Below are 115,343 nucleotides of genomic sequence, written 5' to 3'. Positions count from 1 at the left end.
CCTTTACGACGTTTTTTCTTGAAAACGATAACTTTATCGCCTTTTAAATGAGACAAAATTTTAGCCGAAACTTTTGCACCAGCAACGCTAGGTGTACCAATGGTAAATTTACCACCGTCTTCTGCTAACAATACATTGTCAAATTCAATACTAGCGCCTTCATCTCCTTGTAAACGGTGTACAAAAAGGAACTGGTCTTTTGCAACCTTAAATTGCTGTCCTGCTATATTTACTATTGCGTACATTGTTAATTAATTAAATGTGTTATTAAATGAAGGGCAAAAGTAATCAGTTTTTATCATAATTCAAAGACAAATTTACTTTTTCGTTTCCATTTAAACGTTATCAGTTGAACAGCATGACCATAATCCGTATTAGGACAATGCTGTTCACGCCTGTTTCCGCTTACCAAACCAAAATTCTTTTCTCCGGTGCCACATACATTTTTGCTGTAGGCTGTACATTAAATGCTTTATAGAAAGCCTCCATATTGTATACGGGACCATTTACCCGAAATTGTTCGGGGCTATGTGGATCAACTTTTAAACGTAGCCGCATGCGCTCATCGCTGCTCTTTACGCGCCACACTTGCGCAAAACTCAGGAAGAAACGTTGATCTGGAGTAAAGCCATCAATCTTGTCCTGCCCCTGCCCTTGTTTGGTTAATTTAAAGGCATCATAGGCAATATTTAAACCGCCGATATCCGCCAGGTTTTCACCTAAAGTAAGCTCACCGTTTACATGTTGATTGTCCAACAGCGTAAAACCACCATATAACTTCGCTACCTGATTAGCGCGTTCCGTAAACTGTTTCGCATCCACTGCAGTCCACCAGTCATTCAAGTTGCCGTCTTTATCATATTGGCGCCCCTGATCATCAAAACCATGAGTCATCTCGTGTCCGATAACGGCACCGATAGCGCCATAATTGATTGCATCGTCCGCGTTGGCATCAAAGAAGGGGAACTGCAAGATGCCGGCCGGAAATACAATCTCATTATACGGTGGATTGTAATAGGCATTCACCGTAGGTGTTGTCATCAGCCATTCTGCCTTGTCAACCGGTTTACCAATTTTACCCACCATTTCTTTATAAGCATGCTTTGCAGCAGACTGCAAGTTGGCATAGTAGGTATCTTTGGCTACCTCCACGTCACTATAATCTTTCCACTTCTCGGGATAGCCGATTTTTTTGGTGAAGGCTTCCAATTTTTCAATCGCTTTCTTTTTGGTTTCAGGCGTCATCCAGTCCAATTTCTCAATGCGGTTCTTGTAGACTTTCTGCAAATTGTCGACCAATTCGAGCATTCGTTTTTTTGCTTCGGGCTTGAAGTATTCATCCACATACAACTTACCCACAATCTCGCCAAGATTCTCGTCCGCCGAACTCACCATCAGCTTCCAACGCTCTTTCTCCTGCTTCTGACCATTTAGGGTTTTCCCGAATAATTCAAACTTGGCCTCCCGGAAACCTTTGCTCAGTGCCGTCGCAGAAGCATTCGCTAAATCTGCTTTTAGTTTTGTCTTCCAGCTATCTAAGGACTGCGACTTCAACAAATTATTTAAAGCAAGGTAAAATTTGGGCTGCTGTACCAAAATCGTGTCGGTCTTCACATCCAAGCGTTGCAGAATATCTTTCCAGTTGAGGTTTGGCGTTTGCTTCTGAAATTCCTGTACCGCAAATTTGTGGTAGTTTTTAATGGGATCCCGCAATTCTACAGGTGTGGCATGCGATTTGGCAATTTCTGTTTCCAGGCGTAGCACTTCCTCAGCCGACTTTTGGGCATTTGCCCCTTCACCGATCAGTCCGAATAACTTGACCAGATACGCGACATAGACCTCCCGGATCTTCTTCGCTTTCTCATCCTGATCTAAATAATAACTTGCTTCAGGCAGGTTGAGTCCCCCCTGAAAAAATTGCAATGCATTCTTAGTGCTGATCCGGTCATCCGCGGCGACATAAAAGGTAAAAAGATCACCATCGCCCTCCTTAAATCCATCTGCAGCATACGCAATCAATTCATCAATACTTTTCAATCCATTGATTTTTTGAATGGCCCCTTCGATCGGTTTCGCACCCAATTTATCGATCGTCACCGTATCCATACCACTCGCATAGAAATCGCCAGCCTTTTGCTGATCTGAACCTTTTTTGTTGTCGGACTTTGCGGCCCCTTCCAAAATAGATTTCAGGTTTGCCAGATTTTCGTCGGCGAGCACATAAAAGGAGCCCCATCCTGTTTCCGATGCCGGGATCTGCGTATTTTTCATCCAGCTTCCATTCGCATATTGGAAGAAATTATCTCCTGGATTCACCGTCGTATCCATACCTGAGACATCAAAAAAATTTGTGCGGACCTCCTGAGCAGTATCGCTTTTCTTATTTGACTGACATGACATCATCATTAAGACCATGGATAGCGTCCCCCATTTGACTTTTTGTATCATATTTTAAGAGATTAAAAGCGTATTTAAATTTTACTTCAAAAGTTTCACTTCATACAGATCCTTCCGCCTATCCTTCTTCACTTTGACAGTACCATACTCATGTAGGTCGCGCAGCGCATACAGGTCAACGTCGGCAATAAGCACCATTTCAGCATTCGGTGTCGCCTCGGCTTTGATGGCATTATTGGGAAAAGCAAAGTCTGAAGGAGTAAAAACGGCGGACTGCGAATATTGTATATCCATATTATTCACACGCGGCAAATTACCCACAGAGCCAGCAATAGCCACATAACATTCATTTTCTATCGCCCTGGCCTGCGCGCAGGTACGCACCCGGATGTACCCGTTTTGGGTATCCGTCATAAAGGGCACAAATAGAATCTGCATGCCCTGATCGGCCAAAATACGGCTCAGTTCAGGAAACTCGACATCGTAACAGATCAACAGCCCTACTTTACCACAATCGGTGTCAAATACTTTCACTTCACTACCACCCACCATACCATAGTATTTAAATTCGTTTGGCGTGATATGAATTTTTTTAAACTCATCCAGCTTACCGTTGCGATGACAGAGGTAGGAAACATTGTAGAGTTTTTTGTTTTCCATCAATGGCATGGAACCCGCAATGATATTAACGTTGTAGGATACAGCAAACTGTTGAATGCGATCGATAATCTCTGAGGTATGCTGCGCAAGCCTTTCCATCGCCAGGCGCTCGGGAAGATCGTTATAAGGGCTCATGAGCGGCGTATTGAAAAATTCCGGAAACATGATAAAATCTGTTCCATAATCACTCACGGTATCCACAAAAAACTCGATCTGATCATAAAATGCCTCCAGATTATCAAACAAACGCATCTGCCATTGCACCAGCCCCAAACGGATCGTCTGCTTGGTGGTCGAAATGGACCGTGTCTCTGACTCATAATAAATATTATTCCATTCCAACAGGGTAGCAAACTCCATCGATTCAGCATCTTCAGGCAGATAATGCTTGAGTATTTTTTTGACATGAAAATCATTTGAAAGCTGAAAGGTCAGCGTCGGATCATAGATCTCCTTGCGTTTGACTTTCTCGATGTAAACCCGCGGACTCATTTTATCCGCATAGTTATGGTAATTGGGAATACGGCCCCCGGCAACAATACATTTGAGGTTCATCTGTTCACACAGCTCCTTACGCGCATCATAGAGACGCCGGCCGAGACGTAACGCCCGATGTGCCGGATGAACAAACACTTCTATCCCGTAAAGGGTGTCTCCATCATCACTATGCTTGGTAAACTTACCGTCATCGATAATCTCATAATAGCTATCGTAAATATTATTCTTTTTTGAATTCAGGATAATGGACAAGGCACAGGCAACGACATGTCCATCAATCTCCACACATAATTGCCCTTCGGGAAATATATCAATCAAATCCTGAATATTTTCCTTTGACCAGGTCTCACCTGCACCATCATAAGCCTGTTCCATCGATCGTTTCAAATCAACATAATCCTTCTTTGTCAAGTTTCGCACTTGAATATCCATATAAATCTCCTTTTTGAATTAGTTATCTAAATTTAGTAAAAGTAAATGCCAAGTCCAAAACTAGCAATACCCCACAGGCGAATATCAGATGGCAGCCAACTTCATATTTTAGACAGTGCTTACTCAGTGATTGTTCAGTGCTCGTTCAGTGCTCGCTCAGTGTAGACTGAATATGCACTGACTTATTACTGTCTAAACATTGATTAAGAAATATTAATAGGCACTACCTGATATGCAGATGTTTCAATTTTAATTAGATCTTGATGATCTTATCCCTTAACAGGTAGTTAGGGCAATCGTCTTTTTCATACATGAACCCAATTGGAGCATCGGAAAGACTTTGCTGAAATCAAGGACATAAAAAAAGCGCCAATGTTCAATTGGCGCTTTTGATATCTCAATGATAGCTGCAATCAACTATGCTTGACCTTGTGGCGTTCCAAAAGGGAATGCAACTGTAGGATCACCACCTTGTTGAGGTTGTTCAGCAACACCTAAGTCCATTTTAATTGGACCATTTAATGCTTCGAAACGGTTCACGTTATCAACCAATGCACCTAACAAGCGTTTTGCATGCTCTGGAGTCAAAACGATTCTTGATTTCACTTTTGCTTTTGGCACTCCTGGCATCACACGGATAAAGTCAACCACAAATTCAGTATTAGAGTGAGTGATAATCGCAAGATTTGAGTAGGTTCCTTCTGCTACTTCTTCTGTCAACTCGATGCTCAATTCGTTTTGATTTTGGTTATTTTCCATAATAATTCTAATGATAAGTTAATATATTCTTAAATTCTACTTTGTAAATGTTCTAAAATCTTGTCCGTTCTCAATATTCAATAATGTTTCGTAGATCAACCGGATCACGTTATCCACATCTTCCTTGTGCACCATCTCCACTGTTGTGTGCATATAACGGAGTGGTAAAGAAATCAATGCAGACGGTACACCACCATTGCTATAGGCAAATGCGTCCGTATCAGTTCCTGTAAAACGAGAAGAAGCCTGACGCTGGAAAGGAATATTATTCTTCTCAGCAACTTTAACCAACAGTTTATTCAGATTAATCTGAACCGCTGGAGCGTAGGACAATACCGGACCTTTACCTGAAAATAGATCGCCCTGTGTGATCTTATTGATCATCGGAGTTTGCGTATCATGTGTCACATCAGTTACGATGGCGACATTCGGTTTGATACGATCTGCAATCATTTCGGCACCGCGTAAACCAATCTCTTCTTGCACCGAATTTACGATATATAATCCAAATGGCAATTTCTTTTTATTCTCTTTTAGCAAACGAGCAACCTCAGCGATCATAAAACCACCGGCACGATTGTCCATAGCCCGCCCAACATAATAACGGTCGTTAAGGATAGAGAATGTATCTTCGTATGTAATGACACAACCGACATGTATTCCCAAGGCTTCAACCTCTTCTTTGGTACTACAGCCACAGTCCAAAAAGATATTTTTCAGCGAAGGATTTTCTTCTTTCTCTCCCGAACGCGTATGAATTGCCGGCCAGCCGAATACCGCTTTGACAATGCCTTTTTCCGTATGAATATTCACGCGCTTAGACGGCGCAATCTGGTGATCTGAACCACCGTTACGTATTACATAGATCAGTCCGTCTTTGGTAATGTAATTGACAAACCAAGAAATCTCATCCGCATGAGCCTCTATAACGACCTTATACTCCGCTTTTGGATTGATTACCCCTACAGCTGTACCGTAGTTGTCAACGAATGTATCATCAACATAAGGCTTCAAATAATCCAACCACAGGCGCTGTCCTTCCCACTCAAATCCTGTAGGAGAAGCGTTATTGATATATTTCTCAAAAAATGAAAGCGAATCTTTCGTCACAACCGCGTCGTGCTTCGGCTCTTTTTTCTTGTTTTTTTCTGCCATCTTTTCCTTTTCTATTTACTTTCGTCAAAATATGAAAATTTCAATGAAATGCAAAAGTAAAAATGTTTTTTGAAATATTGTTTGCGCAATTTATTTTAGGTTATACGCTCCTCTTTAAGTAAAAAGGATCCGCAAAAGACAATATTTTGTTCACGATGAATGAATTAGATCCGCAGCCCAATGATATTCTGCTTAAAAACAAATTGTAGGAATAAAAAAATGAGATTAAAGCTTATCTTTACTTCAAAGTAATTTAAAAAGCTATAAAATTTATGAATTCAATATTAAGTGCAATACATTGGAATATTGACCCCGAAATGTTCAACTTTGGCGCTTTTGCCCTTCGCTATTATGCCTTATGCTGGTTGTTAGCATTTTTTGTTTCATACGTGATCATGTTGCGTATATTCAAAAAGGAAGGCCGCACACAGGAACAGTTGGATCAGCTTTCAATTTATATTTTTCTGGGCACTTTGATCGGAGCACGATTAGGACACTGCCTATTTTACGATTTTGACTATTACAAAGATCATATACTTGAAATCTTCCTGCCATTCAAATGGGATAAAACAGGATTTCATATTACCGGCTTCGCAGGATTGGCTTCCCATGGCGGCGCCATCGGAATTATCCTCGCACTCTATTTATTCTGCAGAAAAACAAAAACCGACTTCTTGTGGTTAGCGGACCGATTGGTCGTTGTAGTCCCTATTGCCGGTGCACTTATCCGTATCGGAAATTTCTTCAATTCCGAAATTATTGGCACACCTACAGATCTACCCTGGGCTATCGTGTTCGAACGTGTAGACAATGTACCACGCCACCCTGGGCAGCTTTATGAAGCAATCGCCTATATTTTGATCTTTATTATCATTGGTTCCCTATTCAAATCAAATCCCAATCGCCAAAAAGGTCAATTATTTGGTATATTCATGGTCCTATTATTTGGTGCACGCATGGTCTTGGAACATTTTAAAATTGACCAGGAAGCTTTCGAGCAAAGTATGGCTTTAAACATGGGCCAATTACTGAGTATACCTTTTATTCTGGTGGGCTTCTACTTTATCTTCCGGAAAACCAAAGCTTAAAACAGGCCGCAATATATCCTTGTTTGCAAATACAAGATTTTACAGGCATCTTTTCTAGAAAAGATGCCTTGTTTTTTTTCTATACCTGCAAAGATTACTATATTAGGCTTCAATAAATAATATATCTTTTTACAACAAGAAACTTAAGCCTAAAATGAGTCTAACACAAGCTGCATCTGTCGAAGCAAATGAGAAGATGCTACAATACAATGGTCAATATGGAGAATTTGGCGGATCTTACATCCCACCGGTATTGGAAGAGCAATTGAATAAACTGGCTGCTTTTTTCGATAGTCATGTCCAAAAAGAAGAATTCCAGAAAGAGTTTATTGCGATCTTAAAACACTATGTCGGTCGCCCCTCACCTTTATATTACGCGAAGAATTTAAGCGAACACGTAGGTTCCAAAATCTATTTGAAGCGGGAAGATTTAAACCATACAGGTTCCCACAAGATAAACAACTGTATCGGTCAAATTCTTTTGGCTAAACAAATGGGAGCTACAGAGATCATTGCCGAAACTGGCGCCGGTCAACATGGCGTTGCAACAGCAACAGCAGCAGCATTGTTAAACATCCCCTGCAAAGTATTTATGGGCGAAATCGATGCTGCGCGGCAGGCCCTGAACGTCAAACGCATGGAATTGTTGGGCGCCGAAGTTGTAACGACCAACTTGGGTAGCCGTACGTTAAAGGATGCAGTAGACGCGGCCTTGATGTATTACGTCGAAAATCCCACATCCTATTATCTATTGGGATCACATGTTGGCCCACATCCCTATCCAAAAATGGTCGGCTATTTTCAAAGCGTTATCGGTAAAGAAGCACGCCAGCAGATTCTTGATCAGGAAGGGCGCCTTCCCGACAGCATCTTTGCCTGTGTAGGTGGCGGGTCAAATGCGATTGGCTTATTTTCGGGTTTTCTCGATGATCATGCCGTCGAAATTCATGGTGGTGAAGGTGGTGGCACCGGGACTTATCCAAAAACAGCAGCGACACTTTCTTTTGGTAAACCAACTGTATTCCAGGGGACATTTTCATACTGTCTGGTCGATGATGAAGGTAATCCGATCCCCTCAACCTCGGTATCTGCAGGCCTTGATTACCCAGGGATATCGCCGCAACATGCCCAGCTAAAAGATAGCAATCGTGCAAACTATCATCCCGTGACTGACACCGAGGCGATTGATGCCTACAAGTTGCTTTCCCGACTGGAAGGTATTATTCCGGCCATTGAATCGTCTCATGCTGTTGCCCTTGCGGTGAAATTGCTCAAAGACAAAAACCAAGTCGCTATTGTGAACCTTTCGGGACGTGGCGACAAGGATGTTGACCGCGAATTCTAGACGGTAACATCAAAATACATGAGTAGACCGAGTGCCGAGCCCTAGGTTATGCACTCGGTCTAAACATTTTATCCATTAGCTAACGATCGCCAAGATGAAACGACCTAGAAAACGTCGAATAGTTTTAAAAACAGTCATCAGCCTCCTCGTCTTACTTTGCCTGGGCCTGATAGGTTATAATCTTTATCCCGAACCAACGTTGGATCGGCATGCGAAAGTGGACAAACTGATTGTCTATAAATCTAAAAGGACACTATTGGCCTATAGCAAGGGAAAGCTCCTAAAATCATATCGTATTTCACTAGGCGGTCAACCTGTGGGCGACAAAGAATTTGAAGGTGATTTAAAAACACCCGAGGGTCTTTATACGATCAACGATAAAAATCCATATAGCGACTATCACAAAAACCTAGGTGTCTCCTACCCGAATGAACAAGATATCGCCCATGCCAAAAGTTTAGGAAAAGATGCCGGTGGCGACATCAAGATCCACGGACTCCGAAACGGACTAGGCTTTATCGGTAAACTGCAACGCCACATGGACTGGACTTTCGGTTGTATGGCACTTACAAACTCGGAGATTGACGAGCTTTTTGACGCTGTTCCAATAGGCACAACTATTGAAATAAAGCCCTAGCGGAAATAAAGCCTTGACTGAGATAAACGCTTAGCATCCGTCCCTTTACACTCATCTGTAGGCGATCTAACCCTTCCGTCCTATTTTTCCCCACAGCCTATTTTCAAAATACTACAAGATAAACCCTAAATATTACAACCCCATGTCTAATAAATTAGCGATTTTTGAGTTTACATGAGTAACTTGTATTTAAAATAATTCTTATGAAACTTGCAATAAAGAATATGGTATGCAATAGATGCATAATGGTTGTTGAAAATGAACTGGCGAAGCTCAATCTCCATGTTAAGCATATTTCTTTGGGCCAGGTGGAAATTGAAGAAGAACTAACCAAAGCGGAGAGCAAGCAACTTGCTGAAAATTTTTCGGAACTTGGGTTTGAACTTATTGACGATAAAAGAACCGTCATCATCGAACAGGTAAAACATGTGGTGTTGGATCTCATCCGTAATCAACATAACGACACCAGCCTTAATCTTTCCGAAATCATCAGCAAGAAAGTGCACCATGATTACAACTACATCTCCAATCTATTTTCGGATGTTGAAGGGATCACCATCGAAAAATACTTCATCGGCCAAAAAATTGAATATGTCAAAGAGCTATTGGTTTACGATGAACTGACATTAAGTGAGATTGCCTATAAACTCAATTACTCCAGTGTTGCCTATTTAAGTAATCAATTCAAAAAAGTAACCGGATTGACGCCAAGCCACTTTAAACAGATCAAAGACAATAAACGTAAGCCGCTCGATAAAATCAACGAGTAAAGGCGTGGAACGACAAAAGCAAGCTTCATAGCAGCCTCGGCCGCCAGGATTAGAAAACAGACAAAAAACAGAAGCAACTGGTCAAAGAAAAGAAGCAGCTGCCCAAAGAAGAGCAGGTCAAAAAAGCAACTGGTCAACAAAAAGAACAGCAGGTCAAAAAAGAAAAGGCTTCCGAGCGGAAGCCTTTCTTTTAAAATTGCCCTTTCAAATTAGCAACCCTTATCTTGAATATCTCTAATTCTTTTTGTTGTTGATTGATAAAAGAATTGTCCTCCAGTTTTCCGACCACAATATCACGTTCTTCATCATTGGCATAGACCATGTTTTTGAACTGATTTTTGTAGTCTTTGGCCCGGGATTTATAAATCTGTTCACCAATCCAGATCCGGTGCCCAAGCGCCTGATCCAACAAAGATACAATTTTATCTGTTGATAAAACCATACCTTCCAAATTTAAGACTTCGATTAAAGACAAGAGTGCATGTTCACGTTTATCTAGGGGGTAATCTTTACTTTTATCATGATAGAATTCATGAATATCATCCCACGAATCTATCTTTTTTGATTTGATATCATCTAAGAAAGTGTGCAGGGCGTTGCTTTCGATCAGCTGTCCACCGATATTCTCCCAGTTCGTACGCGATCGACCCGTTAAGGAGGCCATAATATCCTGCAGTGACATACCTTCCTCGAGGGCATCCATCAGGTGCAGTACACCATAATACTTAATAAACGAACGATATAAGTGATAAGCCTCGCCAACCTTCTGAATAACAGTCGGTCTGCGTGAATTTTCGGCCCCTTGCAACACGATGGTCTGATCTTTTAGGTCCATGTTGTTGGCAAGCAGTGCCCGACCGGCAACAATACGTTCACGCTCATCCTTCCCTGCTGCAGTGTGAAGGCTGTCTGCAACGGCCAAGGCCAGCATATCCATCCCTTCAAACATTTCATTCACCGTATCCGGTGCCAACATATCGTATTCAAAATATTGATTTTTGAAATGTCGATTGTCCCGCGCCGCATACTTATTGGCATTCCGTACCAATGCGTACATATTGTACATAAACCAATACCCCGGATTCAGGACCAGTTGATCATGTTGTACGTCATTGCTTACTAAGGTGAAAGGTAGCTTAATATCCAGTTCATGCAGAAAATCCCCTTTTACAATCAGGCAATACGATGCAAATCTGGAGTTGTGTTTTAGACTGACACAGAGTCCGGGCCAAAAACCACGTCCCGCGATAATTTCACCATCCGCAGCTCTGGAGTTGTGATTCGATCCTACAGTTGCTCCAGCAGCCATATTACTTTGGCCCATCACCAATGCCGCACATAAAAACGAGTTGTTATGGTGCTGTTCATGGGCTGGAAAAATCAGGGAATTTAATACTTCACAACAGGAAATTGTCGAGTTGTCACCCAAATAAGAGTTGATCAAGCGCGCACCATATTTCAATTGCGAATAGGAAGCCAAGATAAAACGTACGGCTTTAACGCCATAAAATATACGACAGCCATAGCCAATAATTCCATTAACAAGCTCACAGCCTTCACCGATCTGCGTATACGATTCCTGCGAGGAATTGACGGTTACATTTTTCAGCTTGCTGACCCCTTTGATATAAACATCAGTCCCGATCTTGACATTCTTGATCGTTAACGTATTTTTGATGACACAACGGTCGCCAATTTGGCTGTAATAGCCGCGTTGACTTCCAAATTTTTGATCCGTAAGTTCTCCAAATCGCTGCTGTAAAGCATGATCATGCCGATTGCGGGTCCAAAGGTATACATCTGCAGCCTGCATGCCATCAAAAGGGTAAACCGAGCGGGCACCATTTTCGTTGCAGAGCTCCAGCTCGATCCGTTTCTCCGACTCTTCACCGTCACGGAGGATGCCATTACCAAACTTGGCTGTACTACCGGTCTCCATTTCCTTGATCTGGCTCAACAGCACTTCATTGCCAACAATAAAGTAGGACAAGTAGCCCACATAATGAACAGCAACATCGTCACCAAAGTCCGAGCTGATGATCGTCGAATGGTACAGGCCAATGGGCAGCTGCAAATTGCGGTAATCCAGGTAACTCGGACTCAAATTGCCGATACGGACCAGACCGTAGAACTTACAGTGCTGCACCTGATTCGGATCGAAGACTGCCGATACTTTGACCTTGGTCCAGTCGCTTGACCAGTTACCGTTATGAATCAACTGTTGAATCTCCGTTTCCGTCAGATCGCGGTAGTCATTACGCGGGTTTTGCTGAAAGCGCAGGGTATATTCATCTTGTCCTGCTGGAATAAATTCATCTGGGATAAATCCATAGCCCAGCTGTTCCAAAGGTTTCTTCTTCAATACACTCATAGGCCTCCTTACTCTACAGTTACCGACTTCGCCAGGTTACGTGGTTTGTCCACATCCAATCCGAGTTCTACACCAATATAATACGATAGCAGTTGCAATGGTACAACCGAAATCAATGGCGCAATAATCTCATCGGCCTCCGGAATTTCCATAAAATCATCCGATAGATTTTCAGAAACGGTATCGCCTTTGGTAACCACCGATATGATCTTTCCCTTACGTGCTTTGATCTCCTGAATATTTGAAACAATCTTCTCGTGATAAGCATCTTTTGTAGCGATAAAAACAACAGGCAAGTTCTCATCAACCAATGCGATCGGTCCATGTTTCATCTCTGCTGCAGGGTAACCTTCGGCATGGATATAGGAAATTTCCTTGAGTTTAAGCGCACCTTCCAGGGCAACCGGGAAATTATATCCCCTACCCAAGAAAAGAAAGTCGCGGGCATCTTTGTACTTTTTGGCAATGGTTTTAATTTTATCAACCTGCGTATCCAAAATCCACTCCACCTTTTCAGGCACTTCATTTAATTCCTTTGCGAGTTTTTGATAACGCTCTTCACTGATGGAGCCTCTTGAAGAAGCAATCTTTAAGGCAATCAGGTTCAATACAGTCAACTGTGCTGTAAATGCTTTTGTACTTGCTACGCCGATTTCTGGTCCAGCATGGGTATAGGCACCTGCATCCGAAAGTCGGGCGATAGAAGATCCAACAACATTGACCACACCCAATATAATAGCACCCTGTTTTTTTGCATTTTCCAACGCAACCAATGTATCAGCCGTTTCACCACTTTGGGAAATCGCCAAAATAACATCTCCCGGATGAATAACCGGATTACGGTAGCGGAATTCCGACGCATATTCAACTTCTACATTTATGCGGCACAATTCCTCAATAACATATTCTGCAATAAGCCCGGCATGCCAGCTGGTACCGCAGGCAACAATTACAATGCGATTGGTGTTGCTGATCTCATTGGCAAATTTTTCAATGCCGCTGAGTGTAATCTGATGTGATTGCAGATCAAGACGTCCACGCATGGAGTCAAAGATTGTTTGCGGTTGCTCAAAGATCTCTTTCAACATAAAGTGATCAAAGCCTCCTTTTTCAATAGCTGACAGTTCCAGATCCAATTTTTGGACATAAGGTGTGATGCGCTCATTACCCAGATTTTTAAGGATCAGCTCCTCCGGTGTGATAATGGCCAGTTCATAGTCATTGATGTAAACAACTTCTTTGGTATACGCTAACATCGGGGAAGCATCTGAACCCAAAAAATGCTCATTTTTACCGATACCAATTACCAAAGGACTTCCCTTACGTGCTGCAATAATACGATCCGGATGACCAGCTTCCAATACGAGGATCACATAGGCCCCGACGACCCGTTTTAAAGCAATACGGATCGCTTCTTCTAACGAGCATTCATTCTGCAATTGGATTTCTTCGATAAAGTTGACCAGAACCTCTGTATCGGTATCACTTTTAAACGTATAACCTTTATTAATTAATTCTGATTTTAAGGAAGCATAGTTTTCAATGATGCCATTATGAATCATCGCGATGCGTCCGCTATTGGAATAATGCGGATGTGCATTCCGATCAGAAGGTTCACCATGGGTAGCCCAACGGGTGTGGCCTATCCCTGTTGTCGACTGTAGATCTTTTCCGTACACAAACTCTTCCAAGTTTGCGACTTTACCTGTTTTTTTGTAAACATCGATCTGCTCACCTTTATGCAATGCCACTCCAGCACTGTCATAACCACGGTATTCTAACTTTTGTAATCCGTCAATGACGATACCATACGCCTGACGATAACCTGTGTATCCTACAATTCCACACATGTATGTCTCAATTTTAAGTGTATATTTTGTTAATGCGCCGCAATGTAATAAAAAATATTTACGCAATCGATTGATTAACCTAAAATTAACACAAAAAAGGCGGCTAATGTTTTATTAGCCGCCTTTTTCTATTGTAAAATGTATTATTTTTTAATGTTCTGCCACGTCGACATGGTCATAATCTTCCTTCATCAAGGCTTCATAATTTGTCTTTTCTTTCTTTCCAAAACGACGTTGAAGACTGTCAAATATGGAGTACACCACCGGTACAACAACCAAGGTTAAAAATAAAGAAGATAACAAACCACCAATGATAACGATCGCCAGACCTCTATTCATATCGGCACCGTCTCCAGTAGCGATTGCGATAGGAATCATACCAAATACCATTGCAATTGTCGTCATCAAAATCGGACGAAGACGCGCGTGATTGGCTGCCACCAACGCATCGTGTGTATTATCGCCAGCTTCCTTACGATGGTTGGCAAAGTCAACCAGCATGATCGCATTTTTGGCCACCAGACCAATCAACATGATGATACCCAAAATCGTAAAGATATTCAAGGTCTGATTTCCCAGCGCCAAGAACAATAGGGCTCCGATAAACGACAATGGAATCGAGAACAAGACCACAAATGGTGTGATAAAACTATCGTATAAAGCAACCATTACCAAGTATACTAGGATAATAGATGCCAATAAGGCAATACCCAAAGTACCAAAACCTTCGGTTTGGTTTTCCATATTACCACCCCAGATAAAGACGATACCCGGTTTACGCGGCAGTTTTTCAAACTGTGCCTGCCACTCTTGTGCTACGGTACCCATTGGTCTACCGATTGCCTGTCCCTGAATGGATACTGCCGGCGACTTGTCGCGACGTTCCAACAACGTAGGTCCCGAACCAAAAGTTACATTGGCAAATTGATCCAAAGAAATAGAGGCACCCTGATTATTGATAAATTTCAGATCACGTACGTTGTCGATATTGGCACGACCATTTTCCGCATAGCGGATATTGATATCGTACTCGTTATCACCCGCTCTGTATTTGTTATCCGTATTTCCTGAAAATGCCGTCTGCATTGTCATCCCCACAGTAGAGACATTCAGTCCCAAAGAGGTCATTTTATCACGGTCGATCTTCACATTGATCTCAGGGTTACCCGCTTCAGAAGTCAATTTGACACCCGCAGCCCCAGGAATCTTACGTAATTGATCTGCCGCCTTCTCTGCAAATTCCTGTGCATCTTCGACAGAAGCACCGATAATGGTCAGCTTCAATGGTGCCTGCTCCGCTCCCATGATACCCACGTTGACGGTTTTGATTTTTGCACCGATCAGTTTATTTTCCAGTTCACGCTTCAGCGTCGCTGAATACACCTGTGAGTTACCCTCAAAATTTTCCTTGTCGAGGATCACGTGGATCTCCGATTTATAACGCGAACCCGTTGTTGAAGCCATACCGTCCGAAGACTGCCCCACTGTCGTAATAATTTCTTTGACATCAGGTTTCGATTTAATGTAAGCCTCCGCTTTTTGCGTCAACAAGTTGGTCTTCTCCAGGGAAGCATCTTTATCGAGTTCCAACTGGATGAAAAACTCCTTACGGTCGATACTCGGGAAGAAGTCCGAACCAATATACCCCATACCGACCAAAAAAAACGATGCAACAAGTAAACCGATTGCCAAAAACAACGTAGCCAATTTCGTACCGACGTTCTTTAAAGCCCAGGTCAACAATCCCGCAACCCAATGTGTAAAGCTGTTCAAACCGCTTTCAAAACCATGAATAATACGACCAAAGAAAGAAGTTTTGCTCAAGTGCTCCAATTTACCGAAACGCGAGTATAACCAAGGCACTACCGTAAATGACACCAATAAGGATAATAAAGTCGAGATGATTACCGTCACACAGAATTGTGCCAGGATATTGGCCACCAAACCCGTAGACATCGCGATCGGCAGGAACACTACCACGATAACCAAGGTGATCGCCGTTACGGTAAATCCGATTTCCGAAGCACCATCATAGGCCGCACGCACCTTGTTTTTACCCATCTCCATGTGGCGGTGAATATTCTCGATAACAACGATCGCGTCATCCACAAGAATACCTACTACCAGGGATAAACCGAGTAAAGACATCAAGTTTAAGGTATAGCCCATCAAAAGCAAGCCAATAAAGGTAGCAATCAAAGATAAAGGAATCGCCACCATGGTAATCGCCGCATTACGTAAACTTTGTAAGAAGAACAACATGATAAAGCCCACCAATGCAATGGCAATCATTAAGTCATGGATCACGTTATCGGCTGCATTCAAGGTAAATTCTGAAGAGTCATTGGCCACCAGAATTTTAATATTCTGTGCCGCATAATCCTTCTCTACACCAGAAATTACTTTTCCGTCTTTATCGTGTACCGCAATAGTTTTCTTGACCGCTTCGGACACCGCTACCGCATTTGCATCAGACTGTTTAAAGACCTGCAATAAGATTGTATTCTGACGGTCCAGGCGGGCTACTTTTTCAATCTCTTTGATACCATCCCGCACATCGGCGATATCGCGCAGATAAATCTGCACCCCTGCCGGTGTTGTGATCGGGAGGTTACGCAGCTCCTCGATCGAAGTTACTTTACCCGAAAGACGGATGGTTGTCCGGTTATCACGAGTACTGACGTTACCTGTCGGGAAATCGAGATTGGATGATGCTACAATTTGTTGTACCTGCGAAATTGTCAGTCCATAACCTTCAATTTTCTTCGGGTCTACAGAGATCTGGATTTCACGTTCCTCACCTCCGATCAGGTCCACTTTGGCAACACCATTGATCCGCGCAAAGACCGGCTGGATTTTATTGTCCAAAAGATCGTAGAGTTCTTTTTCCGATAAGTTGGACGTGACGGCCAAACTCATGATGGCCACATCATCCAGGGAGAATTTGGAGAGTGAAGGTGTCTTTACATCATCCGGCAGATCGTTGATCACGGCATTGATTTTCCGTTGAGCATCCGTAAGCAGGAAGTTGACATCCGCACCGTTGTTGAGGGTAATCATGACAATCGATACCCCTTCCAGGGAAGTCGACTCCACCTTTTTGATACTTTCCAAGGATGAAATGGCATCCTCTATTTTTTTCGTCACCGAACTCTCCACCTCTGCAGGTGAAGCTCCCGGATAGACCGTCTGTACCGTAATGACGTTAATTTCAAATTTAGGGACCAATTCATAGCCCAATCGCGTATAAGAAAACAACCCGCCTAATGTCAGTATTATAAATAATACGATAATTATACTGGGGCGTTTTATCGATATTTCGGTAATTTTCATTCGAATAATTTATTTTTAATAGCTATGCAACCGAGGTTCCATCTGCTACCGATTACAGTATGCTCTATTTAATAATCTCTACAGGGCTTTGGTCAAATAGATTGATCTGACCCGAAACAATCACCTGATCCCCATTTTGCAAACCACCTAAGATCTCGATGTAATCACCAAAGTTTCTGCCTGATTTGACGTTTGTTTCGATGGCTTTACCGTTTTTCAGCACAAAGATCTTGTTGTCGCTCACACTACCCACAAAGGCATTACGAGGTACGATCAACGTATTGCTGGCAACACCTTCACCGAAGATGGCTGTACCGTACATACCAGCACGCAATTGGTTCGATGCATTATTTACCTCGATTTCCACCGGGAAGTTTAAGCTACCATCCGATTTAGGAGCAATAAAAGTTACTTTACCTGTAAAGCGTTGGTCTGCATATACACTCGCTGTCACATCAACAGATTGACCGATCCTTAAGGTAGCCACATTCTTTTCGTCCACATTGACACGCAATTTCAAGGTGGCAACATTGACAATATCGAAGGCTGCAGCGCCCACATTTAGGTAAGTACCCGGTTCGATTTTACGTGCATTGACGATACCCGAAACCGAAGTTTTGATGGTCACATCGCCAGCATTCAATTTAGACGCTTTTAAGTTATTTTTCGCATTCTCAAATTGCAATTTCACCTGGTCTAACTGTTGTTTGGTTACACCACCTGTAGAGAAGGCACTTTCAAAGCGATGCAGATCGGCCTGCGCATTGGTAAATGCAGCCTGCGCATTCGCTACGTTCACATTCAGTTTATCGCCCTCGATGATCGCCAAAGTCTGCCCGGCGCTCACATGAGAACCTTCATCAACCAATACTTTCACCACTCTACCTGCGGTTTCAGCCGAAACAGTTACTTCCTGTTTCGGAGAAAATGTTCCGTTAGCCGTATAGCGTAAGTCCATGGAAGATACTTTTGCCGTATCGATACGCACTGCAATAGCCACATTTTTCTTTGCTACCTCTGCAGTTTCGGCCTCATTTTTCTTTTTATTTTTATTTAACACAAAAAATATTCCTGCTAGACCAGCAGCAATAATAAGTAAGGTAATAATTCCGCGTTTCATATTGTATTAGTCAATTATTCTTTAATTAGTGATTTAAGATTTCCATTCGCTTTGATCAGCTGCACTTCAGCAATTTTATAATCGAGCAAAGAGGTATTTAAATTATTCTGGGCGTCTGCATAGGCATTTTCCGCATCCAAAAGATCGGTCAATGTTGCCAGACCATTTTTGTAATTGTTGTTAGTATCTTCCAGCACTGATTTTGCCAAATCCACGTTCTTACGGTTTGACTCAATCGTTAACAAAGAATTTTTAATCTGAACCTTGGAGTTTTCTGCTGCCAGATTCAAGGCTAATTTTGTATCCGCGATATCCACCTGCAACTTATCGATATCAATCTGTGCTTGGCGAACTTTAGAGCGTGTGAGGAAACCATTGAAAATTGGAATAGATAGATTTAGACCTACACCATTATAGCTATTCCATTTTACACCTTCATTTTTACTAAAAATAGGAAAAACCGGTCCCATTCCCATATAACCGTAATTTGCCGTAAAAGACAATGTTGGATAATATTTCGACACCTCTGCTTTTTTGTTCAGTTCCAACAATTCGTTCTGTTTACTGAGTACCTGAATTTCGGTTCTATTTGTAATATCAATAGGCTCGTATACAGCATTTAACGCTACAGTTTCGAAAGTTGAGGTCGGCATTGCAATTTGTTCGGACATCTGCATACCAATAACAAATTTAAGCGCATTCTCCTTTAACTCAACAGCATTAATAACCTGTTGACGAGAAGCTTTCAAATTTGTGACCGCTACGTTCGTGCGATCAAGATCAATTTTTTTCGCTAATCCATTTTTAAACAATCCCTCGATCACATCCCTAGTCTTGGTTGTACTTTCCAGGTTATTTTCAATGGTCTTCAATTGTAACTTTGATTGATAAACATCATAATAACTATTGGCCACCTTTTCGATCAATTGCTCGTCGGTCAATGTTTTATTAATTACGTAAAACTCGCGTGTGGTCTTTGCTGCTTTTAGTCCTGTAAATACCGTTTGATTGAACAATTGCTGGGTCAAACTAACCGCATTCGTCGATTGCCATTTTTGACCAAATTCGATAAACATGGTTGTAGATTCGCCCGTTTTTCCATCAATCATTGTAATAGCGTTCTGTTGAATTTTGGGATTCAAATTCAACGAGCTAGTCAAATTTACCTGTGGTAAAGCACTAGATCGGACCTCAGCGATTTTACTCTCCGCATTCGCAACATCGAGACCTGCCTTTTTCGCATCAGCCTTGTTCTGCAAAGCAAATTTAATCGCATCACTTAAGCTCAATTGTTGCTGTGCATGACTCTGGAAAACCATCGTACCTAATAAAAGGCTGGCTAGTATTCTGATTGTTTTCATTCCTAATTTATTTATCCTAATTTTATATCTACTTTTTATTTATACCATTAAAAAAAAGCTTGGTAGCCAGCTTTTGCTTTTGCAGCACTTCATCAAAACGATCCTGATTTGGAATTCCTGAAATGATATCGGAGATATTGCACATCAGGGATAAACTCTTCATCAATTCCACATAGATTTCGGCCGTTTCATAGAGATGCTCCCCTTCGATTTCACCTTTTTCGGCACCGATCTCAAGGATCTCAAACAAGGCTTTCACATCACGGTCGTGTAGGCACTGGAAAAAATCCTGCATGGAAAGTCCCTTGATCCATTCCAGATTTTCATTCATGTGCAACATATAGTATTTCCGGACAAATGCATCGCGCAGTTCCAAAATTTTAATGATCAGCTCGTAGGTGGTGCCCACATGCACAGCCACCATCTTCTCCTCCTCTTCCCTATATTCATCCGTCAAACGCACAATCACATCCCGTATAAGTGCATTCTTTTCCGAATAATAGTAATACAAATTCGCTTTGGTAATTTTTATATCCTCCGCAATTTCATTCATCGTAGTCTTACTAAAACCGTAATGCATAAAGCGTCTTATCGCCGCATGAATGATTTGATCTTTTCTATCTTCCATTCTTCAAAAAACTCCTTTCTACTTTCTGACTTTTATCAAAAATTGTTCAAAAATATAAAAAGTAACATGTTGGACAAAATAAATTTTGAAATTGTAATAATTTTGATATTAACCTGACAACAAAACCTTCATGACTTCGCAGACACCAGCAGCAATGAAAGCAAACTGAAGGTTCTTTCTGGCCAATAAGATCAGACACTTTCAGAAAAAAAAAGGCAAACTCGAAAGTTTGCCTTTTATTATACGAACAGATCTATTAGAATGCGACCGTGTTCTGAAAATGTTTTAAAAACTTTCGTTTATCCAATTTATAGAGCCTTGCTGCACGATAGGCTACTCCAGTCTGCACTTCATCGAGCTCTTTTAGAAAGCCATAATTTTGCATTTTCTTTCTAAAATTGCGTTTATCGAGTGGTTTATTCAAGATTCCCTCATACACCAGCTGTAGCTGGGTAAGTGTAAATTTTTCAGGCAGCAGCTCAAAAGCAATCGGTTTATAGGCGAGGCGACGCTGCAACCGCTCCAGACAGAGGTCCAAAATCTGCTTATGGTCAAAGGCCAGTTCAGGTACATTCCGAACGGGGAACCATTTCGCCTGCTTCATATAGTTTGTAACAGGTTTGGTTTTCAATTTGGTATTATCCAGCTGCACGAGGGCGTAATACGCCACCGTCAGAATACGTCCCTTTGGATGCCTTTTTAATCCGGCAAAGGAATGCAGCTGATCCATAAATACATCTTTCAAACCTGTATTCTCATACAAAATTCGTTTTACGGCATCTTCCATCTCTTCGTCATTATCCACGAAAAAACCTGGCAATGCCCACCAATCCTTAAAAGGATATTCATTTCTTTCGGCCAAAAGAACTTTTAATTCTCCTTCGTGAAAGCCTAATATGACACAGTCAACGGTAAAATTACTATACAAAACTTCTAAATTTATTTATGTGCAATATACTGAGCTAAATTTAGCGGTTACTAATCATCGGGTTATCTGTAACAATTATACGCTTCCTAAACGTGATGCGCAAAAAAATATTGAAAAATTTATTCAAAGTGTAGAATATACACTATAAAAATCTTATATTCGTAAAACCTAAAATATAGCGTGTGATAAAAGAAATTAAAAAAATAGGTGTATTGACGTCAGGAGGTGATGCTCCTGGCATGAATGCCTGTATTCGTGCTGTCGTTCGAACAGCATTACATAAAGGATTGCAAGTAACGGGTATTTATCAAGGATACCAAGGTTTGATCGACGCAAATTTCATCGAAATGGATACGCGTTCGGTCAGCAATATTATACAACGTGGTGGCACAATATTAAAAACGGCACGTTGCATGGAGTTTAAGACACCCGAAGGCCGTCGAAAAGGCTATGACAATCTGATCGCTGCCGGTGTAGATGCCTTGGTGGTCATTGGTGGTGACGGTACCTTTACAGGTGCTAACTTCTTCTCCAAAGAATTTGAAATACCTATTATAGGTATTCCAGGTACGATAGACAACGACCTTTACGGTTCTGATTATACGATTGGCTACGATACAGCCAACAATACTGTCATCGAAGCGATTGATAAAATCAGAGATACTGCGGCGTCACATGAACGTCTTTTCTTTGTTGAAGTGATGGGCCGTGATTCAGGCTGTATCGCCTTAAATGCCGGTATTGCTGGCGGAGCCGAAGCCATTTTACTTCCAGAGAAAGAAACGGCCATTGATGATTTAATTAGTCATTTAGAAGACGGTGCCATTAAGAAGAAATCGTCATCCATTGTTATTGTCGCAGAGGGCGACCAAAATGGTGGTGCTTATTATGTCGCAAAAAAAGTAAAAGAAAAGTTTGATCATTACGACACGAAAGTTAGTATATTAGGGCATTTGCAACGGGGTGGTTCTCCGACGAGTTTCGACCGCGTGCTTGCGAGTAGATTGGGCTTTGCTGCTGTCAATGAATTATTGGCCGGAAACACACGAGTTACTGTTGGGCTCCGTGGTAATGAAATCAAGACAACTCCAATTGAAGAAGCAATCAGCAATAAGGAAATTAAACTTAGCCCTGATTTATTGGAGATGGCTGAGATTTTATAATCATAATTTGAACAGACATGATAGCAGTAGTATATAGTGGGTCGCGATTTTCAGACTGGCGGTTGGCTGATAAAGGTCGGATCACGACAGGGTTCCGCATGAACGGGATCAATCCTTATCTTCAGGATGAGCGCTCCATACTACAGCATTTGCATAAAAACACCAATCTGATCAACAATGCCGAAAAAATCAGAAGGATCTATTTTTTTGGTGCCGGATCATCGTCGAAGGAACGTAAGGATAAAATAAAAAATGTCCTGGAGCGTTTTTTCGTTAATGCACGTGTACGGGTTGATCATGATGTCATTGCTTCGGCTATTTCGACTTTCGGCGACGAAAGAGGAATTATTGGCATCATTGGCAGTGGATCAAATGCAGCTTACTATACAGGGAAAAAAATCATTGACAACAATTATGGTCTAGGTTATATTCTGGCTGATGAGGGGGCAACAAACTGGAATAGCCAGCAGCTGCTCAAGCATTACATGACAGATACCTTACCTATTGATCTGCGGGATAAACTGGAAAGAGAATTTAACATCGACAAGAAAACCATTTTGGAAAAGGTGTATATAGCGCCACAGCCGACAAATTTTCTGAATTCATTTACCGACTTTGTCCTCGAAAATAAGGATCATCTATTCATCAGTCAATTGGTTAAAAATGGGCTCCGTACGTTTATCAAAACCTACATCAAGCCCCTAATGAAAGAATATCCGGATAGTGATGTTAACTTTACGGGTTCAGTAGCGTTTAATTATGAGCACTTACTTCGGGAAGTTGCTACAGAGGAATTTAATATCAGTATTGGTACCGTTGTAAAGGAACCGATACACAATTTAATTAAATATTATATCAATAAAAATTAAGAATATGAAAATTGGAATTAACGGATTTGGCCGTATTGGTCGTTTAGCATTCAGAGCGGCTATCAATCGTCCAGAAATTGAAATTGTTGGTATCAATGACTTAGTTGAACCAGATTATATGGCTTATATGTTGAAATATGATTCAACACATGGCAAATTTGACGGTTCTGTAGAAGTAAAAGACGGTAACTTGGTTGTTAACGGAAAAACTATCCGTGTTACAGCTGAGAAAGATCCGGCAAACTTAAAATGGAATGAAGTAGGTGCTGAAGTAATCATCGAATCTACAGGTTTCTTCTTGACACAAGAGTTGGCTCAAAAACACATCGATGCAGGTGCTAAAAAAGTGGTGATGTCTGCTCCAGCGAAAGACGACACCCCTACTTTCGTCATGGGTGTAAACCACAAAGAATTGAAAGCTGATCAACACATCGTTTCAAACGCTTCATGTACAACAAACTGTTTAGCGCCTATCGCTAAAGTATTAAACGATAAATTTGGTATCGTTGAAGGTTTGATGACAACAGTACACGCGGTTACAGCAACACAAAAAACGGTAGACGGTCCTTCAGTAAAAGACTGGAGAGGTGGTCGTGGTGCATACCAAAACATCATCCCTTCATCTACAGGTGCTGCTAAAGCAGTAGGTTTGGTTCTTCCTGAATTGAAAGGTAAATTGACGGGTATGTCATTGCGCGTTCCTACAGCAGACGTTTCAGTTGTTGACTTAACAGTACGTTTGAACAAAGGTGCTTCATACGAAGAAATCAAAACTGCGATGAAAGAAGCTTCTGAAGGCGAATTGAAAGGTATCTTAGGCTATACAGAAGATGAAGTTGTTTCTTCAGATTTCTTAGGTGATGCACGTACATCAATCTTCGATGCAAAAGCAGGAATTTCATTGAATGATAACTTCGTTAAAGTTGTATCTTGGTATGACAACGAATGGGGATATTCAAACAAAATCGTTGACTTGGTATTAGAAGTTGGTAAATTATCGTAATCAACTCGACCAACATCCAATAAAGGGGCTATTCTACACGAATAGCCCCTTATTTTTTTTCCTTAAAAATCAGCAGGTTGGCGTTTAAACGCAAAAAAAAGCGCTTTTAGCTTTCGTAATTCAAATAATCCGTCTATATTTGCATCATCAATAAGGCAGACAGCTCAATTGAAAAGGTGCCATAGCTCAGTTGGTAGAGCAAAGGACTGAAAATCCTTGTGTCGCTGGTTCGAATCCAGCTGGCACCACCGAAAAGGAAGAACGCAAGGTTCTGACAGATTGAAAGAATAATAATTCCAATGCGAAAATAGCTCAGCTGGTAGAGCACAACCTTGCCAAGGTTGGGGTCGCGAGTTCGAATCTCGTTTTTCGCTCACCTGCCTAGGTGGTGGAACTGGTAGACACGCAGGACTTAAAATCCTGTTCCCGTTAAGGGAGTGCGGGTTCGATTCCCGCCCTAGGTACAAGAAAGCTCATCTAACGATGGGCTTTTCTTGTTTTAGCCCCTTGCCTCCAAAGACTTATCCGAACTTAATGCGTCCGAGAAAATTATTTTTTGTCCGAAAATTGATAAATTAGGTGATATGTTCCATTCAGCTCATTCTCGCCGGCATTGGCCGACACTCCTACTGTCCGTGCTCTTCTCCTTAAAGGGTTTAGACCTCAGCGCGCAATTGTTTCATCAGGACAGCCTGAAATTAATAGCCGGGCAGTTTGCCTTTACCGAGGGACCGGCAGTGGATAAGTCCGGGGACATCTATTTCACCGATCAGCCTAATAACAAAATCTGGAAATATAACACCAAAGGGCAACTTACGCTTTTTAAAGATGCTGCAGGCCGCGCCAATGGCTTGTATTTTAACCATCAGGGTCAGCTCCTCGCCTGTGCCGACGAAAAGAACGAAATCTGGTCAATCAGCAAAGATGGAGAGGTTACCGTGCTGCTCTCAGCAGTTGATGGGAAAAAACTGAATGGTCCAAATGACCTTTGGGCAGACAAGAAAGGCGGCATCTACTTTACAGACCCCTTTTATCTGCGCGATTATTGGACAAGGAAAAAGCCAGAGATCGCTGGGCAGAAAGTCTACTACCTTCCACCAGGAAAAGGAAAAAAACCGATCGTAGTAGCTGAAGATGTAAGCAAACCGAACGGCATTGTAGGATCGGCCGATGGAAGATACCTGTATGTCGCCGATATCGAACGGAATAAAACATACCGGTACAGCATTGAATCTGACGGCAAACTCAGCAGACAGACGGCACTTATTGATCAGGGATCTGACGGGATGACTTTGGATCAGCAAGGAAATATTTACCTCACAGGCAAAGGCGTTTTTATCTATAGTCCTACAGGCCTGCTGATCGGACATATTGAAGTAAATGAACCATGGACGTCCAATGTCTGTTTTGGAGGCAAAGATCGCAGCGACTTATTTATAACCGCCTCAACAGCCATCTATAGGATCCCCATGCGCACCAAAGGCGTAGATTAATAAGTATAAACATCGCGAAACCTTTACATTTCATGATCCACACTTACCTGTGCTTTATAGCGGTCGATCTTTTGGTACACCTTATTAAAAAACATTTTTTTGTCCCGCGTTCCTGCTGTATTTAACAATCTGGAGTTTTTGAGCTGATGCTGATAGAAATGGAAGGCGTGTTGACAGCTGTCTTTATCATTGGTAATAAAATAACCAAGCATTGTATGCGGAACGAATAGTGACCTCCGGTCGTTATTTCCAACAAGGACATTATTGTTTAAAATCAATAACTCATGGTAGTACAGCTGGTAATGGTCGTTGCTTGGTACACAACTTTTCTCCAGTGAAAATAGCAGTTCTTTAAGCTGCTCACAGAGCAGCTTTCCGTTTTCGGCAGTCAGTAAACCGGCCTGCGAAAAATAGATGATCTGCTGCAGGGTACTGTTAATGGTGGTATCGTTCCAGATCTCTTTCACCCGGATGGACGAATAATAATCGTGGAGCTTCTGACCTCTACCATCGATAGGTGTATTCGCCAAAAAAGATTCGAAAGACAGTTCCAATCCGTCCGAACCCAATAAATTGAGCCATACATATTTTTTGAATATGGACAATAACCCTGTATTGATGGTATAAAAGATTGGAATATCCTTAGCCGAGTAATACAGGTAAGTCTGCAGATTGGGTTCAAACTCCGTTAAGGATTTAAACGAATGCTCCAGGTAATTTGACAGATCATTAAAGGACTGAATTTCTGGCGTTTTTTTCACTAAGATGTGATCACTTTGCTGAAATAGCTTATCCAAAGAAAGTGAAAAGCGATTTGCAAGCTGCACCGTCTCCCCGATTGAAAATTTGCTCTTCATGGAGATTCTGCGGTGCGCCGCATCATAACTAATATCGAGGGCGCCTGCAATCACCTCGATAAGAGATTTCGCGGGATCGATTTTCCGCTGTATTTCCTGAATCAACTTCTCCTGATACATAAGTTCACTATTTTTTTTGCGATAATCACAAAAATAAAAAATTAAATTATTGTTTACCACAATTTTAACTGCGATTATCACAATAACTTTGGAAGACAATCGATATTTATTTATTAAAAGCCAGTTATGAAAATCGTATTAAATAAACCAGAGGGCTTAGCCAGCCCAAGTGAAATGTCAAAGACGTTGCCATTTTCGCGCGAAATTAGTCATGAGGGCACCGCAGCATTATCAAGCTACCTCGAAAGCGCAACAGGCCAGCAATTCCCGATCTTGACGGGCACACGCCTAGAACCAGCACTTTTTCAGGGCAACATTGAAAACTTTATCGGTATGAGTCAAATCCCGACAGGTGTCATTGGCCCTCTTCAGGTTCATGGAACTTCGGCCAATGGAAATTACCATATCCCGCTTGCGACCACGGAAGGGGCATTGGTTGCATCCTATCACCGCGGATCCAGAGCCTGTTTAATGGCCGGCGGGATAACATCGATCTGTCTGCAAGAAGGGGTTCAAAGAAGCCCTGTATTCAAATTTGAGACCATCAAGGATCTGAGTCTCTTCGTTTCCTGGTTCCTCGCAGAGAAAGAAAACTTTCAGGAAATCGTAAGGCGTACAAGCCGTTTTGCCAAGTTAACCGATACCCGCATACAGATCGAAGGCAATCATTTAACCATCTCCTTTGAGTATTTCACTGCAGATGCAGCAGGCCAGAATATGGTTACCATCTGCACAGAGGCTCTCTGCCAATTTATGATGGCCTCTTGTCCCATCAAACCCAGTCACTGGTTTATTGAGGGAAACAGCTCGGGAGATAAAAAAGCAACCGCCGCGGCTTTCCATCATGTTAGGGGCAAAAAGGTAACTGCCGAAATAACACTACCGGCCAACATCGTGTCCGAAGTCCTTAAAACTTCATCCGAACTGATGGACCGCTATTGGCGTACATCTACCATGGGGGTTATTCAAAGCGGAGCTATAGGAGCACAGGGGCACTACGCCAATGGATTGGCCGCCTTGTTTTTAGCAACGGGTCAGGATGTCGCCTGTGTTGCCGAAGCAGCAACCGGTATCACCCGCATGGAGCTGAATAAAGACGGTTCACTCTATGCGGCAGTGACCTTGCCCAATCTTATTGTCGGCACTGTCGGTGGTGGAACAAAGCTCCCGACCCAAAGAGAGTGCCTGGAAATGATGGACTGCTATGGCGAAGGGAACGCCATAAAGTATGCTGAAATAGCCGCAGCACTTGTTCTCGCAGGAGAATTATCGATCGCCGCAGCCCTTTCCGCAGGTCAGTTTACACAGGCACATCAAAAATTTGGCAGAAAAAAATCATTATAAAATGGAAACTAAAAAAGAAAACAGATGGAATGTGCCCAATGCACTTTCCGCCTACCGTATACTGGCATTGCCCTTTATCAGCTATGCACTTTTCACCGCAGACAGGGATCTCTTTATCCTCTTATTATCCATCAACCTGATTAGTGATATCCTCGATGGACTAATTGCCAGGCTATTTAACCTTCAGACGGAATTTGGCGCCAAATTAGATTCTGTCGCAGATATCGGCACATACCTGATGGCTTTCATCGGCATGATAACATTGGAAAAAGGCTTTGTAATGGCCTATAAAATCGAATTTATCCTGCTCATTGTCCTATGGATTATTCCCCAGATCTATGCGCTTATCCGATTTAAACGCTTTCCCAGCTTCCACTTATGGTCCTATAAATTAACGGGCTATCTTCAGGGCATATTTATCTTTGGTTATTTTGTATTCGGATTCAACGCCTTTTATTTCCACCTGATGTTAGCCGTAAGCTATCTGGCCTATCTGGAAGAATTGGTGCTCGTGATTATCCTCCCGAAGCTGCAATCCAATCTGAAAAGTATATTCCTTATCCAATTACACAGAAGGGCTTAATCATGTATGTATTAATAGCGAATATATTGTTGTTATTTTTTGGCATTGGCGCATTGGTCACTGGCTATCTCAATAGGAATAGTCCACTTGCACAAGCAAGGGAACGCTGGCTTAAACTGGGTTTTTACTTCCTTATTTTGACCCTTGTCTTTTTGTCCATTTATACGGACTATATCAGTCTTTTGGCCATTTGCATTGGAATAGTCGGTCTTTACGAAATTGGCAAGGCTCATCTATCTTCAGCACGGTCGCTGTTATTTTTTTGTTCTGTAGTAGTCCTTTACCTCGCGCTTATCGCTGCGTTTATAAATTTTGGCCACAGGGCATCGACAGAAAAGGTTTGTTTCATCTATTTTACGGTCGTGGTTTTTGATGGATTCAGCCAGCTCTGCGGTCAATTATTCGGCAAAAGAAAACTTATCCCATCGATTAGTCCCAATAAAACAATTGCGGGTTTAGTTGGCGCTTTGGTCATTGTCAGCAGTACCAGCTTGTTCCTCTTTCCTTCCATGGAATTGTCCGACATGCAAACTTTAATGACTAGCCTTTTTATTTGCTTTTCAGCATTGTTGGGCGATCTATTGGCTTCGTGGTACAAGCGAATCTGCCGAATTAAAGATTATGGTACCCTCATTCCAGGGCATGGCGGAATACTAGACCGATTTGACAGCTTTATATTCAGCGGAGCCATGTATGGGCTCATTTGCCTTTAAAAACAAGATGATGAAAAACGATTTATGGAATATGCTTCTCTTAGCTACCCTCTTCTTGCTGCTATTTGGGCTTGCCGAACTATTGTATAAACAGTTTAAGGTTAAAGCCGAGTTTACCCGAAAACTCGTTCATGTAGGCACAGGGATAATCTGCCTATTATTCCCGATTTTGATCACAAGCCACTGGTCTGTTTTTATCCTATGCGGATTGTTCGCCTTGATTTTATTGCTATCCATCAAGTTCGGTTTATTGAAATCGATCCATGCAATCGACCGAAAATCTGTCGGTAGCCTAGCCTATCCCGCAGCGGTCTATCTCTGCTTTCTCGCCCAGGCCATGTTGGGCAAGGGGGCTATTTTTTATTATTTGCCGCTACTCACCTTAGCACTATGTGATCCGATGGCGGCATTATCCGGCAAAAAATGGCCTTATGGTTCTTACCGCCTATTCGGTGCGCGAAAAACACTGGTAGGATCCGCCGTGTTCTTTATATGTGCTTTTATTACAGTGATCGTAATTGGACACTATCTCCATGAGCCAAGCCTGCACCTAAGCGAAATCACCATGATATGTACCCTGGCACTCGTCGTGACAATAGCCGAAGCATGTAGCAAAGACGGTTACGACAACATAAGTATTCCCGTCAGTAGTATACTCAGTTTGTATATCTTATTTCCTTGATACGGAACCGTCCAGAAATTTTAATTTCGATCGCATGGCTATCGCTTGATTTTTGAAAAGACGTAAAACATGCTCCTTGCAATTTCAAGGCTCCGCTCGGCATATATTCTGGTCTGGTCGGGCGTATCATCAGCGATTTTGGGATCCTCAAAAGTAACCGGAAACCTTCTATCGGCACCTGCTATAAACGGGCATCCCCCATCGGCCTGCGAACAGGTCATAATGGCGATAAACTTCGATACCGGATTAAAGGGGCTATCATATTTTTTTGAAAAACCAATTACGGGAAGCGCATTGTCATCATATTTTATAGCATATACAGGGTTATGGGTATCCGAAACCGTAAAGATATGGAAACCCTGCCCGGCTAACGTCTCCGCTACTTTAGGAAATAGGGCCGTTTCTTCTGTACCGCCCGAATAACAATATACCTTTGGAATATTGAAATATGCACTTGCCACCTGCGTCCAAACCTGGGACAAGTGGCTGCGCCTTGAATTATGGGTACAGATGAAATTGAGGTTTACAGCCTCCGATTGATCAACCTTCTCCTGAATAGCAAGGATCAAAGGCTTTAAAACGGTGCTGCTACCTTCGTTATCTAATCGCGTCCAATTGAGCTGCTCAATGGTATCCGCTAATTTAGGGTATATCATGCGATGATCAACAATTTAACAACATCCTGATCCAGGTGTACAGCATGAGGGTTGCGCTATCGGTAGCTGCGCCAGGTTCAGCTTCGTTTTTTCCGATGGTATGCCACAGGCATCATGCGCCAGACAAGCAGTCGTTTTATTTTTCAGTATAAACGTTTTCCCATTAAAATCAAGGTCGTACTTACCGATGGTATCGCTTTGGTATTCCACTTCGATGTCAGCATCTTCCAGTCCTAGTTTTTCTTCAGAGAGCTTGATGATATGGAGCAGCTTTGCAGGTTTGAGACGGTGCTCATAATCGTCCGCATTCCACAATTGAAAGTTGACTACGCTCTCATTCCGGACAACGCCACCACAATCGATAAAGTTCTTAGTGATTTGACCAACCTCGGTCACATGGAAATGCTCGGGCACAAAATTGCCGTTTTCCAATTGAAACTCAACATTTGTTAAGGTTGGAAGGATTTCTTTAATTTCTGATAATCTCATAATAATTCAATTTAAAATGAACGCGCTATTTATTAATAATATATCGCAATATTACGATACGTATTGCCAAAAAAAATGCACTAACAGCATCCTTTTACTTTTACATCCTGGTTAAAGAATGTATTCAGTACACCTTGGGTTTGCTTCCACACATTTTCGTCAATGCAATAACAGACTGATTTTCCCGCTATGGTACCCTGGATGATGCCTATATTTTTAAGCTCTTTCAGGTGCTGCGATATCGTCGCCTGTGCCAATCCCAATTCCTCAACCAAATCGTTACAAATACATGCCTTTTGGTTTATGATGTACTGAAGAATTGCTATCCGTGCCGGATGTGCTAAGACCTTTAGGAATGAAGCCAGTTTATTCTGCTCGTCGGTGTAAATTTCTGTTTTCGTAATTCCCATATTGCAAATTAATACATCGCAATATTACGATATTAATTTAACGAATCCAAATTTCCGCATCCTATTTATTGTAGCCTACCCTACCCATCAGCAATCCACCACCATTCTAGGTATGGCAATAATGAAAACGGCAACTACCATCTATCTTGCTTTACGTCGCATCCGATGACGGACCCATCCGAAAAATCCAAAGTACAACGTTTTTAGCCTTGCGCTTTGGATTTTCTTTTCGCTGATTATTTTATATTTTTGTACATCTTCCAGCAATAATCTAATTTAGTCGGGAACAACCATTATGCAGTTTAATTTCGCCTTTGATTCCAGTCCGTTTAAAACCCTGATCGCTTTTCATAAGATTATACCCTCTTTTGAAGCAGCGGCCCTATCGCCGGTTGGCTTTCAGGCTAATTACGCCCGATCGCTGCTGGAAGAAATCAGCAAATACCCCGAACTTATCGAGGGGGTCGAAAAAGCCGAAGACCTGCTGCGATACGAGCCTATCATCAAGGTGCTGCTGGCAGATCTGTTTCCAAGCTCACTGACGCATAATGAGATCAAGGCCATTACCATTCCCTTCCATCTCTATACGTTCAACCATACCGCAAGACTGGAAAAAATATTACAGGACGCCGGCGATCACTATGAATTTAGTCTGCGCGACATCTCGCCCGACACCTATTATATCCTCAATTGCTGCGTCATCATCAGTCAATATTATGGCTTTAAGGTGGATGCTATGGATGCCCCGCTCTTTTTGGATATTCCAGACAAGAATAATATCATTCATCATTACCGCGTCCTCTTCAATGCCGATTTTATCGATGTCCTTCCGACAGAACAGGCTATCGACCTTTCGGCAGAAGATATTACCGAACTGGTCGACAACTTTTCAGATATTGCCTTATGGAAGTCCAAATTCCCCGAGCAGAGCTGGATCCTGAAGGGCTTTTCCATTATGACGCTCTTCGATGCCACCATTGAAAATGCGGTATCGAGCTTCAAGAGCAATCTGCTGCGCGAAAAAAGTGCGATCCAAATGGCGGAAATAGAAAGCATCTTCAGGTCGATTTATAAAATAAATGATCTGCGGATCGGACTCACCTCCTTTGAAAAAGTCAGGGACGAGTACAACTTACGGCTTGTCGAAAAACAGCTGTACAGTCATCTACTTTACGATTCGACCATCGAGGAGTGTGAAAGCATGCTCTGCAGCGAGACCCTGGAGCGCATGCTCAGCAAGGACGAATACCTTGTTGTGCCGGATATTGACAAACTGCCGATTGCTGATCCAAAACAGGCCTTTTTTATCAATAAGCTGAAGCAGCAAAATGTAAAGAGCTTTATTTTTGTTCCCCTGATCGAGGGCGACAAAGTGCTGGGTTTACTGGAAATGTCTTCCTCCAGGGTACGCGAACTCAATTCGGTCAATGCCAACAAGCTCAATTTCATCTTGCCCTTTATAAAGGATAAAGTTTCGAAAGCATTTTCCGAAACTGAAAACCAGATTGAAGCGGTGATCCAAAAAGAATATACATCGATCCACCCGAGTGTCAAATGGCGGTTTCAGGAAGAAGCCATCCATTTCCTCAACGACCGCGCCTTCGGCAAAGACTATGCCCTGCAGGAAATCGTCTTTGACCATGTTTATCCGCTATATGGACAAATCGACGTACAGGGCTCCTCCGAATCCCGAAATCAGGCCATCCGGCAAGATCTGATCAATCAGAGAGAGGAGCTTATCGCGCTGTTTACGGCGGTCAACCAGACGCAGCCATTACCCCTATTTGAGCAGAAAATATTCGATTTGGAACGAAATCTGACGACGCTGCAACATGGGCTGCTGACGGATACGGAACAGCTTATGCTCGATTATTTTAACCAGGATATCCATCCTATTCTGGAGAATTTCAGAAAGAATAACACAAATAGCCTCGCCACAGAGTCCATAGACCGTTATTTTGAGCGGATCAACCTGTCCATCGGCGGTTTTTATGAGGCCCGTCAGGATTATGACAACTCCATCACGCTGATCAACAAAAAGCTGGTGGCCATCCTCGACGAGAAGCAGGTGGAAGCCCAACAGTACTTTCCACATTACTACGAGCGCTACAAGACAGATGGTATCGAGCACAATATGTATATCGGGGCATCCATTGCTCCGGACCGGAATTTTGAGCTGTATTATCTGCGCAATTTACGCCTGTGGCAACTGCAGGTGATGTGTGCAATGGAACAGGAATTTAGGCAGCTGCAACCCTCACTGCCCCACCTGCTCGAGGTAACCTCCCTGATATTGGTTTTTGCCACGCCCATTTCCATCCGCTTTCGCATGGACGAGAAGCAGTTCGATATTGATGGCTCCTACAATGTGCGCTATGAAATTGCCAAGAAACGGATCGACAAAGCCAAGATCAAAGGTTCGACAGAACGCATTACCCAAAAAGGTAAACTGGTCATTGTTTACTCCAATGTACATGAAGAGACAGAGTACCTAGGCTACATCAACCTACTTCAACACAAGGGCTTATTGACGAATGAAATTGAACAGTTTGAGGTGGAGGATCTCCAGGGCCTAGTAGGCCTGAAAGCGATTCGTGTAGGCTTTCAATTTCAGGAACAATAAGAAAACAGCAACGATCCTTTGGAATAGGTTTGATTACCGAAAAGTAAACGGTAGCTTTTTTTTATTTTATAAGGAAAAATTATTGCATTGCAATAGCAATTTCGCCGAGATTGGGTTATCTTTACCTCAAAGATTGATCGGGCCATATGATAGAAAACGCATTCAACGAAGCTGCTGTAAACGGTAGGGAAATGGATCGGCTAGCGGAATTACAGCGCTACGATATTATTGATAGTCCTTCCGAAAGCATTTTTGATGGCCTGCTGCAGCTAGCTGCACAGGTTTTTCAGGTGCCAGCGCTGTTGCTCACCTTTGTCGGTGCTGATCATATCTTTATTAAATCCAGCTTGGGCATCGACCAGGCTGAGCCTATCAACCGCGCGAATAGCCTTTTTTCCAGTACCATTGAACATCAGCAGGTGATGGTGATCGAAGATCTGCTACGCGAAAAAGCCTGGACCGGAGATCGCAGCTGGATCGAAAGCCAAACCCTTCGCTTCTATGCCGGTGCCCCGCTAGTGACAGCCGATGGATTTCTGATCGGCACATTCAGCATTGCCGACCATCAGCCGCGCGAGTTTAACGAAGCCGAACGGGACAAGCTGGCCTCCTTTGCCCAAACAGCTATGGATCAGGTCGCTTTGCGCCAATCAGCACTAGCGAAGATCGAAGAGGTTGCCGCCGTCAATACCCATCTGGCCAATATGCAGCAGCGGCTGCTCGATCTCAACAGCGAGCTTGAAGCTGCCAATGCGCAGCTTACCCAGACCAATAGCATGCTTTTCAAATCGTACGATGTGACCCTGCTGCTCAACAAAAACCTCAAGAAGAACGAGCAGCGCTTGAAATCCTTTATCACCAAAGCACCCATCGCCTTTGCCATTCTAACGGGCCGCGAAATGAAGATCGAGGTCGCCAACGATAAGGTGCTCCATATATGGGGTAAAACCGATGCCGTGGTAGGCTTGCCACTGGCAAAAGCCTTGCCCGAGCTCGAAGGCCAGCCTTATTTTAATCTGCTCGATACTGTTTTCACGAGCGGACAAGCCTATATCGGTGATACGGCTCCAGTGGAATTAGAAGAGGATGGAATAGTAAGCACCCATTATTTTGATTTTATTTACGAACCGGTCAAAGGCGAAGACGGAAAAACAGAATCCATTATTGTGATCGCCAACGAGGTGACCGAGCGTATCCGGCAGAACAACCATCTGGAAGGGCTCAACCAGGAGCTGGAAATGGCCCTCAAAGCCGGCGAACTGGGCACCTATCACCTGGATATTCAAAACTGGAAAAACCAGGCTTCAGCTACCTGTAAAGGCCATTTTGGCCTACCGCCAAATGAGACCTTTGAATTTGACGACTTCATTCAGGCGATTATCCCCGAACACCGCGATATGGTGCAGCAAAAAGTGGAGGAAGCCATTGCCAAAAAGATTACCTATCAGGCCGAATATATGACCCGCTGGCCAGATGGTTCGCTCCATTGGATCAATTCCTCGGGACTGACCCACTATGATGCCGAAGGCACCCCAATCGATCTGATCGGGGTAACGGTCGATGTAACCACCCGCAAAAATTACGAGGCGCAAAAAGAAGATTTTCTGAGTATCGCCAGCCACGAGCTCAAAACCCCCATTACCAGCCTTCGGGGGACAATACAGATGCTGGAGATGCTGAAAGACAAATCGGCAGATGCCACCATCGGCAAACTTATTGACATGTCGGGCGCTAGCATCAAAAAAATAACGGCACTGGTAGATGACCTGTTGAATATGCACCGCATCAGCCTAGGGCAGCTCGAACTGAATACCACAACTTTTGCAGCAGCCAAGATGATCCGCTCCTGCTTTAGCGACATCAATATGATTGGCAAGCACCAGCTCAACCTGGAGGGCGACATCGAGGCCAGGCTCCATGCTGATGAACAGCGCATCGAACAGGTGGTCTCCAACCTGATCAACAATGCCATCAAATATGCACCGGCTTCGCATACCATTGACGTGCGGATCGAGCAGCTTCCCCGATCTGTTAAGATCAATGTAAGGGATTATGGCGAAGGCATTCCAGCCGAGCTACAGCAGCAGATCTTCGAGCGTTATTACAGGGTCTATCCCGATGGCAAGAAATATTCCGGCCTCGGACTGGGGCTGTATATCTCGGCAGAAATTGTCAAGCGCCATGGTGGTGAGATCGGTGTAGACAGCAGTCCCGGCCAAGGCAGCAATTTCTGGTTTACCATACCGCATGCCGAACCGCATCCTGATGAAAGCCTTTAAATAAAGGTACGAGTCAAGGTTTTATCCAAATTTAAGCAATTCGATATCACATCGGATATGCGTTTGCTTCGGCTTAAAACAAAGTCTAAGTCGCTTTAAACCATTCGATGTTCCATCAGGTAGGCCAATGCCTCACGTACGGCCTGTTCGCTGCTTTTGGGATTAAAACCAAGTTCCGTGCGCGCTTTGCTGATATCAAAATCCTGCTGCAGCCCCGAAAACATCGCAATATCTTTGCGGGTAATCGTTGGCGCCGCACCTTTCAACCATCCTGCGAGCTCCATAAGTCCTGCTACTCCATAAAGCAACATTTTGGGAACGGCTGCGGGAATCTTGAGCCCTAATTCGGGATATAGTTTCTGTGCCCATTTGGTCGTATCGGTTATCGTCATACACTTTTCATTGGCCAAAATATAACGTTCGCCTGCTTTTCCGTGGAGGGCGGCGAGGTAGCAGCCCTCGGCGACATCCTTGACGTCCACCCAATTGAGGGCGATGCCGGTATCGACAGGAATCTGCTTGGTCAGAATAAGGCGGAGCACATCGTAGGAAACGTTGAGGGGCAGGGAGCTTTCACTGCCAATCATGGCACCGGGCATGACCGACACCAGCTCGATGCCCAGTTCGACCGCCAGTTTAAAGGCCAGCTTTTCGCCATCGTTTTTGGAATTGTAGTAGGCATCCCGCCGGTCGGGGTTGTAACCGTTGCTCTCCTTTGTGGGCGTATGCGTGTAATCCAGTGCAGCAATAGAGCTTACATAGATGATTTTTTTGACGCCTGCCTCTGCGGCGGCTTCGATGGTATTGCGGGTACCCTGCATATTCACGTCGTAGATTTCCTTTTGCGGATCGCGGGCCCATAGCTTAAAAGCCGCCCCCACGGCATAGAACGTATCCACGCCCTGGAGCGCCCTGACAAAAGAGGCCTTATCGGTGATATCTGCCGATACGAGTTCGCAAGGCAAGTTTTTCAATGCAGCGTTGTTATCGAGATTTCGCACAGAAGCGCGTACCTGAAAACCCTTTGTGAGCAGCAGTCTGACCAGGTTATTTCCCAGGTGCCCATTTGCACCCGACACCAATACCAGTGTTTTTGTTGTCATGTGTTTGATTTTAAATGATAGCACAAAGTTCTGCTTTGGCCATTCAAAACCAGTTCACAAATGTTACCTAATGATCTGTTTGCGGATTCGGCTCAAACTTTTGGGGTTCATACCGAGGAAAGATGCGATATATTGCATGGGTACATTGTGCAGCAACTCCGGCTGCTCGGCCATGAGTTTGAGGTAACGTTTTTCAGCCGTAAGCGTGGCTAGCTCTTTCGATCTCTTCTCATTGTAACTCAAAGCTTGCTGAAACACATACATGCTAAAATCTTTAAAATCAGGCGATTGCAGCATAAGCAGATCGAGGTTTGCCTTACTGATGCGTAGCAGTTCGCAGTCGGTTATACTTTCCAGATTTTCTTCGGTGCAGGTCTGGTTGCTGAAATTTTGGTAAGAGCAGATAAATCCCGGCGGGCAGTTGATATGTGTCGTCAGTTCATCGCCTTTATCATTGTAATGGAACAGACGAACAAAGCCCGACACCACAAAATAGAGGTAAGCCGGTACCTTTCCCTCTTCTTCAATGAGCTGATGCTTAGCATAGCGCACAGGCTCCATATACGTTTTGAGCAGCTCAATCTCGGATTCCGATAGCTGGCTGTGTTGTTTGATCAGCTGAATAAACTTTACGTGCATTTTATCTGTTTTAATCGTCTCCCAATCCTTTCATACGTACACCTGCCATTTCCTGTGCTTGAGTGTCGCATCGCTGGGTATCGCCCATTAACCAAACAAATATACTAAAAACGATTAATATACTAATAAAATTAGTAAATAAATCCTGCATCAGGACTTTTATGCCCGGTATTCCTTGCTGGCGAAAGCCAAAAATTACAGCAAGCTTGGCACAATAAAGAGCAATAAACCGACATGAACGATAAGCGGCCCAGCCATCATTAATTGCGCGCGGGATACGTTGGCGCGGGATAGTCCCTGTCGACATGCATCTGATTGATCAAAACTTCGTTGATCAGGTGACGCATGCGCTTATCATTGACGGCTATTTTTACAATTTTGTGGTTGTAATAGGAATCGGTTTCAAATTCGCTTTCGATTTTCTCGGCGAATGCAGGCGATAGCGATTTGTAGTGCAGGGCAATTTCGGTTTCCTTTTCGGCCACTTTTTTTACGATCAAGGTCCAGAGTACCCCGTACTCCGGAGCGAAAAAGATTTTTCTCGGCGGCGGCACTTTCAATTTTTTATTCTTTAGGGTATACGTATACAGCAGATGAATACTTGGTTTGGAAACATCTTTCGCTGCTGCCGCGACCAGTTTATTATAGTCTTTTTCGTTATCCACAACCGTCTCAATACTTATTCCCTGCTCCTCAATTTCAAAGCTGGCCGTGGAATCTGTACTTTCCAGGGCTGTGATTTTCATTTTGCTGTCCACAAACTGGCCGGCCATATTTGGAAGGGATTCTTTTACACGTTCGAAGCTTGCCGCTAAACGGAGCGGAACCAATTTAGTTGTCACCGTCTGGGCACGCAGACTACCTGCTGCGGCTATAAAAAGAAGTATTATACACAAATATTTTCTCATTATGATTGTTTTTAAGATGTCATTGAGCGATAACGATCGTTCAATTTTCCTCGAATTTACTGATTTTATAGCGGCTATATTCTTCCATCTAATATCCGACAGCATTCATTTACAATTCGTTGTATTTTCAAGCATTTCCGACAGCAATTGGCCTAAAAATGTCTTAACGGCAGCCATACCCCCTCACATACCAGGCCACGGTCATTAACTTGGTCCGGTTGGTCTTTCAATCGCTTTAGCGTCCAGACTGGCTTGTTCAGGAATGGTCAATGTCGCCTCCATCAAACGCTAGGCACCTCGGCTTGTTGCCGCTACGTCAATTGATCAGCCCCTTTACCGGCAAAATACACGACAGCACATCCAGTTTAAAAGTCAAGATTGAGAAAGACAAGGTTGAGTTGGATATCATTTGAAAAAAATTAAAGTTAGCACTATGCTGTCGAAGATTCTACTATTGCTGTCAATTTTTCATGTAAAATCTGACAGTTTTCGTGAAAAAAAATCAGTTTTTTGAACTCGGTATCTTTTTTGTGCAATTTTTAATACAGTCGGCCGACTGGCAATTAGTAGATTATTGTTATACTTCATTAAAAGGAGGTTACTATGAAACTTGCAAAAAGAAACTGGAACAATTTTTCACTTTTTTCGCCCATGTTTGATAATTTTAACCGTGAGCTTTTAAACTGGGACAACAAAAACTATTCATCAACAAGTACCACTGTTCCTGCAGTCAACATTAAGGAAAACGGAGACACTTTCGAAGTGGAGGTCGCTGCACCCGGTATGGCCAAAGACGATTTCAAGGTCACACTCGACGGCAATCTCCTGACCATATCTTCGGCTAAGCAAGAAGAAAACGAGGAACATAAAGACAACTATACACGCCGTGAGTTTAGCTACCAATCTTTTCAGCGCAGCTTCGAACTTCAAAAGGAGGTTGTCGATCAGGACAATATCCAGGCACGCTATGAAAATGGCATGCTCCGATTGACAATACCAAAGAAAGAAGAAGCCAAACAGAAGGAACCGCGGATGATCGAAATATCCTAAAAATCCAGCTAGCAGCAATAACTTGGTTAGCCTCCCATGGAGGCTAACCTATTTTTCAGTCTTTAATCCCCGGACTATGAAAACGTCGAATTACTATATTGAAATACAGATGTACTGCCACGGACGTTACATCACGATCGCCAGTTTTGACAAAAACAGCTGTGAAAAGATTATTCATGAACTATTTGATGAACTGCTCGGTGAGCACGAAACCTCCGATAGCAGACGGCTGCGCATCAATCTTCTGCTGAACGACACCGCAATTCCGAAGACGCAGTTGCGGTCCATACACTGTACACTGGATGAATTGGCCGAGAATACCAAGATGATCATCAAGAAGACCTTCCGCTCAATCAACTTTGACTGATGTCAGCCTGCAACGACATTTACCGTCAACTACCAGCTTTTAGACCGTTTAAACACATTTTTTTTACATTATTTTTTTTATTTCAATCTTGATTTTTATCAAATTGATTTTTAATTTGGGCACGGTTTTCAAAAAGGCACCTGTTGCCCAAACCAACATTTTTTAAAAGCTAATATTCTATTTAAATATAAATTTTAGTTATTGGATCATGTTAACAGAATTACTAATTACAAACACAGAACGACGTTTTTCTTTCAGGCCATTTTTTATCGCACTTGTTGTGCTGGCCAACAGTTTCAATCTATCTGGGCAAACCGCAAAGCCCCTTAAATCCGGTTTCGAAGCGAGGCTCATCAATATTGAAGCACCCAGCAACGAACCTTTTCGTTATACAACGACCCTGACCAATGGATCCGCCCAATTGGTTAACTACAATCTGAATGCCCAGCTGCCTGATGGATGGCAGATCAGCTACCGCGTAGAAGGGTCGCAGGTGACTTCCCTGCAGATGCAACCCAATAAAGCCCAGGAAATCAGCATTGAAATCAGCTGTCCGATCACGGCCAAGCCCGATAAATATAAAATTCCGGTACGGGCAATCTCCCCGACCGACACCTTAAAGCTTGATCTCGAAGCAGTCGTTAAAGGCTCCTATGCCCTTGAATTGACCACCCCCAGCGGGCGGCTGAGCGACGAAGTCGTATCCGGCAGCAGCAAGGAAATTCTACTTAAAGTCAAGAACACGGGCACCCTGCCACTCAATGCTTTGGAACTGACGTCCCAATTACCCAGCAGATGGGAAGCAAGCTTCGAACCCTCGAACATCAAACAGCTCGAAGCAGGTAAATCTATCGACGTCAAAGTCAACCTCAAAGTTCCCGACAAAACCATCGCCGGTGACTATGCGGCAAAATTTGAGATCAAGTCATCCAATAGCAACGCCGACATTTCATTCCGTATGATTGTGAAGACCTCTTTGCTTTCTGGCTGGATCGGCATGCTGGTCATCGTTTTGGCCATTGGTTTGGTGTATTTTCTCATCCGCAAATACGGCCGCAGATAAGGGCGCAACAAAAAGATTATCATGATGAAGGATCCTATCATTCAATTGACAGGACTAACAAAACGCTATGGCAAAGTAACCGCCGTAGACCAGTTGGACCTGCACATTTATCCCGGAGAGATCTTTGGTCTGCTCGGCCCCAATGGCGCCGGAAAGACCACCAGCATTCTCATGATGCTGGGGCTGACCGAACCCACAGCCGGCACAGCCTTTGTCTGTGGACATAATGCCACGCGCAATCCGATCGCGGTGAAACGCAAAGTCGGCTACCTGCCTGACAATGTAGGCTTCTACCCGGATATGACCGCGCTGGAAAACCTAAGCTTCATTGCCCGGTCAAATGGACTAACAGAATCCCATGCCCAAGCTGCTGCAAAAGACATGTTACATGTCGTGGGACTCGAACGGGAAATGCATAAAAAAACTGGCGCGTTTTCCCGTGGGATGAAACAACGGCTAGGTTTGGCTGAAGTACTGATCAAGGCTCCCGAGGTTGCCATCCTTGATGAGCCAACACTGGGTATTGATCCCAAAGGTGTTGACGAATTCCTCGAACTCATCAAACAGCTCAGCAGAGAACACAACCTTACTGTACTGCTTTCTTCACATCACCTTCACCAGGTGCAGCGTGTATGCGACCGGGTGGGTATTTTTGTTGGCGGAAAGCTGCTGGTCGAAGGATCTATCGAAAGCCTATCCCAAAATTTACAGCAGCAGAAAGGCATCAACACAGTTATTACCCTTGAGCATGCCCAGGACGATATCATACACTTTGAAGAAGCATTAAAAACCCTGCCCGGACTCCGTGATCTTAGGGTCAATGGGGCCACGATCGAGCTAATGACCGACAGCGATACAACAGCAATGGCCGTGCGCCTGCTGGTAAACAATGGCGCCGATATTGTATCGGTGAACCGCAACGACTATCAGCTCGACGATATTTATAACACCTATTTTGAGAATAGCATAACAACAGATACTGTCTATGAAAAATCCAACGGTTTCTTCAAAAGATATCAATAAGCGGCCAGCCATACCGATGCAGGTGCTGGTCCGCAAAGAAATTGCGTCGCATATCCGGAGCTGGCGCTTTATTATCCTGATCCTACTCATCGTGCTGACCTTCGGCGCCTCCCTCTACGTATCATCCATGGGGCTCAAAGATGCTGTCAGCAATATGCGCGATCCCGATCAGTCATTTTTATATTTAAAGCTACTGACCATAACGGATAATTCTATTCCGCCATTTCATGTTTTTTTAAACTTTTTAGCACCCTTGTTGGGAATAGCCTTAGGTTTCGATGCCGTCAACGCGGAATATAACCAAGGGACACTCACCCGTTTGCTGGCGCAGCCAATTTACCGTGACAATCTCCTGTTCGCCAAATTTCTTGCACCACTGGCCGTGGTGGGTACATTATTTGTTGCACTGGTCATGCTGATGATCGGTGGCGGTCTCCTGGGCACTGGTGTACGGATAGAACCGCAGGAATTGGTACGTATTTTGGGTTTCACCCTGATCAGTGTACTGTATGTTGCCTTCTGGCTGAGCCTTTCCATCCTGCTGTCGATCCATTTTCGCCAGCCTGCGACCTCAGCACTTACCGCGATCGGCATCTGGTTGTTTTTTACGGTATTTTTCCCTATTCTGGTCAACCTGGCAATACGTCCCTTTTTGCCCAACCCCAGTTATATTTCTGAGCAGGAATATATTGGCTATAACGAGCTCATCTTAAATCTACTTCGCTTATCGCCGAGCCAGCTCTACACCGATGCAACCACCACCCTATTGATGCCTTCGGTACGCAGCCTGGGTCCCATTTCGATGGAACAGATGGTCGGTGCCATCCCTTCGCCACTCTCCTTTCGGGAAAGTTTTCTCATGGTATGGCCCCAGATCAGTGGACTCAGCGCAGCCATGATGATCTGTTTTGCCTGGTCTTATTACATTTTTATGCGGCGGGAAATCAGAAGTTAAGAACCTCAACCAAAGCAGCTTATCAAAACTGTATTCATAAACTGTAAGGCGCACCCTCCCGTGCGCCTTTTTTTTATTTCCTTTCAGCCCTTCCGTCCGGTCATTAATTTGTCCGCTCTGAAGAAGTCAAAGAGCAACAGGGGCGTTCACACGATAATAGAAAGGCGACATCAAGTCAAAGAGCAACAGGGGCGTTCACATGATAATAGAAAGGCGACATCAAGTCAAAGAACCACAGTATCGCGCACAGGTTAATAGAAAAGATGACACGAAAATAATAGAATAAAAATATACCATATAAAAACAAATTAGCTCCAGTTTTGGTATATTTGTATATAATAAAATAAACAGCTGCACTTAAGAAATCAGGCTATGAAAATTCTCTTGACCGGTGTTACCGGGTATATCGGAAAACGTCTTCTGCCAGTGCTGCTGGAGCAGGGCCATGAGGTGATCTGCTGTGTACGAGATAAGAATCGTTTTGATACCTCAGCCATCCCGGCAGCTGTTGAAGTTATCGAAGTTGACTTCTTAGATCAGGAGACCCTGAGAAATATTCCGGCTGAAATTGATATCGCTTATTTCCTGATTCATTCAATGGCTACGCAATCCGGTGATTTCCAGCAGATGGAAGCCCAATGTGCGACCAACTTCCGGAACTTTATTGAAAAAACCAACGCGCAGCAGATCATTTATCTGAGCGGAATAGTTAATTCAGATCACTTATCGAAGCATCTCGACTCAAGAAGGAACGTTGAAAACATCCTGGCAAGCGGCCGCATTCCGATCACCACGCTGCGCGCCGGTATCATCGTTGGCTCGGGGAGCGCATCTTTCGAGATCATCCGCGACCTTGTGGAAAAACTTCCCCTAATGATTACCCCCAGATGGCTGAAAACAAAATGTCAGCCCATCGCCATACGCAATGTGATCGAATTTATGATCGGGGTCATCGCCAGACCGCAGACTTTTAACCAAAGCTATGACATCGGCGGTCCCGACATCCTCAGCTATAAAGAAATGCTGCTGCAATATGCTGCGGAGCGGAAACTCAGCCGGCATATCATTGTGATCCCGCTCATGACGCCGCGGCTCTCCTCCTACTGGCTCTATTTTGTGACTTCGACGTCCTATAACCTGGCCAAAAACTTGGTCGACAGCATGAAAGTGGAAGTGGTCTGTCAACCAAATCATCTAGCCGAAGAACTCGGCATCCAGCTGATCAGCTACCGTGCATCCATCCGCTTAGCTTTTCAAAAAATTGAAAGCGACAACGTGGTGTCCAGCTGGAAAGACGCACAGACCAGTAAAATTTTATCGGGCGGGCTTACCCGGCTGCTGGAAGTGCCCAGCTATGGCTGCTTTAAGGATGTCCGTACAGCCCCGCTTCCTGACAGTGAAGCGTCATTGACCAAAATCTGGTCCATTGGCGGCAATTCGGGTTGGTATTATGGCAACTGGCTCTGGAAAATCCGGGGCTTCATGGATCAACTGGTCGGCGGAGTAGGCATGCGTCGGGGACGCAAAAATAAAAGTGACCTCGCAGCCGGCGATGCACTTGATTTTTGGCGCGTGCTGATCGCAGATCGAAAAACGAAACGGCTGCTGCTCTATGCAGAGATGAAACTCCCGGGAGAAGCATGGCTAGAATTTAAAATCGAAGATAATATCCTGGTCCAGACCGCGACCTTCAGACCGCTAGGCATCGCCGGAAGGCTCTATTGGTATGCCGTATGGCCTTTTCACGGCTTCATATTTAAGGGCATGATCAACAGGATCGCTAACACTTAAAAAAGTATTCATACACTATGATTTATAATGAACAGGCCATTGCGGCATTTGAAAGAAGATACAGAGCTAATTTTATCAACTCGCTGGGCGGCTTTAAAAGCCTGGTATTGATCGGTACAAAAAACAGGGACGGCAGTGAAAATCTGGCCACTTTCAGCAGTTTGTTCCACCTTGGGGCAGATCCGGCACTCTGCGGTATCATACTCCGGCCGGCAACAGATTTTAGCAGCACACTGGAGAATATATTGGATCAGGGATGTTATACCGTCAACCATGTCTCCCCCGCATTTGTACATCAGGCGCATCAATGCAGTGCCAAATACCCAAAAGGTGTTAGCGAATTTGAACAGGTTGGACTTACCCCTGAATATCTGGAAAATATTCCGGCGCCTTTTGTCCAAGAAAGTAAAATAAAATTCGCCTGCAGTTTTGTTCAGAAAACAGCCATTGAGCTGAATGGGACGACATTGGTCATTGGTCAGATCAAGGCTGTTTTGGTACCGGACAACTATTTAAAAGAGGATGGCTATATTGATATCGAAGAAGCCGGGACCGTTACCACCAGCGGTCTAGATAGTTATCATACCACAAGCCGCATCGAAAGGTTACCTTATGCAAAGCCTTAGGTAACTTTGGGCTAGAATTTCCATCAGAGCGAAAAAGATTATCCGACTTTTATGAAGACTTTATTCCGCCGCACGGAAGATAATGCGATCCAACGTGGATTAATGTGCATACAAATGTCCCGTCAAATTCATTCAATTAAACATGCCCCTAAATTCCAGTGGCGTTTGAGCAGTTTTCTTCTTGAAAAGTTTGCTGAAACTTTGGGCATGCTCAAACCCCAGTTCATAAGCGATTTCGTTTACCGTAAGTTGTGTTGTTGATAATTTCTCTTTGGCTTTTTCAATAAGTTTATTGTGGATAAACTGCTGGGTATTCTGACCAATGAGCGCACGTAGCATGTCGCTTAAATAACCTGCAGAGAGATTCAACTGTTCCGAAAGAAAATGTACAGTTAGAACACCTCGAACAACCGAATTATCATTGTTCAGATAATCATCTAACAGCGCCTCTGCCTTCTGTAAAATATCATTGTTTACATTTTTCCGAGTAATGAACTGTCGCTTGTAAAATCGGTTGACATAACTCAGCATTAACTCAATCTGGGAAATAATGACTTCTTGGCTAAATTCGTCTATCCGATTGTCCAGTTCATTTTTCATGATGTTCAAGATAGCTATCATCGTTTCTCTTTCCTGATCAGATAAATGTAACGCTTCATTCACAGAATAGGTAAAATAGCCGTACTTTCTAATTTTATGTGCTAAGGGAGAACCCAGGAAAAAGTCAGGATGAATCAGCAGCAGATAGGCATAGGTATCCTTATTATATTCTGTGCTACCCACCAATTGATTGGGTGCAAAGAAAAGCATACTTCCTTCATTAAAATCATAATAACCCCTACCGTACTTGAGTTTTCCGCTATTTTTTGTTATAAACGTTATTTTGTAGAAACTGAGGACATCATAGATTGGAGCCATATCGGTATTGAATGGGTTGTCCTGATTAAAATGAACCAGACTAATCAAGGGATGCTGTGGTTTTGGCAGGCCAAAAGCTTCATGACTCTCTGATATGGATATAAAGCGCCTTAACTTACCGTCTTTCTTTTTCATAGTATAAATTTATAAAAAAACCTGTAACGCATGATTACAGGTCTTTGAATCGGTGATTCTACCAGGGAACTTGACCGCCTTGTTCTGTTCGGTAAGTAGCCGGTCCCGTAAAGCTCCCATTGGGAATATCTTCTGCGAGCGCAACGCGTATCGGCTCAAGTGCCCCTTCTTCTACCGTATCCGTCCCTTCAAAGTTATTCAGGGCTGTAGCTGTAAAGCCCGGACTTACCAGATTTACCTTAACATTTGTATTTTCCAACTCATTTGCAAGAGAAAGGAAAACTCCATTCAACGCTGTTTTGGAAGCCCCATATACCGCATCAAATCCACTACGAAAGGTATTGTCCCGATCGGCATTCAGCGTTAGTGAACCTAGGGAACTTGAAACCGTTACGATTCTTGATTGTTTCGCATTCCGCAGTAAGGGTAACAATGCCTGTGTTATGGCAAGGGTGCCAAAGACATTGGTTTCCCAGACCTGACGCATTTCATCTATTGATGCAACGCTTGCTTTCTGGGCACTAAGAATTTCCCACATGGTGCGACCGGGAGTTCCAGCGTTTGAAATCGCGGCATTATTGACCAGCAAAGTAAGATACCCAAAATCATTTTCTATTCTGCTTACTGCATTCTTGATTGAGTTGGTGTCGGTAATATCCAGCTGAATAGCCTGTGTTTTAAATCCTATCCGGTTGGCGGCATCTTCCCCTTTTTGTAAATTTCGCGATCCAACAAACACATCATATCCATTTTCAGCAAGAGCTTTGGCTATCTGAAAACCAACACCTGTATTGGCGCCCGTAACAAGGGCTACTTTTATTTCATTTGTCTGCATATCTCATTATTTTAAATTTAATAGGACAAAGTTCACCATCTACAGATGGTCAATTGTAGTCGAATTGAGGAAATTTCTAACCAAATTAAGGGTAGATGCAAATTCAGCTATGACGCAGGTGATGGTTTGCTTTTTTTTGACGTATAATAGATGATCATAGCACTTAGCATCATCAACATAGAGGCCAACAAGAACGGAGCACCTGAAAACTTAAACGGTGCTTTATCATGTGTAAAGTAGTAAAAAAGATTAGTCATCATAGGCGGCCCAATGACTGAAGTTGCACTTACCAGACTTGTTAATGCACCCTGAAGCTCTCCCTGTTGATTTGAGGGGATACTTTTGCTGATCATCGACTGAAGTGAAGGCCCACAGATGCCACCCAATGAATAAGGAATAAGAAACAGCATCATCATCCAGCCTTCCGCTGCAAAAGAAAACAGGAATAAACCCAGTGCATAAAAAATCAAGCCATAATAGATACTTTTTTGCTCCCCTAATTTTGGCGTGGTCCATCTGATCAAAACACCCTGGACTAATCCAAGTAAAAGCCCCAGTACACCTAATGACATACCTACGATTCTTTCCGACCAATCAAATTTATACATGGTAAAGAAATGCCAATTACTTTGTACGGCATGGAGTCCGATATAGACCAAAATTAATGCAATTACTAAACTTGAAATTTTTGGATGTTTTGCCAGCAATTTTAGTGATCCGATCGGATTTGCGCGTCGCCACTCAAAGGGTCGTCTTTTGTTTTCGTCCAAACTTTCGGGAAGAATGAAATAACCATAGATGAAGTTCAATAAACAGAGAACCGATGCAACATAAAAAGGAATTCGCGCACCATAGTGCCCGAGCAAGCCTCCCAGTACCGGCCCTATAATAAATCCCAGACCAAATGCGGCACCTATTAAACCAAAATTCTTCGTTCTGGTTTCATCCGTAGACACGTCGGCAATATATGAACTTGCTGTGGATATGCTGGCTCCAGTGATGCCCGCTAGGATGCGTCCGACAAATAGCCAACCAATAGAAGGGGCCAATGCAAGTAAGAGGTAGTCCAATCCAAATCCCAGGAGCGAAATTAACAGGATCGGACGTCTTCCGTACCTGTCACTGAGATTGCCGATCATCGGTGCACATATGAACTGGGTGAAAGCATAGGCAAAACCCAACCAACCACCATATGTCGCCGCTTCAGTGATGTCACCATGGATAAGTTCGCCGACAAGTTTAGGTACAACGGGAAGTATAATTCCCCAACCTGTAATATCAATTAGCAACGTGATAAATATAAAACCAACGGCTGCTTTTTTTGCTGTTTTTTTCATGGCATAAAAATAGACAGCGTCAAAAAAGTAGGCATTGACACCTTAATGGGATTTACGTGCAATTTTTAAGGTGATTTGTCGATTACCTATGGAAGTTTAGCTATGTTCTTTTGATTCCGATAGGATGTTGGAGAAACCCCACTGATTCTTTTAAAATACCGACAGAAGATGCTGGTCTCGCCAAAGTTTAACGCATTGGTGATTTCCTTGATCGATAGGTTGGTCGATTTAAGGAGCGTCTTAGCTTCCAAGATCAATATATGGTCAACCCATTGCGCTACCGATCTACCCGTTTTTTCCTTCAGGAAGGTGGAAAGATACTGTGGTGTTAAATGCAATTTCTCCGCGTAAAAATTAACGTTTCTGTGTTCTTTGGTGTGTTTTAAAATTAATTGATAGAAATCATCGATAATCTCGTGTGTACGGCTTTTTGGTAAACTCTTGGAATTGGGCAGCTCTGAATACAATTCGGAGATCATATTGATCATTACCATGACCAGATGTCTAAGCATTTCGGCTTTATTCGGGCTTGGCTTTTTATTGTAAAATCCTTTTATCAAAGTTATCAGTTCATTTTGCAATCTACCTTCGTCCTCTTGAAGCCTAACTACAGGTTGCCAGCGTAGCTGATCATTCATTACAAATTCACGCAACATTGGAAATGCGGACATAAAATCTAGCGAGATTCCAATGGTGACGATCTCTGCGTCGTCACTCAGGTATTTTGTATCCATTAATAACTGCGGTGGTAAAACAGCTATATCACCGGCCTTTATTTCGTAATCCAGGAAATGGATCTGCATATTCATAGCTCCTTTTAGCATGAAACCAAGTAACAATCCGTCAAATAACCGGCTATGCTCGGTATACCCCGCACTTGATCCGGCCAATTGATGGAATACAACGATACCGTCTGTCTTTTTTGAAGGATCAATAGGATATAATTGATAAACGTTATCGAGTGTTATAAATAAAGCCATGTACAAATATTAAAAAATATATTTTGTGATCCGTATTTTGAGCGACACAAATCAGAAGCAGATGACAACACGAAATTAGGTAGCAGGGACTCCCCTAAAAGGACGACAATTTGTACTAAAGCCGATATCGAAGGGATAAATTGCGCCAAATCTCTGTCGCAAAATGCTGATCTGAATGCCTGTTTTCAAAAAACCAGTGATCACCTCTTTTTACCAGATTTTGCTCAATTCCATCGAGCAGAATGGGCAATTCCGTATCGAGCTTTGATAAAGACTTTTTCAACAACACCAGCTGATAATCCTGTCCTTTATATGTTAAACGGAACACCTGTGAACGATGTGGTTCCCCGCTTATCCCATCAATTGTGCCTTGCATAAATATAGATCCTCTAAAATTTTTAAAATACAGCAATTACGCCAATACGAATATCCCAAGAAGTATGTTAATCGAGCACTAACCAAGCGCCTATTTCATACTTTTTTTATAACGAATTACAACAAATAATCATGCCAAAAGATAGCTATTCTTTTATAAAAATGTATTCTTTATCTTTGGGCTAATGGACATCAATAATAAATTTGGCAGTGCCGCTTTTGGCGAGGACCACATCTTACAGGCGCTGAGCAGTTCTCCCGAGCCGACATCAATCTATACTGGGACAGAGATGACCATTCAGTTTGCCAATGCGGGCATGCTTTCCCTATGGGGTAAAGATGCATCCGTTATTGGTAAAGCGCTGATCAGTGCTATTCCCGAACTGGAAGACCAACCATTCTTAGCCATTCTGCAAGAGGTTTGGCGAACAGGCAAATCCTATTCCGTTACCGAGGCACCAGCACGGCTCATCAAGAATGGTGTTCCGGTGACTGATTATTTCGATTATGAATACAGAGCACTATTAGACCAAAACAATAAAACCTGGTGTATTTTAAACACTGCCCGCAACGTTACTTTAAGAAGGCAGCATCAGCAACAAATACAGGAAAAAGAAAAAAATGAACAAGGTCTTATGGAGGAAATGGCGGCAACGCTAGAAGAATTGACTGCTACAAACGATGAACTCAACAGTTCCTTACAACTTCTGGCAGAAAGCCGTGAGCAAGTGCGGACAATTATTGAGCAGGCACCCGTCGGCATAGCGATGCTTAAGGGGCCGGAGTTAATCATTGACATAGCCAATCCGACCATATTAAAAATCTGGGGACATCAATTAGCGGATGTGCAGGGTCTGCCCCACGAAATTGCAAGGCCCGAGCTACAAGGCCAGCCCATGAGCCAATGGCTCCGGGAAGTGTATGAAAAAGGCGAACGGAAAACAAACAATGAACTTTCCATACTGCTGCATCACAAGGACGGCCTGCGGGAGGCTATTGTAAACTCCATCTATCAACCTATTTTTTCAGCTGATAACGACGTAACGGGCATTCTGATCATCCTGGAAGAAATTACGGACCAAGTCCTTGAACGGCGGAAAAGTGAAAAGGATCAACAAATGTTGTCCATGGCTATTGATGCCGGCGAGCTTGCGACGTTCTACTACGAGCCCCAAAATAATCTGTTCTCCGGAAATGCCCTGTTAAAATTATGGTTTGGTTTGGCCGATGAGGAGCAGCTGGATCTATCGACCGCTATTGCTTCCATAGTAGAGCAAGATCAGGAACGTGTAACGGCTGCCATAACTGATGCACTTAGCGAAGAGTCAGATGGCAATTACTTTATTGAATACCGTATCCTCCACCCGCAAGATCCGAACGGCAGACTCGTGCAGGCACGCGGTAAAGTATTTTATGATGCCAAGGGAAACGCCGCCAGCCTCAACGGCACGTTAAGGGATATTACCGAACAGAAAGCTGAGGAGCAGCGGAAAAATGATTTTATAAGCATCGTTAGCCATGAACTGAAGACACCGCTGACCTCTATAAATGCCTATCTTCAATTGATGCAGCGTCAGGCAATCCTTACAGCGAATACCAATCACCACGACATTACGATGAAATCTCTTCGGCAGGTCCGCAATATGAACAACTTAATCAATGGATTTTTAAACATCGCGCGGTTCGACTCCGGCAGAATGGTGATAGAAAGAGAAGTGTTTGATCTAAAGGAATTATTTGCTGAACTTGAAGATGAATTTAAATTGAGGATCAACACCCATCAGATTGCCGCTGACCTGACGCAAAGTTTATCCATTAATGCTGACCCGAACAAGATTTCGCAGGTAGTCCAAAACCTGGTGGAAAATGCAGCCAAATATTCGCCGATAGGAACCCAGATTACATTTGGTTATTCGCCCAAGGCAAATAACGTTATCGAAATTTTTGTAAGCGACCAAGGTATGGGCATTGCCGAAGAAGACCGGGATCAGATATTCGATCGATTTTACAGGGCAGGAAAAGATAGGGTCGGAACAATCTCAGGATTTGGCATAGGACTGTATCTCTGCCGTGAAATTGTAAAACTGCATAACGGACAGATCGCTGTAGAGAGCAACTCGGCCGGAGGAACCACCTTTAAGGTGCGGCTTCCAGCCCAGTAATCCCCACCTTGATTTCGCCAATGGCATTCGACAAGATCTGATCACTCCTGTTCTGATCACTCCTGTTTAGCCTTTCCAAAACTTGGGTAGAATCATGCATACTACCAAGACGTCATTTTGGATACAATCAAGCTCAATTTGGCAACAGATACCCTATGCTTTCTTTAGACATTTGTGTTATGGAATCAAACAATAACACGATGCAAAAGACAATTTTCATTACAGGAGCTTCTTCCGGATTGGGAAAAGCAACTGCCAAACTATTCCAACAAGCGGGTTGGAATGTAATCGCAACCATGCGAAATCCCGAAAATGAAACTGAACTTACCGAGATCGAAAACATAACGCTATTAAAATTAGATGTAAGCGATCCCGCCCAAATCAAAGAAACTGTCGAAAAAGCAATCTCTTTAAGCAACATTGATGTCGTTTTTAATAATGCAGGTTATGGATTAATGGGCGCCTTTGAAACCTTGAGCGACGAAAAAATACTTCGCCAAATCGACACGAATCTATTGGGTGTACTGCGCGTTACACAAGCCTTTATCCCCCATTTTAGGGCACAGAAGGGTGGTTCATTTATTTCGACCACATCCATTGGTGGTTTTATGGGTTTCCCGCTACATTCCATGTATCATGCGACAAAATTCGCTTTGGAGGGCTGGAGCGAAAGCATGTCCTTTGAATTGAAAAAGTTTGGAATCGCCATTAAAACAGTTGCTCCGGGCGGAATAGCGACAGATTTTGCAGGTCGCTCTTTGGATATGAACCGAACGTCCGATTATCAGGACATGGAAGACAAACTGTTCGAACAAATGGGTCTGATGATGCAGAATGCATCCTCGGCAGAGCAGATTGCCCAAGTGGTGTATGAAGCTGCAACGGACCATAAAGATCAAGTACGCTATCTGGCAGGCGACGACGCACATGCACTCTATGAAAGACGACTACAAGTCGGAAAAGAAGCGTTCAGGCAAGAAATCGCAAAACAATTTGGAGCCTGATTTTTTTAATAAGCAACTGCCGCTACGGCAGTTGTTTTTTGTAGATTTGTAAAACAAACACGATGCATAGTATCAATTCCATATCCGAATTTCATCGGCACTTGTCCTTGCCGGCCCCATTACACCCCCTCGTCAGTGTAATTGATGTCGCTGGAATAAAACCCGCTGAAAGTGACATCTGGGAGCAGTTCTGCGTGAATTTCTATAGTATTTCGCTTAAGAAAGACGTTACTGCAACATTAAAGTACGGCCAACACTATTATGATTTCGACAAAGGAACGATGAATTTCATCGCGCCCAAGCAGATCCAATCGTTAACGATTGCTGAAATCAGAAAGATGAATGCCGAATGCGGAAAAGGTTACATGCTGCTAGTTCACCCCGATTTTTTGTATACACACCCCCTGGCCAGCAAAATAAAAAACTACAATTTCTTTTCGTATGCGCTTAATGAAGCATTACATCTCTCCGAACGCGAAGAAAAAGACATTATAGAAATCTTTCTTAAAATCGAAAGCGAATATCAGCATATCGACAAACATACCCAAGGTATTATTCTGTCGCAAATTGACATGCTCTTACAATACAGCAACCGGTTCTATGAGCGTCAATTCATTACCCGGAAAGCCGTTAACCACGAATTGCTAACTCAATTGGAAAAATTGCTGGATGATTATTTCGGCAACGAGGAAACCTTAAAACAAGGGCTTCCGACGGTAGAGTATTTAGCAGAAAGCCTCCATGTATCGGCTCGTTATCTAAGCGATTTACTCCGTTCCGTTACCGGTAAAAACACACAGCAGCACATCCACGACAAGTTAATTGATGAAGCCAAGGAAATACTCACGGCGACAAGCCTTTCCGTGGCAGAGATCGCCTACAAACTCGGTTTTGAACATCCACAATCGTTCAACAAACTGTTTAAGAAAAAAACCAATGTTTCACCGCTAACATTCAGACAATCGTTTAATTGACAGAACAGTAATAAATAAATTTTAGTGTTAATCCCGCTGACCTGTTCTCCGGTAAATTGACCTTTAACAATCTTTAACTTTACGACCGCGATATTTCAAATTTTATATGGTACATTTACATTGTTCTATCGCTCAAGATCGAACGTAATAAAAATTAAGAATATTTCTCGAGTAAAAACCCAATGTCCCAGTCAGTAAAATTCAGCAATGTCAATACATTGTTCTCTAAAACGTTAAAACAAAAAATTAATAACTATTTTCAAAATTCACTTCAGCCAAGAACCGGGAATGGTAAGATCTATCTTAAAGCCTCTATCCTCCTGATCAGCTTTGCGGTATTGTATCTCCTTCTGGTATTCGCACCTTTGCATTGGAGTATTTCAATAGCATTATGTATCATTTTCGGAGCTAATCTCGCTGCGATTGGTTTCAACATTATGCACGATGCTGGTCACAATTCTTTTTCAGACAATAAAAACCTTAACACTGTGCTGTCCTACTCGCTCAATCTACTGGGCGGCAATATCTACTTTTGGAAGCTCAAACATAATATTGCACACCATACCTATACAAATATCGATGGCGAAGATCACGATATCGAAGTCAAGTTTATGCGTATACACCACGACCAAAAACTTCGGAAACACCATCGCTATCAGCGTTTTTATTTTCCGCTGCTCTATGGAATCTCCTATTTAGCGTGGATCTTTTATCAAGATTATGAGAAATATTTCCGTGGACGCATGGGACATAAAACCGAGCAATTTCATTTTCCGGTCAAAGAGCGTATTATTTTTTGGGTCAGTAAGCTCATTCACTTCAGCTTATTTGTCATCCTTCCGATCATTTTCGTCGGGTGGCTGCCCACACTTATCGGTTTGCTGATTTCTGGTATTGTGTGTGGTATGAGTCTGGCCACCGTATTCCAGCTGGCCCATGTGGTGGAAGAAACCGAATTCAAAACCATTGACCAGTCAAAGGTCGAGGAAGAATGGATGATTCATCAGATTCAGTCCACCGCAAATTTTGCTACGGGCAGCAAAGCACTTACCTGGTTGCTTGGCGGCCTCAATTTTCAGGTTGAACATCACCTTTTTCCAAAGATCAGCCATGTTCATTATCCTGCGCTCAATCGGATTGTGAAGCAGACCTGCAAGGAATATAAAATACAATACAACGAGTTTCGGAGCTTCTGGACAGCATTTAGATCGCATTTAAAAGTGCTGGAGGCCATGTCAAAATAACCTCGTTATTAGCGAGTCCATTTCCTTTGTCCCTTGCCGATACATGTTGGTCATTTAATTGCCTTTAAATGACTTTTCTTTTTTCCGATAGGCTTACTTTTGTCGCACATGTATCCCGTTCGGGATTGAAGAAGAGCAAAATGAAGAAAGAATCACGCATCATATCGCTCATTGTTGGTGGCACACTGTTTATGGAGATGCTCGACACCACAGCGATATCCACGGCCTTACCCAAAATGGCACATGATTTTGAGAGTAATGTGGTACACCTCAGTGCGGGCATTACTTCATACACCGTCATGCTGGCCGTATTTATACCGATCAGTGGCTGGATCGCCGACCGCTACGGCGCAAAAAAAGTGTTCAATACAGCAATTATAGGATTTATACTTTCGTCGATCGCTTGTGGACTGAGTACCAACTTGACATCTTTCGTTATAGCGCGCATCTGCCAGGGTACAGCCGGAGCACTTATGGTTCCGGTTGGTCGTCTCATCGTACTGAAGCATACCGCAAAGAAAGATCTGGTCGATGCGATCGGTTATATTGCCTGGGCCGGATTATTAGGCCCTATTGTTGGCCCCGTACTGGGTGGATTTTTTACGACCTATTTTAGCTGGCACTGGATTTTCTTTATCAACATACCCTTCGGCGTATTTGCGCTGTGGGCCGTGCATACATTTATTCCGGCAATGGAATCTGAAAATAGCCGTCCACTTGATATTATCGGTTTTTTAATCAGCGGGATTGGCCTCGCCGGCATCATGCTGGGTACCGAAATGATCGGCGCTGCCAACGGAGATTATACCAAACCGCTTGTCACTATCCTGGCAAGCTTTGCGCTGATGGCTATTGCGGTATGGCACTCCAAACGTATACAGTACCCCTTGATCGATTATCGTATCCTCAAAATAAAGACTTTCCGGGTTACAGTCTATTCCGGCTCGATTACCCGTATGGTGATCAATGTTGCTCCTTTTATCTTGCCCCTTATGCTACAGCTGGGTTTCGGACTGAGCCCATTTCATGCAGGCCTCCTCTATATGGCCAACATGCTGGGCAGTATGAGCATGAAGCCCGTAGCCATTTGGATAACACGACGGTTTGACTTCCGTAGGGTTTTGATTGGGAACGGTATTATTTTAACAATTTTTACGGCCGGACTTTCCCTGCTTTCCCTGCAAACGCCAATCTGGCTTGTGGCCATCGTATTCTTTTTCTCGGGGCTTACCCGGTCGCTCCAATTTACAAGCCTGAATACGTTGGCCTACGCAGACGTACCCAATGGACAGCTCAGCAATGCGAATACGTTGTACAATACGGCACAGCAAATGGCACTGGGTATGGGTATCGCCCTGGGAGCGGTAACACTTCACCTTGCAAGCAGCTATTATCAGGATACCGTTTATCAGATGCGGGATTTCAGTTTGGCCTTGCAGTTAATTGCTGGCTTATCCCTGCTATCCTTAATCGAATATTTCAAAATTAAACCAAGTGACGGGGCCAATTTAAGGGGTTTGCCTTCACAAAAAGAAGTGCAGAAGGCCGCTTAGTCCTTTAAATATTAGGTGGACTTTTCGGTATTGGGTAGGCTTTTCGGACTGTAGCCAAATTGTTTTTTAAATGCATAGTCGGTCAGGGAAATGATGCACTATATTTGAAATATACCCGTTTGATCTTTATCATAGCAGAATTTATCAGTTCAATGGTATAAGTTGATCCCAGCCCTTATGCCGCAGATTATGTGCGTTATCCAAAAAATCTTTTAGCTTTTTTTCTTTTCGCATCCATTCGTTTACCAGAAGCAGGTTTCCGATCTCCATTTCCGTCATGTTCAACCGCAGGCATTGAAACACCTCCTTACGAAACTCCAGTTGAGACGCATTAGGCGAAATTGGAAAATGGATATGCATCATATTCACTCTACAGGTGCTACTTATACGGAAAAACCATTTGTCAAGCCCTCTTTTTTCTAGCTCCTGCAAAAAACGACCGGCCTCTAATCGCGTACCATCAATCAGTACAACTTGTTTTTCTCCTCTTTTAGAAAAATAGAAAGGAACATCAAACATACGAACAACATCTTTTCGCAATGCACTTAGATCGAATCGAGCTTGGATGTAAAGCACATCATAAAGTGATCCGATTGGGATACTTTTATCCAATGCGCTTGGAGGGAGTATGGTGACCACTTTTTCTACAGGAACTGTTTTTTCTGGTAACAGATCGCTGAAAAGCGTCAATGCGTTTGTTGGCGTAAACCACCATAATTGTCCTCTGATAAAAACATAGCTTACGTAGACCAAGCATCCTGTAGCAACAAGAGGCATATAATGGAACAAATAATTTATAAAAAACATATACGTGCTACCGCTACGTACAAAAGCGATTAGATAGATAAAGCAGAGATAGACCATTAAAAGTGCTAAGGATGTGGACAGAATGGCCCATACCAGTTCTGATTTTGGTAAACTATTGGTCTGCACGCGTCCCCTTCTAAATAATTGCAATTGCGTATATTTTTTCTGCCAGTGGATCCACAAAACTTTCAACCGAACACGAATGAGCAGCGCAGCAACGACTATTGCCAAAGCAAATGCCAATGTCCAGGTCCAATAGGCTTGCGTCCAAATTCTATTTAACTTAAATCCATTATTTGCAATTAAATTAAAAATCGAAGAGACGAAAAAGCTCTCAACGAATAATCTTAACATTTTCATATCATTCCACCAAATACTGTTATTAGACTAAGGTTTATATTGTTTGAACATCTAATTTATTAAAATTAATCAAGTATTAAGCAAAATTGAATCTTCAAAAAGAAGATAATCCTCCAAAATCACGGAGGTTATTCCTTGGCATTCGTTTAAGTAATCTTTAAAATAAATATTTGCCAAAAGAGAATTTTTATGAAAGAAAACTTAGACGAGTTTGGTTTGGCAGCTAAAGTTGCCACACTTCTCGCGCTACCTAGGGTAGATCGCGCACTAGCGCTGCAGCTTATGAGAGATAATTTTGTGGACTGGATGGAGCACAACTTTAATCTAGGCTCCAATCAGGCGGATAAACTTAACCAACTTCCCGCTGAGCTTAGTCAAAAACTTGGCATTGCGATCAGCAATTACCTCATGGAGGACCATGTACTTCAAGTTCGAAAAGACGAAAAGAAAGATGAGGATCCAGATTTCACAGAGCTTTGTATATACGGGGTCGACGAATGGCTCGATGGGGGAGCTAAAGCAGAAGCGACTCCCCTGTATATACGGATTTCATACAGAAATGCCTAGCCTTATAGCATGCGCATCCCCTATCAAGCGGGATTTCTCAAAATCTTTTCCAATTCATTTCTATGATCCTCACCCCATTGTGCTGTTACCGCAATGACTGGTATGAGGCTTTCCCCTAGCCCAGTCAGTTCATATTCTACTTTCAGCGGAAGCTGATCAAAGACGACTTTATTGATTAATCCATGTTCAATCAATTGGCCAAGCTGCGCATCAAGTACACGCCGGGTCGCATTGGGGATTTTCCGCTGCAGCTCACCCGGACGCTTGATACCTGAATGAATGGCCCAGAGCAGGTTTATTTTCCATTTTCCCTGAACTACCTGCAAAAACAGATGTAAACCGCAATCTAAATTAACCGGAAGCTTTTTTTCGTACATAGCTGCTATAATTTACGAAGGTATAAAGTGGGTATAGATAAATTTATCCGTAATTGACACTATTACTTTATGCCCTTACCTTTGAAACAAAGTAAATATAAAAATATGAAATACAAGTTATTTGGATCAAAAACAGGACTGAATGCCAGTGAAATAATTTTGGGAGCTGCCAACTTTGGAACCAGAAAAGGCTATGGAGCCGATCCCGAAGAATCGAAAAAGATCTTAACAGCTTATGCAGATGCAGGTGGTAATTTTATCGATATATCCGATGTTTACCAATTTGGAGAGGCAGAAGAAATCGTAGGCAACTTTTTAGAGGGACAGCGAAGTAATTTTATTATCTGTTCAAAATATACTCGAAGTAGTGATCCCAACCCTTCCATCAGTAATTTTGGGAATAACCGTAAATCTATGCGACAGGCTGTTGAACAAAGTCTGAAAAGATTGAAGACGGACTACATCGATATTTATATGCCTCATTATGATGATGGAGTAACTCCGTGGGAAGAAATTGCCATGGGACTTCAAGATCTGGTCAGCGAAGGGAAAATAGTGTATGCAGGGCTCACTAATTTCCCGGCATGGAAGGCATCGGCCATTGCATCAGCAACAAAACTCACCGCTTTACAGATTGAATATAATTTATTGCAACGTACCGCAGACCGTGAACTGATCCCGATGGCAAAGGAATTTGGTCTTGGTGTAATGATGTATTCGCCACTAGCCGGCGGACTGCTCACCGCAAAATATAGAAAGGGAGAAGCCGGGCGCATCAGTCATTCTTCTGACGCTGAATATTCGGAAAACGAGAAAACCAAACTGATCATTGATGAACTGGTGTCAATCGCGGAAAAACAGGAAGCAACGCCCGGTCAGATCGCTTTTGCATGGAATTTATCAAAAGAGGCATTTCCATTACTGGGAGCACGCACTATAAATCAATTTGAGCAAAGTATCAAAGCGGCTGAAATTAATTTGAAAACTGATGAGCTGATCAAACTGGATGCTTTAAGCTCCATTAGCCTCGGGTATCCGCACGATTTGCTGAATACGGTACGTGGTTGATTTTGTAATCGATAGTAATTCTTAAAGTATATAAACTAAATTTGAACTTAAAATTACGCCGCATGCCAAAAAGAGATTCTATTTTAGTGAACAGCATGAATTCCAGCAGCAGTATGGCTGTTGGAATATGGGACGATTCAACGACGGGCATCCTAAAAGCACTGAATCCGCATCGGCATGACCACTATACGTGCATGCTAGTTGAAGCTGGACAGCTGGAAGTCCTATTTGATTTTGAACAGCTGATCATGCCAGCGGGAACGCTTTTTGTCTGCCCTCCCCATCAGGTCCATCAGATCACCACGGTTTTAGGCGCATCCGGTTATTACATTTCCTTCGAAGGCCATCACATGACCAGGTCAGCCAAAGACATGCTTGATGCATCTTTAAATGAAACCCTTATTTTGTCCCTCTCAGCGCCCGAGCAACAATGGTTTACGTCCATCTTGGACTCGCTAATAAATTTGGACAGTATAAACTATAGTGCCAATAAGGAAGTGCAGCAGCCGCTGCTGTCAGCATTTATAACCCAGGCGGTGATTTGTCACGATCGCAGATCCGCCGCAGGGTCCATAAGTCACAGCCCCAGGGTTATAAGTATCGCCAACGAATTCAAAAATCTTGTGAAGCGTGATTACCGCAGCCTTAAGCGCCCAGCAGCATATGCCCAGCAGTTAAATATCTCCGTGGCCCACCTGAACGATGTCGTTAAAATGGTGACGGGCTTATCCGCATCAGCGCTGATACAGAAGGAAGTACTGAGCGAAGCACAGCGCCTGCTCTATTATTCGCGATTGAGTATTAAGGAAATTGCGGTGCAGCTAGGCTATAAAGACACCAAGTACTTTATCAGGCTTTTCACAAAAAAAACTGGGCGATCACCGGGCGATTACAGAAAGACGCTACGTTTCAATCCGAACCTGGATTAGACAATCTTATACTATTTCAACTCAAACACGGCTTCTTTTTTGTCCACCTTTTACCGTTGTTTGTCAGTTTTCCGGCATTCATTTTTTGATCAATTTTGCAGTATAGATAAGTTGTAAATTTAAATAGTTTAGCTATGAAAATCTTAGTAATCGGTGGTACAGGTCTTACTGGAAGGCTGGTCACAAAAAAACTGGCAAACCTTGGTCATCAGGTAATCATTGGTTCGCCTTCACATGGCGTGGATCTCATGACGGGAGAAGGTCTCTCCCAGGCCCTGGAAAATACAGAGATCGTCATCGATCTATCCAATTCCTCCTCTCCTGAAGAAGAAAATGCAATCCACTTTTTTCAGACCGCAGGAAAGAATCTGGTAAAAGCGGAGCGGACGGCAAACATCAGGCATCACCTCGTACTTTCCATTGTCGGAACGGACGATGCGCTGGAGATCGGATATCTTCGCGCCAAGAAATATCAGGAGGACAATATCAAAAACTCCGGAATACCTTATACCATCATTCGTTCGACACAGTTTTATGAGCATACTGATGCCATCATTGCCGTTCAGGGTCAGGGTGACGAGGTATTTGTTTCCAAGATCGACTACCAACCCATTGCCCTGGAAGATGTGACAGACTACATTGTGCAGTTTGCACTCGAGGAGCCTAAAAATGGCACGGTCGAGATTGCGGGGCCTATAAAGGCCAATATGGACGATTTTGTCGCGAAATATATCGCGATCACCGGGAATCACATAAGGGTAGTTTCTGACGACGATAGCAAATATATGCATCTTGTTGTTCCTAAATCATTGCTCGTACCTGCTGGAGCATATTGTGCCGGCAAGGTTCATTTTGAGGACTGGGCACTAAATACAGCTGTGATTTAAGCCATCAGAAAAGAGAAATCACCGAGCTTTGCTGAGCTGGATATCTTATAGATCGATACGTTCGGTAGTTGGTGTATATCCATAGAAAGTGCTGGAATTTTTTCAAGGTTCCAGCACTTACATTCCAAAAAATAAGGCCCCAATTATAAAACCATTCCACCATCCATAAGGATTTCCGTTCCGGTCATGAAACTTGCCACATGGTTATCTGACAGATAAATAACAGCTTTGGCAACATCTTCAGCAGTTCCCATTTTTTGTAAAGGGATTCCGCTGATTAACCATTCATCAAGACCTTCCAATGTTTTTTCGTCCAACCCTGCTTTTGTCATAATCTCTGTTTTTGTAGGCCCAGGACTTACTAAATTTACCCTGATTTTTCTTGGTGCTAATTCTGCAGCAGCGGTCTTCGCAATGGAATTCAATGCTGCTTTGCTTGCCTGGTAAATCGAACTATTTGGTTTAGAGGTGGTCGCGACGTTGGATGAAAGAAATACCACTGAAGCACCATCGTTCAACAGGGGAATAAATTTGCTCAAAGTAAAATAAGCTCCTCTGAAATTAATACCCATTACATTGTCAAAATTTTCGGCACTCATATGTTCGATTGGACCTAAACTTCCGGTGATGCCTGCATTAATGAACAGGATGTCAATTTTTCCGAATTCCTTTTCAACATGGTTTCTGAAATTTTCAATATCTTCCAACTTCCCCTGATCCGCCACAAAAGAAATAGCCCCTAACGCTTCTGCCGCCTTTTTAATGGCCTCTTTTCGTCTTCCGGTGATAATGACTTTGGCTCCTTCGGCGATTAACTCTTTTGCGGTGGCATAGCCTATTCCGCTATTTCCACCTGTTACAATGGCTAACTTGTTACTCAACTTTTTCATTTCTTTAATTTTTCTACAAAGTTATCAGCGAAATGGTATACTTTTGTTATCAGTATAACCGAGTATATCAGTATCATACATTATATCACTTAACTTTGTAACCATGGAAAGAGATCAGACAGAAGAACTTAGAGCGTTGCAGGACACCCTTTATTTCATTGGAGGTAAGTGGAGAATCCCTGTCATTAATTCGCTTTGCAACGGCAACCGACGTTTTCGCGAAATTGAAAGAAGTATCCCCGGGATTACCACAAGAATGCTTTCAAAAGAGCTGAAAGATATGGAATTAAATAAGTTGGTTAAACGGACTGTTTATCCCGATATTCCTGTTTTAATTGAATATGAACCCACTGCATATTGCAGGACTTTCGGGAATATTATTTCGGAAATGATTAACTGGGGTAGAGAACACCGAAAAATGATTGTAGACGATAAGGTTTAGAATTGTATTCTATGTACTACCATCAGCTAAAATGCTGATGCTGGTAGTACATATGAAATGCTTAGCCAGTTATCTAACAAAAAGATTGAAAAGGTCTTCAGCTCCAGCGTTGAACTTCTTGCCGTTAACATAAAACGATGGTGTCCCATTGACCCCGCTGATAACGCCGCCCTGAAAATCGGCATCTATTTTATTCAACAGCTCCTCTTTTTGTATATCGGACTTAAACTTTTCTATATCTAATCCTATTTTTTCCGCTATTGTAAAAAGATACTGGTCGTCAAGGTTCCGCTGATTTTCGTAAATGGCATCGTGCATTTCCCAAAACTTATCCTGCAAAGACGCAGCTTCTGCAGCGATCGCGGCCGGAAGCGCGTATTCATGCATTTCAGAAAGTGGGAAGTTTCTAAATACAAATTTCACCTCTCCACTAAATTTTTTCAAGAGCTTCTTTAGCACCGGATAAGCGGCTCCACAGTAAGGACATTGATAGTCACCATACTCTACGATAATTAAATTGGCATTTAGATTGCCTTGGGCGTGGTCAGTTGTACTGACAGGTATTTTTAATGACATAACTATTTTATTTTAAGATTTTCAAGAGCTTCCAATATTCCATCTGCACCGGGATTTACCGCCGTCGGTGATTTGTAGCTCCATTGGATGATACCTTCTTTATCGATTACAAAAAGTGCGCGGTTGCACTGACCTTCATGCTCATTATAGACATCGTATTTCTTTGCTACTCCACCCTTTGGCTCAAAGTCTGCAAGTAGCGGAAAGTGTAGGTTACGGGACTGCGAAAAAGCCAGATGACACCATTTGCTGTCCACGGAGATTCCGAACAATTCTGCGTCATACTTTTTGAAGTACTTGAGCATTTCATTGTACAGTGCCATCTGATCACTGCAGACTGGACTCCAATCGGCAGGATAGAATGCTAAGATCACGTTACGACCCTTAAATTCGGATAAGGTGATTTTCTGGTCTGGTGTTGCAAATAATGTGAAATCAGGTGCAACAGTATTTTGTTCTAACATAATTTTATTGATTAATAGTTGATATAGGCAATATGAATGCCGCTACCGGTAGAAAGAACGCTCGTAGAAAAACCTTCTTTTTCCGGCAGCATAAGATTTACTTTTTAGGTTGAATAAAAATCTTTTTTGTTGGAAATTTTTCTATCTCGCCATCTGTAAGCCCAAAGTTTGTCACCACCACATCTTTAGGGTTGCCCGAAAGCCATTCGCTCAGATCAATAGACTCGTATTTCCCGCTGTTAAATCCGATAAGAACACGGCACACCGTATCACCCGTATTTTTAATGTAGTGTCCAGCTCCCATAGGTACATAGCCTACGTCACCTGCATTGAACTGTTCGGTGACTACAGTACCCTCGGCAAGAAAAACAGACATCTGCGCCTGGCCCGAAATATAATACTGCCACTCGTCGGCATTCGGATGCCAGTGCATTTCCCGAAGTGCCCCAGGCTGCAATTCAAGAACAGAACCGGCCATGGTCGTACTGATCGGAAACTCCTTACTTGTAACCAGTCGCTGAATACCACCCCCGGGAATGACTCTAGGCTGTTGAGCATGAAGCGGGTAACGGTGTAGATTAGTAAGTTCTATGTCTGATTCATCTGGTCTTGCAGTGGCATTAAATGACAATTCATCCGGGACAATACCGGCGGCGAAATAGGCTTCTTTTTTCGGCAGTACAGCAACTTCTTCCAATGTCAACCCCAAATTCTGTGCGACAATTTCTGGAGGCATACTGGCAACGAAGTCAGTTACGCTAAACGTGTGGTCTTCAGAAAAATTACCGTTGTCAAATATCAGGATGAAGTGACACTCTTCAGTTCCTGTTGCCTGGATCGAATGTCCATAACCTTTAGGAAAATACCATACATCACCCGGTTCAAAATTGTCGGTATAGCTATGACCGTCCGGATGAATAATGGTCGTACGAACGGTTCCTGAAATGACGTAGGCCCATTCAGCAGCATTTGCATGCCAATGGAGCTCTCGCATACTGCCCGGCTGTAATCGCATCGACACACCCGCGATTCCGATAGAAGCCGGGAAGTCGGTTACAGAAGCACCTCTGGTGGTACCACCATCATTTGTGCGTGGTTCTTTTTTTTCTAATTCATACTTGAAGCTTAATGATGTCGTTTTCATAATATTCTTTTTAACGATTGATATTCCTGTTTGTTACTAAAGTAAATTTACCGAAGAAAGGACGCGAGTGATACTGGCTTTCGGTGAACAGGCAAATATGATCGTTGAACGAGTCATGTAACAAAACATTCGTCATTCACATTATTATGAATTGGAGTAGCTTTTAGACTTATTTTTTAAAAAGTTGATCTATTGAGATAGCATGGTACTCGTTCATTAGCGCAATAAAACTTTGTTTAGTTGAAAGGCTTATAAAATTGAGGTACCATTCTTAATTGCTCCTTAACAAAAAAAGTGAGCCATGGAGCTCACTTTTTTATACTTTTTGGTACGGCTGTTTTAGGATTCAATAAAAGCTAGGATATCCTTATTGATCGTAGGAGCCTCAGTCGTAGGCATACCGTGGGGAAACCCCGGGTAAGTAATCAACGTTCCGTTCTTTAAGAGTTTAGCAGATTTAACGCCGGCATTTTCATAAGGAACAATCTGATCATCCTCACCGTGCAGCACCAGGACAGGAATATCAACTGCTTTCAAATCTTCTGTGAAATCTGTTTCAGAAAAAGCTTTGATACCCTCATAATGGGCAACAATTCCCCCCATCATACCCTGTCTCCACCAGTTTCTCCGAATTCCTTCCTTAATATCGGCTCCCGCTCTGTTATAACCGTAAAAAGGAAGTGTTAGATCGATATAAAATTGTTGTCTATTGTTCAAAGTCTGATCCCTGATATTATCGAATACCTCCATTGGCACACCATCGGGGTTACTTTCATTTTGTACCATGATCGGAGGAACAGCACTGATAAGTACAGCTTTCTTTGCTCTTCCATTAGCATATTTGTTCACGTAACGAATGACCTCACCTCCGCCTGTTGAGTGACCGATATGAATGACATCTTTGAGATCAAGGAATTCAACAAGTTCGGCAGTGTCAGCAGCGTACTGCTCAATGGTGTGTCCATAAATATCCTGACTCGATCTGCCATGCCCTCTCCGGTCATGAGTGACTACGCGATACCCTCTCTGTAGGAAGAAAATCACCTGTGCATCCCAGTCATCAGAAGATAATGGCCAGCCGTGGTGAAACATCAATACTGGACCCTGTCCTTGATCTTTGTAAAAAATTTCTGTTCCGTCTTTTAGTTTTAAAGTGCTCATAGCTATTTGGTTTAAATGTTAATATGTATTTTCTTTTTGCTACCATAAAACTACACGAACAATTAGCCAATTTCAAAAATCATTCGACGAATGGGCAAAATGAGTCGTTAAATAGACAACAAAAAAGATCATCAAGCATGACCTGATGATCTTTCAATTACTTATTGTTCATGTAGAACTTAGTCCGTATAGCTTGCTAATAAACGTTGAGCTTCTTCGACGGCTGCGGTAAGGATCTGCACGACTTCGGTCAAAACACCTTCCGATAAGGTGTTCTGTTCGGTTGTAAGTTCAAGTATTCCCAGCTTATCATCAAGCACAGGAAGCAATCCCATAATGGCGACGCTAGTTTTAAAATCATGTGCTCTTAATTTAAATCTGGAGAAGTCCTGACTTGCGTAAGCGGCCTTTAGCTCCTGAAGCTGGCCTGGAACTTTGTCGATAAACTGGCGGGTGACTGTCCGCTCGAAAGCGCTGTCCCCCCTACTTACCGAATGCATGTAAGCAAGGTCCAAATAAGTAAACTTCCCCTTATCCGCAATTTCTTCAAACTGCACTGTAGGCTGGAATCTGATGCCAAAATGTGAAATAAGCTTAAAGAGCTCTTCTTCATTGATGGGTTTGGAAATGTATTCGTTCATTCCTCTGCTGAGGCATTTTTCTCGTTCACCTGCCAAAGCATGCGCAGTCATGGCAATGATCGGAATATCCAATTGCAACACTTCCCTGATGTGCTGCGTTGCAGCATAACCATCCATCTGTGGCATCTGTAAATCCATCAACACAAGGTCGGCGTGATTATTTTTTAGATACTCAACGGCCTCCTGTCCATTGGAAACAATGTCAAAATCTACATTCCATTGTCCGAGCAAATGCTTCATCAGGCTCTGGTTCATCATATTATCATCAACCACCAAAATATGAAGCGGTACATTGGATTGATCTTTAAAATAAGCAGTATGAGCCACGGGTGCTATTACTATTTGCTCTTGCGCTATACCGTAAGGAATAAAAAACTTGAACGTTGTGCCGCTTCCCTGCTCACTCTGTACTTCAATGTCGCCATGCTGGAGCAGTACGAGGTTTTTTACGATAGACAAGCCGAGTCCTGTTCCGCCATAATTGCGGGTAATGGAATCTTCGCCTTGATTAAAGCGTTCAAACACTTCATTGAGTTTTTCCTTGTCAATTCCAATTCCTGTATCTGTGACGACAAATCCAACCACAACTTCCTTTTCGCTCCTGCTCTTTTGGTAAATTTCGATATGTATACTGCCCTGTTTGGTAAATTTAATGGCATTTCCAATCAAGTTTACCAAAATCTGGGTTAACCTGGTTGCATCCCCTGTCAGTGTATCGGGAATGGAGACATCGACCTTACTTGAAATCGAAAGCCCTTTTTCTTTTGCCCGTTGAACAAAAAATGTTTCTACAGAATTTAACAACCCACTGATACTGAATGTACCGACAGTGATGCGCATCATACCAGCCTCGATTTTGGAAAGGTCCAAAATATCGTTGATGATCGTCATCAAATTCTCTCCTGATTGTTGAATGGATGATACAAACTCAGAAGATGTCGCGTCCAGACTTCTTTTTTGCAGCAGGTTTGTAAATCCGAGAATTCCACTGAGCGGGGTTCTGATTTCGTGGCTCATATTGGCAAGGAAGTTCTCCTTGGTCTGCGCTGCAATGGAAGCTTTCTTTTCCGCAGCGTCCAGTTCCTCGATCAGCACACGTTGCCGGCGGAACTGGCGTAGGATATGGAAACCGACTACCGAACCGCTCAAAATCAATAAAACCAATAGGGAAATATCGTATAGCCGTGCTTTTCTGCCCATTTCCTCACTCTGCAAGCTGAGCTCACTCATGTGCAGCTGCCTACTTTTATAGATCTTCGCTGTTATTCCCGTAATTTCGTTTGAAATGATTCGGGCTCTTGGATTGGCAATTGAGGTTTGATCATCCATGTTTCCAAGAGAAAGATACCGTGCCAAAAGCTGATCACGGACTATTTTTTTGTCCATTGCAAGGACGCCCAGCCGTTGTATCAGCTTTTCTTCAACAGGATCGGAATTATCTCTGGACAAGGAATCCAGAAAGTTCTCGATCTGATTTATCTTTTTATCGATCCCTTCCAGATGGGTCGTATCGTTGGTGGCTATTGATGCTCTGATCCTACTTTCCACACCAAGGATATCGCGGTCGATTTCGCGCAGATGATTGCTCGCACGCAGCTCGTTCAGCAGTGTGTTATTGTTATGGATAAGTGCTTCTGTATTTCTGGCCGAATTGATCTGAACAGCAATCAGCAGTATTGTTCCCGCTATAAATGTCAGAATTATAAAGTAGCTAAACCGTTTACTGTTCATTATAGAATTACTTGTCATAAACAAAAGTTAAGAGGATTGGTTAAGTAATACCTTAAGAAGAAAAACAGTAGGTGATTTAAAATACATTCATTCTTGTATTTAAAGCCTTACGGTATGCATCTGCTACCGGAATGAATGTACCGTTTATCACAATACCACCGTCCTGTAAGGTATCTATTTTACTGATAGATACAATAAAGGACCGATGCACTCTGATAAAATCTTTCTTCGGTAAACGCTCTTCCGCAGTTTTCATCTTGCCATGAATGGCAAACATCTTTTCTTTTGTGTAAAATTTTACATAATCTCCCATTGCCTCAGCGTAAAAGATATCTTCAAGCTTCAGGCGCCTCGTCACGTTAGCATCTCTGACAAACAAAAATTCATCATTGCTGATATGCACATGGTCTTTTCTGCTATCCAGGATTGCCTGGGCTTTCTCCACGGCCTGTAAAAACCGGACAGGAGAAATGGGCTTTAAAATATAATCCGCGATATTAAGCTCAAAAGCCTCGATCGCATATTCCTTTTTGGAGGAAGTGAAAATGATGATTGTATCTTTTCCCGATAAACTTTTGGTAAGCTCAATACCTGTCATTTCAGGCATTTCAATATCCAGAAAGAGCAGGTCAACCTCGTTTTTCTGAATAAAATGGTAAGCCTCCATAGCGTTTGAAAATTCCTGCACGATGGTAAGATCCGGAACCTGCTTTGCCAAATGGGCCAAGGTCGTTCTTGCAATATCATTATCGTCAACAATCAGAGCTTTCATAGTAATAAGTATATATGTTATTATGACAAATATACTTATTACTTTCTTTTTTTATCGCTCACCAATAGCTCCTATCTAAAATAAGAACGGATCATCCATGCCATCTGTTCATGAGTTTCCATCAGTCCAGTGATAAAGTCACTGGTTCCGTAGTCTTTATATGACTCTGCAAAAGGCGTAATATTTCCACGTAAAAATTCAATGATACTTTCGTGGTCTGCCAGCAGGTCTTTCATGTAGCCAAGACCATCATTCGTCCTGTCACTATACTCGGTAAGGTGAGTCAGTTCCAGGTAGCTCTTCAGGGTTGCTGGTGCATAATGCCCGATTTTTCGTAGGCGTTCTGCAACACTATCAATAAGTTCGTCCAACTGCTTGTACTGCTCCTCAAAGAAGATATGGTTTGCATGAAAATTGTCTCCGGTGACGTTCCAGTGTGCGTTTCGGGTCTTGATATAAAGGACAGTTTCATCAGCCAATAATTTTGCCAATTGTACAGCAACAGCATCTGTGCTTGCTTCGTTTATTCCAATGTTTGCTTTCATGGTATTTATAAATTGAGTGTTTGATAATTATATTTTATAAGTAATCTGATCTTTTAGCGTTCCATAAAGCTTTATTTCTACCAGCTCCGCGAATGCCCAGGTACAGATTAATTTGTCAAATAATGTATTTTCCTTTTTAAAGAAATTTTTAAAAAGGTTGGTTGTATTTCCCTGTAAGGGCTTTATTTTCGATACTTTTAGCAAAGTTCGGAGTCTCCTCATGGTTGTGTGCATCCGAAGCGGCCTGTCTTGCTGCCGCTGCATCCGAAAGATTAATACCATTTTCTTTGATATAAGCCAGCATTTCAGGAGTAGCAGTTGCATGGATTTCATTGGTGTAAAGACAGGAGTTATCGTCAATTTTGGTGGCCTTAAGCTCCCAAAGCACCTGAACTTTTGTACGGCCTCCTTTGGTGATTGAGTCTGAAATCGAAAGCATCCGACAGTAATCCGGTTCATGGACAACGGCTACGTAATGCTGTACCATTAATGCGTCTCCTATTGTTTCGACATTAAGTGAAACCGGTTCTCCGTCAAATGTTGTGGATATTGCTGCACCGATATGCTGGGTAGAACATCTCTGATATTCTGCGTCGGGCAGGTTCAATAACCAATCGGCGATATTTACTTTCTCAATTGGTGCATGGATAATTGCTGTAACTGCTGAATGTGATAATGCGTTTTCTGGAGTTTGAATAATTTCCATAATATTAAATTTTAAATGATTGATTTGTGTTTACTGATGTAAATCTAGGCCTATTTACCGTCCGCCGAATTTACTATCCATCGGACGGGCATAAAGTATCGTTAAAAAGGGAATATTAATCGTTGAGGCGATGAAGGATGAAGTAATCTGCAAAACGCGCGGCGGCTCTATGTTTTTTACGTTCAGGGTGTCAGTAAATGTTCTTCTGCAATCTGATGGTTTCCTTAACGATTATTTCAGCATCAAGAACAGCATTGTAGATGAAATGTCAGGGGGAGGTTTTTTATAGTTGGACTTTTGCTACTTGGTATTAAATCCCATTTGAAACGGGCTTTGCTACCTCATTTGGTGTCTTTCCGAATTCTTTCTTGAACGCAAAAGAAAAATGCGACAGATCTTCAAAACCTACTTCAAGGTAGACATCACTCGGCTTTCTGGATTGCTCGGCAATTTGAAAATAGGCCTCCTGCAATCTTTTTCTCTTGAGCCAGGTGCCCGGAGCCATTCCGAATACACGTTGAAAATCCCGCTTGAAGGTCGATAGGCTCCTCCCCGTAAAAAATGCAAACTTTTCCAGGCTGATGTTAAACCTAAAATTTTTGTTCATGTATTCCTTTAAATTAATCCGATCAGGTAACGAGAAATTGAACAATATATGAATGAGGGCAGGATTCGATTTCAACAGAATAATCAGTAATTCCTCTCTCTTGACATCAACAAAATCTGCACTGATCTCCAGATCGCCGGTATAATACGGTTCCAGGGATGTTATAAAATTCTTAATAAACCTATTTTCCGGTATGAAAATAAAGGAGTCGCCGATGGCTGATGGCCGAATTTCATAAACATGGCGTTCAAGAAAGCGCTTCAGGAATTCCTCATCCAGGGTGATGATGATTTTTTCAAATTCATCATTGTCCTTATATTTTGTATAACGTACCAAATGATTTTTCCGGGCGATACAATAGTCGCCCGGTTTCATGCTGTAGTTTTTTTCGCCGTCATAAGCCTTCATATCTCCCTTCAATAAATATAGAAAATAGTTTTCCGGTATATAGTTTTCGGGGGAGATCTCTGGACCCAGGTGACAGGATTGGATGTTGTTTACTTTCATGGTTTACCAAATATACCGATCCCTAACGTTTAATCCTGTACCTGACTAAATTTTAGACTGTCCACGCTTGCAAGTATCGCCAGCTCTTTCGCACGCGGGTGCCAGCCGAGCATTTCTGTCGCTTTTTTGTTGGACATCTTTGTATACTCTTGGGGTGGTGTAGGCTGCAGAAAAGCAATTTTTCCGGCCAGTTTTGGGCGTTCTTTTTTGATCAGTTCGGCTACATCATAAAAAGACATAGCCCCTTCCGAAGTTGCCAGAAATCGCTGTCCGGCCGCTTCAGGGTGTAACATCGCTTTGATATGGATATCAGCGACATCGCGTACATCTACCACACCAAATGTAAATGGTGCATTTTCCTTGACGAGTCCGTCCACAATACCCTTAACGACAGTATCCAGCGAGGCCGAGGAAATACCGCCGAGGATGGGGCCAAAAATTCCGACGGGATTAATGACCGTTAACTCCATCGCTGTGGCAGCATCCTCCATAAATTGCCAAGCGGCCCTTTCTGCTATTGTTTTTGACTTTATATAAGCCTGTATTGGTGCGTTTTCATCGGTCCAGTCGAGCTCCGTAAAAACATGATTTTTGGGATCGATGCTATAACCGATCGCAGCAAAAGAGGATGTGAGCACGACACGTTTGACGCCTGCCCTTTTCGCGGCTTTCAAGGCTCTCAACGTACCTTCTCTGGCAGGGATAATCAGCTCGTTTTCGTCTTTGGGCTGCTCGGCGACAAATGGCGAAGCCACATGCAGGACATAGTCACATCCCTGCGCCGCTTCGTCCCATCCGCTGTCGGAAAGCAGATCGGCCTGATAAAAAGATAGCTGATCAAACGTGCTGATGCCGCCTTCGCTTAGCGCATCCAAGATTTCGTTCTTGCGGGCGAGCGTGCGCAGTGTTGTTCTTACAGTAAATCCCTGCTCAAGTAGTGCAAGAATAGTATTAACGCCTAAAAATCCGGTACCACCGGTTACTAAAACTGTTTGATTGTTCATTTCGGATCAATTATTTGAATTTGTAGGTCAACTGTATGGCATTTTCTGCATATTCCCAAAGCCTTTTGGCAAGCGCTTCATCGTTCATAGCTGCGGTATGATGGTTTGATAGCGCCGGATATCCTGCATATTCTTTCGGACCATCCGGGCCGTAAAATTTCCCGCCTTCAACCGACGCATCTGTCGCTGCGAATAAGCTGGGCAAAGCTCCCTGCCAGGGATCCATCACCTGATCAAATGCAGCAAACATGCCTTCCAGATTTTCATCCGGTATATTCCGCTGTAAATCGGTGCGCGTAACACCCGGGTGTGCCGCCACAGCAATCGCTGACATGCGGGCATTCCTGAATCTCCTGTGCAGCTCATAGCTGAACAAGATATCTGCCAGTTTGCTCACCGCATATGCACGCCATTCGTCATAGCTCTTTTCCAATCTGAGGTTATCAAAATCTATGCTATCCACTAACGTAGCCGCCCCGCTGGAAAGTGTCACTACCCGTGCGTTGGCAGTCTGCTTAAGTAGCGGTAGCAGATATCCTGTCAGCGCAAAATGCCCCATAAAGTTTATACCGAACTGCAATTCAAATCCGTCATCCGTTTTAGCAGCTGGGGGCACCATTACTCCGGCATTGTTGACGAGTATATCCAGTTTTGTATGCTTTTGCATAAAGAGATCTGCAAATTCCCGAACCTGTCCAATGTTTGCAAGGTCGAGTTTTCCATAGTCCAATGTTCCGGTCCCTGCCGTGTCGGATTGGATTTTTTGGATCGCTTTTTTTGCTTTTTGTACATCTCGTGCAGCGATGGTCACCTGTGCACCTGCTGCAAACAATGCTTTTGCTGTTTCAAACCCTATGCCCGTGTTTGATCCGGTCACGATTGCTATTTTACCTGATAAATCAGGTATATTATTTTTTGTCCACATAACCCTTTGTTTTTATTCTTCTACAAAATTCGTGGAATAGCTGTTATGCCGTTTTGTTGTGAAGTTCAATTTTTCTTTGTTGTGGAGTTCACCTTTCCGTTCTATTCCTAAGGTTTGCGATGTTGTACCAGAATTCCTTCCGTTCCAATGCTGTTACCCGGCCTTGCCCTAATTTTTGGATATCACTGCCGATCAAATCTTTTAAATGCCCTGTTTTGATATGCCTGTGTCCTTTAGGAATTTTTAAATAGAGGGAGCTAACGGAATACTTCTGGTTTATTGCTATAGCTCCCTGTATTCCTGATCTTTAATCTTCAATTTCCAGATGCGTACTCAAAGCAATGCGGTTCCAGCCATTGATGGTGACGATGAGCATAATGATCTGAGCAATCTGATTTTCATTAAAAAATTGGGACGCTTTGCTGTAGGTTTCTTCACTTAATCCCTCCTGGTGGATAAGGGTTATTTCCTCTGTCATTGCCAGTATGGCCTGCTCCTCTTCGGTGAAAAATTTGACAGCCTCCCTCCAGGCACTCACCAAAAAGATACGCTCCGGTTTTTCACCGTTTTTAATGGCATCCTTGGTGTGCATGCTGATACAGTACGCACAATTGTTGATCTGTGATGCACGGATTTTGACGAGCTCTTTAAGCGTTTGCGCGATCTCAATTTTCGAAAGATAACCTTCCAACCCCAACATTGCTTTGAATGCCAGTGGTTCCGTTGCGCTGATGTTGATACGTTTTTCCATGTTTCTTATTTTTTAATTTGATACTACAAATTTGAAAAATGGAGAGCCGGAAAAACTTAAACGGGTTTAAGAAAAATTCTTTTTGTGTATTTCGCTGAGATACCTCATCCAATATACCCGATCCGTGCTTACAGAGCGTCACCTAAAGATAGAAGGAAAGTTCTGCCTGCTGATTTCCAGTCGAAGACGTTATAATCGATATGTCCTACTCCACAGAAGCTGCGTGGACCTTTGCACCCCTTGCTACCCTAAGTGATAGGCTATTTCCGCAACTCCCTTCTCTCCCAATCTCAGTAGATTTTTAGCCTCCGAAGTCAAAAATATATGGATGAGTTCCAAAGCAGTTTTACCTGTTTCCTGTTTTAGTACGTCACTTAAATAACGTGGCGAAATAAACAGCTGTTCGGCAATATAGGTAACGCTTGGCAACCCGTTTTTTTCCAGAGCTCCTTCATCAATATATTTTTTAAGGATATCATTGAATCTTGCTGCTATTTTTCCAATAACCTGTTCTCGGTCGACAAACTGTCTTTTGTAAAAACGCTGTGCATATTTCAAAATCGATGATATATGACTCAAGATAATCTCACGGCTATATTCATCGGGATTATTAAAATATTCACCCTTAATTTTCGCATGAAGATCCAGAATAATCTGCTCTTCTTTTGGAGAAAGTTGCAGCGCTTCCGTTACATCGTAGTCAAAGAAGCCATAATTGTTAATGCTTTTAAAGAGCTCGTGACCGTTCAGATAATCTTCGTGAATCATCAACATATAGCCTTTTTCTTCAAATTCAAGGTCTTTCATTTCAATGATCTGCCGTGGTTTGGCAAAAAATAGACAGCCATTATCGTGGTCGTATTTTGTACGTCCGTACATAAACATCCCTGATTTTATTCTTTTGAAAGCGATGATGTAACAATCTGTGGTAAATTCCCTATTTCCCAGCGGAAAGGCCGCCTGACAGCCAATCATACTGAAGAGCGGATGCTCCGGAGCGTCCCAGACATTTCCGCTGTGCAATTCTGTAAGGGTTTTATAATGTTTCATTTTATTCTTTTATAGAATGTTCGACAATCTCTTTCTATTACAACTGATTCTCTGAAGTTAAGCTAGAAAAGCAAACCAGTACAACTGTAGCAAGAAAACAATTTCTTTGTGCGGATCATTCCTAATAAATCTAGTGCCCATGTGCGGCAATGCTCACCTCTTTCCAATTTTGGATATCTTTCAATCTTTGGGTGTAAACCTTATTGACCACGTGATATGCAATTTTACCGAACAACAATCTTTGTGGAGGATTTTGATTGTCAATAAGATTCAAAACTGGGTCTACTGTCGATTCAGGTTTTCCCCATGTATCAGGATTGTCCCCTGTTTCCGCAAATGCCTCTCGTACTGGATCGTAATCGGTAATATCCGAAGAAGTCTGCACCGCTGAAGCTCCTGCCCAGTCCGTTGCAAATCCATTGGGTTCAATTAATGTTGTTTTTATTCCCAAATGTGCTGTTTCTGAACCAATCGTTTCAATTAATCCTTCGACGGCAAACTTTGAAGCATTATACAATCCTAGAAGCGGTAGCGTCGTTAATCCCAAAAAGCTGGAAATTTGAATGATATGCCCACTTCTTTGTTTTCTCATCACTGGTAAAATTGCTTGTGCTACCCAAAGTGAACCAAAAAAATTGGTTTCCATTTGGTCTCTCGCCTGCTGTTCTGTTGTTTCTTCCGTCGTTCCGAATAAACCAAAACCAGCGTTATTAATCAAAACATCAATTCTTCCAAAGTGTTTTTCTACTTTCTCCACTACTTCAAAAACTTCTGTACGGTTGTTAACATCCAGTTTCACAGGAAGAATGCTGTCACCATACTTCTCTTTTAAATCCTGCAACGCTTCAATATTTCTAGCGGAAGCAGCAACTTTATCGCCTCTTCTAAGTAAGGCCTCAGCCCATAATTTTCCAAATCCTTTGGAAGCTCCTGTTATAAAAATTATTTTGCTCATTATTTTTTCTTTTTTTGTTAATCCAAAATTATCGTTATCCATACTCATACACTAACTCATTTCAGCTGAAGAATAGCACATAATTACGATATAGCTTTAGCTCTACACCTTAGTTAAAAAGAGAGCTCCTTCAATTTCTAAAAGAAGCTCTCACCAACACGTCAATTAAAACACTTATTATAAACTTTTTGCTACCGGAAAATCAATCGGGATCTGGGTATTTGCAAAAACATAATTCGTAAAACTTCTAAGGGCAACCAAGGCTGTAAGTTCTACGAGCGCTTTCTCATCCAAACCAGCTTTATAGAAGCCTTCCATTGCAGCATTTCCGGCATTACCTTTATTGTTTGCGATCGATTGCGCAAGTTTGATGATGGCATCCAATTTAATATCTTCGACACCTCCCTTTCTGATTGCTAAAGTGTCCTCCTCACTAAAACCATTTAATTTAGCCAGCATGGTATGTGCAGCAAGACAGTAATCACAATTATTTACCTGTGACACAACCAAGTTGATCGCTTCCCTTTCCTTTGCAGTGTAAGAAGAATGATGCGCTAAGGTTGCTTCTGTTTCCAGCATCGCTTTTAAAGCTGATGAAGAGTATCCTATAGTAGCATAAAGGTTCGGGATCTTGCCCATTTTTTTCTCTACTGATGATAAAATGACCTGAGCTTCTTCGCTCAATTGTTCTTTGTTTGGAACTGTAATAGTTTTCATATTCTTATTATTTATTATTGTTTACTTGAATCTTTCAATGTCATCCCCGTCTAACGACTGATCTTTTAAAGACAAAAATCCCAAATGTGTAAAAAAGCACGGGATTACCCGTGCGCTGCTTCTGAAACATCCTTCCATTCCTTCCACTGTTGAAGTTTTTCACCATACACCTTTTCTGTTTTGACATAACCCAATTTGCCCAGGAATAATCTTAACGGCGGATTTTCACTGTCAATCAGTTTTAATATAGCCGGAATAGTAGCTTCCGGAGTACCGTAATCAGTAGGGCCAAGTCCTTCAATTTTAGTTAGGCCTTCTTTCAGCGGATTATAAACATCGAGCGAATCGCCAAAAACTGCCGAACTTCCTCCAAATTCTGTTTTATAGCCATTTGGTTCGATAAGCGTAACATGGATGCCAAAATCTTTTACCTCGCTGGCCAGCGCTTCACTGAGGCCTTCCACCGCAAATTTTGTAGCGTTGTAAATGCCTAAGGTCGGAAGGCTCCATACGCCCAGTACACTTGAAAGCTGGATGATATGCCCATGTCCCTGTGCTCTGAGGATTGGCAGTGCTGCCTGTGTCACCCATAGTGTTCCGAACAGATTTGCATCGAAAACATCCCGGGCTACTTTTTCACCGATTTCTTCCACTGCACCAAAAACGCCATACCCTGCATTGTTGATCACCACATCAAGCTGACCGAAATGTTCCTTTGCTTTGTTTACGGTAGCAAATACAGTTTCTCTATCGGTAATATCCAACTGTAACGGTAATAACTGATCGCCATACTTTTCTGATAATGCTGTAAAAGCATTCGCTTTTCTGGAAGTTGCGACCACGTTGTCCCCACGTTGCAACAGTGCTTCTGTCCAAAGTTTTCCAAATCCTGAAGTTGCTCCTGTTATAAAAATTGTCTTTGCCATGTTGTTATTGTTTAAATTATTATTTGTTATTTTGATAAGACAAAGTTATATCCAGAACCGGCCTCTGCTCTACTCCATATCAGCGGAAGAATAGCACAGATTTACGAAAATGTAATTTTGAAACATTTCAACAAGCAAATTCCTAAAATTAGAGACATTGGAAAAGATCAATCATTATAAAAGCATAACCGAACTTCATGAAAAAAGTGGTTTTGAAACTCCGAAGCATCCACTATTGAGCCTGATGACCTGTAAAGAACTTATGACCTATTCGGTCGGAGAAGACAGGTTCACCGGAGACTTTTATATGGTTGCTCTGAAAAAGATCAAATCGGGCTATGTGCTATATGGCAAAACGAAATACGATCACAGTAATGGATCTACCGTTTTTATGAAGCCAAGGCAGATTATTGAGGTCAGTAATGTACAGTTTGCAGAAAAGGGTTTTGTTATATTTTTTCATGAGGATTATCTGGCCGGCCATATTCTGCATGAGCAAATCAAAAACTACGGCTATTTTGAGTATGAAATAAATGAAGCCCTGCACCTATCTCCTGCTGAGGAGGTTATCATGTGGGAGCTATATGAAAAAATACGCAAGGAATATGACGAAAACTCCGACGAATTCAGCCGTGAAATTATACTGTCACATATTGATTCCATCCTAAAATATTCCGACCGCTTTTATAAAAGACAGTTTGTGGATCGAAGTAATAACGTTTCGGGAACCACGCTAAAAAGGTTCCAGACAGTATTACAGAACTATTTTGATAGGAAGGTACACCTTAAAGGAGGCTTGCCCACCGTAAATTACCTTGCGGGAGAACTTTTTCTATCAAGCAGGTATCTGAGCGATCTTCTTAAACAGGAAACCGGAAAAACCGCTCTCGAACATGTCCATATTTACCTGATTAAAGAGGCGAAAAATCTATTGCTGGGATCGGACAGCAACATTTCTGGCATAGCCTATAATCTGGGATTTGAAAGCCCTTCATATTTTACCCGTTTGTTTAAAAAATTGGTAGGTGTTACACCTGCCCAATTTAAGGAAGCCAAGAATTGATTTCATAATTATGGGTGCTGATGTTGATACGTTTTTCCATGATTTTTATTTTTTAATTTGATACTACAAATTTGAAAAATGGAGAGCCGGAAAAACTTAAACGGGTTTAAGAAAAATTCTTTTTGCGGATTTCGCTGAGATACTCCGGTGTAAAGCCCAGGTAAGAAGCCACGAGATATTGAGGTACGCGCTGGAGGAATGCAGGCTGATTCTTGAGGAATTGACGGTATAGCTCCTCCCTGGAGTGCTCGTAAAGCATCTTCACACGCATCTGTGCTGCAGCATACGCTTTTTGGTACACCATGCGAAAATACTTCTCCATGACCGGGTGCTTTTCCAGCAAATCATCGAAGGCATGCTGGCGAATGACCAGCACTTCCGTAGGCTGTACAGCCTGGATGTAAAATTCTGTGGCGGTCTGATTGATATAAGAGAAGGTCTCTGTCATCCACCAGTTTTCAATGGCGAATTCAGTTGTCTGCTGCACACCCTTTTCATTGATAAAAAATTTTCGCAGAATTCCATCCAGTACAAAATAACTTGATTTGCAGATCTGCCCTTCGGTCAATACGTTTTCTTTCTTCTTAAGGCGCTGCCGCTCAAAATATCCGGTTATATCGACAAATTCATCGTTGGAAATTATTATAAATTTATCCAGGTGTTTTTTGAACTGTTCAAGCATTATTGTACGTCTGTTTCATTATCTTTAGTTCAATTAAGTTAATAAAAAATAAGATAACTTCTGCAACCTCGGTTGGCGCTTTGTTTCTTTAGTTTATTTACTTAACTACCAAATGGGAGGATATTCGAGAGGGGTTAACACTGTAAATCAAGAAAATATGTTTACAATAGAACAAATTAAAACAGCGCATAGCCAAGTAAAATCAGGCGCGGACTTTCCTGCCTATATCCAGGAGATCAAAAAATTAGGGGTTACCGCTTACGACGTTTTTGTTGCAGATGGGCACGCTGATTATTATGGTGATAATCATTACAAAACCAGCTCACCAGCTAGTCATGAACCATTAACTATTGGTGGTACTGTTGACGCTGAACAGTTCAAAAAAGGTTTAAAAGAGCATCAACAGGGCAAAACAGATTACCCCACTTTTATGGCAATGTGCGCAACGTGTGGTATCGAAAAATGGACTGTCTTTCTTGACAAGATGACCTGCGCGTATTATGATAATGCCGGGAATGAAATTCTGGTGGAAGAAATACCGCAGTAACACGATCCGCAATTGCGCAAATACACATCGAAGTTAAATTAAACATAGGAAAGAAAATGGGCCAATACTTTTGGATTGCTATACCAGCGGAGCTATTTTTTCAATATTGCGCGGAAACGATGGAAAAACATCGGGCGCATGCCTATGTTGAGAAGATAAACCGTCGTTCAGGCCAGCGGAATTATGTGAAATATAACAAGGAAAATCAGTCGGCATTTTTGAAAAGCTTTTCATCAGCAGATTATCAGGGATTTTTCCTTTCCACCTATCCTTTTTCAGATCAGGAAACCAGCGTAGATTCAGGTGTCTTCTATGACACACCTGTAGCCGAATATACCATTGCAGGAAGCGGTGGTTATGAAACGGACCGGACAAGAGAAATTATCCACTTACGGCAGATCATGAAGCAAGCGGACAAATCCGCAAAAGCATTTTTTGCCGCCTTGCAGCGCAGCCTCAAAAAGATCCCCGATCTACGCGATACCTTAAGCAGTGGAAATAAAAATTATTTTTACCTGCCGACATCAAAAAGTATCATTCCCCAAAATGCCCATAGTCGGCTTATAACACTACCTTGGGAAGAACACTGCCTGAGCAAAGACCTCGTCTACCAACAGCAATGATTCACATTTATATATAAACAAATGGCAAAATCTATTTTAACAATTACCCTGAATCCATCCATAGACAAGAGTACCCGTGTACAACATATCGTTCCTGAAAAGAAATTACGATGTGAAGCGCCTGTATATGAACCTGGCGGTGGAGGAATTAATGTATCTCGGGCATTGAAAAGACTTGGTTTGGATTCAACAGCCCTTTTTACATCCGGGGGAAAGACAGGCAGTTTACTCGAAAGCTTATTGAAGCTGGAAGATATTGCTATAGAACCTATTCGGGTGAACGGCGAGACCCGCGAAAACTTTATTGTGGTTGACAGCGCAACGAATCAGCAATATCGATTTGGGTTTCCAGGCGAACAGTTTGAGTCCAACGAACTGGAGGGGATCAGGACTTCGATTGAGGAAATCACCTATATTCCGGATTTTGTCGTTATCAGCGGTAGTATGCCCGCTGGTATGCCGCCCGAATTTATACGATCACTGATCAACACGTACAAAACGAAGGGCAGTAAAATACTGGTTGATACCTCTGGCGATGCACTTCGCCTTGCACTGGATGAAGGTGTCTATTTAATCAAACCAAATGCCGGCGAGCTCGCAGCTCTTGTGGGAAAAGAAGAGTTGGGGCATTCCGATCTAGATATGGCCGCCCAGCAGCTCATTTCGCAGGGGAAGGCTACGCTAATCGTGGTCTCGCTAGGTGCACAAGGCGCTATATTATATTCAAAAACAGAAAAAATCCAGCTGCCTTCCCCAGTGGTAAAAGTACGCAGTACGGTGGGCGCAGGTGACAGTATGGTTGCCGGAATGGTCTCTGTCTTAGCCCAACAGGGCGATCTGGAGCATGTCCTTCAGATGGGTATCGCCTGTGGCTCGGCAACGACGATGGCGGAGGGAACTGGGCTATTCGCGAAGAAAGATGTGGATCGGCTGTTTTCGGAAATAAAGAGTAGATAAAAATTGAAGATGTTGCCTTACACATAAAGATGTTGCTTTACAAAAAGGCGCACAATCCCGTGCGCCTTTTTGTTCAACTCATCTTTTCCGTTTACCCAATTTGGCCAGCAACCTACTTGTGGCGAAACTGACCAGCGTACCCAAAGCAGCCGTCAAGGCGGTCTGCAAAACATCCCCCAGCGAGATGCTGGCCCAGATGGAACAGATGGTACCGCCGATGGCCGAGATGCGCATATCATTCACTTTCATTCATCGCGCTCCTTTCTACGGTATCTTCGCTTCCATTTTTAACGGACCTATTCTCCCTGGCACCCGCCGAAGGTTCCTTATCGGTAGGCGATACAGCTGCCGACATCGTTTCATCCAGTGCCGACGGATACCTTTCGCCATCGTCCGTATTGTATTTCCCTTCCTGCGGCTCCTTGCCATCTTCTACCTCGGAATGCGACTTAGCCTCATCCAATACGGTTTCCACGATGCCAAGCCCCAAGGCCAGGTAATTTAATACATTCCCTACCTTTCCCGGTAGCTTAACAGGTGCCGCCAACAGCAGCTGCAGCACCTGTCCTATTTTGTTAAAGATTTTTTTCATGATTATTCTATTTAACGGTGTTCACTTGCCCTGTATCGGGCGACGCTCATTCGACATGCACTTCGACAAGCTCCTGCAGCATCAGTTCGGCCACAAGCGGATAGAACTTTTTGTAGGCGACGCCCGAAGCTATCAGACGGTAGTCACCATCTTCCAGTATATATTGAGCCCCTACCAGGATGCAACCGGCAGTCTCTTTGTGGCTATTTCCTTTATGGAAGTAGACATAGCTAAAATTATGAATATCACGTATTTCAAGCATACCACGATGCATCTTGGGGTAATCGTTGTAGTAACGGCCATTCATTGCTCCGTCGCGGTTAAAACCCAGCGGGTAATGCCCTGCTGGTATGGCGGTCTCACCCCTTATTTTCACGGGGCGTGGGATATTCTCAAGCCCGTAGCAGACAAACTGATTGTTCAGGTAGATCTCGGAAAGCGTGCTATGCTTGCCCTGTTTTGTACGAAGTACCGTTATCGTTGATTTCATACGCAAGATTTTAATTAGAAAAGACCGAGGTATTGACTTCTGGAGTACAGGTTTTCATCACGATCATGTAGGAACAGGTACAGGTGCACCAGCCTATCATGCAGGATAGATGGCAGCTCGATCGTCATCTGGACATCCTTCCGTAGCACCTGTTGTTCATTGATCGCGGCCTGCTCGCCAATAAAATCATAAGCACAGAGTATAACCTGATCATCCCATTGACTATAATCTTTGATGGTAGATTCGGTTACATTCCAGCTCAGCTGAATCGTATTGGATGTGCGTACACAGGCACTCACCGCGAGCGGAGACAGCATGCCATTGCTAATTTTTGCCAGTGCGGGCACGATCTCAAAATCCGGATATTCCCCCTGTATCACATTGGTCAGCGTATGTGACATGGCACGGCCAAAAGCCGCCTGCACTGTGCACTTGCTATGCGCGTAACCCTTGAGGATGAGTGGATACAGTGGATTTAAAAACCGGCGTGCAAGCCGAAAGCGCTCCTGCGCAGCCTCCCTCCGTGTCGGATCTTTAACCTGCTTTTTAAACTCAGAAATCACCAGCATATCTTATCATTTTGTGTTCAAAAATCAGGAGGAGCCTTATGCTCCTCCCGTTCCATTACTCCATCAGCGGCTAAGCCAGGTCAAACTCACCCAAGTACGTACTTTTGGATACTTTCTCGGCCTTGCGGTCGGTAAAGAAAATCCAGACATGCCCCTTGCCTCCTAGCAGGTGTGCCGGAATCACGATGTCTATCGTACCGGCGGCTCGGGTCGGCGGAGTTGGCGCTGTCATAAATTCATCCTTTTCAGGTGAATAGACCAGGATAATGACCTGATCATCGGCCTTGGTCTTGTAAAGACTGTTCAGGATGGTATCCCAGTAGATAGAAAGAATTCCATCACCCACAGCAGCCTCCATTCCGCCGCCATTGAGGTAAGAGCCCGTACTGATTTCGATCTTGCTGTAATCCAAGCTAAAGTTTGGATAAGTACCGGTTACCGCCTGGGCGATATTGAGCTGCAGCGCCACGTTTGTGGGCGTCATCTTATCGGTTTTGGACAGCCCAAACCCCACCTGCAGGATCGGCGTGATCGGCATCAGAAATTTGGAGATTTTCAGAAAACGGTCCTGTTGGATCAGCTGTTCTTCGGACATCCCTTTCGTCCGCTTTTTGGGCAAACCTTTGAGGTAGTTGATAGATTTCCAGGACGAGGCGATCACCGCGCCGACTTTACCACTTGCTCTTCCGATTACACCATTGTTGATTGTTGCCATGTTGTTCTTTATTTAAAAGTTAAAACCAAAAAGCTTTCATTTATACCGGTATGTAGCGCTTTACTTCGACAAACATACCACATCAAACAGCCCCTTGTCAATAGCGTAAAACAGGTTGACGGAGACTCGTCGGCGGTAGCCCGGCTTTTGTCGGCGGCCTGTCGGAGACCGGACAAAAGCAGACACAAAATCAGTCGTACAGTCCGGCATATTCCAGGTAAGCACTCGTCTTATACTTCAAAAACTACGTACTCGAGCAGCAGTCTCAGCCCTTTGCTTCGGGCCAGCTCCGTACCTGCTTCGGATCAGCAATAGATCTTGTACAGATACCGAACAGACCTTCACCAGTCTCCAAACAGGGAATTACTGTTCAGCAGTGGTTCAACAGCAGCTGCTCTTTGATTCATCTCCGAAGGCAATACGAAGCAGGTACGAACAGTATAGGGATTTAAGGCATTTGCCGCGGCCATTTTTTATATTCCGTCACATACAGCTGCACCACATCTTTTTTGAGAAAGAGATCCGCATTGCCCTCTTTATAGGTGGCCTTCAGCAGGCCTTTGCCGATACGACGCTCGATGGTGCGCACACTTTTGCTCAAAAAATAGGCGACTTCGTGGATGGTCATCGTACCTGTCATCTGGTGGAGCTCCGTATACTGCTGTTCCTGCAGCAGGTCAAGGATACGGTCCAGCTTAGCTTCTAACATCGTATTTTCGATGCCTGGTTTTAATTGAAAAGAATAATGGATTTTTAGGTGAATACCTGTCGCATTGGACACAAAACGAGGATTAATCCCCTGTTGATCAGGAGATCCTTTTACAAAAAACATAAACGGGTAAGGTTAGCTCGACTAACCGCCGAAATCCAGTGCAGCAGCAGAGCTGTTGTCTACTGTGCTCGGTCTATCTAAGTTTATAAAATGGGATGATTCAATTGAGCGGTAAAAGGTCATCCCATCCCTCATGCTCTAGGTTATTGACGTTATCCAAAAAATCCTTTAGTTTTTTTTCTTTGCGCATCCATTCAGTTATCTGCAGCAGGTTGCTGATCTCCAATTCCGTCATATTCAACTTCAGGCTGTCAAACACTTCCTTGCGAAACTCCAGGTAAGTGGCATTTGGCAATATCGGTTGACGCACATGCATCATATTTACCCTACAGGTTTTATTGATACGAAAATACCATTTATCAAGCCCCCTAGCTTCCAGCTCCTGCATAAAATGATGGGCTTCCACTCGGGTACCATTGATCAGGACGACTTCCTTTTTTCTTTTTTGGGAAAAATAAAATGGCACATCAAACATACGTACAGTATCCATCCGCAAGGTATTAAGATTGAATGGCGAATCTTTGTACAGCACATCATAGAGGGATCCGATTACGATAGTCCTATCCAAAGCACTTGGAGGTGCTATAGTTCCCGCTCTATCTGTTGTATTTTCCTGCGACATGATCTCTTTCCCTAACAGTGCCTTCACATTTTCAGTTGTTAACCACCATAATTTGCCGTTATGAAAAACATAGATCACGTAGGCTACACAACCTGTAACAATAAAAGGCATATAATGCAGCAGATAGCTTCTTAACAAGCTGTACGTATCTTCGCTGCGCATATAAGCGAAACAATAGATAAAGAAGAGATAAATCGATAGAATCGGTATAGTTGTAGCAAGAATTGCACAAAAGAGTTGACCTTTGGGTATACTATCGGTCTGGATCCTCCCCTTGCTCATGAGTATCAAATCAGAGTATCGCTTCTGCCAATAGGTCCAAAAGGCTTTAAGAAACATCTGCGTAAAAACAACCGCAATACCAATCGCAATTGCAAATGCCACTGTCCACATCCAATAGGTCTGTGTCCAAAATCGATTCAAATAAATACCGTGATTTCCGATTAAATTAAAAAGCATGGAGATAAGTAAACTCTCCACCGTTAGTTTTAATACTTTCATATGCTATGTCAAGCTCTCTTAAATGGCTCAGGTTTATACTGGTTTACAGACCCAATTTACTAAATAAAATCAAATATTAAGCAAAATTCAATCGTCCAAAAGAAGATTATCCTCCAAAACCCCGGAGGTTAGGACATGGCGGTTGCTAATTTGATCTATTTGAATAAATATTTGCAAAAACACAATTTGTATGAAAGAGAAATTTGACAATGCAGGCGTGGCACAAAAAGTAGCCATGATTCTCGCTCTGCCAATAGCGGAGCGCGCGCTAGAGATGCAACTTCTTAAAGGCGATTTTGCAGTTTGGATGGAACACAATTTTAATCTGAAAGCCCATCAGGTGCAACAGCTCTACGAATTTCCCCATGGGTTTCGGAAACAACTTGGCGCTGCGATAAGCAATTATCTCATGCAGGGCAACATACTTCAATTTCAAAAAGACGACAAGGGTGATGATGATGATCCAGAATTTAAGGAGCTCATGGTTCACGGCCTCGATGAATGGCAGGATGCTGTGGTGCGGAAGACGTTCACTCCCCTATTTATTCGGATATCCTACAGAATGACCTAGCACCTAAGAGATCCCCCGTTATCCAAAAACCATTTCCCCCGATCATTCCGAAATCCTGACCGGGGGGAAATTATTGACCTATAATCCATTATGAAAACAGCTTTAAAAATCGATATCGCAGCGGTATTTGGCCAACCAATCAGTCCTAGAACTGATATGCTCAAGCCAAGCATAAGCATGCCCAATGCGGACTATCAACATTACGAAAATCAACATAGCGAGGCTTGTCTACAACAGTTTGACGGCATGCTCGGCTACATCAATATATTGGATCTGCAGCTATCCGCCGATATTGTCATTCCGATGCAAGTCACACGTTCAGACCTGCATATCTTTTATCTCTTCACAGAAGATCGTGCTATTCAGATCAGGGATATCCAGAAGCGGATCAGTTACAGCATCTCTTACAATCGCGGCCGCTACTTCTACTTAACCAGAAGTGATTATGAAATCCATGTTCCTGCCGGAAGGTATACCCTCCTTAACTTTTATTTCCGCGGCAGTATTTTCCGCGATGGCAACGAGCGTCCCTATCAGTTTCTTCACCCCTTGCTCCATGCCTATCGAAAACACGATCCGAATTCGTGGTGCAGCATCGATTTCCGTGCTGGCACCAGGACTATTTCATTGCTAAAAACCATTGCGTCAAAAATCAAGAAAGGCGACCTCGATAGTGAGGTCAATATCCTCTGGGGTATCAAGAAGCTGATCCAGCTATCGAAGGAAAAGATCTTTGAAGAATATGAAAAGATTTCGGAATCCCAGTTAAAAGCCAAAGAAGCCCATGCAGCCATTAAGCAGGCTGCGGCCGAGCATGGTCAGGATTTTAAACTGGAAGATATTGCCTGGCAGCTCGGAATCAGTATGGACTATCTGCATCAGCTTGTCCAACTTTATTATGGACAGAGTCCCCAAAAGCTGAAAATAGAATTGATGCTAGATCTCGCCAAGAAATATATTGTAGACGGTATGCCTACTGATGAAATCGCCTATGAACTGGGCTATTCGTCACCAAGCAGTTTTGCACGCTTTTTTAAAAAGAAAACGGGCATGACCGCGAAGGAGTTTTTTAAGCGGTATATCCAAGACGATCACTAAGCCTGTATATACTACTCTCCAGATTCGGCCAAGTCCAGCTGCTTTTTAGTACCGAACTTTGATTTACAATGTAAGTAAGGAAATGCAAAATACACCAAGACATATTGCTCCCAATAACTATTCCGTACGAAGGATCACGATCTTTTTAAAATGGATGATTCAATTTATTTTGAGACTTCCACAGATTGTGGTCCATTTTTGCTTGATACATTGGCGGGATATTACTGTGACGTTTTATGGCTCGTTTATGATGGGCCTTTGGATCTTTGTGGCATACAATAAATTTTCTGATTTCAGTGGCAATATGGATGCCATGCTGCGCCAGCCACTGCCAAGGCCACTAGCCATCGTATTGGCTTATTTGATACCGACAAGTGAGATCATAGCGGCAGTATTGATCGGGATTAAATCGACGCGATTAATTGGCTTAGCGTTATCATCACTAATGATGCTGGCTTTCACCAGCTATGTGGGGCTGGCTTTGCTTCATGTATGGAGCGACGAGCTGCCTTGTAGCTGTGGACTAATTATTCAGATTAGCTGGAAATCACATTTTATATTAAATATTTACCTGACATTGATCTGTGTTTGGTCCTCTATCATAGAACGTTGGATTCGACTAAGACCCGTTATAAATGATAAATATAGTATTCCATATCGTACAAAAATTGCCAATACTATTCCACGATTGAGCTATAGATCATTTGCAAAGCATATAGACAGCCTTTTCCATGGGCAAAATAAGAGAAAGTGACAGCTTACACATCGGAACGCTGATGCTAGGTTGTCGGCGAGAAGGGCGCGTCTGCCAAAAGACAGAAATAAAACAACAAATTTTTAAAACACATTTTAAATCTTACGTTATGAACTTAACTAAAATCATCAAAACAAATGTATTGCCTATGTTAGGATTAGGCATTGCAGCAGGATTAACAACAGTATCGTTAATGTCTGCAAACACTGTAAAAACCCAACAAGCTGAAGGCCAATTTTGGTTCGAAGTTACAAGTGGCCAGCCCGGACAGGAAATTGAACAGCCCGATCCAAACTGTCCAAAACTTACGCAACCAGATTGTGCCCGTCTCTACAATGAAGAAGATACCGAACTAACTCCTTCCAACGAAAGAGTAGTCATCTCGGGGCATGAATCCAATTACGTCGACTATCGCACAAAAACAATGTAAATTCACCTCTCGTTAAAAAGAAAGGGTGGCCGTTTCAACTCGAGACAGCCACCCTTTTGATTTAAAGTAAAGATCCCCTATTGATCAAGCTACTCCCTTAGATTTTGCTCGATGCCTGACAGATCAATTACATTATCTGGGATGGGCAAAATATAATTTGGTGAGTTAGGTTTAATCTCTATCCTTTTATCTCCAAGTACCCTCATCATTGTTATTTCCGCCTTTTCATTTCGGTTCAGTCTCCGAATATCTGAAAATCGAAGTCCACGATAGAGCAAGCTTTTCCTCCTTTCAAGTAAGACAATATTTAACAACTCAGTCTGGGTAATATTTCCTTTTAGTTCCACAATTCGATGATCGCGAAGCCTTGACGCCATAAATGTCTGATACATAGATTTCGCTTCATCAAGTTTATTTGTTCGTGTTAAACACTCCATCGCCATAAGATAGACCTCATCAATAGCCAGTCCATTAAACAAGGATAATGAGCCTGAATAATTACCGATAAAAGCCGCGTTCTCCCCCCGAGGAGCAAAAAATGCTTTCAATCTTAAATCGTCGTCTGAATAAGCCCGCATAATGTTGGTATCGACCAAAGCTTTTGAATCTTTATGGGAAGCATAAGACATAATACTGTGGAAAATCACTTCATCATTGAATTGTGCCATCGGATAAGCAACTGAAGTATTTACTTTCGTGTAGTCGATCAATTTAAAATTCGGCAATACGGACTGGCATAACGCTAAACAGTCATCATATCGCCCCATAATGAGATACAGCCTTGCCAAAAGAGCTTGTGCGGCATATTTACTTGGCCTGGTTTTGACGGATACCTTTGTTGGCAACAACGCAATGGCATCCTTTAGGTCTTTTTCCATCTGTGCATAGGTTTGCCCGACCGTGCTTCGCCCCACCTTTTCATTGATATCACTTTTCAGGCGTAAAGGAAGGCCAAGCCCTGCATTTTCAGCACCTACCGTATACGTATCACAGTAAATCTGCGACAGGTTAAAATAACCAAAAGCTCTAAAGAATAAGGCTGTTCCTTTTAGATAATACGCTTCATCCTGCTTGCTAGCCAATACTTCCAGACCATCCAGCACATTATTGGCGTAGAAGATCTGTTGGTAGGAATTGCTCCAAACAATGTCTAGCGAACCCTCATAGATATCTTTATTCCAGATATAAGTATTACGCTCGATCAAACTTGTAAGACCATCGTAAACCTCTTTGCTCAAGTAATAATCGTCGGCAGAAAGATGAGCGAGATGAGGCAGTGCTTCGTTCATTGTTTCTGTTCGGTCCATCAAGGCCCTAAAATCCTTCAATGTACTGGGTATTACCAGTTTCTTGTCCGATTTGACCGATAGAAAATCTTTGGTGCATCCGCCCAGCGTGATGACCAACAATAGTACGATAATTCTTTTCATAGTATGTTACAATCCTACGTTAATACCTATAGACCACAACCGGGGTCTTCCCAAATAACTCTCATTTGTCATCGGATCGATCTTAGCACTGTTGGCCACCCAAAGCTGCCCTACATTATTGACCAGCACAAAGAAAGAAGCATTTTTAAATGACCGGTTAATCCATGTGTTATTCAATGTGCGGAGGTCAATACCCAATCGTACATCTTTCAAAAAGATATAATCGGCTTTTTCGACAAGTACACTTGAGTAGCTGTTTAAAATGCTCCATTTGTCCAGATCAGCCACCTTTGGAATAGCTGGAACATCTGTCGCCAGCTCGTCGCCAGGTTTGATCCAGCGCTTGGTATAATCCTCGTGGCCAAACCAATTTGTCGCCAATGTTGAATAATTAATCGTTGGTCTACGGAGGTAACCGCCAAATGCATAAAGCATTGAAAAAGAAAGATCAAAAGACTTGTATTTCAAGCGATTTATAAAGGATCCCGTGTACAAAGGAAGTGCTGAGCCGTGATATTGCAGGTCGTCAAATGTCATCTTGGACCGGATGGCTGTATAATCTTTGCTGATCTCGCCTTTATACCAAAAACGCGGGCTTCCATCTACCGGATCTAAACCCGCCCAGGGGACTGAATATAATGGACTCATGGGCTTGCCCTCCACCGGAACAGCAAATGAGGAGGCCAATAAACTGCTCGGTGCGGTACCACTGAATTTCATGACCTTATTTCGGTTCCAATTGAAGAGCAGGCTTGGCATCCACTCTACTGCAGCAAAGTTCTTTCGGCCATCTATTCGCAGATCTATCCCTTCGGTATTGAGAGATGCCGTGTTGCCTGTAAAGGAAAAACGCTGACCGACAAAAAAGCCAGTTGTCGGGTCAAGGGCAGACTCCCCGATCAGGTCGCGACCTTTCTTCTGATAATAATCAAAGGAAACACTGACAGCCCGGTTTTTAGTCGCCAGATCCAAGCCTATATTGACTGTGCTTACTTTTTCCCAGCGTAGATCCTCATTGGGTGGAGTTTGGATCTGTGCAGTAGGCAAACCCGTCAGCAAGGATGTACTATATCGAGCCGTACTGTACCGTGTAAGCGATTTATTTACATTTCCGCTATAACCAAAAGTCGTCCGTAGTTTGAGGTAGTCGACGATAAAATCCTTTGGCCAAAAGCGCTCCTCTGAAGCCGTCCATGCCAGTCCCGAAGACCAGAGCGGAACAGCACGTTGGTTGGTATTGACACCAAAAAGATTAGATGCATCCTTACGTGCACTAAAGGAAAGCAGATACCGTTGCCTGTATAGATAGCTACCGTTGAAGTAATACGATACAAAACGATCTATACGATCCGTAAAGGCAATTCCTGAGGGAATATTGGATTTTAAACTAGTCGGAAAGCGTGTAAAACGTGTACTAAAGTCCATGTCCTGATACGTCAGTGTTTCGGGATCAAATCCATACACCGTAGACTTATCCCCTACCAGAGTCGTCTGTTTGACTTCCGCTCCCAGTAAGAGATTGATGTTCGACAGGCCGATGGTCGCTGAATAATTCAGTTGCGCCCTTCCCAGATGCGCTTGTGTTTTGCTCCTGGACTTATCCAATATAGCACCTTCCCGAATCGGAAATAGCAGCTCACCATTATTTTCATAGGCAAAGCTATTGACCATATTGCGCGCATAATAGCTATCCCGGTCATAATTGAAGGTCTGCAGATCGTTTATGTTCTGATAGTTATAAAGGAGCTGTGCTGTGAGCCCGTACCCTAGCCGTATATTGGAATTAAATCCGGCTATAAACTCATTATGTTCATTGGCAAACAGTCTTTTGTCCATTTCGTCCAATGGACTATAGCCCCAGTCCAAACGGCCAGATTGCTTTTGTGCATCCAAAAACATCCCATTATAATCGTGTATAACAGGCAAATAATTTCCGTTTTCATCTGCAAGCTTGGCATAAGGATAAATATAATCCGCATAATTCAGCAGTCGGTTGTTTTGATTGCCCAGATTCCAGGATAAGGTCGGATTAAAATCCAGCCATTCCGCAGGTTTAAATGTCGAATTGAACTGCAGCAGTATTCTGCTGTCTTTCTGTCTGTCAGCCGAAGTGTTGGCTTTGTTCCAAGTCAGGGAAAGCAAATTTGCCGCCTTTGCATTCCCATTGCTGATCTGAGCATTGTACTGCTGTTTATACCCTGTACCGAAGTAATAACGATCGAGATCCTTTCGGACATCCTGCTGTGCCAGCCCCGCGATCTGATTTGACACTTCCTCTGCGCTCAGCAACCCTTTATCCCGTTTGAGCAGCAATTCAACTACTGGCGTAAACTTCCGGTAACCCGCATTTGCTTTTTGGGCGTTATAGTAGCCATTATCATAGAGGTACTGTTCAAAGCCGATAAAATCGCTGCTATTTAGCAAGAATTTAGAATAATAGCGTTCCGGAGCCGCTTCCCATGTATTATTCAGGCTGAGGTTCACCTTGGTGCCTTCGTTCAGTTTTGCCGATTTGGACGTAATGACCAAAACGCCATTTCCCGCACGTGCACCCCATATAGAAGAAGCTGCTGCATCTTTCAAAAAAGTAATGGATTCCAGTGCATTCGGATCAAGTGCCGTGATGTCACCTTCAAACGGAGCACCATCCAAAATGATTAAAGGCGTATTGTCGGACTTGATCGTTGCATATCCGCGCAGCATCAGTGCATTTCGGCCTGATAAACGCGAATCAATCGTTAACCCACTTACGGTACCTTCCAGCCGGTCTACCAATCCTTCCGAAGGTCTACGGTTGAGTTCTTTGTTTGTCAGGAATGAAAAAGATCCAGTAGCGCGTTCTTTTGGAATTGCTTGATAACCCGTTTGTACAACGGCCTCTTCCAGTTCCTGTACGTTTGACTCCAATTCTATCTTGTAGTCACCCGCTCTGTCAAACTGCACAATTTTAGGCGCATAACTAAGGTGGCTAAAGCGTAGCGATACGGGATAAGTAACCTTATTGATATGGCTTTTTCCATCTCGATCTGTCTTTGTCGCAATGGTAGACTCTGTTATGGAATTTACAGATGCACCAGCAATAGGTTTTTGACCAGCTTTGCTCAGCAATTGTATGTGCAAAGCATTCGATTCCTGTGCGAACGAATTGATATAGCTTACCATTATAAGGATAAATGCGATCCATCTATTCATGGCGACCTCCTTTCGCAATATCACTCAGTACAAATACATCCATGGACAAAGTTTCCAATGTCGCCCGGTACCCTTGCGGTACTAGGAATGCATTGATACTGTTCAGATCATCTAGCCAATCATCAGGGATTTTTATTGGTTTTTTAAATTCGTCGGTCTTGTTGATCCATGGTATTCCTCTATTTGTCTGCTCACTCGCATTATCAAGCCTATCGACCAATTGATATAAGGGGATTTCTTTTGTTAACTTCTTGGGAATTTTCAAGTTCTGAGACGATTCATCTTTTCGAATCACATAAGCTTTACGGCTACGCTGTTCAATACGGCCTTCCATACCATATTTTTGTCCGAAGAAGGTGTTGAGCTCTTGAAGTAAATCTTTAGCCAGTTCACTTTTATTCGTAGAAGCAGAATAAAACTGTATGGCATACAGATGTGCAGTGCTGTCGGCGAAGTATTGATCTGTACTTACATTTAAAAGCTTATCGCGCCATTTTGTTTCTAATAGAAACCAATTGCCCTTCCGCAGATCAGGGCGGGCGATGGCAATGGCTGATTTATAGATATCTATTGGCCCCGCATTGGTTGTTCCAAAAAAGCTGGGTTTACCATCCTTTCCGATCTGATAGTTTGTCTGGGCAAGGACATCCTGTAGGTAGCCTGTTATCGTAAAGGAACGTTGCAATTGGGGCGCACGAAAGATCAAAGGATCATTCAAAAAATTGTCCTTTAAGTCGAAAGACACACGATCTTGCCGTATTCTTGTGGGCGCAATTCCTTCATTTAACAGTTTGGCTATATTTTCATCGGTCACTTCGGTTGCCTGCGTCGTAGCGACCACCTTACCCCCACTTATCCAGATGTAATAAGGAATCCAAGTATAGGGAAAGTATTGAAATAGCGTCGCCCGGGTGTCAATAAAGGACGACAGCGTATACCCATTGTCTTTAAGGTACTGGGGAGCCCTATCCTGCTGTAATGTAGCGAGTAAAAATGCAACGTTGGAATAGCTATGTTGTAATTTTTGAATCTTTGGCAAACCCTCTAGGCAGCTTTTACAGGTGGTGGCCCAGCAATCTATTAAGATCAGCTTTTTGCCTTTATAGTCTTTGAGTTGAATATGCTCTTTTCCCTCGGGATGGTTTGCTACGGGCAGCATTGCGTTCCATAGTTCATCAGGTATTGTATCGCCTACATATAAGCGATCAATTTTGGTGAGCTCATTGGCCCCGCTGTCCTTACGGGGCGTCTGAGCCGATAAACTAAACATAAAACACAATGCGAATAGCATTATAAGTACGACCTTATCCAATAAGGCAGTTAATGATTTTGATCTTTTTATCATCTGCTTATGGATTAGGTATTATTCAGCAATTCTATTAAAAAAACTGTGGATCCTTTGCTTGGCTTCCAGATCGGCCGTAATGACTTCGGCAGGCTCAGCAAAGGTAAATGGCACCGCATCGATACCAATTTTGCGAAAGTGCACCAGGAAATAAGCCATCAGTGCACGGCACACTTTCATCAAAAAAGTATGCATCCGCTTCACGTCAGCAGCATCTTCCTGTACGATACCTTTTCTATAGATTTCAAAAAGTGCCCATAGGCTTTCCTGACAGTCTTTAATGGTATGTTGGGACCAGAACTCCCGAATGGTATTTAATGGATCGTATCCATTGTCGTATATTTCATAAGATGCTAGCTCAAAGGGTAGCAGGTTCTTTGATTTTTGGTTCATAATTTAGTTTCATCAAGTATGACAAACCCTGAGGAGCTAGCTTAAATAAAGGCATAGCTTCCCCCTTCGCGATTTTCCGCGTTCAAAAGGCTTGTCATTGCACAGATCAAATGCGACCTATGCCAAATGGACAAATACGGTTAAAAGTCCGAAAAGCGCCGAGATACAATTTCAAGGCATAAATTAGGGTTAATTATGGCGCTCCCTGCCGGAAAGAAGTAAAGACCGACCTACAGCAATATCGTCTTGCAATAAAAACTACAGGTAAAAAGTTTGGACTGAATGAAAATTTGCTTAATTTTAAGGTGCGAATTTTAAATCAAGCTGTATCATTGGCCAATATTACCTTTTAATGCAATTATATTAATATATAGGTCGGTGACAGGCGTAAAAAGAGGGAAATTGAAACGACAGAGTTTCAGCTTTCTTTTCATTTTAAGGAAAGTCAACACCTCCCCTTTTTATTGCTCTTTACAGCCTGTTTTGATGAGCGCAACCTATTCGGGTGCGCGGAATATGTTCTTTAAAAGTGATTTGCGGGAATACCTCGACATACGATCTCTGATCGAATGCGGGTAATGGGTGGTGTTTGTGTTCTTCGTTCTCATAATTGTTTTTGGTTTTATGTGAACGAGTCTTTTTTCAAGAACGACACCAGCAGTGTCGGCCCTTGCTCCTCCTGTAATTAGTTGGAAAATCCGGCTTAATGGAGTAAAACCATTCAGATAGCAGTTGCCCACTACCTTACCCTACAGAAGTACAAACGCAAGGACCGTCTTACTGGATATGCTTGTAAAGATAAACATTTCCAGTAATAATAGACGATCCACGTGCACTCTCTAGGGTATTTATTTTAAGCCGGATTTATTCCCAAATAGAGAGACTCGTTTTAATACAACAAATGTTGTTATATAAAATTCGCTATTACATTAACAAAGATAAGAGTTTGACGTAAAAAGTCAAACTTTTTGGAAGAAAAATATATGATTAAAATTAACAGACTAGCTGAAGTTCTTGAAATAAAGAAGATAACGAATAGAGAACTAGCTGAAAAAATAAAAAAAACTGAGGAAACTGTCTCAAGGTGGGCTAATAACCATCGGCAGCCTCCTCTTACTGAGTTGCACAAAATTGCGAAACTACTTGATACAGATATTCGTGAGCTGTTGTATCCAACAAAGCCATAACTATTCAATCCTATTTACTATACTTCGCAAAAAGACATTAATGCATAGCTATGCAAATAATTTAAAAAATTTATGGCTGAAAAAATACCAAAAGCTAAAATAGAATGGGAAATTGTTAAATTGGTGAGAGAAGTAAGGAATGCAAAAAAAGTCAGCCAAGCGAAACTTGCTAAAACGCTTGGAGTAACTTCAGGATATATAGGCCAGATTGAAATAGAAAACTCTCGAGTATGTACACCTACGATCAGTTAACAAACTGGCAACAGGATTAGAATGTAGCTTAAAGGATTTTATGCCAGAAAAGCCAATTAATACCTAGCCGGATAACAGAATCAAATTTGAAAAATTATAAGCTATAACTAATGGTTCTGTTGAATAATTATGTTGTGTATGTAATCTTAGGTTTGCAGGTTTTCCAATTAATATATAGAAAGAAAGTATAGAAAAGAGAATAAAAATCTAGCATCAACTTTCCTTTCACATATTAACAAAAGTTCTGATAAAGTATTAGCCTATTAAAACATGAGTGTGGATAAATAAAATTAGAATGGACCTTCTTCCCTTCTAGAAACTAATAATTATACATGAATATTGATAACATATCCGAAGAACAAATCTTCAATGCATATAAAAAGCTTAAGCATTACTTTTTTTACGACAACACCACTCTCTTTGTGAGGGATAAAATCGCTGATTTTGAAGCAGAGCTCTTAATCGAATCCGCGCCACCAAATAATATTAAACAAATATTAGCTAATAAAGTCCGTCATTCTACTAGGAGTATTTTTAAAGATGATAGTTATCTTGACGAGACTCTTAAAATAGATATACTTCCTAAAAAAATAAAACGTCATCACACGGATATTGTCACCAATAATTCCAAAGAGTTTGGTAATATAGAAGTTGAGAGATTTAATTTCTTTATAGATGCCCCAATTGAAGTCCATATATTATCAACTCTATGGGTTATGTTTGCAGGCCGTTACCTAAGTAATACATTAGGTGAGTATTGTTATGCTAACAAGTTAAATCTCGATTTGGATCAAGACGATCTCCCACAAGAAAATCTGAAGTTATTCAAACCTTACTTCGTTCAATATCAACAATGGAGAGATGACGCTATTAAAAAAGCTGAAAATCTATTAGATGAAAAAAGAAATGTAACCATTCTAAGTTTAGATATAAAAGATTTCTTTCATAATATAGAGCTCAATTTTGAGGAAATAAAAAATACACTAAACGTAGAGATAGAAAAGTTCTTCAATTACAAAGATAAAACATATCAAGCCGAGCATCTAAAACTCGCTTTGGATTTGACATTTTTTCTAAGTAAAATCCATGAAAGATACTATCTGAAACTGGCCCCATATTTAAATAAGATTAATGGGAATTTCCCTGAATCCGCAAAAGATAAATATCCTCTCCCAATTGGTTTACTCTCCTCGGGGTTTTTAGGCAATTATTATTTAAAAGATTTTGACCAACAAATTATCCAGAATATCAACCCAGCTTTTTATGGTCGATATGTAGATGACTTGATGTTCGTTTTTTCAGATTTAGACAGTCATATCAAGCCTAATTTAATATCACCAACCACTTCTTTTATTTACGATAATTTTGTCAGAAAGAATATTCTAAAAATTGATGCCAGTGAAGAATTAGCAAAAGAAGTAATTTTAAAGCAAGTAAATGAAAATACTCAATTTCTAGATGATTTTAATTGCATTCAAGAAAACAACAAAACAATAAATTTAGAAAGCTACAAAAAGCTAGGTTTAAATAAAGAAGATGTTTTAACTAAGCTAGCCGAATCTATCATTTTCAAATTATGTCCGACAGACAAATTTTCATGTGGAGAAAGAAATGTAGTATTAGGAACAGAATCGTATAGCCGTTTAATTATTCAAGCACAAAAAATCGTTTTACACTTCTTTAACTGGAAAGAGTCTCGCGCTGTTCTTAATATTTTTAAGAAAAGATTAGAGCAGCAGAGAAGTGAGTTCCGTTTTTTACCTGATGAAGATCAAATTAATGATGAATTTGATGAAGAGGCATTTAGCTTAAGATACAATGACTCTGAAAATAAATTCAGGAGCATAGAGGACTTTTCTGAAAACAAGTACGGTGCATCCAAATTTTTAGCTAAGAAAATATTCGCTATCAGTTTAGGCGATAAAGAAGACGATGAAATCACTGATAAACAAATATTAACATTTTTTAAAGAAGCTACAGCATTAAGTTTTTATTCTCTTTGGGAAAAAGTCACCACTTATTTTATAATAAGAGGAAGAGGAGATAAATTGATTCAATTCAAAAGAAATGTTGAATTAGCAATAGAAAAGCTTAAATCAAAGGATGATCAAATAACAACAGCATTAAAAAAGCATTTAGTAAGGTTTCTCGACGTTTCACTTTCCATAGCTATGGCGTTAAATCCTAAAATGAAATTTGAATTTCTTAACAAGAATGAAGAAGATTGGTTAACAAAGTGCAAAAAAAATGTTATAAAAATTAGAAGTAGCAATTTATTTAGATCATCCCTTATTAGTATTCCATGCATTAACTATACAAAATATATCCTAACCGATGGCAATCTTCTAGATAACGATTTCAATAAATATTTCTCTGTAAAAAATAATAACCTAGATAATACAGAAGACTCTTCAGATGGCCTAGGTAAGATATACAAAGGTCTTCATATTGATAGTAATTTGGCACTTTTAGCACCAAATTATATTCCCTTTCACGAAGTAAATATTTTAAAAATTATAGAGACTGTAACAAATCTTGATGAACAGAAAATAAGTCAAAAAATAACCACAAAACGACTAGTTAAAAGTGAAGTAGACGGCGCGATAAAAGAGGAAAGTGATAAATATGATCTTATTAATTCAATTCCTGATCTATCTTTTACTGATTACTATAAATTAAATTACTCTTGGAAACAGCACTATAGTACTGAGAAAAAAGAATACTACTTAAGGGAGAAATACTTCTCTATAAAACATAACGACGATGAGCGCGACAAAGTAAGATACACACATATATCTATTAAGGGGGAAAATGATGAAAACTATGATCACAAAAAAATCGACAAGAAAATTGCTATTGCAAATTTAAAAGTCGAGAGTGAAAACATGTTAAAAAGTATAGATGGAAGACCTAATCTAAAAAAGGCTCGGAGAAAGACAATTTTTAAATTACTGAATGATGCTGATAGACTTAATTCGGACATGATTGTCTTTCCAGAGGTCTCAATACCATTTTCTTGGTTACGACTTTTAGCTGAGCGAAGCCACAAAAGATATTTGGGAATTGCTGCAGGATTAGAACATTGGATAAATAATAAAAATATAGCATTCAATTTTATGGTAACGATATTACCATTCAAAGTCCATAATTATACCACATCACTAATAAAAATAAGACTCAAGAATCATTATTCCCACGCCGAAAAACATCTTTTAAAAGGATATAGACTTCTCTCACCGGAAGATTTAAAAACCTACAAAATGTCTTATGATTTATTTCACTGGAGAAACACCTATTTTTCTGTATATAACTGCTTTGAATTAGCTGATATTTATCATCGATCACTATTCAAATCGAAAGTTGATTTTTTGGTAGCCTCCGAATACAATCAAGATACATCTTACTTTTCTGATATTGCAGGTGCTTGGGTACGTGATGTACATGCTTATTTCATACAAGTTAATTCTTCAGATTTTGGGGATTCTAGACTTTTACAGCCAGCAAAGTCTTATTTAAAAGATTTAATTCAGGTTAAGGGAGGAGAAAACTCTACAGTTTTAGTTGGCACTCTAGAAATTGAAAAAATAAGGAAGTTTCAATTTGCTGAATACCACCTTCAAAAAGACTTTATTGCTAGTGGAAAATATGTCTTTAAACCGACTCCACCTGATTTCGAGAGGGAAAATGTAAAAAAACGAATGAAAAACTTAAGCTTTTCTTTAAACTTAATCGAAACTAAAAATAAATAATGTCCCAAATTAATGGAAAATATGAACTTTAGGATTCAGGATCTCGCTAAAACACTAATTCCAGGAATAGTAACCTTTTTTCTATCTTTTCTTTTGATATTAACTGAAGAAGAATTTATGTATCTATCAAATTTAACAAAAGACACTATTGCGATATGGCTAATAATATTCATAGCCGTTGTTTATACTCTCGGTTATTTCGTTGATTTTATAGGAAGCAAATTAGAACAACTATATTATAAGTGGTTTGAAAGACCATCGATTAAATTGTTAAATGAAACATCCAAGCTTTACAAACTAAGCTTTTCAGAAGAAATAATAGAATTCTTATGTGATATAATTAAAAGATCTTCTCATCACCCATTCGAAAAAGAGTCGGCTAAAGAGTTATTTAATTGTGCTAATGTTTATAAAGAATATGCTTCAACCACCGCCAAAGAAAGAGTGCTTGAATATTATTATTCAAAGATTCTAAGTAGAAATGTTTCAGCAGCGCTACTATTTTCTTTCGTTGTATATTTACTCTTTTTCTTATATAATATAGCAAATTGGCAGTTTAATATTTACTCTTTATTCATCATTCCTATATTCATTTTCTCTGGATATAGATGGACTACATTTGCTCATTACTATACTCGACAAGTATTTTATGCGGCCTGTGAGCCTGTATTGAAAAAGAAAATATAAAAGTGTTAAAATTTCACTATATTTGGATTAGCCTATGAGGGCACTCGTCCCGAAAAGATGGCTAATGGCTTTGAGAGATTCATGCGCTGGATAGGCAAGATAATTGTCTTGAGCATTTGGATGAACTCAATCCCATGCTCGGTGAAACACACGGTTACTTGTAGGTTTGGGTTATCCATAACTGTGGAGTGGCAACCTTTAGAGGGCAGGGAGGCGCCGGCTGAAATTATTTTCAAAAAACTTTGAAAAGTCGAGAAAAAAGGTATCTTTGGAGAGAGACTGCTCAAAAATTGAAATAATGAAGGTTAAAAAACAAGAGGGAATGATTTGCCATTAGATGGCTATTTCCCAGTCAGATGCAGAAATAAGGGCACTCGTCCCGAAAAGATGGCTAATGGCTTTGAGGTATTCATGCGCTGGATAGGCAAGATAATTGTCTTGAGCATTTGGATGAACTCAATCACATGATTTATGAAAGCAAACCTACAAGAGTCGATTGTTGATTCAGTCTGATTTGGACCCACTCTCATACATTTAGATTTAATGACTCTTCTTCAAAAAGTTTCGGAAATAAGCTTCTTGCATAAAGCATGGATTAAACTCAATAGATCAAACAAAAATTCAAGAGGTTATACAAATGTCAGCATTGCCGACTTCGAGCGTACACTTGAAGTAAATATCAAACAAATTAGTGATGAACTAATTTCTCAACAATTTCAGTTTTCAAAAATCAAAGGTGCAACAATTTCAAAATCAGATGGCGGCTTACGTCCTTTGAGAATTCCTGAAATAAGGGATAGGTTAGTTTTAAAAGCAATTACTTTAATTCTTGAAGAAGAGCTAACAATAAAATTTAATCTTGACAATCGTTACAGTTTTGCCTACCAGTCTGACAAGAGTATAGCGAAAGCAATCAAACAGTTAAAAAATTATTATCAGGAAGGTTATAACATTATTTTAGAGGCTGATATTGTAAAGTTTTTTGATACAGTAGATAGAGAAAAATTACTAAAAGATATTAAACAAAATATTAGTGATAACTCTCTAAATCTTCTTTTAGAAGAGGCCTTAAATCAGGAAATTGCAAATATTGCAGAATTAGAAAACAAAGGTATTTATGAAGATTTATTTAAGAGCACGGAAAACGGTATACCTCAAGGTAACCCGCTATCTCCTCTTTTTGCCAATATATACCTCTCTTCTTTTGACGAAATGGCCGCAAAGAATGATCTTAAGTTGATTAGGTATGCGGATGATTTCGTAATTTTATGTAAAAGCGTTGAAGACGCAAAAATAGCGTACAATTTATCAAAAACCGAAATTGAAGATAATTTAGGACTATCAATTTATCCATTAGTTGAAGATAAGGAGCAACATATAAATCAAAAGTGCAGCAAGATTATAAATGTTAAAAATCATAAGTTCAGTTTTCTAAGTATAAGATTTGATGGGAACAAAACATGGGTTAGGGAAGAAAAATTTGAAAATTTAATTTCCAAAATTCGAAATATCTGTATTCCTCAAAATAATGAAGAAAATCTGAGCCTTTTGGATAATCTTGTAAGGTTGAAGAATCTCTTGGAAGGTTGGATAGCTGCCTATCATTTTGCGGACATAGAGTCTCAAGCTAAAGCAATTGATAGCTTTACAAATGTTTACTTGCATCGGCTTTTTTCACGATATAATCTCGCGTTGAAGAAGGATCACTTAAGAAAAACCAAACTCTACAAAAAGAATCACCAACCATACGGCATTAACAACAAACAACGTAAAAATATCGGAGTTCCTTTTTGTATGGATATATTAAAGAGAGTTAGAAAAAAGTAGTTTTTATAAAAAAAAATTATCGACGTAACCGAGACGAGACTTAAACTAATCGCCTAATATACCCCAACCACTATAAAAAAGCAAACTTTGGATCCCAACATTATTAGGTATTACGCTTACAAAAGAATACATGGCTGACCCGCTGGAGTTAAAAAGGAAGTTAATTTTTTAGCTCTGGTCACCGCCACTCTTAAAACGAGTTTATCTTGCTCAGTTCGTTTAGAGTCTGGGCTAACAATAGGGTTGTATAATTCTTCCCAAATTATCACTTCATCAAATTCTTTACCTTTGGATTTGTGAAGATTCATTACAAATACCCCGGAATAGTTACGATTGGTCATAGCAAAATGCTCTTTAGTAAGGGCCTCTTCAACTAGATAGGAAGCCAGCTGATAGGATTGCGTAGTTCTCCAGTTTTCGCTTAGTTTTTCCAAAAGTATTGCTCCCTTATTAAGCAACCTTAAATAAATTGCGTCCTCATAGATACATCTCAAAATTTCATGTTTGGAATCTTGAAAAAGATCCCTAACAAGAAGCCAGTCTTTGTCAGGACTGCCAGTAAAGGTAATGTTAGTACGGTCTGCGATAATCTTCTGGATTTCATCTACAAGAAGTTTTTTCTTTGAGCCAACTATCTTGTCACCCTCTTCGTAAGATTCCAAAAAAGCAATTGATTTAAGATCCATTTGGCTTATTTTAACACCTTTTCTACCTTTTATATGCTGTACAACGCACTGAATCAAAGTTGCAAAATTCCAATCGCTGACAGGCTCCATAACTTTTGCAATAACTGATGCTGCAAGTGAGGGACCTTCTGGGTCAATAATGACTTCATGATATATTTTCCTTGAATTGAGATAGGATGAAATTTTCAAAGTATCACTTTTCCTTTTCACGAGAATGGCCAGAGACCACTCTTTCTGGTCATGAGATTTCTTTCGTTTGAATGCATCTTGGATTTTAATAAATAGTGGAAGCTTTAGATCAGATTTATAATATTTATATTTTATGACGTGAACATTCTTGTAGGTTTTACCTTTATTTTGACCGGTTAGTAAATCATCCCCAAATTGAATGATATCTAATCCATTGCTCCTGTTATTTTCTGTACCCAAGTCAATTCTGAGTCCTTGAAAATGAGCTGTATATTCAGGAATTCTTTTCACTGAGGCACCTCGGAATTCAAATATTCTTTGATTAAGATCAGCTAATGCCATTATTTTTGAACTTCTTCCTAGGAGCTTTATAATATTCCATTCATGTAAATCAGTATCCTGAAATTCGTCAACAATGATATAGGGATATGTATCAGATATTATTTGTTGAATCTTTTCTGACCGATGCAGTATTTCACACACTATTTCCGCAAAAAGATCAAAACAAATTATTCCATCTTCATTCAAAAGTTTATACTTATAATCTTCAACTTCCTCACTGTCGGTTAAACCCGCTATTTCGGCTGCAAAATTAGGTGGGGTTATCAATTTAAATTGTCTGTGTTTTTTCAGAAGGTATCCATAGGATTGGATGATGGACCAGGCAAAACCATGATAAGTATTGATTTCGAGCTCCTTCTTCTCCATATTATTTAGTAGAATTTTTGCCTGTTCGTCAATTCTTGCAATGGTGGCCCGGGCAAAGCTTAAAAATAAAACCTTTTGATTTTTATTCAATAATCCTTGTTGAAATATAGAATGCGCTTTCAATAAAGCAAGGGTGGTTTTACCTGCCCCAGGTCCTCCTTCTACCAAGATATGTCCCTGATAGTTTAATACAGATTCCCTTTTTTTGCAAATAATCATGGTAGTCTTTTTATTAAATTAAATCAAATCCAACATATCTCTAATTGTCAATAGGATACCACGAATAGTTGCAGATATCTGATGCTCACTTTCACATAATGCTATCAGTTCCGAGGAGCCTGTGCTCGATTTGTTTTCTTTAAAATAACGTTTTAGGAATTTCTTGATCTCGGCTACGTCATTTGGGTCATTTACTGCTATTAAATGCATCGGAATCTCGTCGTTCGCTAAAAGTTCGAGATAGAATTGGGTTAGAACTTTATTATCTGTTTCTTCCAATAAGAGATCCTCAATCCCTTTGTAAGGAATCTCAAATCCACTAAGCACGTTAACCTCTATTTTTTTTAGGTTTTCTGTATTTTGTTTATCAAAAACAGCAAATACGTCCTTGCCGAGTTTTTTAAATAACTCGCCAAATAAAGGAATATTATTTTCCGATTCAGCATTAAAAATAGCAATACCCATTGCTTCCAAAGAGGAATACTTAGCAGGATTAATTTCACTTAATCGTCTTGCTATTGCAGGATATAGGATAGATTCAGTACTTCCTTCAGCAATTAATATTCTTTTGGCCAAGAGGGCCTCCGCGAATCCTAACCGAAATTGTACATTATAATTTTTTGGTCTTACGTGTTTAGGAAATGAAATAAAATTACTGTCTTGTTTTCCGAAACAATCTCTTTTTAGAAGGATAATCTGCTTAGGCGCAAATTCTTCTAGGACATATGGTGAATGGGAAGTAAATATTGCCTGAGTTGATTTCTGACGAATATGGTGAATAATTCGTTTTTGTGTATATGGAGGAATTGCAATCTCCGGTTCCTCCATAGCAAAGATCACTGTCTTTTTAGCTTCAGCGATCATAGAAAGCAGTGCTAGTACCATGGTATTTACTGTTCCTGTCCCTTGATGATGAAATGGAGCATGATACCCGCCTTTTTCGGAAGCTAAAAAAACCGTTAAAGTTTTTCGTAGATGTTCACGTGTCAGATCAGATACCTTAAGGATAGGAGCTTCGCCCCAATCTGCTGGCACAAATTCTTTTAGTGAATTTTGGATATCTGCTAAAACATCTGAAATTCCAAGCTCAGGAGCTGCGGCGACTTTAACTTCCCGCAGTTCTTCAAGAAGGCTTTCCCACATCTTTGGCCTTAACTCTTTTATTCTTAAAATAATATCCAAAAGGGAGCCCCTTTCCATACTTAAAGCTCTCGAACCTGTTCGAAGGGCTCTTAAATATAAAAAACCACATTCTCTTTTATCACTTTTTGTAAATTTTGATAAAGTACCATCCTGTTTTTCTATGGATGAAAAAAAAGTGTCACCTACAAAATCATCTTCTTCACTATCATATTTTCCAATAAACTTAACCCGTAAAGCATTTAGAATTTCAGGTTTATCGATATCGTCAATTTCTCCTTCAGCTAATAATTTTAATTTTTTGGTGTCCCAAAACTCCAAATTTGCATTAAATCTTCTGGATTGTTCTTCTTCAAGGTCTGTCAGAATTACTTCAATCTGTATTTCATGGGAATTATCCTCTTCTGGCATATAAATACCATTGTAAAAATCATGTTCATCAATAATAGGTATTCGATTCAATCGATCTGGGCCAAGGACTAGATCAATTGCTTCCAAAACGGTAGATTTCCCTGCATTATTATCTCCAATAATTACATTATGACCATTAAAAAAGATCTTAGAATAAGAAATTCCTCTGAAGTTTTGTATTTCAACTAAAGCTAATCTCATAAAATTTAAATTGGTTAAGTGTTTCGTTAAGGTACATTTATTTTTAAAAATTTCAGAATGATTTGCCAGCAGCTATTTTGTTAATAGAAACTACAAAATCTTTGGATAAACCATATGAGTTAACAATTATTCTGCATCCTTAATGTCAGTGTTTAAAATAACGATAAGAGCTCAAGTTTCTGTAATCCGGTTCATGCAATTGAATTGTTTCGATTTTTGGTTGAAAAGATTCACCGTATAAATATCCTTCTAAACTCTTTTTAGCATTTTCAAGTCTACCATGTTCATCGATACTGCAAGCTAGAATAATCTTGTCAGGCCGGATAAGCTGTGTAATCTCTGCAATTGATTTCAACGATTTGTTTTTGTCTTCTGAGAACAATTTACTGTTATGCTTTGCTTCCCCAATAATAAAGTAACCATCTTCATTAGCTACGATATCCAAATCTGTAAAGGGTTTGTTGTTTTCCATTTTATCGTACAGGTTCAATTGGGGGCTGTATTGAAATGATAATGAACGTGCTGAGAGTGCAGCCAAAGTCCGGATTACGGTAAGATTACCATCTCTGCTTTCTGAAGTTGAAAACATATTGTTACGCACCAGATCATTCAATTTGTAGGCAAATTCTGGTTCTACAGGGAGGTTAAACTTTTCTAAGCATCCCCTACATTTAACTTCATCACCAACTTCAATTATGGGATACCAAAAAATTGAAGAACAATTTCTACATTTAAGCTTTAATCCCTTAAGAAAAACCTTATAAAAAGTGAGTTGAGTTAAGGCCCTCTTCAATCCTAAAGAAAGATTATCCTTATTCAACCAGCCCTCTTCCCTTTCAACAAAAGCTAACTTTTCTTTCTCAAATGCTACTAATGCCTTAGTATATAATCGGGAAAAAGTAATACTATCACCGGCAGATTTCTCACTGACACATAATTCTTCAAAAATATCGACCCAATATTTTTCACTAAAATAATCATCGATATCACTAAAATTACATTTAAAGATATTCAGAAATGCTCGAAGCTTATTACTCGCATCATGCGGTCTTACATCTAATATTTTGTTTCGGGTCATTTCTCCATGAATTTTGGGAGTACAGATCAGCTGATTTACTAACTTATCAAACGTCGGGATTGAGATCTTTAAAATTCCTGAAATGCTGTGTTGATTGCTATAAAATATACTTAAATTACGGTTAAGCCTAACTCTTCCCGGCACATCTTTAACGATAAATCTGGATTCTGTGGTTAGCGGAAATAAAATTCTTAAAGTATTATATTCAATATCTTTCGAAATATTTAGGTCAAGGACGTAACACTGTTGTGAAAATTGATTGTTATTTCCAAAACTAAGTTTTGGAATGTGGATAATTCCATTTTCAGTAACAACCACCTGTGTTGTAACTTGTTCACCGTATTCCGCTGGAGAAATTCCTTTATCATCCATAATTTCATAGGGAAATGAGCTGATGTCATGGTACCTAAAAGTACTGTAGTAAGATATAGGTTTTAGGTATTTTTCTATTACCATTTCTATCTGGGATTTGTTCAGTGACGTAGAGACAACTTTGATCGCCTCATTTCCCTTCATTTTGTAAATGACTTCACCAAATGAAGTCTTACTATCTATTTCGTCTAGTTGTTCGACCGTAATGTATAAGATGTTTCTATATTCATATAATCCCCGATTCCAATAATAGAAAAGATCGTTTGTCTGATTATCCTCTTTGGAAATTACTATTTCAAAATCGCTAGGGTTCGTACTTCGATACCCGCGTATTATTTTAGTATTTATATTCGCTCTGGATAATGAGGCAATATTGATCGGATTGTTTTCAGCAATTACTCTGCTCAATTGTACTAGATCTTTTTTTTCAAGAAAGAGCTGTACGTGTTGACTACTCATTTGAGCCTCTTCATAATAAGTATTAGGACTCAGACCAAAATTTAATGTATAAAAACTTTCAATTTTGATTCCTGCTGGCCAAGAATCTTTTAGATGCATGACTTTGCGACTACTGGGGTATCTCGTAAGGAGATTATAGACATTCACTCCAGTCATATGTTGATTAGGCCTGTAAAATTCGAGTTCAGAATAGCATTCTGGATTAAAAAAACCAAGTTTCTTGAGCATTTCTAAGTTTACTTCCGGTGCATAAAAGATAACGTCCGGGTCGTACAATTTAATTAAAGCAAGGTATCCCTCGGCAATTGTTCCATTTTCAACAGGAATAATAGGATTATATCTTCCCCCCCAAAAGGATTGGTTCTTGCGAACCAGCCAATAAAGATTTTCATAATCAATATTAGAATCTACAAAGAAAAGATAACGACGGTGTCTTGATCGCACATCAATCTGATATATATTCATCTAAATTATACTTTGGTTTTCAATAATATTTAATTCAGTTCTACTGCTATAGTAGTTAAATTCGTAAGCGAAATCTCCACTTTTAAAATGTCCAATTCTATCACACAGGTCACCGCTTCTTTATAAGAAAGCGAACAGCCACTTTAAGCTGCATTGGTATTTTTAAAATAGTAATTGCACTCTTCCTGAAATTTCATAAATTTCTATGCTAAGTCCTATGAAAGCATTAGCATGAATTGCCTGTGCACGTTGCTTGAGCGTTTCTGTGACACGCTTGTACATTTCCTGCATCTTCTTCTCATAGCTGGTAGAGCGACCTCCAAAGAAATCGACATAACTCGCTCCTATATCGCTAAAGACATTGGTGCCGATAACAACATTGGCAGCTATTGGATCATTATAGCGTGAAATCTCCCTCCCTTCGATGGAATTGGTCGTGGTTACTATCATGGCATTATACTTTTCAATCGGGCAAGGTTAATACCCAAGCCTAATATACATTATTTATTCTGAATTAATATGTTTACAGATATTAACTTTCAAGATTATTACAAATTGTAAGGCTAAAGTATTGTTTTGAAAGTAGGATTAGTTACGGGAAACCGTAACCGATATAACAATTATGCTACTCACCAAAACATAATGATATTTTATATTTACGATGAGTTGCATATTATTTTAAACAATTCTGGTTTCCCATAATCCCTGATGAAAATTAAGTGTTAATTTTATGATATGTACAAACATTTTACGGATCGAACATATTAAATATCGAACGTAAATTGCGCATGCGACAACGCTCACATTATTTTATAAAACACATCAATGTTATATATCATACCAACAAAACACGGACTAGGTTTAGAGATATGGGGAACTTATGATGATCTCAACAATTTTTATAAGGTCGTCGCCAAATTCTGGAATAACGAAGACAAAATAAATCAGAAAGGATTTGACAATAGGGATACTTTGATCAGCGGTTTTTCCTATGAAATCCGTAAAGCAAAAGAAGGAAACCGTCTAAAAACGGACAGAAATCACTTAACCTATGAGGAAGGTTCATACTTGGGTGTACAGATTTCCTGGGTTCATTTCCTATTTTCTCTTACCGCCCTGAAATTTAATATGCGTTATGCAGAAACTAATAAATTTGACATATCACAAATTTTAATCATAGAATTTTGGCTTGAAAAGGCCATGTATTCTTATGATGTAGTTGGTGCTGCACATCTAACAGGTTTTATTGAAGATGCAATTTATGGCGGCAATAAATACATATATCATTATATGAGGAGCATAAACCTAGATTATTTTAAACTAGGAGGAGGAAAAAAAGCATTTCGAAAATTACCTGGCTTATTGAAAAGAGCTGTTTATTATACCGAGGAATATAAAGATTATGAGTCTTTTCTGACCGCGGAAGCTAAAAGACTTAACTGCGAAATTTCAGAACTGGAATTAAGTGATAGTGATTTTGATTACGAAACGGTTAAATGGTAAAAATCTATTACTGATGACAAGACAGATTTTTTTAGGATGGTCTCGAAAATTATTTGGCATTATACTGACTGACAAACAAGCCTTCACGTTTAAGAAGAACAAAGATCTGTTCTATGCCATAAAGAACAGTCATCAGGTCTATGTTGTTTATAATGCTAAACTGACGTAGTCAGCAGATATACTTCTCACGCTCTTCGTAGGGAAATTCAATATTCAGAAATGAATAAGATATATAATCTAGCTTTTTGTGAAGAAGCCAGGAGATTATAAACAGACTTTTTTTACCGAATTATTTCAATATTTTCAATTAAATACAATATGGATTCAACAGAGAGAAGGAACAAAATATTTTTAATCGGAAACGGATTTGATCTTTCACATGGTTTACCGACTAGATATGTAGATTTTATAAACTGGTATTTGAAAGATTGTTGTTTAAAGGCAATTGATGGTGGAGTTTATTCGGATGACTGTCTCAGCGTAAGGATAAACAAAGGATATTTTTACAGTTTGCGTAAAGATCTTTCTGAACAGATTGAGAGCTTCTTTGAAAAAAATGAAATTTGGGGATTTGTTGTGAAAAAGCAAGGTATTACTATTACAACTAATACTTTTGGAAGATCAAGAGATACCAATTGGTCAATCAAAATTGAACCTAAGAATGAGTTTTGCTCCAATCTCCTATCTAATTGCTTAAACGCTGACTGGAGCGGAATCGAATTTGAGATCAATCGTATTATGTTGAAAGAACATTCCGCATTAATAGAAAGTAGGACAAAAATTATGATTGATAGATCGACAAATCAAGCTTATCAAAGTTCCCTGCAAAGGATAAAACTTCTAAACAGTTCAATCTATCATTTAAAATCTAAACTTATTGAATACTTGTCATTGAACAATAATCCTGAAATAAATAAGTATGAGCTGCTATTAAATGAAGTCAATAATGAATGGGGAAATATTTATAAAAATAGTAGTTTTCAAACTTACGAAAATGGTAAAATAAGGGAAATTCCAAATCCAAAAGTTTATAGAAGCGTACTTTTTTTAAATTTTAATTATACTACTTATTTTGAACATCAAATCGTAAAGGAGTTTGAATCGAAATTTGAAGACGAATATACTGATCTAGAAACAATATTTATCCATGGTGATTTAGGAGAGCCGATAGACAACATAGTTTTCGGCGTTGGTGATGAAAATAAAGAGACGTATTCGGAAATAGAATCTTTATATGATAACGATTGGCTAGTCCCGCTCAAAACATTTCACTATTTTAGAAATGAAAAATATCAACAACTTTTAGGTTTCATAGCTAAAGGCGACTATGACATATATGTGATCGGACATTCATGTAGTACTACTGATAGAACCTTACTAAATATGCTGTTTGAAAATGACGCATGCAAAAAAATTAATGTTTACCATTATAGCGGGATAGATTCTTATCTGGCTACATCGTATAATATTGCAAGGAATTTTAATGATAAAGTTCGTTTAAGAAAAGTTCTACAGCCGTTTAATCCCAATCTGACCACCAGATAGTATTTCTTGTACCATCCTGTCTCATAAAAGTGCTTAAGTTATAAAAATGCGGAGTTCGATAGGACTTAGTATTTTTTATTTACTTAACATTTTAAAAGTTTGATTGATTATTTTCTATTTATTCAGCGAAATCAGGTCCTTTTTTACTTTAAAATCTATAACAATATAACATTGTAACAATATATCAATATTTAATATTTGTTATATTTGCATATATCCAAATGGATAAGCCATTAAAAGTTTAATACAATGAGTCAACAAGATTATATAAAAGACATTGCGCGTTTTGGGTTGGAAAATGACCAGGACAAACTGTTGTCTACGTTGAACGAATTTATTGAACATAACAAGAACACCAAAAAGGTCAATTTTGCTTTGCAGCTTCAATCGTTATTAAAGGATTCTCTACGTAAGCAGAACAATCATTTAATGAAGGTCGGTTCGCCTACGCATTATCAAACGGTACAAGACAGAGAGACTGATGAGCTAATCTTAGAAAAGCTCACTTCAGATTATACACTCAATAATTTGGTACTGACCGAAGATGCTGCAGATAAATTAAATAATTTTTTGGAGGAACATCGTCAAAGTGAGTTATTATCCAAATACAATCTACCGGTCTCCAATAAACTTTTGTTTTATGGCCCATCGGGATGCGGTAAAACACTAGCTTCTTATGTCATCGCTGGTGAGCTCAACAAACTTATGTTCGTTGTCAACCTCGGAGCTATTGTTTCATCGAAACTTGGTGAAACAAGTAAAAATCTTGCCAAGATATTTCGTAAAGCTGCCCAGGAAGATTGTATCATCTTTATCGATGAATTTGACTCTCTTGGTAAAGTACGTGACTACAGCCAAGATCATGGCGAAATGAAACGGGTGGTCAATACGATTTTGCAGTTATTTGATTACCTACCTCAAAGTAGTATGGTGATCGCTGCTACCAATCAGAAAGATATGCTTGATGATGCGTTACTTCGTCGTTTTGATCTTTCGATCTCATTGGAGTTGCCAGAAAAAGAGCAAATAGAAAAAATGATCAATTTGGTACTCAAGGAAGACCAATTTATTTTTGATAAAAAGGTTCCGAAAACAGCACTAATAGAAAGTGCTAAAGGCCTCTCTTATTATAGTATCCAGAAGACATTGATTAATGCAATAAAACGAAGCTTGTTTGCTATTAAATCCGTAAAAAGTATCAAACCAAAAATAGATACTGAGATCTGGAAAGATCTGTTAGAGGAAGAAAAAAATGCCTTAGCTATTAAATAAGCGAAGGCATTTTTTATTCCAATGATTTTAGAGTATTAAGCTTCCAAATCTGCTTCTTGATCGAGATTTCCTAATATTTCTATCTGATTGATAGCTATAAGTTCATCGTACAATTTACCTGTCAAGTTTTCTTTTTTAAGGGTTTCTTCTATTGTTATAGCGATTGAAAACCTATTTCCTTTTAAATATGGCTGATCTTCACCTGGCCTGAGTTGTGGATGTACTAGACAGTGAATGCCCAATTTAAAAATTCCATTTTCATCGATTAATTCATTTACATTTACTGGGAAAGATTGCTTCTGTACATTCGAATAGGGAATTGGTTTAGTTTTAAATCGCGCATTTTGGCTCCAAACTGGCAAACTAGTTTTGAGCTTGGATCGTATATCTTCTTCTTTCTGTAGAATAGTACCATGTGTATGGTTTTTAAAAAAGCCAAAAGCAATATGAACTGGACAGTAACCTAATTGATTGTCTTTTACCGGAAGAAATTGAAAACATAATGTGGTTGTAATTTTCAATATCCCATTACTTTTTTTAAGATCCTCGTTAATCAAGTAGTCTGGTAATTTTATAGGTATAATTTTAAATTCATCATTGTCGAGGCTATCTTCTATAATTAAACTGATCTTATTTTCATTGGAAAAAAGCACTTCATCTTTGATTAAATGACCATGTCCTATCAAAGAAGCCTTATACCAATCTGGGCTGTCAACAAATTTATCAGTGCAATGATTTAGCATTAATGCTTTTATTGAACTTGAACTAATAGAAGGATACAATTTCTGAATTCTTGCACGGGAATGTAACGTCAACTGTG

The 115,343-nt window shown here is 41.3% G+C and carries 108 protein-coding genes and 3 tRNA genes (1 of these 111 running past the window's edge); 52 read left to right on the top strand and 59 right to left on the bottom strand.

Annotated elements, in window-relative coordinates; genetic code table 11:
- From rplU to B3P16_RS16820, 5 genes are all read right to left on the bottom strand, one after another.
- Positions 1–245, bottom strand: partial view of a 50S ribosomal protein L21 gene (rplU, locus tag B3P16_RS16840; RefSeq protein ID WP_028068281.1) — the 5' portion only. The gene continues 67 nt to the left of window position 1, outside the view; 245 of the gene's 312 nt are visible here — the first part of the coding sequence; it begins with the start codon at positions 243–245; its stop codon lies off the left edge, out of view.
- 160 nt (positions 246–405) lie between these two features.
- The gene (locus B3P16_RS16835; RefSeq protein ID WP_286843633.1) at positions 406–2,448 is read right to left on the bottom strand and encodes a M13 family metallopeptidase; all 2,043 of its coding nucleotides are present in this window, start codon (positions 2,446–2,448) and stop codon (positions 406–408) included.
- Positions 2,449–2,478: 30 nt separating this feature from the next.
- The gene (locus B3P16_RS16830; protein WP_046672920.1) at positions 2,479–3,987 is read right to left on the bottom strand and encodes a bifunctional GNAT family N-acetyltransferase/carbon-nitrogen hydrolase family protein; all 1,509 of its coding nucleotides are present in this window, start codon (positions 3,985–3,987) and stop codon (positions 2,479–2,481) included.
- 417 nt (positions 3,988–4,404) lie between these two features.
- The gene (locus B3P16_RS16825; RefSeq protein WP_046672455.1) at positions 4,405–4,746 is read right to left on the bottom strand and encodes a DUF3467 domain-containing protein; all 342 of its coding nucleotides are present in this window, start codon (positions 4,744–4,746) and stop codon (positions 4,405–4,407) included.
- Between the two features lie 36 nt (positions 4,747–4,782).
- Positions 4,783–5,901 (bottom strand): M42 family metallopeptidase, encoded by a 1,119-nt coding sequence (locus tag B3P16_RS16820; protein ID WP_070561144.1) that lies wholly within the window; start codon positions 5,899–5,901, stop codon positions 4,783–4,785.
- Between the two features lie 272 nt (positions 5,902–6,173).
- Here B3P16_RS16820 and lgt point away from each other — a divergent pair, with 272 nt between their 5' ends.
- The 4 genes from lgt (at position 6,174) to B3P16_RS16800 (ending at position 9,741) form a co-directional block, all read left to right on the top strand.
- Positions 6,174–6,989: a prolipoprotein diacylglyceryl transferase gene (lgt, locus tag B3P16_RS16815; RefSeq protein WP_120334068.1), complete on the top strand. Its 816-nt coding sequence runs from the start codon at positions 6,174–6,176 to the stop codon at positions 6,987–6,989.
- Positions 6,990–7,143: 154 nt separating this feature from the next.
- Positions 7,144–8,334, top strand: a complete 1,191-nt coding sequence (trpB, locus tag B3P16_RS16810; protein WP_236560212.1) for a tryptophan synthase subunit beta — start codon at positions 7,144–7,146, stop codon at positions 8,332–8,334.
- 94 nt (positions 8,335–8,428) lie between these two features.
- Entirely contained in the window at positions 8,429–8,971 is a 543-nt protein-coding gene (locus tag B3P16_RS16805) for a L,D-transpeptidase family protein (protein ID WP_070561146.1), read from the top strand.
- Positions 8,972–9,174: 203 nt separating this feature from the next.
- Positions 9,175–9,741 carry an AraC family transcriptional regulator gene (locus B3P16_RS16800; RefSeq protein ID WP_070561147.1) on the top strand — a complete coding sequence of 189 codons (567 nt, stop codon included), beginning with the start codon at positions 9,175–9,177 and terminating at the stop codon, positions 9,739–9,741.
- 190 nt (positions 9,742–9,931) lie between these two features.
- Here B3P16_RS16800 and B3P16_RS16795 read toward each other — a convergent pair whose 3' ends face one another.
- The 7 genes from B3P16_RS16795 to B3P16_RS16765 all read right to left on the bottom strand — a co-directional run bounded on the left by B3P16_RS16795 (position 9,932) and on the right by B3P16_RS16765 (position 21,332).
- Complete coding sequence (locus B3P16_RS16795) at positions 9,932–12,112, bottom strand: DUF4954 family protein (protein WP_286843630.1); 2,181 nt, start codon at positions 12,110–12,112, stop codon at positions 9,932–9,934.
- Between the two features lie 8 nt (positions 12,113–12,120).
- The gene (gene glmS / locus B3P16_RS16790; RefSeq protein WP_286843628.1) at positions 12,121–13,962 is read right to left on the bottom strand and encodes a glutamine--fructose-6-phosphate transaminase (isomerizing); all 1,842 of its coding nucleotides are present in this window, start codon (positions 13,960–13,962) and stop codon (positions 12,121–12,123) included.
- 150 nt (positions 13,963–14,112) lie between these two features.
- Positions 14,113–17,295, bottom strand: coding sequence for an efflux RND transporter permease subunit (locus B3P16_RS16785; RefSeq protein ID WP_145326907.1), 3,183 nt, complete (start codon positions 17,293–17,295; stop codon positions 14,113–14,115).
- A 64-nt stretch (positions 17,296–17,359) separates the two neighbouring features.
- A complete protein-coding gene (locus B3P16_RS16780) occupies positions 17,360–18,415 on the bottom strand; it encodes an efflux RND transporter periplasmic adaptor subunit (protein ID WP_115049038.1) in 1,056 nt (351 codons plus the stop codon).
- A 14-nt stretch (positions 18,416–18,429) separates the two neighbouring features.
- Entirely contained in the window at positions 18,430–19,776 is a 1,347-nt protein-coding gene (locus tag B3P16_RS16775) for a TolC family protein (protein ID WP_115049040.1), read from the bottom strand.
- A gap of 28 nt (positions 19,777–19,804) precedes the next feature.
- Entirely contained in the window at positions 19,805–20,404 is a 600-nt protein-coding gene (locus B3P16_RS16770; protein WP_286843626.1) for a TetR/AcrR family transcriptional regulator, read from the bottom strand.
- Between the two features lie 256 nt (positions 20,405–20,660).
- On the bottom strand, positions 20,661–21,332 hold the full coding sequence (locus tag B3P16_RS16765; protein ID WP_075992906.1) for an NUDIX hydrolase: 672 nt from the start codon (positions 21,330–21,332) through the stop codon (positions 20,661–20,663).
- Positions 21,333–21,517: 185 nt separating this feature from the next.
- Between B3P16_RS16765 and pfkA the strand changes: the two genes are divergently transcribed.
- The 7 genes from pfkA (at position 21,518) to B3P16_RS16730 (ending at position 25,860) form a co-directional block, all read left to right on the top strand.
- The gene (gene pfkA, locus B3P16_RS16760) at positions 21,518–22,495 is read left to right on the top strand and encodes a 6-phosphofructokinase (RefSeq protein WP_376749787.1); all 978 of its coding nucleotides are present in this window, start codon (positions 21,518–21,520) and stop codon (positions 22,493–22,495) included.
- Positions 22,496–22,512: 17 nt separating this feature from the next.
- Complete coding sequence (locus B3P16_RS16755; protein WP_286752091.1) at positions 22,513–23,364, top strand: hypothetical protein; 852 nt, start codon at positions 22,513–22,515, stop codon at positions 23,362–23,364.
- Between the two features lie 4 nt (positions 23,365–23,368).
- Positions 23,369–24,367, top strand: a complete 999-nt coding sequence (gap, locus tag B3P16_RS16750) for a type I glyceraldehyde-3-phosphate dehydrogenase (protein WP_070561154.1) — start codon at positions 23,369–23,371, stop codon at positions 24,365–24,367.
- Between the two features lie 175 nt (positions 24,368–24,542).
- Positions 24,543–24,615: transfer RNA gene (locus B3P16_RS16745), tRNA-Phe, on the top strand.
- 53 nt (positions 24,616–24,668) lie between these two features.
- Positions 24,669–24,741: transfer RNA gene (locus B3P16_RS16740), tRNA-Gly, on the top strand.
- 5 nt (positions 24,742–24,746) lie between these two features.
- Positions 24,747–24,831 (top strand) — tRNA-Leu (locus B3P16_RS16735).
- Between the two features lie 120 nt (positions 24,832–24,951).
- Positions 24,952–25,860 carry an SMP-30/gluconolactonase/LRE family protein gene (locus B3P16_RS16730; RefSeq protein WP_286752092.1) on the top strand — a complete coding sequence of 303 codons (909 nt, stop codon included), beginning with the start codon at positions 24,952–24,954 and terminating at the stop codon, positions 25,858–25,860.
- Positions 25,861–25,883: 23 nt separating this feature from the next.
- Here the strand turns inward: B3P16_RS16730 and B3P16_RS16725 are convergent, their stop codons facing one another.
- Positions 25,884–26,837, bottom strand: a complete 954-nt coding sequence (locus B3P16_RS16725; protein WP_286752093.1) for a hypothetical protein — start codon at positions 26,835–26,837, stop codon at positions 25,884–25,886.
- A 126-nt stretch (positions 26,838–26,963) separates the two neighbouring features.
- Between B3P16_RS16725 and B3P16_RS16720 the strand changes: the two genes are divergently transcribed.
- Genes B3P16_RS16720 through B3P16_RS16705 form a run of 4 tightly spaced genes read left to right on the top strand, consistent with a single transcriptional unit; the run spans position 26,964 to position 30,159 of the window.
- Positions 26,964–28,181 (top strand): hydroxymethylglutaryl-CoA reductase, encoded by a 1,218-nt coding sequence (locus B3P16_RS16720; protein ID WP_286752094.1) that lies wholly within the window; start codon positions 26,964–26,966, stop codon positions 28,179–28,181.
- Between the two features lies 1 nt (position 28,182).
- The gene (locus tag B3P16_RS16715) at positions 28,183–28,764 is read left to right on the top strand and encodes a CDP-alcohol phosphatidyltransferase family protein (protein ID WP_286752095.1); all 582 of its coding nucleotides are present in this window, start codon (positions 28,183–28,185) and stop codon (positions 28,762–28,764) included.
- A gap of 2 nt (positions 28,765–28,766) precedes the next feature.
- Positions 28,767–29,477, top strand: coding sequence for a phosphatidate cytidylyltransferase (locus tag B3P16_RS16710; protein WP_286752096.1), 711 nt, complete (start codon positions 28,767–28,769; stop codon positions 29,475–29,477).
- A gap of 7 nt (positions 29,478–29,484) precedes the next feature.
- Entirely contained in the window at positions 29,485–30,159 is a 675-nt protein-coding gene (locus B3P16_RS16705; protein ID WP_286752097.1) for a phosphatidate cytidylyltransferase, read from the top strand.
- Positions 30,160–30,197: 38 nt separating this feature from the next.
- Here B3P16_RS16705 and B3P16_RS16700 read toward each other — a convergent pair whose 3' ends face one another.
- From B3P16_RS16700 to B3P16_RS16690, 3 genes are all read right to left on the bottom strand, one after another.
- The gene (locus B3P16_RS16700; protein ID WP_376749786.1) at positions 30,198–30,812 is read right to left on the bottom strand and encodes a low molecular weight phosphatase family protein; all 615 of its coding nucleotides are present in this window, start codon (positions 30,810–30,812) and stop codon (positions 30,198–30,200) included.
- 18 nt (positions 30,813–30,830) lie between these two features.
- Positions 30,831–31,304, bottom strand: a complete 474-nt coding sequence (locus tag B3P16_RS16695; RefSeq protein WP_286752099.1) for a DUF6428 family protein — start codon at positions 31,302–31,304, stop codon at positions 30,831–30,833.
- A gap of 80 nt (positions 31,305–31,384) precedes the next feature.
- Complete coding sequence (locus B3P16_RS16690) at positions 31,385–31,714, bottom strand: ArsR/SmtB family transcription factor (RefSeq protein WP_286752100.1); 330 nt, start codon at positions 31,712–31,714, stop codon at positions 31,385–31,387.
- A 295-nt stretch (positions 31,715–32,009) separates the two neighbouring features.
- Here B3P16_RS16690 and B3P16_RS16685 point away from each other — a divergent pair, with 295 nt between their 5' ends.
- On the top strand, positions 32,010–34,337 hold the full coding sequence (locus B3P16_RS16685) for a GAF domain-containing protein (protein WP_286843622.1): 2,328 nt from the start codon (positions 32,010–32,012) through the stop codon (positions 34,335–34,337).
- A 146-nt stretch (positions 34,338–34,483) separates the two neighbouring features.
- Positions 34,484–36,616, top strand: coding sequence for an ATP-binding protein (locus tag B3P16_RS16680; protein ID WP_286752102.1), 2,133 nt, complete (start codon positions 34,484–34,486; stop codon positions 36,614–36,616).
- 95 nt (positions 36,617–36,711) lie between these two features.
- On the opposite strand, the gene B3P16_RS16675 is transcribed toward B3P16_RS16680, so the two are convergent.
- The 3 genes from B3P16_RS16675 to B3P16_RS16665 all read right to left on the bottom strand — a co-directional run bounded on the left by B3P16_RS16675 (position 36,712) and on the right by B3P16_RS16665 (position 39,266).
- Positions 36,712–37,719: an NAD-dependent epimerase/dehydratase family protein gene (locus tag B3P16_RS16675; protein WP_286752103.1), complete on the bottom strand. Its 1,008-nt coding sequence runs from the start codon at positions 37,717–37,719 to the stop codon at positions 36,712–36,714.
- Positions 37,720–37,782: 63 nt separating this feature from the next.
- Positions 37,783–38,358 carry a Crp/Fnr family transcriptional regulator gene (locus B3P16_RS16670; protein ID WP_286752104.1) on the bottom strand — a complete coding sequence of 192 codons (576 nt, stop codon included), beginning with the start codon at positions 38,356–38,358 and terminating at the stop codon, positions 37,783–37,785.
- A 260-nt stretch (positions 38,359–38,618) separates the two neighbouring features.
- Entirely contained in the window at positions 38,619–39,266 is a 648-nt protein-coding gene (locus B3P16_RS16665) for a hypothetical protein (RefSeq protein ID WP_070561216.1), read from the bottom strand.
- A 269-nt stretch (positions 39,267–39,535) separates the two neighbouring features.
- Between B3P16_RS16665 and B3P16_RS16660 the strand changes: the two genes are divergently transcribed.
- The 8 genes from B3P16_RS16660 (at position 39,536) to B3P16_RS16625 (ending at position 46,141) form a co-directional block, all read left to right on the top strand.
- Positions 39,536–39,679 carry a hypothetical protein gene (locus B3P16_RS16660; RefSeq protein WP_286843619.1) on the top strand — a complete coding sequence of 48 codons (144 nt, stop codon included), beginning with the start codon at positions 39,536–39,538 and terminating at the stop codon, positions 39,677–39,679.
- A 190-nt stretch (positions 39,680–39,869) separates the two neighbouring features.
- Positions 39,870–40,316 carry an Hsp20/alpha crystallin family protein gene (locus B3P16_RS16655; RefSeq protein ID WP_115049056.1) on the top strand — a complete coding sequence of 149 codons (447 nt, stop codon included), beginning with the start codon at positions 39,870–39,872 and terminating at the stop codon, positions 40,314–40,316.
- A 76-nt stretch (positions 40,317–40,392) separates the two neighbouring features.
- Positions 40,393–40,683, top strand: coding sequence for a hypothetical protein (locus tag B3P16_RS16650; protein WP_286752106.1), 291 nt, complete (start codon positions 40,393–40,395; stop codon positions 40,681–40,683).
- A gap of 208 nt (positions 40,684–40,891) precedes the next feature.
- A complete protein-coding gene (locus B3P16_RS16645; RefSeq protein WP_286752107.1) occupies positions 40,892–41,746 on the top strand; it encodes an NEW3 domain-containing protein in 855 nt (284 codons plus the stop codon).
- Between the two features lie 21 nt (positions 41,747–41,767).
- Positions 41,768–42,769, top strand: coding sequence for an ABC transporter ATP-binding protein (locus tag B3P16_RS16640; protein ID WP_286752108.1), 1,002 nt, complete (start codon positions 41,768–41,770; stop codon positions 42,767–42,769).
- Positions 42,732–43,724, top strand: a complete 993-nt coding sequence (locus B3P16_RS16635) for an ABC transporter permease (protein WP_286752109.1) — start codon at positions 42,732–42,734, stop codon at positions 43,722–43,724. Before B3P16_RS16640 ends, B3P16_RS16635 begins: the two co-directional genes overlap by 38 nt.
- A 372-nt stretch (positions 43,725–44,096) precedes the next feature.
- On the top strand, positions 44,097–45,515 hold the full coding sequence (locus B3P16_RS16630; RefSeq protein WP_286752110.1) for an SDR family oxidoreductase: 1,419 nt from the start codon (positions 44,097–44,099) through the stop codon (positions 45,513–45,515).
- A 17-nt stretch (positions 45,516–45,532) separates the two neighbouring features.
- Positions 45,533–46,141 carry a flavin reductase family protein gene (locus B3P16_RS16625; RefSeq protein WP_286752111.1) on the top strand — a complete coding sequence of 203 codons (609 nt, stop codon included), beginning with the start codon at positions 45,533–45,535 and terminating at the stop codon, positions 46,139–46,141.
- 132 nt (positions 46,142–46,273) lie between these two features.
- On the opposite strand, the gene B3P16_RS16620 is transcribed toward B3P16_RS16625, so the two are convergent.
- The 5 genes from B3P16_RS16620 to B3P16_RS16600 all read right to left on the bottom strand — a co-directional run bounded on the left by B3P16_RS16620 (position 46,274) and on the right by B3P16_RS16600 (position 50,722).
- A complete protein-coding gene (locus B3P16_RS16620; RefSeq protein WP_286843615.1) occupies positions 46,274–47,194 on the bottom strand; it encodes a helix-turn-helix domain-containing protein in 921 nt (306 codons plus the stop codon).
- Positions 47,195–47,252: 58 nt separating this feature from the next.
- Positions 47,253–48,029, bottom strand: a complete 777-nt coding sequence (locus tag B3P16_RS16615; RefSeq protein ID WP_286752112.1) for an SDR family NAD(P)-dependent oxidoreductase — start codon at positions 48,027–48,029, stop codon at positions 47,253–47,255.
- A 107-nt stretch (positions 48,030–48,136) separates the two neighbouring features.
- Positions 48,137–49,366, bottom strand: a complete 1,230-nt coding sequence (locus B3P16_RS16610) for a TCR/Tet family MFS transporter (RefSeq protein ID WP_286752113.1) — start codon at positions 49,364–49,366, stop codon at positions 48,137–48,139.
- 86 nt (positions 49,367–49,452) lie between these two features.
- Positions 49,453–50,346: a helix-turn-helix domain-containing protein gene (locus tag B3P16_RS16605; RefSeq protein WP_286752114.1), complete on the bottom strand. Its 894-nt coding sequence runs from the start codon at positions 50,344–50,346 to the stop codon at positions 49,453–49,455.
- Between the two features lie 115 nt (positions 50,347–50,461).
- Positions 50,462–50,722 (bottom strand): hypothetical protein, encoded by a 261-nt coding sequence (locus B3P16_RS16600; protein ID WP_115049072.1) that lies wholly within the window; start codon positions 50,720–50,722, stop codon positions 50,462–50,464.
- Between the two features lie 184 nt (positions 50,723–50,906).
- Here B3P16_RS16600 and B3P16_RS16595 point away from each other — a divergent pair, with 184 nt between their 5' ends.
- The 5 genes from B3P16_RS16595 (at position 50,907) to B3P16_RS16575 (ending at position 57,658) form a co-directional block, all read left to right on the top strand.
- Positions 50,907–52,883, top strand: coding sequence for an ATP-binding protein (locus B3P16_RS16595; RefSeq protein WP_286752115.1), 1,977 nt, complete (start codon positions 50,907–50,909; stop codon positions 52,881–52,883).
- Positions 52,884–53,083: 200 nt separating this feature from the next.
- On the top strand, positions 53,084–53,887 hold the full coding sequence (locus B3P16_RS16590; protein WP_286752116.1) for an SDR family oxidoreductase: 804 nt from the start codon (positions 53,084–53,086) through the stop codon (positions 53,885–53,887).
- Positions 53,888–53,949: 62 nt separating this feature from the next.
- Positions 53,950–54,861, top strand: a complete 912-nt coding sequence (locus tag B3P16_RS16585) for a helix-turn-helix domain-containing protein (protein ID WP_286752117.1) — start codon at positions 53,950–53,952, stop codon at positions 54,859–54,861.
- Positions 54,862–55,043: 182 nt separating this feature from the next.
- Complete coding sequence (locus B3P16_RS16580; RefSeq protein ID WP_286752118.1) at positions 55,044–56,105, top strand: fatty acid desaturase family protein; 1,062 nt, start codon at positions 55,044–55,046, stop codon at positions 56,103–56,105.
- A gap of 68 nt (positions 56,106–56,173) precedes the next feature.
- Entirely contained in the window at positions 56,174–57,658 is a 1,485-nt protein-coding gene (locus tag B3P16_RS16575; protein ID WP_204991100.1) for a DHA2 family efflux MFS transporter permease subunit, read from the top strand.
- Between the two features lie 144 nt (positions 57,659–57,802).
- Here the strand turns inward: B3P16_RS16575 and B3P16_RS16570 are convergent, their stop codons facing one another.
- Positions 57,803–58,819, bottom strand: coding sequence for a hypothetical protein (locus B3P16_RS16570; protein ID WP_286752119.1), 1,017 nt, complete (start codon positions 58,817–58,819; stop codon positions 57,803–57,805).
- Positions 58,820–59,014: 195 nt separating this feature from the next.
- Between B3P16_RS16570 and B3P16_RS16565 the strand changes: the two genes are divergently transcribed.
- Positions 59,015–59,392, top strand: a complete 378-nt coding sequence (locus B3P16_RS16565; RefSeq protein WP_286752120.1) for a hypothetical protein — start codon at positions 59,015–59,017, stop codon at positions 59,390–59,392.
- A 23-nt stretch (positions 59,393–59,415) separates the two neighbouring features.
- On the opposite strand, the gene B3P16_RS16560 is transcribed toward B3P16_RS16565, so the two are convergent.
- On the bottom strand, positions 59,416–59,769 hold the full coding sequence (locus tag B3P16_RS16560; protein WP_286752121.1) for a winged helix-turn-helix transcriptional regulator: 354 nt from the start codon (positions 59,767–59,769) through the stop codon (positions 59,416–59,418).
- A 105-nt stretch (positions 59,770–59,874) separates the two neighbouring features.
- Between B3P16_RS16560 and B3P16_RS16555 the strand changes: the two genes are divergently transcribed.
- From B3P16_RS16555 to B3P16_RS16545, 3 genes are all read left to right on the top strand, one after another.
- Positions 59,875–60,837 (top strand): aldo/keto reductase, encoded by a 963-nt coding sequence (locus B3P16_RS16555; protein ID WP_286752122.1) that lies wholly within the window; start codon positions 59,875–59,877, stop codon positions 60,835–60,837.
- A 62-nt stretch (positions 60,838–60,899) separates the two neighbouring features.
- Complete coding sequence (locus B3P16_RS16550) at positions 60,900–61,766, top strand: helix-turn-helix domain-containing protein (protein ID WP_286752123.1); 867 nt, start codon at positions 60,900–60,902, stop codon at positions 61,764–61,766.
- Between the two features lie 134 nt (positions 61,767–61,900).
- Positions 61,901–62,653: an SDR family oxidoreductase gene (locus B3P16_RS16545; protein ID WP_201668105.1), complete on the top strand. Its 753-nt coding sequence runs from the start codon at positions 61,901–61,903 to the stop codon at positions 62,651–62,653.
- Positions 62,654–62,796: 143 nt separating this feature from the next.
- Here the strand turns inward: B3P16_RS16545 and B3P16_RS16540 are convergent, their stop codons facing one another.
- Positions 62,797–63,543, bottom strand: coding sequence for an SDR family oxidoreductase (locus B3P16_RS16540; RefSeq protein ID WP_286752124.1), 747 nt, complete (start codon positions 63,541–63,543; stop codon positions 62,797–62,799).
- Between the two features lie 103 nt (positions 63,544–63,646).
- Between B3P16_RS16540 and B3P16_RS16535 the strand changes: the two genes are divergently transcribed.
- A complete protein-coding gene (locus B3P16_RS16535; RefSeq protein ID WP_286752125.1) occupies positions 63,647–63,985 on the top strand; it encodes a winged helix-turn-helix transcriptional regulator in 339 nt (112 codons plus the stop codon).
- A gap of 69 nt (positions 63,986–64,054) precedes the next feature.
- Here the strand turns inward: B3P16_RS16535 and B3P16_RS16530 are convergent, their stop codons facing one another.
- From B3P16_RS16530 to B3P16_RS16455, 16 genes are all read right to left on the bottom strand, one after another.
- On the bottom strand, positions 64,055–64,561 hold the full coding sequence (locus B3P16_RS16530; RefSeq protein ID WP_286843610.1) for a DsbA family protein: 507 nt from the start codon (positions 64,559–64,561) through the stop codon (positions 64,055–64,057).
- A 2-nt stretch (positions 64,562–64,563) separates the two neighbouring features.
- Positions 64,564–65,025, bottom strand: a complete 462-nt coding sequence (locus tag B3P16_RS16525) for a redoxin domain-containing protein (protein ID WP_286752127.1) — start codon at positions 65,023–65,025, stop codon at positions 64,564–64,566.
- A gap of 97 nt (positions 65,026–65,122) precedes the next feature.
- The gene (locus B3P16_RS16520) at positions 65,123–66,169 is read right to left on the bottom strand and encodes a cupin domain-containing protein (protein ID WP_286752128.1); all 1,047 of its coding nucleotides are present in this window, start codon (positions 66,167–66,169) and stop codon (positions 65,123–65,125) included.
- A 339-nt stretch (positions 66,170–66,508) separates the two neighbouring features.
- Positions 66,509–67,330: an alpha/beta fold hydrolase gene (locus tag B3P16_RS16515; RefSeq protein ID WP_286752129.1), complete on the bottom strand. Its 822-nt coding sequence runs from the start codon at positions 67,328–67,330 to the stop codon at positions 66,509–66,511.
- Between the two features lie 179 nt (positions 67,331–67,509).
- On the bottom strand, positions 67,510–69,720 hold the full coding sequence (locus tag B3P16_RS16510) for an ATP-binding protein (RefSeq protein ID WP_286843608.1): 2,211 nt from the start codon (positions 69,718–69,720) through the stop codon (positions 67,510–67,512).
- Positions 69,721–69,778: 58 nt separating this feature from the next.
- Positions 69,779–70,474, bottom strand: coding sequence for a LytR/AlgR family response regulator transcription factor (locus tag B3P16_RS16505; protein WP_286843606.1), 696 nt, complete (start codon positions 70,472–70,474; stop codon positions 69,779–69,781).
- Between the two features lie 71 nt (positions 70,475–70,545).
- Positions 70,546–71,019 carry a Dps family protein gene (locus B3P16_RS16500; protein ID WP_286843605.1) on the bottom strand — a complete coding sequence of 158 codons (474 nt, stop codon included), beginning with the start codon at positions 71,017–71,019 and terminating at the stop codon, positions 70,546–70,548.
- 148 nt (positions 71,020–71,167) lie between these two features.
- Positions 71,168–71,725 (bottom strand): hypothetical protein, encoded by a 558-nt coding sequence (locus B3P16_RS16495; protein ID WP_286843604.1) that lies wholly within the window; start codon positions 71,723–71,725, stop codon positions 71,168–71,170.
- A 310-nt stretch (positions 71,726–72,035) separates the two neighbouring features.
- A complete protein-coding gene (locus B3P16_RS16490) occupies positions 72,036–72,839 on the bottom strand; it encodes a helix-turn-helix domain-containing protein (RefSeq protein ID WP_286843603.1) in 804 nt (267 codons plus the stop codon).
- Positions 72,840–72,868: 29 nt separating this feature from the next.
- Positions 72,869–73,843, bottom strand: coding sequence for an SDR family oxidoreductase (locus tag B3P16_RS16485; protein ID WP_120334011.1), 975 nt, complete (start codon positions 73,841–73,843; stop codon positions 72,869–72,871).
- A gap of 10 nt (positions 73,844–73,853) precedes the next feature.
- On the bottom strand, positions 73,854–74,768 hold the full coding sequence (locus B3P16_RS16480; RefSeq protein WP_286843602.1) for an oxidoreductase: 915 nt from the start codon (positions 74,766–74,768) through the stop codon (positions 73,854–73,856).
- A 307-nt stretch (positions 74,769–75,075) separates the two neighbouring features.
- Complete coding sequence (locus B3P16_RS16475; RefSeq protein ID WP_120334009.1) at positions 75,076–75,519, bottom strand: carboxymuconolactone decarboxylase family protein; 444 nt, start codon at positions 75,517–75,519, stop codon at positions 75,076–75,078.
- 243 nt (positions 75,520–75,762) lie between these two features.
- Positions 75,763–76,569 (bottom strand): helix-turn-helix domain-containing protein, encoded by an 807-nt coding sequence (locus B3P16_RS16470; protein ID WP_286843599.1) that lies wholly within the window; start codon positions 76,567–76,569, stop codon positions 75,763–75,765.
- A 130-nt stretch (positions 76,570–76,699) separates the two neighbouring features.
- A complete protein-coding gene (locus B3P16_RS16465; protein ID WP_286843598.1) occupies positions 76,700–77,566 on the bottom strand; it encodes an SDR family NAD(P)-dependent oxidoreductase in 867 nt (288 codons plus the stop codon).
- Between the two features lie 135 nt (positions 77,567–77,701).
- The gene (locus B3P16_RS16460; RefSeq protein WP_248931796.1) at positions 77,702–78,241 is read right to left on the bottom strand and encodes a carboxymuconolactone decarboxylase family protein; all 540 of its coding nucleotides are present in this window, start codon (positions 78,239–78,241) and stop codon (positions 77,702–77,704) included.
- Between the two features lie 104 nt (positions 78,242–78,345).
- Positions 78,346–79,167, bottom strand: coding sequence for an SDR family NAD(P)-dependent oxidoreductase (locus B3P16_RS16455; protein WP_286843596.1), 822 nt, complete (start codon positions 79,165–79,167; stop codon positions 78,346–78,348).
- A gap of 157 nt (positions 79,168–79,324) precedes the next feature.
- Between B3P16_RS16455 and B3P16_RS16450 the strand changes: the two genes are divergently transcribed.
- Complete coding sequence (locus tag B3P16_RS16450; RefSeq protein ID WP_286843594.1) at positions 79,325–80,230, top strand: helix-turn-helix domain-containing protein; 906 nt, start codon at positions 79,325–79,327, stop codon at positions 80,228–80,230.
- Positions 80,231–80,336: 106 nt separating this feature from the next.
- Here B3P16_RS16450 and B3P16_RS16445 read toward each other — a convergent pair whose 3' ends face one another.
- Positions 80,337–80,912, bottom strand: a complete 576-nt coding sequence (locus tag B3P16_RS16445; protein ID WP_075992974.1) for a Crp/Fnr family transcriptional regulator — start codon at positions 80,910–80,912, stop codon at positions 80,337–80,339.
- A 157-nt stretch (positions 80,913–81,069) separates the two neighbouring features.
- Between B3P16_RS16445 and B3P16_RS16440 the strand changes: the two genes are divergently transcribed.
- From B3P16_RS16440 to B3P16_RS16430, 3 genes are read left to right on the top strand one after another with little or no spacing between them, the layout of a single operon-like run.
- Positions 81,070–81,459: a DUF1398 domain-containing protein gene (locus B3P16_RS16440; RefSeq protein ID WP_286733093.1), complete on the top strand. Its 390-nt coding sequence runs from the start codon at positions 81,070–81,072 to the stop codon at positions 81,457–81,459.
- A gap of 56 nt (positions 81,460–81,515) precedes the next feature.
- Positions 81,516–82,082, top strand: a complete 567-nt coding sequence (locus B3P16_RS16435; RefSeq protein ID WP_286843591.1) for a hypothetical protein — start codon at positions 81,516–81,518, stop codon at positions 82,080–82,082.
- 21 nt (positions 82,083–82,103) lie between these two features.
- A complete protein-coding gene (locus B3P16_RS16430) occupies positions 82,104–83,039 on the top strand; it encodes a 1-phosphofructokinase family hexose kinase (RefSeq protein ID WP_286843589.1) in 936 nt (311 codons plus the stop codon).
- 235 nt (positions 83,040–83,274) lie between these two features.
- On the opposite strand, the gene B3P16_RS16425 is transcribed toward B3P16_RS16430, so the two are convergent.
- The 6 genes from B3P16_RS16425 to B3P16_RS16400 form a co-directional block, all read right to left on the bottom strand.
- Positions 83,275–83,631, bottom strand: coding sequence for a hypothetical protein (locus B3P16_RS16425; protein WP_286843588.1), 357 nt, complete (start codon positions 83,629–83,631; stop codon positions 83,275–83,277).
- Between the two features lie 46 nt (positions 83,632–83,677).
- Positions 83,678–84,121 (bottom strand): DUF5675 family protein, encoded by a 444-nt coding sequence (locus B3P16_RS16420; protein WP_286843586.1) that lies wholly within the window; start codon positions 84,119–84,121, stop codon positions 83,678–83,680.
- 14 nt (positions 84,122–84,135) lie between these two features.
- Positions 84,136–84,690, bottom strand: a complete 555-nt coding sequence (locus B3P16_RS16415; RefSeq protein ID WP_286843585.1) for a DUF6266 family protein — start codon at positions 84,688–84,690, stop codon at positions 84,136–84,138.
- A gap of 70 nt (positions 84,691–84,760) precedes the next feature.
- Entirely contained in the window at positions 84,761–85,405 is a 645-nt protein-coding gene (locus B3P16_RS16410; protein ID WP_286843583.1) for a DUF6266 family protein, read from the bottom strand.
- A 448-nt stretch (positions 85,406–85,853) separates the two neighbouring features.
- On the bottom strand, positions 85,854–86,237 hold the full coding sequence (locus B3P16_RS16405) for a hypothetical protein (protein ID WP_286843581.1): 384 nt from the start codon (positions 86,235–86,237) through the stop codon (positions 85,854–85,856).
- 100 nt (positions 86,238–86,337) lie between these two features.
- The gene (locus B3P16_RS16400) at positions 86,338–87,360 is read right to left on the bottom strand and encodes a hypothetical protein (protein WP_286843579.1); all 1,023 of its coding nucleotides are present in this window, start codon (positions 87,358–87,360) and stop codon (positions 86,338–86,340) included.
- A gap of 190 nt (positions 87,361–87,550) precedes the next feature.
- On the opposite strand from B3P16_RS16400, the gene B3P16_RS16395 reads away from it, so the two are divergent.
- The 4 genes from B3P16_RS16395 to B3P16_RS16380 all read left to right on the top strand — a co-directional run bounded on the left by B3P16_RS16395 (position 87,551) and on the right by B3P16_RS16380 (position 90,213).
- Complete coding sequence (locus B3P16_RS16395; RefSeq protein ID WP_286843577.1) at positions 87,551–87,931, top strand: hypothetical protein; 381 nt, start codon at positions 87,551–87,553, stop codon at positions 87,929–87,931.
- 90 nt (positions 87,932–88,021) lie between these two features.
- A complete protein-coding gene (locus B3P16_RS16390) occupies positions 88,022–89,029 on the top strand; it encodes a helix-turn-helix domain-containing protein (protein ID WP_286843576.1) in 1,008 nt (335 codons plus the stop codon).
- An 82-nt stretch (positions 89,030–89,111) separates the two neighbouring features.
- Entirely contained in the window at positions 89,112–89,783 is a 672-nt protein-coding gene (locus B3P16_RS16385; RefSeq protein WP_286843575.1) for a MauE/DoxX family redox-associated membrane protein, read from the top strand.
- Positions 89,784–89,892: 109 nt separating this feature from the next.
- On the top strand, positions 89,893–90,213 hold the full coding sequence (locus B3P16_RS16380) for a hypothetical protein (protein ID WP_286843574.1): 321 nt from the start codon (positions 89,893–89,895) through the stop codon (positions 90,211–90,213).
- Positions 90,214–90,302: 89 nt separating this feature from the next.
- Here B3P16_RS16380 and B3P16_RS16375 read toward each other — a convergent pair whose 3' ends face one another.
- Genes B3P16_RS16375 through B3P16_RS16360 form a run of 4 tightly spaced genes read right to left on the bottom strand, consistent with a single transcriptional unit; the run spans position 90,303 to position 96,573 of the window.
- Positions 90,303–91,643 carry a RagB/SusD family nutrient uptake outer membrane protein gene (locus tag B3P16_RS16375; RefSeq protein WP_286843572.1) on the bottom strand — a complete coding sequence of 447 codons (1,341 nt, stop codon included), beginning with the start codon at positions 91,641–91,643 and terminating at the stop codon, positions 90,303–90,305.
- A gap of 6 nt (positions 91,644–91,649) precedes the next feature.
- Positions 91,650–94,835, bottom strand: a complete 3,186-nt coding sequence (locus B3P16_RS16370) for a SusC/RagA family TonB-linked outer membrane protein (protein ID WP_286843570.1) — start codon at positions 94,833–94,835, stop codon at positions 91,650–91,652.
- The gene (locus B3P16_RS16365) at positions 94,828–96,180 is read right to left on the bottom strand and encodes a TlpA family protein disulfide reductase (RefSeq protein ID WP_286843569.1); all 1,353 of its coding nucleotides are present in this window, start codon (positions 96,178–96,180) and stop codon (positions 94,828–94,830) included. Before B3P16_RS16365 ends, B3P16_RS16370 begins: the two co-directional genes overlap by 8 nt.
- Before the next feature lie 18 nt (positions 96,181–96,198).
- Positions 96,199–96,573, bottom strand: coding sequence for a hypothetical protein (locus B3P16_RS16360; protein ID WP_286843567.1), 375 nt, complete (start codon positions 96,571–96,573; stop codon positions 96,199–96,201).
- 968 nt (positions 96,574–97,541) lie between these two features.
- On the opposite strand from B3P16_RS16360, the gene B3P16_RS16355 reads away from it, so the two are divergent.
- The 5 genes from B3P16_RS16355 to B3P16_RS16335 all read left to right on the top strand — a co-directional run bounded on the left by B3P16_RS16355 (position 97,542) and on the right by B3P16_RS16335 (position 104,275).
- Positions 97,542–97,760: a helix-turn-helix transcriptional regulator gene (locus B3P16_RS16355; protein ID WP_286843565.1), complete on the top strand. Its 219-nt coding sequence runs from the start codon at positions 97,542–97,544 to the stop codon at positions 97,758–97,760.
- A gap of 72 nt (positions 97,761–97,832) precedes the next feature.
- Positions 97,833–98,012: a helix-turn-helix domain-containing protein gene (locus tag B3P16_RS16350; protein ID WP_286843563.1), complete on the top strand. Its 180-nt coding sequence runs from the start codon at positions 97,833–97,835 to the stop codon at positions 98,010–98,012.
- Positions 98,013–98,344: 332 nt separating this feature from the next.
- The gene (locus B3P16_RS16345) at positions 98,345–101,761 is read left to right on the top strand and encodes a reverse transcriptase domain-containing protein (protein ID WP_286843562.1); all 3,417 of its coding nucleotides are present in this window, start codon (positions 98,345–98,347) and stop codon (positions 101,759–101,761) included.
- A gap of 12 nt (positions 101,762–101,773) precedes the next feature.
- Positions 101,774–102,448: a hypothetical protein gene (locus tag B3P16_RS16340; RefSeq protein WP_286843561.1), complete on the top strand. Its 675-nt coding sequence runs from the start codon at positions 101,774–101,776 to the stop codon at positions 102,446–102,448.
- Between the two features lie 543 nt (positions 102,449–102,991).
- Complete coding sequence (locus tag B3P16_RS16335) at positions 102,992–104,275, top strand: reverse transcriptase domain-containing protein (RefSeq protein ID WP_286843560.1); 1,284 nt, start codon at positions 102,992–102,994, stop codon at positions 104,273–104,275.
- Between the two features lie 116 nt (positions 104,276–104,391).
- On the opposite strand, the gene B3P16_RS16330 is transcribed toward B3P16_RS16335, so the two are convergent.
- From B3P16_RS16330 to B3P16_RS16315, 4 genes are all read right to left on the bottom strand, one after another.
- Positions 104,392–106,077 carry a UvrD-helicase domain-containing protein gene (locus B3P16_RS16330; RefSeq protein ID WP_286843559.1) on the bottom strand — a complete coding sequence of 562 codons (1,686 nt, stop codon included), beginning with the start codon at positions 106,075–106,077 and terminating at the stop codon, positions 104,392–104,394.
- Positions 106,078–106,095: 18 nt separating this feature from the next.
- On the bottom strand, positions 106,096–107,829 hold the full coding sequence (locus B3P16_RS16325) for an AAA family ATPase (RefSeq protein WP_286843557.1): 1,734 nt from the start codon (positions 107,827–107,829) through the stop codon (positions 106,096–106,098).
- A gap of 145 nt (positions 107,830–107,974) precedes the next feature.
- Positions 107,975–110,203 carry a hypothetical protein gene (locus B3P16_RS16320; protein WP_286843556.1) on the bottom strand — a complete coding sequence of 743 codons (2,229 nt, stop codon included), beginning with the start codon at positions 110,201–110,203 and terminating at the stop codon, positions 107,975–107,977.
- Between the two features lie 162 nt (positions 110,204–110,365).
- Entirely contained in the window at positions 110,366–110,653 is a 288-nt protein-coding gene (locus B3P16_RS16315) for a YbjQ family protein (RefSeq protein ID WP_286843554.1), read from the bottom strand.
- Between the two features lie 375 nt (positions 110,654–111,028).
- Between B3P16_RS16315 and B3P16_RS16310 the strand changes: the two genes are divergently transcribed.
- The 4 genes from B3P16_RS16310 (at position 111,029) to B3P16_RS16295 (ending at position 114,523) form a co-directional block, all read left to right on the top strand.
- Positions 111,029–111,706 carry a DUF6904 family protein gene (locus tag B3P16_RS16310; protein WP_286843553.1) on the top strand — a complete coding sequence of 226 codons (678 nt, stop codon included), beginning with the start codon at positions 111,029–111,031 and terminating at the stop codon, positions 111,704–111,706.
- A gap of 13 nt (positions 111,707–111,719) precedes the next feature.
- A complete protein-coding gene (locus tag B3P16_RS16305) occupies positions 111,720–111,875 on the top strand; it encodes a hypothetical protein (RefSeq protein ID WP_286843552.1) in 156 nt (51 codons plus the stop codon).
- Between the two features lie 149 nt (positions 111,876–112,024).
- A complete protein-coding gene (locus B3P16_RS16300) occupies positions 112,025–113,251 on the top strand; it encodes an AbiH family protein (RefSeq protein ID WP_286843551.1) in 1,227 nt (408 codons plus the stop codon).
- Positions 113,252–113,500: 249 nt separating this feature from the next.
- Positions 113,501–114,523: an AAA family ATPase gene (locus B3P16_RS16295; RefSeq protein WP_286843550.1), complete on the top strand. Its 1,023-nt coding sequence runs from the start codon at positions 113,501–113,503 to the stop codon at positions 114,521–114,523.
- Positions 114,524–114,558: 35 nt separating this feature from the next.
- Here the strand turns inward: B3P16_RS16295 and B3P16_RS16290 are convergent.
- A partial coding sequence (locus B3P16_RS16290; RefSeq protein WP_286843548.1) for a hypothetical protein occupies positions 114,559–115,343 on the bottom strand: 785 nt, incomplete at its 5' end.

It is taken from the genome of Sphingobacterium sp. UBA7631 (genome assembly GCF_002483935.1).
Lineage (GTDB): Bacteria > Bacteroidota > Bacteroidia > Sphingobacteriales > Sphingobacteriaceae > Sphingobacterium > Sphingobacterium multivorum.
This window is presented reverse-complemented; position numbering and strand designations above follow the sequence as displayed.

Bases quoted from the DNA above. Each gene is read 5' to 3' on its own strand.
- B3P16_RS16835 (WP_286843633.1), bottom strand. From the start codon at position 2,448: ATGATACAAAAAGTCAAATGGGGGACGCTATCCATGGTCTTAATGATG.
- B3P16_RS16830 (WP_046672920.1), bottom strand. From the start codon at position 3,987: ATGGATATTCAAGTGCGAAACTTGACAAAGAAGGATTATGTTGATTTG.
- B3P16_RS16825 (WP_046672455.1), bottom strand. From the start codon at position 4,746: ATGGAAAATAACCAAAATCAAAACGAATTGAGCATCGAGTTGACAGAA.
- B3P16_RS16820 (WP_070561144.1), bottom strand. From the start codon at position 5,901: ATGGCAGAAAAAAACAAGAAAAAAGAGCCGAAGCACGACGCGGTTGTG.
- lgt (WP_120334068.1), top strand. From the start codon at position 6,174: ATGAATTCAATATTAAGTGCAATACATTGGAATATTGACCCCGAAATG.
- trpB (WP_236560212.1), top strand. From the start codon at position 7,144: ATGAGTCTAACACAAGCTGCATCTGTCGAAGCAAATGAGAAGATGCTA.
- B3P16_RS16805 (WP_070561146.1), top strand. From the start codon at position 8,429: ATGAAACGACCTAGAAAACGTCGAATAGTTTTAAAAACAGTCATCAGC.
- B3P16_RS16800 (WP_070561147.1), top strand. From the start codon at position 9,175: ATGAAACTTGCAATAAAGAATATGGTATGCAATAGATGCATAATGGTT.
- B3P16_RS16795 (WP_286843630.1), bottom strand. From the start codon at position 12,112: ATGAGTGTATTGAAGAAGAAACCTTTGGAACAGCTGGGCTATGGATTT.
- glmS (WP_286843628.1), bottom strand. From the start codon at position 13,962: ATGTGTGGAATTGTAGGATACACAGGTTATCGTCAGGCGTATGGTATC.
- B3P16_RS16785 (WP_145326907.1), bottom strand. From the start codon at position 17,295: ATGAAAATTACCGAAATATCGATAAAACGCCCCAGTATAATTATCGTA.
- B3P16_RS16780 (WP_115049038.1), bottom strand. From the start codon at position 18,415: ATGAAACGCGGAATTATTACCTTACTTATTATTGCTGCTGGTCTAGCA.
- B3P16_RS16775 (WP_115049040.1), bottom strand. From the start codon at position 19,776: ATGAAAACAATCAGAATACTAGCCAGCCTTTTATTAGGTACGATGGTT.
- B3P16_RS16770 (WP_286843626.1), bottom strand. From the start codon at position 20,404: ATGGAAGATAGAAAAGATCAAATCATTCATGCGGCGATAAGACGCTTT.
- B3P16_RS16755 (WP_286752091.1), top strand. From the start codon at position 22,513: ATGATAGCAGTAGTATATAGTGGGTCGCGATTTTCAGACTGGCGGTTG.
- gap (WP_070561154.1), top strand. From the start codon at position 23,369: ATGAAAATTGGAATTAACGGATTTGGCCGTATTGGTCGTTTAGCATTC.
- B3P16_RS16730 (WP_286752092.1), top strand. From the start codon at position 24,952: ATGTTCCATTCAGCTCATTCTCGCCGGCATTGGCCGACACTCCTACTG.
- B3P16_RS16725 (WP_286752093.1), bottom strand. From the start codon at position 26,837: ATGTATCAGGAGAAGTTGATTCAGGAAATACAGCGGAAAATCGATCCC.
- B3P16_RS16720 (WP_286752094.1), top strand. From the start codon at position 26,964: ATGAAAATCGTATTAAATAAACCAGAGGGCTTAGCCAGCCCAAGTGAA.
- B3P16_RS16715 (WP_286752095.1), top strand. From the start codon at position 28,183: ATGGAAACTAAAAAAGAAAACAGATGGAATGTGCCCAATGCACTTTCC.
- B3P16_RS16710 (WP_286752096.1), top strand. From the start codon at position 28,767: ATGTATGTATTAATAGCGAATATATTGTTGTTATTTTTTGGCATTGGC.
- B3P16_RS16705 (WP_286752097.1), top strand. From the start codon at position 29,485: ATGATGAAAAACGATTTATGGAATATGCTTCTCTTAGCTACCCTCTTC.
- B3P16_RS16695 (WP_286752099.1), bottom strand. From the start codon at position 31,304: ATGAGATTATCAGAAATTAAAGAAATCCTTCCAACCTTAACAAATGTT.
- B3P16_RS16690 (WP_286752100.1), bottom strand. From the start codon at position 31,714: ATGGGAATTACGAAAACAGAAATTTACACCGACGAGCAGAATAAACTG.
- B3P16_RS16685 (WP_286843622.1), top strand. From the start codon at position 32,010: ATGCAGTTTAATTTCGCCTTTGATTCCAGTCCGTTTAAAACCCTGATC.
- B3P16_RS16680 (WP_286752102.1), top strand. From the start codon at position 34,484: ATGATAGAAAACGCATTCAACGAAGCTGCTGTAAACGGTAGGGAAATG.
- B3P16_RS16675 (WP_286752103.1), bottom strand. From the start codon at position 37,719: ATGACAACAAAAACACTGGTATTGGTGTCGGGTGCAAATGGGCACCTG.
- B3P16_RS16670 (WP_286752104.1), bottom strand. From the start codon at position 38,358: ATGCACGTAAAGTTTATTCAGCTGATCAAACAACACAGCCAGCTATCG.
- B3P16_RS16665 (WP_070561216.1), bottom strand. From the start codon at position 39,266: ATGAGAAAATATTTGTGTATAATACTTCTTTTTATAGCCGCAGCAGGT.
- B3P16_RS16660 (WP_286843619.1), top strand. From the start codon at position 39,536: ATGTCGCCTCCATCAAACGCTAGGCACCTCGGCTTGTTGCCGCTACGT.
- B3P16_RS16655 (WP_115049056.1), top strand. From the start codon at position 39,870: ATGAAACTTGCAAAAAGAAACTGGAACAATTTTTCACTTTTTTCGCCC.
- B3P16_RS16650 (WP_286752106.1), top strand. From the start codon at position 40,393: ATGAAAACGTCGAATTACTATATTGAAATACAGATGTACTGCCACGGA.
- B3P16_RS16645 (WP_286752107.1), top strand. From the start codon at position 40,892: ATGTTAACAGAATTACTAATTACAAACACAGAACGACGTTTTTCTTTC.
- B3P16_RS16640 (WP_286752108.1), top strand. From the start codon at position 41,768: ATGATGAAGGATCCTATCATTCAATTGACAGGACTAACAAAACGCTAT.
- B3P16_RS16635 (WP_286752109.1), top strand. From the start codon at position 42,732: ATGAAAAATCCAACGGTTTCTTCAAAAGATATCAATAAGCGGCCAGCC.
- B3P16_RS16630 (WP_286752110.1), top strand. From the start codon at position 44,097: ATGAAAATTCTCTTGACCGGTGTTACCGGGTATATCGGAAAACGTCTT.
- B3P16_RS16625 (WP_286752111.1), top strand. From the start codon at position 45,533: ATGATTTATAATGAACAGGCCATTGCGGCATTTGAAAGAAGATACAGA.
- B3P16_RS16620 (WP_286843615.1), bottom strand. From the start codon at position 47,194: ATGAAAAAGAAAGACGGTAAGTTAAGGCGCTTTATATCCATATCAGAG.
- B3P16_RS16615 (WP_286752112.1), bottom strand. From the start codon at position 48,029: ATGCAGACAAATGAAATAAAAGTAGCCCTTGTTACGGGCGCCAATACA.
- B3P16_RS16610 (WP_286752113.1), bottom strand. From the start codon at position 49,366: ATGAAAAAAACAGCAAAAAAAGCAGCCGTTGGTTTTATATTTATCACG.
- B3P16_RS16605 (WP_286752114.1), bottom strand. From the start codon at position 50,346: ATGGCTTTATTTATAACACTCGATAACGTTTATCAATTATATCCTATT.
- B3P16_RS16600 (WP_115049072.1), bottom strand. From the start codon at position 50,722: ATGCAAGGCACAATTGATGGGATAAGCGGGGAACCACATCGTTCACAG.
- B3P16_RS16595 (WP_286752115.1), top strand. From the start codon at position 50,907: ATGGACATCAATAATAAATTTGGCAGTGCCGCTTTTGGCGAGGACCAC.
- B3P16_RS16590 (WP_286752116.1), top strand. From the start codon at position 53,084: ATGCAAAAGACAATTTTCATTACAGGAGCTTCTTCCGGATTGGGAAAA.
- B3P16_RS16585 (WP_286752117.1), top strand. From the start codon at position 53,950: ATGCATAGTATCAATTCCATATCCGAATTTCATCGGCACTTGTCCTTG.
- B3P16_RS16580 (WP_286752118.1), top strand. From the start codon at position 55,044: ATGTCCCAGTCAGTAAAATTCAGCAATGTCAATACATTGTTCTCTAAA.
- B3P16_RS16575 (WP_204991100.1), top strand. From the start codon at position 56,174: ATGACTTTTCTTTTTTCCGATAGGCTTACTTTTGTCGCACATGTATCC.
- B3P16_RS16570 (WP_286752119.1), bottom strand. From the start codon at position 58,819: ATGTTAAGATTATTCGTTGAGAGCTTTTTCGTCTCTTCGATTTTTAAT.
- B3P16_RS16565 (WP_286752120.1), top strand. From the start codon at position 59,015: ATGAAAGAAAACTTAGACGAGTTTGGTTTGGCAGCTAAAGTTGCCACA.
- B3P16_RS16560 (WP_286752121.1), bottom strand. From the start codon at position 59,769: ATGTACGAAAAAAAGCTTCCGGTTAATTTAGATTGCGGTTTACATCTG.
- B3P16_RS16555 (WP_286752122.1), top strand. From the start codon at position 59,875: ATGAAATACAAGTTATTTGGATCAAAAACAGGACTGAATGCCAGTGAA.
- B3P16_RS16550 (WP_286752123.1), top strand. From the start codon at position 60,900: ATGCCAAAAAGAGATTCTATTTTAGTGAACAGCATGAATTCCAGCAGC.
- B3P16_RS16545 (WP_201668105.1), top strand. From the start codon at position 61,901: ATGAAAATCTTAGTAATCGGTGGTACAGGTCTTACTGGAAGGCTGGTC.
- B3P16_RS16540 (WP_286752124.1), bottom strand. From the start codon at position 63,543: ATGAAAAAGTTGAGTAACAAGTTAGCCATTGTAACAGGTGGAAATAGC.
- B3P16_RS16535 (WP_286752125.1), top strand. From the start codon at position 63,647: ATGGAAAGAGATCAGACAGAAGAACTTAGAGCGTTGCAGGACACCCTT.
- B3P16_RS16530 (WP_286843610.1), bottom strand. From the start codon at position 64,561: ATGTCATTAAAAATACCTGTCAGTACAACTGACCACGCCCAAGGCAAT.
- B3P16_RS16525 (WP_286752127.1), bottom strand. From the start codon at position 65,025: ATGTTAGAACAAAATACTGTTGCACCTGATTTCACATTATTTGCAACA.
- B3P16_RS16520 (WP_286752128.1), bottom strand. From the start codon at position 66,169: ATGAAAACGACATCATTAAGCTTCAAGTATGAATTAGAAAAAAAAGAA.
- B3P16_RS16515 (WP_286752129.1), bottom strand. From the start codon at position 67,330: ATGAGCACTTTAAAACTAAAAGACGGAACAGAAATTTTTTACAAAGAT.
- B3P16_RS16510 (WP_286843608.1), bottom strand. From the start codon at position 69,720: ATGACAAGTAATTCTATAATGAACAGTAAACGGTTTAGCTACTTTATA.
- B3P16_RS16505 (WP_286843606.1), bottom strand. From the start codon at position 70,474: ATGAAAGCTCTGATTGTTGACGATAATGATATTGCAAGAACGACCTTG.
- B3P16_RS16500 (WP_286843605.1), bottom strand. From the start codon at position 71,019: ATGAAAGCAAACATTGGAATAAACGAAGCAAGCACAGATGCTGTTGCT.
- B3P16_RS16495 (WP_286843604.1), bottom strand. From the start codon at position 71,725: ATGGAAATTATTCAAACTCCAGAAAACGCATTATCACATTCAGCAGTT.
- B3P16_RS16490 (WP_286843603.1), bottom strand. From the start codon at position 72,839: ATGAAAGTAAACAACATCCAATCCTGTCACCTGGGTCCAGAGATCTCC.
- B3P16_RS16485 (WP_120334011.1), bottom strand. From the start codon at position 73,843: ATGAACAATCAAACAGTTTTAGTAACCGGTGGTACCGGATTTTTAGGC.
- B3P16_RS16480 (WP_286843602.1), bottom strand. From the start codon at position 74,768: ATGTGGACAAAAAATAATATACCTGATTTATCAGGTAAAATAGCAATC.
- B3P16_RS16475 (WP_120334009.1), bottom strand. From the start codon at position 75,519: ATGGAAAAACGTATCAACATCAGCGCAACGGAACCACTGGCATTCAAA.
- B3P16_RS16470 (WP_286843599.1), bottom strand. From the start codon at position 76,569: ATGAAACATTATAAAACCCTTACAGAATTGCACAGCGGAAATGTCTGG.
- B3P16_RS16465 (WP_286843598.1), bottom strand. From the start codon at position 77,566: ATGGATAACGATAATTTTGGATTAACAAAAAAAGAAAAAATAATGAGC.
- B3P16_RS16460 (WP_248931796.1), bottom strand. From the start codon at position 78,241: ATGAAAACTATTACAGTTCCAAACAAAGAACAATTGAGCGAAGAAGCT.
- B3P16_RS16455 (WP_286843596.1), bottom strand. From the start codon at position 79,167: ATGGCAAAGACAATTTTTATAACAGGAGCAACTTCAGGATTTGGAAAA.
- B3P16_RS16445 (WP_075992974.1), bottom strand. From the start codon at position 80,912: ATGCTTGAACAGTTCAAAAAACACCTGGATAAATTTATAATAATTTCC.
- B3P16_RS16440 (WP_286733093.1), top strand. From the start codon at position 81,070: ATGTTTACAATAGAACAAATTAAAACAGCGCATAGCCAAGTAAAATCA.
- B3P16_RS16435 (WP_286843591.1), top strand. From the start codon at position 81,516: ATGGGCCAATACTTTTGGATTGCTATACCAGCGGAGCTATTTTTTCAA.
- B3P16_RS16430 (WP_286843589.1), top strand. From the start codon at position 82,104: ATGGCAAAATCTATTTTAACAATTACCCTGAATCCATCCATAGACAAG.
- B3P16_RS16425 (WP_286843588.1), bottom strand. From the start codon at position 83,631: ATGAAAAAAATCTTTAACAAAATAGGACAGGTGCTGCAGCTGCTGTTG.
- B3P16_RS16420 (WP_286843586.1), bottom strand. From the start codon at position 84,121: ATGAAATCAACGATAACGGTACTTCGTACAAAACAGGGCAAGCATAGC.
- B3P16_RS16415 (WP_286843585.1), bottom strand. From the start codon at position 84,690: ATGCTGGTGATTTCTGAGTTTAAAAAGCAGGTTAAAGATCCGACACGG.
- B3P16_RS16410 (WP_286843583.1), bottom strand. From the start codon at position 85,405: ATGGCAACAATCAACAATGGTGTAATCGGAAGAGCAAGTGGTAAAGTC.
- B3P16_RS16405 (WP_286843581.1), bottom strand. From the start codon at position 86,237: ATGTTTTTTGTAAAAGGATCTCCTGATCAACAGGGGATTAATCCTCGT.
- B3P16_RS16400 (WP_286843579.1), bottom strand. From the start codon at position 87,360: ATGAAAGTATTAAAACTAACGGTGGAGAGTTTACTTATCTCCATGCTT.
- B3P16_RS16395 (WP_286843577.1), top strand. From the start codon at position 87,551: ATGAAAGAGAAATTTGACAATGCAGGCGTGGCACAAAAAGTAGCCATG.
- B3P16_RS16390 (WP_286843576.1), top strand. From the start codon at position 88,022: ATGAAAACAGCTTTAAAAATCGATATCGCAGCGGTATTTGGCCAACCA.
- B3P16_RS16385 (WP_286843575.1), top strand. From the start codon at position 89,112: ATGCAAAATACACCAAGACATATTGCTCCCAATAACTATTCCGTACGA.
- B3P16_RS16380 (WP_286843574.1), top strand. From the start codon at position 89,893: ATGAACTTAACTAAAATCATCAAAACAAATGTATTGCCTATGTTAGGA.
- B3P16_RS16375 (WP_286843572.1), bottom strand. From the start codon at position 91,643: ATGAAAAGAATTATCGTACTATTGTTGGTCATCACGCTGGGCGGATGC.
- B3P16_RS16370 (WP_286843570.1), bottom strand. From the start codon at position 94,835: ATGAATAGATGGATCGCATTTATCCTTATAATGGTAAGCTATATCAAT.
- B3P16_RS16365 (WP_286843569.1), bottom strand. From the start codon at position 96,180: ATGATAAAAAGATCAAAATCATTAACTGCCTTATTGGATAAGGTCGTA.
- B3P16_RS16360 (WP_286843567.1), bottom strand. From the start codon at position 96,573: ATGAACCAAAAATCAAAGAACCTGCTACCCTTTGAGCTAGCATCTTAT.
- B3P16_RS16350 (WP_286843563.1), top strand. From the start codon at position 97,833: ATGGCTGAAAAAATACCAAAAGCTAAAATAGAATGGGAAATTGTTAAA.
- B3P16_RS16345 (WP_286843562.1), top strand. From the start codon at position 98,345: ATGAATATTGATAACATATCCGAAGAACAAATCTTCAATGCATATAAA.
- B3P16_RS16340 (WP_286843561.1), top strand. From the start codon at position 101,774: ATGGAAAATATGAACTTTAGGATTCAGGATCTCGCTAAAACACTAATT.
- B3P16_RS16335 (WP_286843560.1), top strand. From the start codon at position 102,992: ATGACTCTTCTTCAAAAAGTTTCGGAAATAAGCTTCTTGCATAAAGCA.
- B3P16_RS16330 (WP_286843559.1), bottom strand. From the start codon at position 106,077: ATGATTATTTGCAAAAAAAGGGAATCTGTATTAAACTATCAGGGACAT.
- B3P16_RS16325 (WP_286843557.1), bottom strand. From the start codon at position 107,829: ATGAGATTAGCTTTAGTTGAAATACAAAACTTCAGAGGAATTTCTTAT.
- B3P16_RS16320 (WP_286843556.1), bottom strand. From the start codon at position 110,203: ATGAATATATATCAGATTGATGTGCGATCAAGACACCGTCGTTATCTT.
- B3P16_RS16315 (WP_286843554.1), bottom strand. From the start codon at position 110,653: ATGATAGTAACCACGACCAATTCCATCGAAGGGAGGGAGATTTCACGC.
- B3P16_RS16310 (WP_286843553.1), top strand. From the start codon at position 111,029: ATGTTATATATCATACCAACAAAACACGGACTAGGTTTAGAGATATGG.
- B3P16_RS16305 (WP_286843552.1), top strand. From the start codon at position 111,720: ATGACAAGACAGATTTTTTTAGGATGGTCTCGAAAATTATTTGGCATT.
- B3P16_RS16300 (WP_286843551.1), top strand. From the start codon at position 112,025: ATGGATTCAACAGAGAGAAGGAACAAAATATTTTTAATCGGAAACGGA.
- B3P16_RS16295 (WP_286843550.1), top strand. From the start codon at position 113,501: ATGAGTCAACAAGATTATATAAAAGACATTGCGCGTTTTGGGTTGGAA.